The sequence below is a fragment of the uncultured Serinicoccus sp. genome (genome assembly GCF_947487915.1).
In the GTDB taxonomy this organism is placed as follows: Bacteria; Actinomycetota; Actinomycetes; order Actinomycetales; family Dermatophilaceae; genus Ornithinicoccus.
Genome location: NZ_CANKYH010000003.1, coordinates 285,629 through 380,144, shown reverse-complemented (window position 1 = coordinate 380,144; position 94,516 = coordinate 285,629). Strand labels below are relative to the sequence as shown.

General features: G+C 72.4%; 92 protein-coding genes (1 of these 92 only partly in view). 46 read left to right on the top strand and 46 right to left on the bottom strand.

The window, feature by feature from the left end; all coding sequences use genetic code 11:
* Positions 1-578, top strand: a 578-nt coding sequence (locus tag Q0795_RS05330; protein WP_298887507.1) for a transposase, incomplete at its 5' end; no start/stop codon positions are given.
* An 893-nt stretch (positions 579-1,471) separates the two neighbouring features.
* On the opposite strand, the gene Q0795_RS05325 is transcribed toward Q0795_RS05330, so the two are convergent.
* The 3 genes from Q0795_RS05325 to Q0795_RS05315 all read right to left on the bottom strand — a co-directional run bounded on the left by Q0795_RS05325 (position 1,472) and on the right by Q0795_RS05315 (position 3,391).
* Positions 1,472-1,855, bottom strand: coding sequence for a hypothetical protein (locus tag Q0795_RS05325; protein WP_298887504.1), 384 nt, complete (start codon positions 1,853-1,855; stop codon positions 1,472-1,474).
* A gap of 192 nt (positions 1,856-2,047) precedes the next feature.
* Entirely contained in the window at positions 2,048-2,578 is a 531-nt protein-coding gene (locus tag Q0795_RS05320; RefSeq protein WP_298887501.1) for a hypothetical protein, read from the bottom strand.
* A 369-nt stretch (positions 2,579-2,947) separates the two neighbouring features.
* On the bottom strand, positions 2,948-3,391 hold the full coding sequence (locus tag Q0795_RS05315; protein WP_298887499.1) for an NUDIX domain-containing protein: 444 nt from the start codon (positions 3,389-3,391) through the stop codon (positions 2,948-2,950).
* A 982-nt stretch (positions 3,392-4,373) separates the two neighbouring features.
* Between Q0795_RS05315 and Q0795_RS05310 the strand changes: the two genes are divergently transcribed.
* Positions 4,374-5,027, top strand: coding sequence for a hypothetical protein (locus Q0795_RS05310; RefSeq protein WP_298887496.1), 654 nt, complete (start codon positions 4,374-4,376; stop codon positions 5,025-5,027).
* On the top strand, positions 5,024-5,791 hold the full coding sequence (locus Q0795_RS05305) for a glycosyltransferase (protein ID WP_298887493.1): 768 nt from the start codon (positions 5,024-5,026) through the stop codon (positions 5,789-5,791). Before Q0795_RS05310 ends, Q0795_RS05305 begins: the two co-directional genes overlap by 4 nt.
* A gap of 5 nt (positions 5,792-5,796) precedes the next feature.
* Here the strand turns inward: Q0795_RS05305 and Q0795_RS05300 are convergent, their stop codons facing one another.
* Positions 5,797-6,492 carry a hypothetical protein gene (locus tag Q0795_RS05300; RefSeq protein WP_298887549.1) on the bottom strand — a complete coding sequence of 232 codons (696 nt, stop codon included), beginning with the start codon at positions 6,490-6,492 and terminating at the stop codon, positions 5,797-5,799.
* Between Q0795_RS05300 and Q0795_RS05295 the strand changes: the two genes are divergently transcribed.
* Positions 6,466-7,449, top strand: coding sequence for a polyprenyl synthetase family protein (locus Q0795_RS05295; RefSeq protein ID WP_298887490.1), 984 nt, complete (start codon positions 6,466-6,468; stop codon positions 7,447-7,449). The two genes, Q0795_RS05300 and Q0795_RS05295, sit on opposite strands and share 27 nt — an antisense overlap.
* A 439-nt stretch (positions 7,450-7,888) precedes the next feature.
* Here the strand turns inward: Q0795_RS05295 and ald are convergent, their stop codons facing one another.
* Positions 7,889-9,004: an alanine dehydrogenase gene (gene ald, locus Q0795_RS05290; RefSeq protein ID WP_298887487.1), complete on the bottom strand. Its 1,116-nt coding sequence runs from the start codon at positions 9,002-9,004 to the stop codon at positions 7,889-7,891.
* A gap of 107 nt (positions 9,005-9,111) precedes the next feature.
* Here ald and Q0795_RS05285 point away from each other — a divergent pair, with 107 nt between their 5' ends.
* On the top strand, positions 9,112-10,488 hold the full coding sequence (locus tag Q0795_RS05285) for a deoxyribodipyrimidine photo-lyase (protein ID WP_298887484.1): 1,377 nt from the start codon (positions 9,112-9,114) through the stop codon (positions 10,486-10,488).
* Between the two features lie 80 nt (positions 10,489-10,568).
* On the opposite strand, the gene Q0795_RS05280 is transcribed toward Q0795_RS05285, so the two are convergent.
* The 18 genes from Q0795_RS05280 to Q0795_RS05195 form a co-directional block, all read right to left on the bottom strand.
* A complete protein-coding gene (locus tag Q0795_RS05280) occupies positions 10,569-11,645 on the bottom strand; it encodes an NAD(P)-dependent alcohol dehydrogenase (protein ID WP_298887481.1) in 1,077 nt (358 codons plus the stop codon).
* Entirely contained in the window at positions 11,642-12,304 is a 663-nt protein-coding gene (locus Q0795_RS05275; protein ID WP_298887478.1) for a GNAT family N-acetyltransferase, read from the bottom strand. Before Q0795_RS05275 ends, Q0795_RS05280 begins: the two co-directional genes overlap by 4 nt.
* Positions 12,297-14,654: a hypothetical protein gene (locus tag Q0795_RS05270; RefSeq protein ID WP_298887475.1), complete on the bottom strand. Its 2,358-nt coding sequence runs from the start codon at positions 14,652-14,654 to the stop codon at positions 12,297-12,299. The genes Q0795_RS05275 and Q0795_RS05270 overlap by 8 nt, the downstream gene beginning before the upstream one ends.
* A gap of 39 nt (positions 14,655-14,693) precedes the next feature.
* Entirely contained in the window at positions 14,694-15,572 is an 879-nt protein-coding gene (locus Q0795_RS05265) for an aldo/keto reductase (RefSeq protein WP_298887472.1), read from the bottom strand.
* Positions 15,573-15,629: 57 nt separating this feature from the next.
* Positions 15,630-16,592 (bottom strand): aminoglycoside phosphotransferase family protein, encoded by a 963-nt coding sequence (locus Q0795_RS05260; protein ID WP_298887469.1) that lies wholly within the window; start codon positions 16,590-16,592, stop codon positions 15,630-15,632.
* Between the two features lie 51 nt (positions 16,593-16,643).
* Positions 16,644-17,567, bottom strand: a complete 924-nt coding sequence (locus Q0795_RS05255; RefSeq protein WP_298887464.1) for a metallophosphoesterase — start codon at positions 17,565-17,567, stop codon at positions 16,644-16,646.
* Between the two features lie 76 nt (positions 17,568-17,643).
* Positions 17,644-18,393 (bottom strand): adenosylcobinamide-GDP ribazoletransferase, encoded by a 750-nt coding sequence (cobS, locus tag Q0795_RS05250; protein WP_298887462.1) that lies wholly within the window; start codon positions 18,391-18,393, stop codon positions 17,644-17,646.
* Positions 18,394-18,399: 6 nt separating this feature from the next.
* Positions 18,400-19,533, bottom strand: a complete 1,134-nt coding sequence (gene cobT, locus Q0795_RS05245; RefSeq protein ID WP_298887458.1) for a nicotinate-nucleotide--dimethylbenzimidazole phosphoribosyltransferase — start codon at positions 19,531-19,533, stop codon at positions 18,400-18,402.
* 5 nt (positions 19,534-19,538) lie between these two features.
* The gene (gene cobU / locus Q0795_RS05240; RefSeq protein ID WP_298887455.1) at positions 19,539-20,063 is read right to left on the bottom strand and encodes a bifunctional adenosylcobinamide kinase/adenosylcobinamide-phosphate guanylyltransferase; all 525 of its coding nucleotides are present in this window, start codon (positions 20,061-20,063) and stop codon (positions 19,539-19,541) included.
* Positions 20,060-21,034: a CobD/CbiB family cobalamin biosynthesis protein gene (locus Q0795_RS05235; protein ID WP_298887452.1), complete on the bottom strand. Its 975-nt coding sequence runs from the start codon at positions 21,032-21,034 to the stop codon at positions 20,060-20,062. The genes cobU and Q0795_RS05235 overlap by 4 nt, the downstream gene beginning before the upstream one ends.
* A gap of 113 nt (positions 21,035-21,147) precedes the next feature.
* The gene (locus tag Q0795_RS05230; protein ID WP_298887450.1) at positions 21,148-21,960 is read right to left on the bottom strand and encodes an adenosylcobinamide amidohydrolase; all 813 of its coding nucleotides are present in this window, start codon (positions 21,958-21,960) and stop codon (positions 21,148-21,150) included.
* Positions 21,954-23,582 carry a cobyric acid synthase gene (locus Q0795_RS05225; protein WP_298887448.1) on the bottom strand — a complete coding sequence of 543 codons (1,629 nt, stop codon included), beginning with the start codon at positions 23,580-23,582 and terminating at the stop codon, positions 21,954-21,956. The genes Q0795_RS05230 and Q0795_RS05225 overlap by 7 nt, the downstream gene beginning before the upstream one ends.
* Positions 23,583-24,176, bottom strand: a complete 594-nt coding sequence (cobO, locus tag Q0795_RS05220) for a cob(I)yrinic acid a,c-diamide adenosyltransferase (RefSeq protein ID WP_298887445.1) — start codon at positions 24,174-24,176, stop codon at positions 23,583-23,585.
* Positions 24,173-25,012: an ABC transporter ATP-binding protein gene (locus Q0795_RS05215; RefSeq protein WP_298887443.1), complete on the bottom strand. Its 840-nt coding sequence runs from the start codon at positions 25,010-25,012 to the stop codon at positions 24,173-24,175. Before Q0795_RS05215 ends, cobO begins: the two co-directional genes overlap by 4 nt.
* Positions 25,009-26,088 carry an iron ABC transporter permease gene (locus tag Q0795_RS05210; protein ID WP_298887441.1) on the bottom strand — a complete coding sequence of 360 codons (1,080 nt, stop codon included), beginning with the start codon at positions 26,086-26,088 and terminating at the stop codon, positions 25,009-25,011. Before Q0795_RS05210 ends, Q0795_RS05215 begins: the two co-directional genes overlap by 4 nt.
* Before the next feature lie 13 nt (positions 26,089-26,101).
* Positions 26,102-27,139 carry an ABC transporter substrate-binding protein gene (locus Q0795_RS05205; RefSeq protein WP_298887438.1) on the bottom strand — a complete coding sequence of 346 codons (1,038 nt, stop codon included), beginning with the start codon at positions 27,137-27,139 and terminating at the stop codon, positions 26,102-26,104.
* Between the two features lie 264 nt (positions 27,140-27,403).
* On the bottom strand, positions 27,404-28,252 hold the full coding sequence (locus Q0795_RS05200; RefSeq protein WP_298887435.1) for an aminotransferase class I/II-fold pyridoxal phosphate-dependent enzyme: 849 nt from the start codon (positions 28,250-28,252) through the stop codon (positions 27,404-27,406).
* Positions 28,253-28,308: 56 nt separating this feature from the next.
* A complete protein-coding gene (locus tag Q0795_RS05195) occupies positions 28,309-28,839 on the bottom strand; it encodes a hypothetical protein (RefSeq protein WP_298887432.1) in 531 nt (176 codons plus the stop codon).
* Between the two features lie 176 nt (positions 28,840-29,015).
* Here Q0795_RS05195 and Q0795_RS05190 point away from each other — a divergent pair, with 176 nt between their 5' ends.
* Complete coding sequence (locus Q0795_RS05190; RefSeq protein WP_058892695.1) at positions 29,016-29,288, top strand: HU family DNA-binding protein; 273 nt, start codon at positions 29,016-29,018, stop codon at positions 29,286-29,288.
* Positions 29,289-29,434: 146 nt separating this feature from the next.
* The gene (locus Q0795_RS05185; RefSeq protein WP_298887429.1) at positions 29,435-30,259 is read left to right on the top strand and encodes an SGNH/GDSL hydrolase family protein; all 825 of its coding nucleotides are present in this window, start codon (positions 29,435-29,437) and stop codon (positions 30,257-30,259) included.
* A 9-nt stretch (positions 30,260-30,268) separates the two neighbouring features.
* On the opposite strand, the gene Q0795_RS05180 is transcribed toward Q0795_RS05185, so the two are convergent.
* Both Q0795_RS05180 and Q0795_RS05175 read right to left on the bottom strand, forming a co-directional pair.
* On the bottom strand, positions 30,269-31,492 hold the full coding sequence (locus Q0795_RS05180) for an AAA family ATPase (RefSeq protein ID WP_298887426.1): 1,224 nt from the start codon (positions 31,490-31,492) through the stop codon (positions 30,269-30,271).
* Positions 31,493-31,612: 120 nt separating this feature from the next.
* A complete protein-coding gene (locus Q0795_RS05175) occupies positions 31,613-32,392 on the bottom strand; it encodes a HEAT repeat domain-containing protein (RefSeq protein WP_298887424.1) in 780 nt (259 codons plus the stop codon).
* Between the two features lie 210 nt (positions 32,393-32,602).
* On the opposite strand from Q0795_RS05175, the gene Q0795_RS05170 reads away from it, so the two are divergent.
* Together Q0795_RS05170 and Q0795_RS05165 are read left to right on the top strand one after the other, a co-directional pair.
* Positions 32,603-33,544 (top strand): cation diffusion facilitator family transporter, encoded by a 942-nt coding sequence (locus Q0795_RS05170; RefSeq protein WP_298887422.1) that lies wholly within the window; start codon positions 32,603-32,605, stop codon positions 33,542-33,544.
* Positions 33,545-33,646: 102 nt separating this feature from the next.
* A complete protein-coding gene (locus Q0795_RS05165) occupies positions 33,647-34,048 on the top strand; it encodes an ankyrin repeat domain-containing protein (protein ID WP_298887420.1) in 402 nt (133 codons plus the stop codon).
* 6 nt (positions 34,049-34,054) lie between these two features.
* Here Q0795_RS05165 and Q0795_RS05160 read toward each other — a convergent pair whose 3' ends face one another.
* The gene (locus tag Q0795_RS05160; protein WP_298887417.1) at positions 34,055-34,900 is read right to left on the bottom strand and encodes a helix-turn-helix transcriptional regulator; all 846 of its coding nucleotides are present in this window, start codon (positions 34,898-34,900) and stop codon (positions 34,055-34,057) included.
* A 137-nt stretch (positions 34,901-35,037) separates the two neighbouring features.
* Between Q0795_RS05160 and Q0795_RS05155 the strand changes: the two genes are divergently transcribed.
* Positions 35,038-35,973 (top strand): SDR family oxidoreductase, encoded by a 936-nt coding sequence (locus tag Q0795_RS05155; RefSeq protein ID WP_298887415.1) that lies wholly within the window; start codon positions 35,038-35,040, stop codon positions 35,971-35,973.
* 9 nt (positions 35,974-35,982) lie between these two features.
* Here the strand turns inward: Q0795_RS05155 and Q0795_RS05150 are convergent, their stop codons facing one another.
* Complete coding sequence (locus Q0795_RS05150; RefSeq protein WP_298887412.1) at positions 35,983-36,921, bottom strand: LysR substrate-binding domain-containing protein; 939 nt, start codon at positions 36,919-36,921, stop codon at positions 35,983-35,985.
* Between the two features lie 71 nt (positions 36,922-36,992).
* Between Q0795_RS05150 and Q0795_RS05145 the strand changes: the two genes are divergently transcribed.
* A complete protein-coding gene (locus tag Q0795_RS05145) occupies positions 36,993-37,115 on the top strand; it encodes a hypothetical protein (RefSeq protein ID WP_268793658.1) in 123 nt (40 codons plus the stop codon).
* 4 nt (positions 37,116-37,119) lie between these two features.
* On the opposite strand, the gene Q0795_RS05140 is transcribed toward Q0795_RS05145, so the two are convergent.
* On the bottom strand, positions 37,120-38,130 hold the full coding sequence (locus Q0795_RS05140) for a substrate-binding domain-containing protein (protein ID WP_298887409.1): 1,011 nt from the start codon (positions 38,128-38,130) through the stop codon (positions 37,120-37,122).
* Complete coding sequence (fucP, locus tag Q0795_RS05135; protein WP_298887407.1) at positions 38,127-39,458, bottom strand: L-fucose:H+ symporter permease; 1,332 nt, start codon at positions 39,456-39,458, stop codon at positions 38,127-38,129. The genes Q0795_RS05140 and fucP overlap by 4 nt, the downstream gene beginning before the upstream one ends.
* A 159-nt stretch (positions 39,459-39,617) precedes the next feature.
* Between fucP and Q0795_RS05130 the strand changes: the two genes are divergently transcribed.
* From Q0795_RS05130 to Q0795_RS05120, 3 genes are read left to right on the top strand one after another with little or no spacing between them, the layout of a single operon-like run.
* Complete coding sequence (locus Q0795_RS05130) at positions 39,618-40,751, top strand: LLM class flavin-dependent oxidoreductase (RefSeq protein WP_298887404.1); 1,134 nt, start codon at positions 39,618-39,620, stop codon at positions 40,749-40,751.
* Between the two features lie 32 nt (positions 40,752-40,783).
* Entirely contained in the window at positions 40,784-41,431 is a 648-nt protein-coding gene (locus tag Q0795_RS05125; RefSeq protein ID WP_298887401.1) for an FMN reductase, read from the top strand.
* A 29-nt stretch (positions 41,432-41,460) separates the two neighbouring features.
* Positions 41,461-42,171, top strand: a complete 711-nt coding sequence (locus Q0795_RS05120; RefSeq protein ID WP_298887398.1) for a matrixin family metalloprotease — start codon at positions 41,461-41,463, stop codon at positions 42,169-42,171.
* 13 nt (positions 42,172-42,184) lie between these two features.
* On the opposite strand, the gene Q0795_RS05115 is transcribed toward Q0795_RS05120, so the two are convergent.
* Positions 42,185-43,006 (bottom strand): phosphotransferase, encoded by an 822-nt coding sequence (locus tag Q0795_RS05115; RefSeq protein ID WP_298887396.1) that lies wholly within the window; start codon positions 43,004-43,006, stop codon positions 42,185-42,187.
* Between the two features lie 645 nt (positions 43,007-43,651).
* Here Q0795_RS05115 and Q0795_RS05110 point away from each other — a divergent pair.
* Positions 43,652-44,566 (top strand): LysR substrate-binding domain-containing protein, encoded by a 915-nt coding sequence (locus tag Q0795_RS05110; RefSeq protein ID WP_298887393.1) that lies wholly within the window; start codon positions 43,652-43,654, stop codon positions 44,564-44,566.
* A 57-nt stretch (positions 44,567-44,623) separates the two neighbouring features.
* Here Q0795_RS05110 and Q0795_RS05105 read toward each other — a convergent pair whose 3' ends face one another.
* Complete coding sequence (locus tag Q0795_RS05105) at positions 44,624-44,920, bottom strand: DUF3072 domain-containing protein (RefSeq protein ID WP_298887390.1); 297 nt, start codon at positions 44,918-44,920, stop codon at positions 44,624-44,626.
* A 96-nt stretch (positions 44,921-45,016) separates the two neighbouring features.
* Here Q0795_RS05105 and Q0795_RS05100 point away from each other — a divergent pair, with 96 nt between their 5' ends.
* The 4 genes from Q0795_RS05100 to Q0795_RS05085 all read left to right on the top strand — a co-directional run bounded on the left by Q0795_RS05100 (position 45,017) and on the right by Q0795_RS05085 (position 49,574).
* Positions 45,017-46,747: an AMP-binding protein gene (locus tag Q0795_RS05100; protein ID WP_298887546.1), complete on the top strand. Its 1,731-nt coding sequence runs from the start codon at positions 45,017-45,019 to the stop codon at positions 46,745-46,747.
* Between the two features lie 75 nt (positions 46,748-46,822).
* On the top strand, positions 46,823-47,620 hold the full coding sequence (locus tag Q0795_RS05095) for a PIG-L family deacetylase (protein ID WP_298887388.1): 798 nt from the start codon (positions 46,823-46,825) through the stop codon (positions 47,618-47,620).
* Between the two features lie 31 nt (positions 47,621-47,651).
* A complete protein-coding gene (locus Q0795_RS05090; protein WP_298887386.1) occupies positions 47,652-48,887 on the top strand; it encodes an acyl-CoA dehydrogenase family protein in 1,236 nt (411 codons plus the stop codon).
* A 111-nt stretch (positions 48,888-48,998) separates the two neighbouring features.
* On the top strand, positions 48,999-49,574 hold the full coding sequence (locus Q0795_RS05085; RefSeq protein WP_298887384.1) for a LiaF domain-containing protein: 576 nt from the start codon (positions 48,999-49,001) through the stop codon (positions 49,572-49,574).
* 183 nt (positions 49,575-49,757) lie between these two features.
* Here the strand turns inward: Q0795_RS05085 and Q0795_RS05080 are convergent, their stop codons facing one another.
* Positions 49,758-50,792 (bottom strand): saccharopine dehydrogenase, encoded by a 1,035-nt coding sequence (locus Q0795_RS05080; protein ID WP_298887382.1) that lies wholly within the window; start codon positions 50,790-50,792, stop codon positions 49,758-49,760.
* Positions 50,793-50,902: 110 nt separating this feature from the next.
* Here Q0795_RS05080 and Q0795_RS05075 point away from each other — a divergent pair, with 110 nt between their 5' ends.
* The 3 genes from Q0795_RS05075 to Q0795_RS05065 are packed head-to-tail and all read left to right on the top strand — an operon-like array spanning position 50,903 to position 54,811.
* On the top strand, positions 50,903-52,522 hold the full coding sequence (locus tag Q0795_RS05075; RefSeq protein WP_298887379.1) for an SLC13 family permease: 1,620 nt from the start codon (positions 50,903-50,905) through the stop codon (positions 52,520-52,522).
* 51 nt (positions 52,523-52,573) lie between these two features.
* Complete coding sequence (locus Q0795_RS05070; protein ID WP_298887376.1) at positions 52,574-53,839, top strand: MFS transporter; 1,266 nt, start codon at positions 52,574-52,576, stop codon at positions 53,837-53,839.
* Positions 53,840-53,887: 48 nt separating this feature from the next.
* The gene (locus Q0795_RS05065) at positions 53,888-54,811 is read left to right on the top strand and encodes a matrixin family metalloprotease (RefSeq protein ID WP_298887371.1); all 924 of its coding nucleotides are present in this window, start codon (positions 53,888-53,890) and stop codon (positions 54,809-54,811) included.
* A 6-nt stretch (positions 54,812-54,817) separates the two neighbouring features.
* Here Q0795_RS05065 and Q0795_RS05060 read toward each other — a convergent pair whose 3' ends face one another.
* A complete protein-coding gene (locus Q0795_RS05060) occupies positions 54,818-55,984 on the bottom strand; it encodes an aminotransferase class I/II-fold pyridoxal phosphate-dependent enzyme (protein ID WP_298887368.1) in 1,167 nt (388 codons plus the stop codon).
* 106 nt (positions 55,985-56,090) lie between these two features.
* On the opposite strand from Q0795_RS05060, the gene Q0795_RS05055 reads away from it, so the two are divergent.
* Entirely contained in the window at positions 56,091-57,290 is a 1,200-nt protein-coding gene (locus tag Q0795_RS05055) for a glycoside hydrolase family 32 protein (protein ID WP_298887366.1), read from the top strand.
* An 18-nt stretch (positions 57,291-57,308) separates the two neighbouring features.
* On the opposite strand, the gene Q0795_RS05050 is transcribed toward Q0795_RS05055, so the two are convergent.
* Positions 57,309-57,932, bottom strand: a complete 624-nt coding sequence (locus Q0795_RS05050) for a hypothetical protein (protein ID WP_298887364.1) — start codon at positions 57,930-57,932, stop codon at positions 57,309-57,311.
* Positions 57,933-58,029: 97 nt separating this feature from the next.
* Positions 58,030-59,034: an aldo/keto reductase family protein gene (locus tag Q0795_RS05045; protein WP_298887361.1), complete on the bottom strand. Its 1,005-nt coding sequence runs from the start codon at positions 59,032-59,034 to the stop codon at positions 58,030-58,032.
* A 116-nt stretch (positions 59,035-59,150) separates the two neighbouring features.
* Between Q0795_RS05045 and Q0795_RS05040 the strand changes: the two genes are divergently transcribed.
* On the top strand, positions 59,151-59,750 hold the full coding sequence (locus tag Q0795_RS05040; RefSeq protein ID WP_298887358.1) for a DUF5701 family protein: 600 nt from the start codon (positions 59,151-59,153) through the stop codon (positions 59,748-59,750).
* A gap of 6 nt (positions 59,751-59,756) precedes the next feature.
* Here Q0795_RS05040 and Q0795_RS05035 read toward each other — a convergent pair whose 3' ends face one another.
* Together Q0795_RS05035 and Q0795_RS05030 are read right to left on the bottom strand one after the other, a co-directional pair.
* Positions 59,757-60,869: a ScyD/ScyE family protein gene (locus tag Q0795_RS05035; protein WP_298887356.1), complete on the bottom strand. Its 1,113-nt coding sequence runs from the start codon at positions 60,867-60,869 to the stop codon at positions 59,757-59,759.
* Positions 60,870-61,021: 152 nt separating this feature from the next.
* Positions 61,022-62,038 (bottom strand): sigma-70 family RNA polymerase sigma factor, encoded by a 1,017-nt coding sequence (locus Q0795_RS05030; RefSeq protein WP_298887354.1) that lies wholly within the window; start codon positions 62,036-62,038, stop codon positions 61,022-61,024.
* A 100-nt stretch (positions 62,039-62,138) separates the two neighbouring features.
* Between Q0795_RS05030 and Q0795_RS05025 the strand changes: the two genes are divergently transcribed.
* Both Q0795_RS05025 and Q0795_RS05020 read left to right on the top strand, forming a co-directional pair.
* Entirely contained in the window at positions 62,139-62,576 is a 438-nt protein-coding gene (locus tag Q0795_RS05025; RefSeq protein ID WP_298887351.1) for a MarR family winged helix-turn-helix transcriptional regulator, read from the top strand.
* Between the two features lie 62 nt (positions 62,577-62,638).
* Positions 62,639-64,288 (top strand): MDR family MFS transporter, encoded by a 1,650-nt coding sequence (locus Q0795_RS05020; protein WP_298887349.1) that lies wholly within the window; start codon positions 62,639-62,641, stop codon positions 64,286-64,288.
* Positions 64,289-64,332: 44 nt separating this feature from the next.
* On the opposite strand, the gene Q0795_RS05015 is transcribed toward Q0795_RS05020, so the two are convergent.
* A complete protein-coding gene (locus Q0795_RS05015; RefSeq protein ID WP_298887346.1) occupies positions 64,333-65,337 on the bottom strand; it encodes a phosphotransferase in 1,005 nt (334 codons plus the stop codon).
* Between the two features lie 58 nt (positions 65,338-65,395).
* On the opposite strand from Q0795_RS05015, the gene Q0795_RS05010 reads away from it, so the two are divergent.
* The 4 genes from Q0795_RS05010 to Q0795_RS04995 are packed head-to-tail and all read left to right on the top strand — an operon-like array spanning position 65,396 to position 69,299.
* Positions 65,396-66,613 (top strand): histidine kinase, encoded by a 1,218-nt coding sequence (locus Q0795_RS05010; RefSeq protein ID WP_298887343.1) that lies wholly within the window; start codon positions 65,396-65,398, stop codon positions 66,611-66,613.
* A gap of 21 nt (positions 66,614-66,634) precedes the next feature.
* Positions 66,635-67,402: a LytTR family DNA-binding domain-containing protein gene (locus tag Q0795_RS05005; protein WP_298887340.1), complete on the top strand. Its 768-nt coding sequence runs from the start codon at positions 66,635-66,637 to the stop codon at positions 67,400-67,402.
* Positions 67,399-67,785, top strand: a complete 387-nt coding sequence (locus Q0795_RS05000) for a hypothetical protein (RefSeq protein ID WP_298887337.1) — start codon at positions 67,399-67,401, stop codon at positions 67,783-67,785. The genes Q0795_RS05005 and Q0795_RS05000 overlap by 4 nt, the downstream gene beginning before the upstream one ends.
* Before the next feature lie 2 nt (positions 67,786-67,787).
* Positions 67,788-69,299 (top strand): cation acetate symporter, encoded by a 1,512-nt coding sequence (locus Q0795_RS04995; protein ID WP_298887335.1) that lies wholly within the window; start codon positions 67,788-67,790, stop codon positions 69,297-69,299.
* A gap of 18 nt (positions 69,300-69,317) precedes the next feature.
* Here Q0795_RS04995 and Q0795_RS04990 read toward each other — a convergent pair whose 3' ends face one another.
* Positions 69,318-70,121, bottom strand: a complete 804-nt coding sequence (locus tag Q0795_RS04990) for a SurA N-terminal domain-containing protein (protein WP_298887332.1) — start codon at positions 70,119-70,121, stop codon at positions 69,318-69,320.
* Positions 70,122-70,394: 273 nt separating this feature from the next.
* Here Q0795_RS04990 and acs point away from each other — a divergent pair, with 273 nt between their 5' ends.
* Positions 70,395-72,368, top strand: coding sequence for an acetate--CoA ligase (gene acs / locus Q0795_RS04985; protein WP_298887329.1), 1,974 nt, complete (start codon positions 70,395-70,397; stop codon positions 72,366-72,368).
* Positions 72,369-72,374: 6 nt separating this feature from the next.
* Here acs and Q0795_RS04980 read toward each other — a convergent pair whose 3' ends face one another.
* The gene (locus Q0795_RS04980) at positions 72,375-72,857 is read right to left on the bottom strand and encodes an Rrf2 family transcriptional regulator (RefSeq protein ID WP_298887326.1); all 483 of its coding nucleotides are present in this window, start codon (positions 72,855-72,857) and stop codon (positions 72,375-72,377) included.
* 170 nt (positions 72,858-73,027) lie between these two features.
* Here Q0795_RS04980 and Q0795_RS04975 point away from each other — a divergent pair, with 170 nt between their 5' ends.
* A complete protein-coding gene (locus Q0795_RS04975) occupies positions 73,028-73,942 on the top strand; it encodes a sulfite exporter TauE/SafE family protein (RefSeq protein ID WP_298887323.1) in 915 nt (304 codons plus the stop codon).
* Here the strand turns inward: Q0795_RS04975 and Q0795_RS04970 are convergent.
* Positions 73,884-74,315, bottom strand: a complete 432-nt coding sequence (locus Q0795_RS04970; RefSeq protein ID WP_298887320.1) for a pyridoxamine 5'-phosphate oxidase family protein — start codon at positions 74,313-74,315, stop codon at positions 73,884-73,886. The two genes, Q0795_RS04975 and Q0795_RS04970, sit on opposite strands and share 59 nt — an antisense overlap.
* Positions 74,316-74,437: 122 nt before the next feature.
* Positions 74,438-75,706 (bottom strand): Nramp family divalent metal transporter, encoded by a 1,269-nt coding sequence (locus Q0795_RS04965; RefSeq protein ID WP_298887317.1) that lies wholly within the window; start codon positions 75,704-75,706, stop codon positions 74,438-74,440.
* Between the two features lie 78 nt (positions 75,707-75,784).
* Here Q0795_RS04965 and Q0795_RS04960 point away from each other — a divergent pair, with 78 nt between their 5' ends.
* Positions 75,785-76,615 carry an MOSC N-terminal beta barrel domain-containing protein gene (locus Q0795_RS04960; protein WP_298887314.1) on the top strand — a complete coding sequence of 277 codons (831 nt, stop codon included), beginning with the start codon at positions 75,785-75,787 and terminating at the stop codon, positions 76,613-76,615.
* Positions 76,616-76,649: 34 nt separating this feature from the next.
* Complete coding sequence (locus tag Q0795_RS04955; protein ID WP_298887311.1) at positions 76,650-77,201, top strand: DinB family protein; 552 nt, start codon at positions 76,650-76,652, stop codon at positions 77,199-77,201.
* Between the two features lie 122 nt (positions 77,202-77,323).
* On the opposite strand, the gene Q0795_RS04950 is transcribed toward Q0795_RS04955, so the two are convergent.
* Both Q0795_RS04950 and Q0795_RS04945 read right to left on the bottom strand, forming a co-directional pair.
* Positions 77,324-78,853: an HNH endonuclease signature motif containing protein gene (locus Q0795_RS04950; protein WP_298887308.1), complete on the bottom strand. Its 1,530-nt coding sequence runs from the start codon at positions 78,851-78,853 to the stop codon at positions 77,324-77,326.
* Between the two features lie 74 nt (positions 78,854-78,927).
* Positions 78,928-79,491: a winged helix-turn-helix domain-containing protein gene (locus Q0795_RS04945; RefSeq protein WP_298887305.1), complete on the bottom strand. Its 564-nt coding sequence runs from the start codon at positions 79,489-79,491 to the stop codon at positions 78,928-78,930.
* A gap of 5 nt (positions 79,492-79,496) precedes the next feature.
* On the opposite strand from Q0795_RS04945, the gene Q0795_RS04940 reads away from it, so the two are divergent.
* The 5 genes from Q0795_RS04940 to Q0795_RS04920 all read left to right on the top strand — a co-directional run bounded on the left by Q0795_RS04940 (position 79,497) and on the right by Q0795_RS04920 (position 85,812).
* The gene (locus Q0795_RS04940; protein WP_298887302.1) at positions 79,497-80,123 is read left to right on the top strand and encodes a dienelactone hydrolase family protein; all 627 of its coding nucleotides are present in this window, start codon (positions 79,497-79,499) and stop codon (positions 80,121-80,123) included.
* Positions 80,124-80,265: 142 nt separating this feature from the next.
* Positions 80,266-80,685 (top strand): NAD(P)H-dependent oxidoreductase subunit E, encoded by a 420-nt coding sequence (locus tag Q0795_RS04935; RefSeq protein WP_298887299.1) that lies wholly within the window; start codon positions 80,266-80,268, stop codon positions 80,683-80,685.
* Positions 80,682-82,226: an NADH-quinone oxidoreductase subunit NuoF gene (locus tag Q0795_RS04930; RefSeq protein ID WP_298887296.1), complete on the top strand. Its 1,545-nt coding sequence runs from the start codon at positions 80,682-80,684 to the stop codon at positions 82,224-82,226. Before Q0795_RS04935 ends, Q0795_RS04930 begins: the two co-directional genes overlap by 4 nt.
* Positions 82,223-85,336, top strand: coding sequence for a formate dehydrogenase subunit alpha (gene fdhF, locus Q0795_RS04925; protein WP_298887294.1), 3,114 nt, complete (start codon positions 82,223-82,225; stop codon positions 85,334-85,336). Before Q0795_RS04930 ends, fdhF begins: the two co-directional genes overlap by 4 nt.
* The gene (locus Q0795_RS04920; RefSeq protein ID WP_298887290.1) at positions 85,333-85,812 is read left to right on the top strand and encodes a formate dehydrogenase subunit delta; all 480 of its coding nucleotides are present in this window, start codon (positions 85,333-85,335) and stop codon (positions 85,810-85,812) included. The genes fdhF and Q0795_RS04920 overlap by 4 nt, the downstream gene beginning before the upstream one ends.
* Before the next feature lie 6 nt (positions 85,813-85,818).
* Here the strand turns inward: Q0795_RS04920 and Q0795_RS04915 are convergent, their stop codons facing one another.
* The gene (locus tag Q0795_RS04915; protein WP_298887288.1) at positions 85,819-87,090 is read right to left on the bottom strand and encodes a multidrug effflux MFS transporter; all 1,272 of its coding nucleotides are present in this window, start codon (positions 87,088-87,090) and stop codon (positions 85,819-85,821) included.
* A gap of 99 nt (positions 87,091-87,189) precedes the next feature.
* On the opposite strand from Q0795_RS04915, the gene Q0795_RS04910 reads away from it, so the two are divergent.
* Positions 87,190-87,981: a VOC family protein gene (locus Q0795_RS04910; protein WP_298887285.1), complete on the top strand. Its 792-nt coding sequence runs from the start codon at positions 87,190-87,192 to the stop codon at positions 87,979-87,981.
* A 100-nt stretch (positions 87,982-88,081) separates the two neighbouring features.
* A complete protein-coding gene (locus tag Q0795_RS04905; RefSeq protein ID WP_298887282.1) occupies positions 88,082-89,821 on the top strand; it encodes an alpha-amylase family glycosyl hydrolase in 1,740 nt (579 codons plus the stop codon).
* On the opposite strand, the gene Q0795_RS04900 is transcribed toward Q0795_RS04905, so the two are convergent.
* Complete coding sequence (locus Q0795_RS04900; RefSeq protein WP_298887280.1) at positions 89,806-90,492, bottom strand: response regulator transcription factor; 687 nt, start codon at positions 90,490-90,492, stop codon at positions 89,806-89,808. The two genes, Q0795_RS04905 and Q0795_RS04900, sit on opposite strands and share 16 nt — an antisense overlap.
* A gap of 118 nt (positions 90,493-90,610) precedes the next feature.
* On the opposite strand from Q0795_RS04900, the gene Q0795_RS04895 reads away from it, so the two are divergent.
* From Q0795_RS04895 to Q0795_RS04875, 5 genes are all read left to right on the top strand, one after another.
* Positions 90,611-91,477 (top strand): hypothetical protein, encoded by an 867-nt coding sequence (locus Q0795_RS04895; protein ID WP_298887277.1) that lies wholly within the window; start codon positions 90,611-90,613, stop codon positions 91,475-91,477.
* Positions 91,478-91,508: 31 nt separating this feature from the next.
* Complete coding sequence (locus Q0795_RS04890) at positions 91,509-92,648, top strand: ThiF family adenylyltransferase (protein ID WP_298887274.1); 1,140 nt, start codon at positions 91,509-91,511, stop codon at positions 92,646-92,648.
* A gap of 29 nt (positions 92,649-92,677) precedes the next feature.
* Positions 92,678-93,340, top strand: coding sequence for an NTP transferase domain-containing protein (locus tag Q0795_RS04885; protein WP_298887271.1), 663 nt, complete (start codon positions 92,678-92,680; stop codon positions 93,338-93,340).
* A gap of 157 nt (positions 93,341-93,497) precedes the next feature.
* Positions 93,498-93,737 carry a MoaD/ThiS family protein gene (locus Q0795_RS04880; RefSeq protein ID WP_298887268.1) on the top strand — a complete coding sequence of 80 codons (240 nt, stop codon included), beginning with the start codon at positions 93,498-93,500 and terminating at the stop codon, positions 93,735-93,737.
* A 256-nt stretch (positions 93,738-93,993) separates the two neighbouring features.
* Positions 93,994-94,516, top strand: the start of a protein-coding gene (locus tag Q0795_RS04875; RefSeq protein ID WP_298887265.1) for a sugar ABC transporter substrate-binding protein. It continues 893 nt past the right edge of the window; 523 of the gene's 1,416 nt are visible here — the first part of the coding sequence; the start codon lies at positions 93,994-93,996; its stop codon lies beyond the right edge, outside the window.

Here is a 94,516-nt window from a genome sequence, read left to right as displayed (position 1 = left end):
GGATCCTGGCCGATGTCGGCGACGTCGCCCGGTTCCCCACCCGGGCGCGGTTCGCGTCCTGGACCGGGACCGCACCGCTGGACGCCTCTTCTGGGCAGCAGGTCCGCCACCGCCTGTCCCGGGCGGGGAACAGGCGGATGAACCACGTGCTGCATATCGCCGCGACCGTGCAGCTGCGCAACGTCACCGAGGGCCGGGCCTACTTCGACCGCAAGGTCGCCGACGGCAAGACATCGATGGAGGCGCTGCGCGCGCTCAAACGGCGCCTGTCCGACGTGGTGTACCGCCAGCTCCTCGCCGACGCCATGTCGCTTCGAGACCCAGACGTCGAGGCGGGTCCGGGAGGGCACTGCGGGGCGTCTGAGGTATCCAGCGCGACCGACCTTCCCCCGCACATCGGCACTTCGGATCAGCCACTTCCCGGACCCGCACACCCGACGCTACCCCCGCCCGGCCCCCGCGACCAGCCCCACCCGGTCCCGGCAGCGGCCACATCGCGTCGCCGTGCCGGAGCCGTCAAGGTGCAGCGCCCCACCGGACGAACGACCTTGACGGCGACCAGCGGCGGCGCACCCTAGAAAGCGACGGCACCGGGGCCCTTGACACAGAGGGGAACCAGATGCGCGCGCCCGCCGAGACCCGAGTCGCACTGGAGCCGGGCTTGCCGCTCGACTACCGTGGCAGCGGCGTGTGCGCGACGCGCACGCCCTGACTGATCGGGGAGAGGTCGACGCAATGGGCAGCGCTATCGAGTCCGGCAGGTTGAGGTGGGTCTGGATCGGACTTCTCGTCCCTCCGTTGGTGCTCGGCGGTACCTACTCTGACTCAGTGCTCGCGCCTCTCGGGTGGATCACTGCGTTCATCGTTCTATGCCTGTGGGCCTTCTTGATGGTCAGGAACAGCCGTCGGCACCCATAGGTCGTCGTCCGCGCTCCAACCCCCGGCGGGCCTTCACGCCCCACGGCAGATCCTCATACCGAGACGCCTGGCTGGGAAGGTCCTACATCGCGTGGTGAGCCGCCTGGGCGCGCGAGTTCGGGTTACCCCCTGTCAGGCCCGCTCCCGGCACTAGTGTGCACGTGACGGGCCAGGCCCGCTACGAATCAACCAACTGGAGTGGATGCGTGTCTGCCATGAACCCACGGGCCGTAGATCTGATTCAGGGACTGCTCATCGCGTTGGCTACGGTGCTCTTTGGTGTTGCTCTCATCCTGGGGGACATCACCCTGCCCCGGAGCGTGGTTGGGGGCGGCTTCCTTGTCGTCGCCGGCCTCTGCTGGGCAATTGCGGCCGTCCTCCGAAGGCGGCATACCCGCATTCCGGCGTGACTCGGACTTGCCTTCAGGGTGCTGGTATGTGCACCTACGCGCCCAAGCAGCCGACCGGCGGCAATGTCGGACGCGCCGAAGGCTAGCGTCCTCCTGGCGGCAATGTCGGACGCGCCGAAGGCTAGCGTCCTCCTGGCGGCAGATCAGGATGTCTGGGCTTGGAGGTGACGGTGCTTCTGCAGTAGGTGCAAGGCACCGCCAACTGTCAGCGTGACCACCACGATCCACATAGGAAACGCCAGCGCGAACACACCGGTTGAGCCTTCGGGCACGGGCCACACGTCAAGCAACAGGGCAGCCTGAACCACCACAAGTACCGGGACGGCGGCACCGGCGGCCAGCAGAGAAGCACCTAGACCCCATCGAACGACGCCAACACGCCATACGGCGGCGACGAAGATCGAGAGCGCCACGATCCAGGCCTTGTGGCCCATGTCGGAGAGCGGGTCCGTGATCATGGTGAAGGGGATCACCAGAAGCAGCAACACGAGGAGTGTCGCGTAGTTGTGGCGGGAGCTGGCCGGCATTGGGTGGCCCATCCTTCAGGGTCGCGCAAGATTGACATTGGGAGGATAACCCATAGTGGCACGCACATGGCCGCCCTTCACCATGCCATGCCTTTTCCTAGAGTCGAGCGGATCATGTTTTTGCCTGACTCATGCGCGAAGAGGCGCTGCCTGCAGTGACAGCGAGGTGCGGCCAGAGGCCATTGCGGCCGACTACGCTCGCCGGGCGGTCGTGTTGGGCCACAAGATGACAACCTCGCCGTCGCGTTCAGCGATCAGTGAGGGACGCTCTCCCACTGAGGCTGGCTCTGTGACCCAAAGAGGTGTTCCTGCCTTCAATGGTCTGTCATTGCGTCTGGTGACACGCCAGGTGAGCTGTTCCGTTTCCGACAAACTGACAACGACGACATCAGGCGGAAAATATTTGGTCAATTGAGCCTGGGTGAGGGTATCGGTCTTCAACGCCGCATTCATCGTCTTCAGCCCAGATCGCCCCTTGATCAGCCACAGTAGCCCGCCGAGCACGACGACGTAAGCCGTCAAGATGAGCAAAGTCGCGGGCCACCCTCGGCCTCCCCCGGGGCCAAAGACCGCAACGGGAACACCCAGTGCCACCGGCACGAGAACAGTTCCGGCTATGCCGAGAACACGCCCTTGCCTGGCCTGATGATGCAGCACGCGGACAGCTTCCTCGTGCGACAACCGTCCGCGCTGCGATGGCGGCGGCACCTTCGGTGCTGGCATGACTTCACTCTCCTCCACCGCTCGGAGATTATCAGTGTGCGCCGTATCGCCTACCTGCGATCCGCGGCATTTCCGGATGGTCTTTCCCGGTGGTCTAGGAGGCGGTGAGGGGCAGGTCTGGGGTGTTGGGTGGTGGGTCGGTGCGCAGGCGTCCGTAGGTCAGCACGTCCACGCGCTCCCCGTCGACGAGGAACTTCTTTCGCTCTAGTCCCTCTTGGATGAATCCGGCTGCTAGGGCGATGCGTCCGGAGGCAGGGTTGTTGGCGGGCGCAGCACGGCGAAAGGTTCGGGAGGCATCGGTAGCGAGACTAGCCCGAGCGGACAGTCGTCTGCTGGTCTTTTCGAGGGCTGTGACGACGCCTTGTCTGATCAGTAGTTTCGTTGCCGCAGGACGTCCAGGGCGAGCTCGATGATGTCGGCCCGTGGATGCAGAGCGGTGACCTCGCCCAGGGGGACCCAGGCGGCGAAGTCGGTCGTGCCGTCGGTCTCGGTCGTCCCGAGTTCGCCGTCGGTGATGGTGGCCGTGAGGAGGAACCGCTGGGATCGCATGGGGCGGCGGGTGCCCTGGCGAGGCAGGGTGAAGTGGTGCTCGGCGACGATGTCGCCCACGTCCACGGTGTACCCGGTCTCTTCGAACACCTCTCGCGCGACAGCATCGTTGATGGACTCATCGAACTCGACGCCTCCGCCGGGCATTGTCCACCCGGGCTCTGCGCGGCCGCCCCCGTTGAACCAGGTCAGCAGGAGCTGGTCGTCGTCTGAGATGAGCAACCCGTAGGCAGCCAGGCGGGTATCGAACTCGGTGAAGTGCACCCAGGGAACGCTACCCCTGCACCGCGGCCAGGCCGGCCGACTGGCGGCCCCTTGGGTCTCAGGGTTGAGAGGCTCGCGGCCATTTTGAGAGTGACACCGGAGGCGGCAGTAGCGTGCGGCCACGCTCAGTGCGGCAAAGTCGGACGAGCGTAGCCGTCCTCCGCGCGGCAGATCCGGACGCGGACGGCTGCTCAGTTCCGTCCGCCTCTGACCTCTGCGAAGGTGGAGACCTCCCACCGCAGGACGGCTACGGCTTGGTCCGTTTCACGGTGCCATCGGTCACGGCTCTCCGGAGCGTCCCACCCGCGCTCCACGGCAGACTGGGGAAGGGTCATCAATGAGATCCCTCCGGTGAGCATTTGGCGCTACACATCGAGCATCTCGCCGATGACCTCTCTACGTCACAGAGCCACACCCACTCCCCAAACCCCACAACCCCAGGGACTCTTACCCCAAAATCCCGCATTGCAGCTCCTCCTCAAATTGCAATTTATGCCGCCTTTCACTGCCCTCCCTAACTCGAAACAGCAACAAGTGAAACGCATTCGGGCGCCCGCCCTCGCCGCGCCAGTACCCATGTTGGCCGATGTCAGCCTCTTCAACCCGGCGAGAATCGCCATTTCTAAACACTGCATGCGGCAGGTCACAATGCCCCGCACCCGGTCGATGTCAGCCACGGCAAAGTAAGAGAACCGCGTCATAGCTACCGCACGCCTGGGGTTCAACCCCTTGCGGCCATCCCAGACCGCACTCGTTACAGGCCGGGCAATGGGACAGCGCGTCAGAACAAGGCAGGCTACAGTTCGGTTGTGATGTCACCGTCTGCGTCGGCCCGCCGTGCCAGCCCGCCCGCCTCAGCAGGTCTGGCAGAACCTGGCTACGTGGGGGCGCTTGAGAGATCGCCCCTCGTGGCATGGAGCCTACTTGGTCCCCTGGAAAGAGGCACGTTAGATGCACGTCGGCAGCAAGTGGATCAGTCGCTATGCTCGCCGTGATCGATGATGCCTTGCCGTTGCTGAGTGGCGGGCTATGGACTGCAGCTTATCTTTTAATTTGGCGGGCCTCGGTCCGTGACCGAACCTTCGGTATGCCGGCGCTTGCTGCGTGTCTAAACCTCACATGGGAGTTGCTCTATTTCACCGGTGGGGTGATCTACTGGAGAGATTATGGCACAGATATTCACCTTCAAACCGTTGTGAACGGCCTCTGGTTGATCCTTGACATTGGTATTCTCTGGCAGGTTGCGAAGTATTTCCCAGACACACTCCATCTTACTTCTCCGAAGCAGCGGTTCAGCGTGCTCATGGGGCTGATCCTTGGCGCTCTCGCGTATCAGTTCGCCATTCTGCTAGCCACCGACCCTGAAAATGGTGCGAGACTGTCCGCCTTCATCCAGAATCTGTATATGTCCGGCGCCTTCATCGTCCTCCTCTTGAGCCGACGCACCCGTTTAGGACAGAGCCTTACAGCGGCATGGTGCAAGCTTCTGGGAACTCTCGCCGTTACGATATCAGCTGGTTATATAGGTGCGGTCGAGACCCACATTCTAATCTTGGGGATTGGATGCCTGATTTTTGACTTGCTATACGTCTGGTTGCTCGGCCGGGCACCCCACCTGGGCGGAGCCAAGGTGTGAAAAGACCGACGGTAGACACGCGGGTCACCATCGTTATTCCAACACTCAATGAAGATCGGTACCTTGGGGCGCTTCTGCGATCGCTTGAGGCGCAGGTCGGGCTGTCGACGCTTCCTCGCGTAATCGTCGTTGATGCCAGCCCCAACGATGCCACCCGTGAGATAGCGAAGAAATATAACAGCAATAGATTGCATATAGATGTGATCGAAACGTCGGTACAAGACGTGGGGCGCCAGCGCAATGTGGGTTGGCAGGCCGTCGAGACACCCGCTGTCCTGTTCCTCGATGCGGATACCGTGCTGAGGCCAGACGCGATGGCCGTCCTACTTGCCAAGGACCTGGGCCCTAGGTATGTCGCTGCCGCGAGGCACTACGCGGACCACCCCACCCTCGCTACGCAACTTCTGCTATGGGTGATTCACGGACTAATGCGTCTCGCCGTCACAGTAGGTGTACCGGTAACCAACGGGGACTTTATCTACACCAGCTTGGACACCTTGGAAGCGGTTGGCGGCTTTGCAGAGGGGTTCGCGCTGGGTGAAGACACGGATTTCGGGCTTCGAGCGCGAAAGGTGGGCGCGCGACCATTCCTGCTTCATGGTGTCGCAGTCCAAGCATCTTCACGGCGCCTTGACATTATTTCGCCGGTGCGACTGGTTCGCATCTGGGTAACAGCCTTCCTCCGCTCTTGGATCATCGGCCCCACACCCAAAGACAAGGTAAACTACCCTTTTGGCCTATGGGGTTCTGACAACAGCCCCTGACACCCTCACTCAGACCCACTGGCGTGCAGTCGAGTTTCCAGGGGCGCGATTATCACTAGTTGGATGATCATCACTCCGGCGAAAAGCACAGCCCACCACCAACGCTCCAGGTCGTCATTTGACGCGAGCGAGAACAAGACTGCAATTGCGGCAGATTGCGCTATTCCCCGCCCAACCCACAATAGCCGACGCTGCATCGAAAGACCCCCCAGCGACAAAGGATAAATCGTGTCGAGGGCGAGGATCGCGAGGATTGGACCCAACTGGGCCCGAGAAGGGGATCCGATAGTCGCGGCGAAAAAGTAGAACGCTATGAATGCGGCTGCCAAGACCACGTATGACAGGACCCGCAAGCTTGGACGCGCGGATGGAGTAGATAAGTACAGATGAACATTAGAAATGAAGAATAGGGAGATCCATATGAAGAAGCCTAGAGCCTGCAGCATGGTCACCAGTTGTGCTTCGCTCGGTGACGGGATGAGTTCGCTCCCGTTCAAAATTAGGGGGTCTTGATTGAAGTACTGAAGAGCAGAGTCTGCCCCCTTTCCAAGGCACAATGCATAGAATGCGGCGATGGCGGTCTTGTAGGGTGGTAACGCACCACCCGCACGCGGCCAGCCCACAGGGCCAGGTGGGCTGGCCGAATTCGTGCCAGCATCGCTCCGCCGGCCGTTGTGGCGTGCGATGGCGCGGGCAGCCATACTAGGCAGTATGAGGAAGCCGATAGATACAACGGTCAGGGCAGCAGCCCCGCGGAGCTTAGCGGCCTGCGGTCCGGGAGGGGTCCGTTGAAGGATGTCCATGCGCGCCTGCTAACTCGCTACGAAGAGTGCCTGGGTCTCTGGGGGCTCGGCCGCACCCTAGCAGAGGAGTTGCCGCGCAGTGGGCGCTTGAATCGGGGCATTCTGGTCGTGCGCTCTGCCGATATGTCGGAGGCGAGCTACCGGCTCGCTGTGGCGGTGGAGTCGCTCCACAGGGCGTCGGTGATTCGTGACGACATCCAGGATGATGACAAGGTTCGGCGGCAGTTGCCTGCCCTTCATGCCCGAATTGGCGTGGCAAGGGCGCTGGCGGTAGCCGATGTGATGCTCTCAAGAAGCCTCAGGACATTCGACGAGTTTGCTGACCCTCGGGCGATGCGTCTTGCAGTGCGTTGTTACGAGAGAATGGCGCGTGGCCAGGCGCTGGATGTGGGTGGGGTGCTGCTTGCGCGTGGAACGAGTCTTTCCGATGCCGCTCGGGAAAAGACAGGTTCGTTGGTTGCGTTGGCATTCGGCGTGGGGGCCGTCTGCGCCGGACTGGATGACCAGGCGGTGAATGCCAGGATGGGCATAGGTGAAGACTTAGGCACCTATTTTCAATTATGCAACGACGTGAGAAATGTGACCGTTGACGAGGGTCGTGGCAATTTCGGCAGTGACTTGCGCCTGGGCCGGCATAGTTCGGTCGCCGTCGCGCTACGGAAGAGCCAGGTTGATGTTCGATCTGTGGAAGAGACGGCGTTGAGGCAAGCGGTGGTCGATGTGCAGATGGAGGCAAATTTAATGCTCGAACGAGCATTATCTCGAGCGAGCACAATAGACCTCCCGCGGGATCTGCTGGAGGTATTGTCCGGGGACCTCCACCACATTGTGAGCGACCAGGAAGCGCCCCTTTAGTTTTCTCTCATACCTCTAAACTATGTTGGGTAGGGGGGTCAGCCTGCGTCACTAAGTTCCTTAATGCAACTGCTTTATCGGATTGCAGCAAGATCCGTTGAGGGTGCGGAAGCGGGCTAGTCACAAACGGGGTAGCCACCGCGATCATTGGTGCATCAGTCGGCACTTCCACAGCCGGCGCGTCACGGCCGCCACGGACCACAATGCGCAACATGCTTGCGCCGCCCGGCCGTTGTGATGGCCTGCGGCGCGTGCCATGCCCACTCCATGTCGGTACCCCCAAGCATCCGACTCTCGGCAGATCCGGTCTGTCACGACCCCGCAGTTGCGTGCCTGTTGAGTGCTTCTCAAACCATGTGCACCAATGACGAACGTGCTGCTCTTCCAGGTGCGTGGCTCCCAGGATTCGGTGGTGTTCCGCATGCCTCGGTAGGACGACTCAGCCGAGCACGTCCTCCACGGCGACCGACTCCATACCGAACGCCTCACCGACGGCACGGTAGGTCAACTGGTTGGCGTGCGCGTTGAGCCCCTTCGCCAACGCCGCGTTGTCCCGCAGCGCCTGCTCCCAGCCCTTGTCCGCGAGCTGCACGGCATACGGGAGGGTGGCGTTGGTGAGTGCCCAGGTGGAGGTATGCGGCACAGCGCCCGGCATGTTGGCGACGCAGTAGTAGAGCGAGTTGTGCACAGGGAAGGTCGGCTCGGCGTGGGTGGTGGGGCGCGAGCCCTCGAAGCAGCCGCCCTGGTCGATGGCCACGTCGACGAGTACCGAGCCCGGCTTCATCGTCGCCACCATGTCGTCCGTCACGAGCTTGGGTGCCTTGGCCCCGGGGATGAGGACCGTGCCGATGATCATGTCGGCCTCCGGCACCAGATCGGTGATCGTGAGGTTGTTGGAGGCCAGCTGCTTGACCTGGTTGTCGAAGCGCCAGAAGAGGGTGCGCAGCTTGTCGAGGTCGGTGTCGAGGATGGTGACGTCGGCGCCCATGCCGAGCGCGATGTTGGCGGCGTTCTGACCCGCGACACCGCCGCCGAGGACGAGCACCTTGGCGTTCGCGACGCCGCCGATCCCGCCCATGAGGACGCCGCGGCCGCCCTGGGCCTTCATCATCGTGTGTGCCCCGACCTGCGGCGCGAGGCAGCCCGCGACCTCCGACATCGGGTAGAGCAGCGGCAGCATCCCGCTGTCCAGCTGCACCGTCTCGTAGGCCACGGCCGTCGTGCCTGCCTCCACCAGCCGCCGGGTCAGCGGCTCGTCCGCCGCCAGGTGCAGGAAGGTGAACAGCAGCAGGTCGTCGCGCAGGTAGGCGTACTCGCTCTCGATCGGCTCCTTGACCTTGAGCACCATCTCACCGGCCGCCCAGGTCGCGTCCGGCCCGTCGACGATCGTCGCGCCCTGTGCGACGTACTCCTCGTCGCTGATCGAGGACCCGAGCCCGGCCCCCTGCTGCACGAAGACCTCGTGCCCGCGGTGCACCAGCTCGTGCACCCCCACCGGGGTGATGGCCACCCGGAACTCGTTGTTCTTGACCTCGGTCGGCACGGCGATCTTCATGGGCCCACTATGCCGTTCACGCAGGTCCGGCGCATCCCGCCCTCGCGGGTCGCCCCTGTCGGTGCGCCGATCTAGGGTCGAGGTATGACCTCGGCACCGGTGACGACATGACCGCCCTGCTCTGGCTGCGCCGCGACCTGCGCCGCGGCGACCACCCCGCGCTGCTCGCCGCCCGGGACGCCTCCGATGACAAGGGCAACGGAGACCTCTGCGTACTTTTTGTTGTCGACCCCTACCTCTGGGAGCGGGGCGGGCCGGTGCGACGCGCCTGGCTGGCCGCCAGCCTCGAGGCCGCCCAGGAAGACTTCGACGGGCGCCTCGTCATCCGGCACGGCGAGCCCGCCAAGGTCGTGCCCGCCGTGGCCACGGAGGTCGGAGCCGGCTCGGTGCATGTCACCCGCGAGGTCACCCCCGCGGGTCGGCGCCGCGACAAGCAGGTGCAGGACGCGCTGGCTGACAAGGACGTCGAGTGGGTCGAGACCGGCACCCCTTATGCCGTCGGCCCCGGCCTGGTGCGCAACGGCTCGGGGGATCCCTACAAGGTCTACACCCCCTTCCACCGCGCCTGGCGCGAGCACGGGTGGCCCGAGCCCGCGGCATACCCGCGCTCCCTGGACCTGGTGGAGGCCGACAGCCACCAGAAGGCGCTCGACATGCTCGAGAAGGCGCTCGGGGAGGACGACCTGCCGCAGATGCCCGAGGCGGGGGAGAAGGCCGCGCTGGCCCGCTGGCGCGACTTCCGCGACGAGGCGCTCGACGACTACGACGGCGACCGCGACAAGCCGGCGATCGACGGCACGAGCCGGCTGTCGGCCTACCTCAAGATCGGCGCGATCCACCCACGGACGATCCTGGCCGACCTCGCCGACAAACGGTCGCAGGGGGCGCAGACCTTCGAGCAGGAGATCGCCTGGCGCGAGTTCTACGGCGACGTCCTCGCGCAGAACCCGCGCAGCGCCTGGCACGACCTGCGCGACGCGCTGCCCGGCATGCGTTATGACGAGCCGCAGGACGCCATCGAGGCGTGGAAGGACGGGCGGACGGGCTACCCGATCGTCGACGCGGGGATGCGGCAGCTGCGCGAGGTCGGCTGGATGCACAACCGGGTGCGGATGATCACCGCGAGCTTCCTCACCAAGGACCTGCACGTCTGGTGGCCGACCGGCGCGCGCTGGTTCCTCGACCGCCTCGTCGACGGCGACATCGCGAGCAACAACCACGGCTGGCAGTGGGTCGCGGGCACGGGCACCGACGCCTCGCCCTACTTCCGCGTCTTCAACCCGGTCACCCAGGGCGAGAAGTTCGACCCGAGCGGCGACTACGTGCGGCGCTGGGTGCCCGAGCTGCGCCACCTCTCCGGCAAGTCCGCGCACCAGCCGTGGAAGGCCGACGACGGCTACGAGCACGACTACCCGCCGCCCATCGTCGACCACGCCGAGGAGCGCAAGGAGGCGCTGAGCAGGTATGACGCCGCACGCCGCTGAGCGCCACCGCGCCGGTCGGCGGAGCGGTGCTCAGGAGGGTCGGGCGCGGGTGGGCAGGCTCCGGTCCGCGACGCGGGTGCTCAACGATGCTCGCCCTGGGCGACGGCGACCGGGTCCTCCACGCGCCTCACGCCCGGCAGGACGATGCGCTTGAGGCTGTCCTGGGCGCCGTCGCCGGAGAGCGCCTCCTCCACCTGCTCCAGACCGAAGACGTGCGTCACGAGGGAGTCCACCTCGACCTGGCCGCTGCGGACCAGCTCGCGGGCGATGGGCCAGGTGCCGGTGTAGCGGAAGACCCCGGTGACGTTGAGCTCGCGCATGGCCACGTCGGGCACCGAGAGCGGGATCTCGTCGGCGCTTCCGACGAGCACCACCGTGCCGCCGGGACGGGTCGCGCGGATGCCCGAGCTGATGGCGGGGACGGCCCCGGTGGCGTCGACGAAGACATGGGCGTCCAGGCCCTCGAGCGACTCCTGCCTCGGGTCGATGACGCGGGTCACGCCGTAGCGCGCGGCCAGCTCGCGGCGGGCGGGGTCGAGGTCGGTGAGCACGACCTCCGCGGCGCCGTAGGCCCGGGCCACCTGGGCGGTGAGGATGCCGATGGGGCCACCTCCCGCGATGAGCACGCGGTCACCGACCTTGATGCCGCCCTTCTGCGCGGCCGCGATGCCGACCGAGAGCGGCTCCAGCAGGGCGCCGGCGTGGTCGCTGATCGAGTCGGGCAGGGCGAAGGCGAAGTCGGCCTGGATGACGACGTACTCGCAGAACGCCCCGTCGACCGGCGGGGTGGCGTAGAACTCCATCGACGGACACAGGTTGTAGTCCCCGGCCTTGCAGAAGTCGCAGACCCTGCACGGCCGCTGTGGCTCCACGGCGACCCGCTCGCCGACCCGGCCAGGGTCGACGTCCCTGCCCACCGCCACGACCGTGCCGCTCAGCTCGTGGCCGAGGATCAGCGGCTCCTCGACGACGTACTCACCGATGCGCCCGTGCTCGTAGTAGTGGACGTCCGACCCGCACACGCCGACGCTCGCGACCCGGACGAGTACCTCGTCGGGCGCGGGCTGCGGCACGGGCCGCTGCTCCAGCACGATGGAGCCGACGCCCGTCAGCACGCTGGCGGTCATCTCGGCGGGCAGGGTGGGGGTGTCGCTCATGTCGTCTCCTCGGTGGTGGGCAGGTCGATGACGGGCACCGTCTGCCCGTCCAGGGCGTCCAGCAAGGTGCTCGCCGGGGCCGCGCGCAGGTCCTCGCCGGAGCCGCTCAGGTAGTCGGTGAGGTAGGCCCGGACCGGCCCGGCGTCGACGCGCTCGGGGACGGGTCCCGGGGTGAGCACGCCGAGCAGCATCCCCTCGACCCGGGGTCGACCGGGCGCGACGGGCGGCTGGAAAAACGGCACGTCCAGGGCTCGCACCCCCTGCCGGCGGTAGAACTCGATGCGCCGCCAGGGGTCGCCGAAACCGCGGTCGTCGTGCGCCCGGGGGTCCTCGATCTCGACGAGCAGCATCGGCCCCGCGGCCCGCAGGCGCTCCATGAGCCGGGACCCGACCCCGCCGGCGCGGCGGGTGGGGTGCGTGGCGAGGTAGGACAGCAGCGCCACCGGCGCGTCCGGGGCGGCGGCGTCGACCACCGACACCCCCACCGGCTCGCCGTCCTCGAGGGCGAGGACCACCTGGCTGGTGGGGCGCCGGCACGCGGCGACGAAGTCGTCCTCGCCGACCAGCTCGTCGGCGGGGAACGACGGGGCGAGCACCTGGGCGTAGCAGTCACGCCACACCTGCTCGGACGTCATACCGCTCTCGACCAGCTCAACCACGCGTGCTCCTGCGGTATCCGATGACTCCCCACACCGCCAGGCCGACGATGGCCAGAGCATAGGTGACCAGCTCCGCGGCCACGACCGCCGGCGGCGTGCGGGCGGGAAAGACCGAGTCGTTGACGAAGCCGAAGAGGTCGGCGAGGGAGAAGAGCGCGAGGACGAAAAGGATGAGCCCGACGAGGTTCTGGTAGGACGCGGTGCGGGCCTCCTCCACCGCGGCGGCGTCGTCACCCAGCTGGGTGTAGAGCTCGTCCAGCTCGCTGATGCTCGTCGCGAGCTCGGCCTCCAGCCGCGAGGCCCCGCTCGTGTGCAGCAGGTTGTCCAGGATGTGCCGGTGCCCGGGGGAGCGGGCCAGCTCCTCGGAGTGCAGGAGGGCCCGCTGCTGCCGGATGAGGGCCCCGTGGTCGGCCAGGCGCAGCCGCAGCAGGCGCACCTCGTCGGTCTTGAGCGACTCCCCGGCGAGCCGCCTCCGCAGCATCGTCGTCGCCACGTCCACCGCCTCCTGCAGGTGGTTGTTCCACTGCCGGATGAGCGCCCGCGACGACACCACGAACTCGATGAGCTCGCTGGTGCCGAGCAGGGACCAGTCCGGCAGCCCCGGGGTGTAGAGGCACGTGCTGCGGGCGGTCTGCACGGCGAGGGAGTCCAGCGGCGCGAGCTGACCGAGGAAGTTGGGGATGTCGGCGTCGAGCCCGGGGTCGGCATACCGCAGCCACTCCTCCAGCCCGGCGGCGGTGCGCTCGGCAGGGATGAGCAGCAGCGGGCCGACCGCGTCCAGGATCTGCTCCCCGGTGGCCTCGACGGAGCGGGGCGGGACGCCGGCCTCCCCCGGGGTCCGCACGAGCGCCTCGGGCATGGTGATGAGGGCGTGCGTGTCGATGGCCGGGTCGACGTGGCAGCGCAGCTTGCGGACCTCGAGCAGGTCGTCCCACCCGGACACCATCTCGACCACGGCCGCGGCGAGCTGCCCCACCGACCCGTGGACCCGACCGCCGGAGTCGAGCACCACGTCCTCGGCGCCCATGAAGCCGGACCCGCGGCGCAGCGCCTGGTTGAGGTCGTGGTAGCCGGGCGGGCGGTCGTCGTCGGCCGGCTGCACCGGGCCGCTGACGCGCACGTGGTGGTTGCCGAAGGAGGAGAAGCGGATCTCGACGCGGTACGGCCCGAGCCGGGGCAGACCGGGTGCGCGCGGCTGGATCCACAGGTCCGGCAGGACCGCGGTGACGACCTGGTATGCCGTCGGCTCGAGCTCGGAGTCCGTGGACTCGCTGAAGACCTCGTCGCGGCCGTGGCTCCAGATGTCGCTGAGCTCGAGGTCGCGCACCTGGAGCGGGGCCAGCGGGCCGGTGCCGATGAGCCGGTGGCCGTTGCGGCGCACGGCGGCGACCAGCCTCTCGTTGTCCCGCGCCAGGTTGTCGGTGGCACCGCGGGCGGTGAAGGGCACGACATAGGTCACCTTGAGGCCCGGGAAGGTCAGCCCGGACAGCGCCGTCGACCGCAGCCGCGCGGCCAGGGCGGTGAGCGCCATGACGTGCGCGCGCAGCTCGCTCTGGTAGACGTCGACCGCCAGCCGCTCGTCCACCAGGGCCTGCTGCAGCGCGGCCGCCCGTGCCTCGACCTCCTCGACCTCGACCTCCCCGAGCACGTGCTCGAGGATGGTCTGGGCCGAGAGCCGGACGCCGTCGAAGTAGAGGTGGTGGGCCTCGAGCACGCGACGGAGCAGCCCGGCCGGGGTCACGGGTGCGGCGCCGACCCCGCGGCCGGACCCGGAGCCCGACACCCCGTCGGTGAGCGGGGCCGCGCCGGCGGTGAGCGCATCCAGCTCGGCGAGCACGGCCGCCGTGCCGTCGGCGACCTGCCCGGCGGCCTGGATGGTCTCCATCGCGCACGAGCAGTTGAGACCGTTCTCCATCTCGAAGGCGGCCAGCAGGTCGCCGAGATGGCGCACGAGCAGGTCCACCAGCGCGCGCTCCCGCTCGTCGGCGACGGCCGTCCGGGCGCTCAGCCAGGTCTCCTGGGCCACCTCGATGAGCACGCCCATGTTGTCGGTGTCGGCACTCAGCTCCCAGCCGTGCTGCACCTCGGCGTAGAGCGCGAACCCGAGCAGGAAGGACGCGCCCGGCTGACGAGCCGCCTGGGACCAGAGACCCCGGACGGCGCTGGTGACCTGCCCGCGGTCGCGGTCCGGCCCGCTCACCAGGCCCTCGACGGCCCGGGTGAAGTCGCCGAGGTCGACCCGGGAGGCCTGGATGGCGGTCCGCGTCGCGATGACGTCACGGTCGCGGTGGAACTCGGTCGCCACGCGCGCCCAGTCGACGTCCACGGTCACGCCCGCCGGTGCGCTCATCCGCCGAAGCCTAGCGACAACGGTGCTCGCGCGGGAGGCTCAGCCCTCCAGGCGGGCCAGCTCCTCCTCGCTCAGCTGCAGGTCGGCGGCCGCCGCCGAGTCCGTGACCGACTGGGGACGCTTGGCCCCGGGGATGGGGATGACGACCGGCGACTGGGCCAGCTCCCAGGCGAGGGCCACCTGCTGCGGGCTGACGCCGCGCTCCTGCGCGACCTCGGCGAAGGCCGGGTGGTGCTCGGCCAGCTGCTTGGCGTCGTTCAGCCCACCCAGCGGCGACCAGGGCAGGAAGGCCAGGCCCAGCTCGGCGCAGACCTCGATCTCGGGGAAGCTGCTGCGGAACTTGGGGCTGAACTGGTTCTGCACGCTCACCAGCGCGTCCCCGAGCACCTCGTGGGCGGCCCGGATCTGGGCGGGGTCGGCGTTGGACAGGCCGATCATGGCGACCTTGCCGGAGTCGGCGATCTCCTTGAGGGTCGCGAAGACCTCCTCGTCCGGGGTGTCCGGGTCGGGCCGGTGGTGCTGCCACAGGGCGATCTGCTCGACCCCGAGCCGGTCCAGGCTGGCGTCGACGGTGGAGACGAGGTAGTCGTGGCTGCTGTCGGTCTCCCAGGCGCCGCCGTCGGTGCGCACGTGCCCGCCCTTGGTGGCCAGCAGGACCTGGTCCCGCACGCCGAGCTCGTCGAGCAGCGAGGCGATGAGGCGCTCGTTCTCGCCCTGCGCGCCGGCGCCCTTCTCGCCCGGCCCGTAGGCGTCCGCGGTGTCGAACAGGGTCACCCCTGCGTCCAGCGCCGCGCGCACCGTGTCGAGCAGCTGCTCGCGGGGCTGCTCCCCGCTCTGGTCGAAGGTCATCAGCCCGAGGCCGATCGCGCCGACCTGGTGCTCGCCGACGGTGGGGTTGCCGATAGTCCGTGTGTGCATCCCTCGAGCGTATGCCGGTGGTCGCCCGGGCGCTCAGCCAGTCACCGCGGCCCGGCCTCAGTCGGTGAAGGCCTTGGCCAGGGCGATCATCCGCGCCCGGAAGTCGTCGGAGGCGGGCGCGTGGGGCGCGGCCCACACCGCGTTGAGCACCAGCCGGACGAAGGTCCAGGCGCGCACCCGGACCTCGTCCAGCCCGGCCGCGTCGGCCACGACGTCGGCGCGCAGCCGGGCGTGGGTGCGCAGGTTGCTCGCCCGCGCCGCCTCCTCGGCGCGGTTCCAGACGACGGGAGCCACGGCATACGCCCACTCCCCGGCGACCGGCTTGGGGTCGATCGCCAGCCAGTCTCGCCGGTCGGGGCTGCCCGGCAGCGGCGCGAGGACGTTGAGGTCGTGCAGGTCCTCGTGCACGAGGGACGGCGGGCCGGGGTCGGCCAGCAGGTCGGGCAGGGTCGCGGCCGCCTGCTCGGTGAGCCGTCGCGGCACGCTCGGGGTGGGGTGGGCGAGCTGCTCGGCCCACCGCTGCGCCTTCGTCGCGACCGTGTCGATCCGCGGCAGGGCCGGCCGGTCCAGCTCGCGCATCAGCAGCCCGACGACCTCGCACGCCTCCAGCAGCGGCCGCTCGCGCAGGCACCGGTCGGCGTCCAGCCCCTCCAGCAGCAGCGCGGAGGAGACCGGATCGGCGGCGAGCAGCCGCACGGCGCCGCGGCCGTCCCAGGCCCGCAGCGCCAGGTGCTCGTGGCGGGACTCGGCGTGCGGCCAGGTCACCTTGAGCGCCGCCGCCTCCCCGGTCCGCCGTCGCACCGGCACCACCAGCGCGCACTCGCCGTGCCGGCTGGCCCCGGTGATGCTCAGCCGCCAGTCGGCGAGCAGCCGGTCGACCAGCCCGGGCAGACCGTCGAGCCAGGTGGCGCCGTCGACGGCGCGGGGCAGCCCGGCCCGGTCGGGGAGTGCACCGAGCACCTCGTCGGCGGGCCGGCCACGGACCAGGTCGGCGAAGGCGGCGGGGATGAGGTCGGGCACCGGCCCACCCTAGGTCGCCCGGCTCAGTCCTCCGCGCTCCGCGCGCCCGGCTCAGTCCTCAGCGCTGCGCGCGCCCTTGCGTGAGATCATCTCGCGTCGCTGCTCGGGGGTCAGCGCGGCGAGCTGCTCGACCACCTCGACCGGGTGACCCCTGACCTCCGGCGCCGCCGCGACGGGGACGACCGTGTGGACGACGCGGTCGGCATACACGTGGACGACGTTGACGGACTGGTGCGCGTCGAGCGCCGAGGTGAAGCGACCGAGCGGCGCCGGGTCCTCGAGGTAACAGGTGGCCGCGGCCACGCTCACCGGGATCCCGGCGAAGGTCGAGTGCGAGGAGAAGTGGAAGTGCCCGCCGAGGATGCTGACGACGTCGGTGCCCTCCAGCACGGCGGCCAGCCGGTCCTGGTCGAGGAGCTCGATGATGGCGGCGGCCGGCACCATCGGCACCGGGATCGGCGGGTGGTGCAGCGCCAGGACCGTGCCGTGCTCGGCCGGCGTGGTGAGCACCTCGGCCAGCCAGCGCAGCTGCTCCTCGCGCAGCTCGCCGTGGTGGTAGCCGGGCACCGTCGTGTCGAGGGAGACCACCCGCAGGCCGCCGACGTCGTAGACCGCGTCCTGCGGCTCGTCGACCCCCGCCTCGCGACCGAAGAGCTCGGCGGCGTAGACCGGGCGCTCGTCGTGGTTGCCCATGACCCAGACGACCTGCGCGCCCAGGTCGGTCGCGAGCGGCTCCGTCATCGCCCGCAGCTCGCGGTATGCCCCCGCCTCGCCCCGGTCGGCGAGGTCGCCGGTGACGATGATCGCGTCCGGCGCGGGGTCGAGCCGGGTGAGCCGCTCCAGGGCCTCCCGGGCGTGGGCGGTGGTGTCGATGACGCCGAACTGGCGGGCACCGTCGGCGAGCAGGTGGGTGTCGCTGACGTGCGCGATCGTGCGCAGCGGGGCCGGGTGCTGGCCGAACTGGGGTGTGCTCACGCCGCCAATGTATGCCGTGCGCGGTCCACGTCGACCCGGCGCCACGACACCAGGTCGTCAGCCCGGGTCAGCCCGGTCAGCCCAGCACCGCGAGCGCGGCGAGCAACCCGGCCACCTGGGTGAGCACCGCCGTGGCGCCGAGCACGTCACCGGTGGCCCCGCCGAGCATGCGGTCCGCCCAGACCTCGACGAGCAGCGGGGTGACGACCGCGGCGAGCAGGACTCCGAGGGCGACCCAGACCCCCACCGGCCAGATGAGCAGCGTCGACACCGCGCCCAGGACCCCGGCCACCGTCACCTGCCGGGGGAGAAGACCACGCACGAGCGCCCCCGCCGTCCCCTCGGGGCGGGCCGAGGGCAGCCGCAGCGCCACGGGGAGCATGGCCGAGCGCGAGAGCGCGCCGACCGAGGCGAGGACGGCGACGAGGCCCCACCCGTCGAGCGCGCCGAGCAGAGCGTCCACCGTCGCGACCTGCAGCAGCAGCGCCAGCACCACCGACGCCGCGCCGTAGACCCCGACGGCGTGGTCCTTCATGATCCTCAGCCGGGCGGCCTGGTCGTGCCCGCCGCAGCCGTCGGCGCAGTCCGCGAGGCCGTCCAGGTGCAGCGCCCCGGTGAGGACGACCTCGGCGAGCACGGCCAGCGTGGCCGCCACGAGCGTCGGCAGCAGCAGGTGGCCGGCCCAGGCGACGGCCCCGACCAGCGCCCCGACCCCGGCTCCCACGACAGGGAAGGCCCACGCCGCGCCTGCCAGGTCGAAGCCCTGGCGCGCCGGCACCGGCACCCGGGTGAGGAAGCTCGTCGCGTCCTGCAGCCCGCCGATCATCGGTGGTCAGCCGCCGTGCGGCGGCGCAGCGCCGGGTGCGGCGCCGGGGGCGGCGTCCTCCCGCCCGAGGTCGGCGAGCTCGCCCATGTCCTGCAGCAGCGCCAGGCTGGAGCGGACGAGCGGGATCGCCAGGGCCGCGCCGCTCGCCTCGCCGAGCCGCATCTGCAGGTCGAGCAGCGGGGTCAGCCCCATCTCCTGCAGCTGCATGGTGTGCCCGGGCTCGGTCGAGCGGTGCGCGGCGATCATCGCGTCCGCGGCGGCCGGGGCCAGCCGCCAGGCCACCAGGGCGCCCGCGGTGCTGATGAACCCGTCGAGCAGCGCCGGGACCCGGTGCGCCGCGCACCCCAGCGCCACCCCGGCCAGGGCGGCGATCTCCAGCCCGCCCATCGCGGCCAGCACGTCCCACGGCTCCTCGACGTCCTCGTGCCGCGCGAGCACGGCGTCGACCATCTCGACCTTGTGCGCGAGCGCCTCCCCCTCGACGCCCGTCCCCGCGCCGACGACGCGCGCCGGGTCGCGGTCGAGGATGGCGGAGGTGAGGACGCTGGCGGTGGTCGTGCTGCCGATGCCCATCTCCCCGAGGGCGAGGAGGTCGGCGCCCCCCTCGATGAGCTCCTCGGCCAGCCGGATCCCCACCGCGACCGCCTGCTCGGCCTCGGCGCGGGTCATCGCCGGCCCCTCAGCGCTGTTGTCGGTCCCGGCGCGGACCCGCCGGTCCAGCACCGCGGCATACGTCTGCGGGGGATGCATCCGCGGCGGCTCGATCACCCCGAGGTCGGCGACGACGAGCTGCGCGTCCGCCTGGTGCGCGAGGATCGACACGGCGGCGCGCCCACCGGTGAAGGCGGCGAGCATCTGCGCCGTGACCTCCTGGGGGTAGGCGCTGACCCCGGCCCGCGCGATCCCGTGGTCGGCGGCGCACACGAGGACGACGGGGGAGTCGACCCGCGGGGTGGTGGTCCGCTGGATGCCGGCGACCCGCGCGGCCAGGGCCTCGAGCTGGCCCAGGCTGTGCAGCGGCTTGACCTTGCCGTCGAAGGCGCGGGCGACGGCCGCCGAGCTCTCGTGGTCCGGGCCCTCGATCGCGGCGATCGTGCGCTCGATCAGGGCGCGGTCGGCGCTCTGGTCGGTGTCGGCCATGGGGTTCAGTCCTCCTGCGGGTCGAGGGTCAGGGTGCGTCCGGCCACGACGAGCTGGGCCAGACCGGCATCCCGGGCCAGGACGGCGTTGACCCGGCCCAGACGGTCACGGTATCCCCTCGCCACCGGGTGCATGGGGACGATCCCGAGCCCGACCTCGTTGGTCACGACGATGACGCTGCCGTCGTAGGCTGCCGCCCACCCCGCCAGGGCCCGGGCCCGGTCGAGCGTGGCCGCCTCCTCGTCGCCGTGCTCCATGAGGTTGGAGACCCACAGGCTGAGGCAGTCGACGACGACGCAGGCCCCGGGGTCGAGCGCCGTGCAGGCGTCGACCAGGTCGACGGGTGCCTCGACGGTGCTCCACCCCTCGGGGCGCTCGGCCTGGTGGCGGGTGATCCGGTCGGCCATCTCCTCGTCCCCGGCCTGCCCGGTGGCGACGAAGACGACCGGTCGCCCGCTGTGCTGCGCGCGTCGGACGGCGAGCGCCGACTTGCCGCTGCGCGCACCGCCGGTGAGGAAGGTGAGCGTCATCGGGGTCTCCTCCTCGAGGCTCGGCCACGGTCCGCCGCCCAGAGTGCCACGGCGAGGAGCACGACGGCGCCCTCCACCCGGTCGACGAGCCGGCGCGCCCGCCTGATGTCCGCCGGACCGGGCCGCGGGCCGGAGCCGAGGGTGGGCCGGTCCTCGCGGCGACCGGCATACATCAGCGGACCGCCGAGCTGCACGCCGAGCGCCCCCGCGACCGCGCTCTCGGCGACCCCGGCGTTGGGGGAGGGATGGGCCGGCGCGTCCCGCCGCACCGTCGCGAGGACCGTGCGGGCCGAAGGTCCCGTGGGCGGCTGCCTGCGCAGGGCCCCGACGAGCGTGCCGAGGCCGGTATCCAGCGCGACGAGCCCGGCGAAGACCCGGGCCGGCACCCAGGCCATGACGTCGTCGGCGCGCGCGGCGGCGGTGCCGAAGCGGGCATACCTCGGGCTGCGGTGCCCGACCATCGCGTCCATCGTGTTGACCGCCCGGTGCACCAGGACCCCCGGCGCCCCGGCGAGCAACCCCCAGACCGCCGGCGCGACGACGGCGTCGACGGTGTTCTCGGCGAGCGACTCGACGACGGCGGCGCTGACGCCGGCCTCGTCCAGGCCGCGCGGGTCGCGTCCGACGAGCCAGGGCAGGCGCTCCCGGGCGCCGTCCAGGTCCCCGGCGACGAGCCTCGCCTCGATCTGCCCGGAGGTATGCCGCAGCATCCGTCCGGCGCTCGCCACCCCGACCGCGGTGGCCAGGCCGGCCGGGCCGAGCCGGGCCAGCGCCGCACCGACGAGAGCGCCCAGGCCGGCGCCGGCGACGGCATACCCGGCTCCGGCGAGGCGGCGGTCGGCGTAGGTGAGGCGCTCGACGCGGCCCATGGCCGTCCCGAACCACGCCACCGGGTGCCAGGCGTCCGGCGGCTCACCGAGCGCCCGGTCGAGGAGCAACCCGGCCGCGACCCCCAGCCCCCGGCGCGCCATCGTCGAGCCACCCCCCGCGACTCCTACGCAGAAAGGGTTCCTGTGTCGTGATGCATCACCGCAGCGGAGCACCTTCTGCGCAGGAGTGGCCGACCGGCGGCCGGGAGGCATGCTCACCACACCACTCCGGCCCCGCCGGCACCACCGTCCCCGGCGGGCGGCCGCCACGGGTGCGCCGCCAGCCCGGCCGCCACCGCGGCGTGCACAGCCCGCGCGACCCGCTGCCCCCACACCGAGCGCACGCCGGCGAACGCCTCGACGGGCCCGCCGAGGGTCGCCGCCGAAACCTCCGGGACCGCCAAGACGTCCGGGCACAGGACCACGACGGCGTCGCTGGCGGTGCCGGTGCCCGGCACCCCGGCCTGCACGAGGACCTGGGCCTTGGCCTCGGTGACCGTCCCGACGGCCTGCACCAGCGCTGACGGGCTCAGCGCCACCGGCAGCGCGACGACGACGTTGATGGTCCCCAGGGGCGGAGGGGCCTCGCCGACACGATCTCCACGCGGCGTGCCGGGGGTCGGGCGCCGGCCCTGACGAGGTTCGTCCGGTCGCGGTCGTCGATCCTCGTGCGGCGCGTCCGTTCCCCGGGCGGGCGCCACCGCCCAGGTCGGCTTGGTCACACCGACCGTGGCCCAGCACCGCACCCCCTCCACCTCGGCGGACTCGACCTGCCGCACGTCCGCCGCCGTCAGCAGGGTCGTGCCCGGACCGGTGAGCCCCAGCTCGGCGGCCCGCTCGTCGGCATACGCGGCCAGGTCCGTCCGGTCGAAACGGTCGTCGACCATGAGGTTGGTCACCCATCGCGGTCGCACGAGCCCGCCGCCGACGGACGCCGAGCTCAGCGCCCCCCAGCCAGCCGGGACCTCCCAGACCAGCGCCCGCGCGTCACCGTGGACGTGGAAGCTCGGCCCGTCCGTGCTCACCATCCCGGCTCCTGCCCGACCGGCACCGCCTCCGCGGCCAGCGCCAGCACGGCGTCGAGGTCGAGATGCTCCTCCACCCAGTCGGCGAGGTGCTCCAGGTGCGCGTCGAGCGCGTCGGCATAGGGCACCGGCGAGGGGTGAAAGTCCCGCCCCCGGACCGACGCGACCGCACCCAGCAGGGCATGCCGCAGCGCGTCCTCGTCGAGCACGCCGTGCACGGTGGTGCCGCGAACCCGGTGGTCCGGGGTGAGGCACCCCTCGGCCCCGGTGCCGTGCAGGTCCAGCCAGGGCACGGCGCCCTCGTGCGGGGCCACGCGGCCGAGGTGGATCTGGTAGCCGGACACCACCGAGGACCCACCCGAGACCCGGCCGCGTACCCGGCGCACCACCTTGGGCCGGGCGAAACGGGTCGACACGGGCAACAGGCCGAGCCCCGGCACGGCTGGGGCGGGAACAACCATCTGCGGCGCTCGGTCGGGGTGGGGGACAACCATCTGCGGCGCTCGGTCGGGGTGGGGGACAACCATTCGCGGCGCTCGGTCGGGGTGGGGGGAGGTCGCCTCGACGCCGTCGTCCTCGATCTCCGACCCGAGCATCTGGTAGCCGCCGCAGATCCCGAGCACGTGCGGCCCGCCGTCCTCCCGCGCCAGGCGCACGATCGCCTCGGCGAGCCCCCGCTCGCGCAGCCAGGCGAGGTCGGCGACCGTGGCCCGCGTGCCGGGGAGGAGGACCAGGTCGACGTCCAGCAGGTCACCCGGCCGCGCCGCCCACCGCAGCTCCACCGAGGGCTCGAGGACGAGCGGGTCGAGGTCGGAGGGGTTGGCCAGGTGCGGCAGCGCGACCACGCCCACGCGCAGCGGGCGGCCCTCGCCCGACCCCTCCCCGGGCGAGGGCCGACCCGCTGCGCGCAGGTCCAGGGAGTCCTCGACGCCGAGCATGAGGTGCTCGCCCAGGTGGGGGAGCACGCCGAGGACGGGTATGCCGGTGCGCGCCTCGAGGTCGCGCACCGCCGGTTCGAGCAGGGAGACGTCGCCGCGCATCCCGTTGAGGACGACCCCGCGCAGGCAGGACCGCAACCGCGGCGGCAGCAGCGCCCAGGTGCCGTAGGCCGCGGCGAAGGCGCCGCCGCGGTCGATGTCGACGACGAGCACCGCGGGCAGGCCGGCGGCGGCCGCCAGCGGGAGGTTGACGACGTCCCGGTCGAGCAGGTTGGTCTCGGCCGCGCCGCCGGCGCCCTCGGCGACGACGACCGCGTGCTCGCGCCGCAGCGAGGTGAGTGCGTCGAGGACGGTCGGCCGCAGGGAGCGGGCGCGGGCGCCATACCCCACCGCGTCGTCGACGGCGACCTCCTCGCCGAGCACGACGACGTGCGAGCGCATCCCGGCCGGCTTGAGCAGGACCGGCCCCATGCGGCGGTCGGTCTCGACCCGGGCGGCGAGCGCCTGCATGGCCTGCGCCCGGCCGATCTCGCCGCCGTCGGGGGTGACGGCGCTGTGGTTGGACATGTTCTGCGCCTTGAACGGCGCGACGTCGACGCCGCGGCGGACGAGGGCGCGGCAGAGCGCCGCGGTGACCGTGGACTTGCCGGCGCCGCTGGTGGCACCGGCGACGAGCAGCGCGCCCACCTAGTAGTCGATCCCGCGCCGCGCCCGGATCCCCTGCTGGAAGGCGTGCTTGACCGCCACCATCTCGGTGACCGTGTCGGCGACGTCGATCACCGGCTGCGGCATCTCCCGGCCGGTGAGGAAGACGCTGACGTCCTCCGGACGGCCGCGCAGCGCCTCGACGACCGCCTCGACCTCGATCCACCCCCAGTTCATCGGGTAGGAGATCTCGTCGAGCATGATCATCCGGTGCTCGCCCGCGGCGATGAGCCCGGCGCTGAAGTCCCACGCCGCCACCGCCTTGGCCCGGCTCTCGTCCAGGTCGGTGCTGTCCCAGGAGAAGCCGTCGCCCGCGCTGAACCACTGCACCCCCAGCTGGCGCAGCATCGCCTCCTCGCCGGTGCGCCACTTCCCGGACTTGAGGAACTGCACGCACGCGGTGGGCCAGTCCCGTCCCCGGCTGCGCAGCAGCGTCCCGAAGGCCGCGGTCGACTTGCCCTTGCCGTGCCCGGTGGTGACCAAGACGAGCGAGGGCGCCGAACGCAGCTCGCGCCGGTCGTAGGGCCGCTTCGTGCGCGGCTCGCCGTGCTCGCCGGTGCTGCTGTCGTCGTTCACGAGACCTCCGTGGTGTTCCTGGCGGGCAGGGGGGTGGGCGCCGAGACGGGGGTATGCGGTGCCCGCGCCTGCGGGAGCACGACGAGGTGGCCGTCGAGCCGGTGGACGTGCACCGGGTGGTGGTAGACCCGGCTGAGCAGGGTGTCCTCGAGGACGTCCTCGGGGGTGCCGAGCGCCACCGGGGCGCCGCGCTCGAGGAGGAGGAGGCGGTCGGCATACCGCGCCGCCATCCCGAGGTCGTGCATGGCCGCCACCACGGTCAGGCCGTCCTCGCGACGCAGCTCGTCGACGAGCTCGAGCACCTCGACCTGGTGGCCCACGTCGAGGGCGCTGGTCGGCTCGTCGAGCAGCAGGACCGGGCTCTGCTGCACCAGCGCGCGGGCGATGACGACCCGCTGCGCCTCCCCGCCGGACAGGCTGCGGACCGGGCGGCTGGCGAACGACGCGAGCCCGAGGCGGCGCAGCACGTCGGTGGCGATGCGCCGGTCGGCGCGCGACTCCATGGAGAGCCAGCCGAGGTGGGCGGTGCGACCGAGCAGGACGTACTCGACCACGGGCATCCCCGGCGGCAGCTCGGGAGACTGGGGCATGAGGGAGAGGTCGGTCGGGCCGGGCGGGGTGCCGTCGCCGCGCTCGACGGTGCCGGTGCGCGGGACGAGGCGCACCAGGGAGCGCAGGAACGTCGACTTGCCCGAGCCGTTGGGCCCGATGAGACCGAGCCACTCACCGGCCCGCAGGTCCAGGTCGACCCCGGCGACGACCTCGCTGCCGGCGAAGGAGACCCGCACGTCGCGGGCGCGCAGGGCATGGGCGGGGTGCAGCCGGCGGGTGGTCACGAGTCGGCCTTCCGGCGCCACAGGACGACGCAGAAGAAGGGGGCGCCGACGAAGGCGGTGATGACGCCGACCGGCAGCTCGGCCGGGGCGACGAGGGTGCGGGCGCCGATGTCGACGGTCGCGAGGAAGGCGGCGCCGAGGATCGCCGACAGCGGCACGATGAGGCGGTAGGAGTGGCCCACGAGCAGCCGGACCAGGTGCGGCGTGACCAGCCCGACGAAGGCGATGAGCCCGCTGACCGACACCGCGGCCGCCGTGATGAGCGTCGCCGCGCCGACCACGACGAGCCGGGACCGGGCGGGGGAGAGGCCGAGCGAGCGGGCCTCGTCGTCGCCGAGGCGCAGGACGTCGAGGTGGCGCGCGTGCAGCCACAGCACCGCCCCGGCGAGCAGCACGTAGGGGAGCAGCAGCGTCACCGGCCCCCAGCCGTGCGTCGCGAGCCGGCCGAACAGCCAGCTGAGCACCTCGCGGGCGCGGGTCTCGTCGAGCCGGGTGAGGGCATACGTCTGGGTGGCGGAGAAGAGCGCCGCCATGGCGACCCCCGCCAGCAGCAGGGTCGCCGGGTCACGGAAGGAACCGCGCGCCACCAGGACCGAGCCGGTGACCGCGAGGACGGCCCCGATGAAGGCGGCCATCGGCAGCGCGGCGATCGGCCCCCACGCCAGGTCCAGCCCGAAGCCGAGCGCGAGGACCGCCCCGAGCCCGGCCCCCGCCGAGACGCCGAGCAGGTAGGGGTCGGCCAGGGGGTTGCGGAAGACGCCCTGGTAGCCCGCGCCGGCCATGGCCAGGCTGGCCCCGACGAGCGCGGCGAGGATGGTGCGCGGCAGCCGGATCTGCCACAGCACCGCCTCCTGGGCGGTGCTGAGGGTCTGCGTCAGCTCGACCCCGGGCAGCGCCCCGACGAGCGCCCGGACCACCCCCTCGACCGGCAGCCCCGCCGCCCCCTGCGTGGCCGAGGCCAGGATCGCGAGGAGCAGCAGGGCCGTGCAGCCCAGCAGCGCGGGCACCGAGAGCCGGAAGGCGCGCTCGGCGGCCTCGTCGAGCGCATCGGCGGGCGCGTGGGTGCGGGTCGTCATGGGGTATGCCGTCTCAGCCGTTCGCCGGCTCGTCCACCTGCGTCAGGGCGTCGGCGAGGGTGCTCACCAGCTGCGGCAGGCGCGGGCCCCAGCGGGAGGAGATGTCGGCCGAGACGGTGACGATGTTGTCGTTCTGGACCGCGGCGACCTCGGACCAGCCGGGACGGTTCGCGACGTCCTCGGCGGTGTAGGACACCTGGTCGGTGATGACGATGAGCTGCGGGTCGGCCTCGATGATGGCCTCCTCGGTCAGCTGCGGGTAGCCGGTGCCGTCGGCGTCCGCCTCGTCGGCGATGTTGACCGCGCCGAACTGGTCGTAGACGTCGCCGATGAAGCTGTTGCTGCTCGCCGAGAAGAAGGTGTCGTCCAGCTCGTGGTAGACCCGCAGGCCCTCGACCCCCTCGGGGGCGTCAGCGAAGGCCTCCTCCACCTGCTGGCGCAGGTCGGCGACCGTGTCGGCGGTCTCGTCGGGGTGGCCTGTCGCGATGCCGAGCATGGCCATGCCGTCCCAGCCGTCCTCGATGGTCGTCGGGGCCGGGTTGTCGATGACGGGGATGTCCAGCGCCTCGAGGGAGGCGGTGAGGTCGGCCGTGTCCCCGGAGATGACGACCAGGTCGGGCTCGTAGCCGGCGATGGCCTCGACGTTGGGCTCGTATCCGGACAGCTCGGTGGTCGGTGCCTCCTCCGGGTAGGTGGAGAAGGCGTCGGCGGCGACGACCTGGTCGCCGGCGCCGATGGCGAAGAGGATCTCGGTGGCCGAGGGGGACAGCGAGACGATCCGCTGCGGCTGCTCCTCGATCGTCACCTCACCGGCGACGGTGTCCACGGTGACCGGGAAGCTGCCGGGGCCCGCAGCCGTGTCGTCCGCGTCCTCGGAGGAGCCGGCCTCGTCGCCGGTGTCGTCGTCGGAGCCAGCCTCCTCGGAGCCGGCGTCGCTCTGCTCGGCGGAACTGTCCTCGGACGCGCTGTCGGTGCTCTCCCCGCCGCACGCGGCGAGGGTCAGGCCGAGCGCGAGGGCGCAGGCCAGACGGAAGGGGGGACGGATGCTCATCGGTGTCTCCTGTCGGTCGAGGGAGGTTCCGCTCGAGCGACGGGACGGGCGTCCGCCGTCCGAACCGGCCCTAGGTCCTCGAGGGCATGTGGTGTCGGATCGTCGGGCAGTTCGACCGGACTCGGCCGCCACGCTCCTCCTGGAAGGAAGGCTCAGGCGACTCCACCGTTGCGGGACAGTGCCGGGTTCTCACCGGACTTCGTCTGCACGACGCGCGTCAGCCTACGCCACCCACCCCCCTCCCCGCACCGGACGCATGGTCGGTCACGGGTGCGGTGCGTCGAGGGCCCGCTCCAGCCGGTCCAGCCCCTCGGCGCCCGGCACGGCGACGCGGGCGACGCCCGGCATACCGAAACTGGCGCAGTCGCGGACGAGGACCCCGTGCGGCGCCAGCGCCTCGCGCAGCCCGGCCCGGTGCACGAGCACCCACGGCGCGTCGGCCGCGTCCACCTGCAGTCCGTGCGCGGTGAGCAGGTCCACGAGCTCCCCCCGCAGCGACCGTATGCCGTCCGCCCACCCCCGCAGGTCGGCGGCGGCGAGCAGGTCGGGCAGCGTCGCCAGGGCCAGGCTGCTCACCGACCAGTGCGGCTGCCGGGTGCGGAGCCGGGCGAGGAGGTCGGGGTCGGCGACGGCATACCCCAGGCGCAGACCCGGGCAGGCGAAGGTCTTGGTGAGCGAGCCGACCACGGCCCGGCAGTCCTCGCGGCCCGCGGTCCACCTGCCGGTGGCGAGCGCGTAGAACGCCTCGTCCCACACGTCGGCCCGTTCGTGCGTCCCGGCGAGGTGGCCGCTCGGGCTGTGCGGGTCGCTGCGCCAGCGCGGGCCGTCGGGGGAGCGCGGGTGGAGGCCGAAGTCCGGCTCGCTGCGCACGCCGCCGCCCAGCTCGGCCGCGACCAGGTGGATCGCCTCGCTGCCGCCGTTGGTGAGCAGGAGGCGCTCGGGCTCCACACCGAGGGCCGCCGCGAGCTCGGCGCTCGCCGCGCGCGGGTCGGGATAGTGGCCCAGCGTGTCCAGGTGCCGCTCCAGCATCGGCCCGACGGGCGGTGCGAGCGGGTTCATCGTCTGGCTGAGGTCGAGCAGGTCGGCCGGGTCCACCCCCAGTGCGCGGGCCACCGCCGGCCCGTCCCCGCCGTGCGACCCCGCGGGCGGGACCGACGGCATACCTGCCGTCATGCCTCGCGCCCGCCCGACAGCGCCCCGAGAGCCATGACCAGCAGCATCACCACGCCGGCGGTGACCGCGGCCGCAGCCGCCGCGACGGCGCCTGCGCCGAGCCACCCGATGACCAGACCGACGGTCCCGATCGCGGCGAGCAGCCACCCCAGCGTGCGGAAGACGGGCGCGCGGAAGGCGGCGGCGAAGGGGACGAAGTGCAGGCCGACGCCCGCGGCCACGAGGGCCGGCATGAGCTCCTCGCGGTCGGCCTGGGCCAGCACCAGACGCCCGAGCGCGAAGACGAGCAGCATGCCGGCCACGGAGGCCAGGTAGACCAGGCCGGCGCGCCGTCGCGGTGGCTGGCCGGCCGGGAGGTCGGACGCGGGGCGCACCCACACCGCCCAGACGTAGCAGGCGACGGCGACGAGGTAGGCGACGAGGGCCAGCACCGGCCCCGCCCCCGGGAGCGCCCCGCGGTTGACGAGGACGAAGACGGTGGCGCCGACGAGGCCGATGATGCTGCCGACGCGGTAGGGGTGGATCACGAGCACGACCCTAGGCGCGGGTGGGGGTGAAGGGGCGCAGGCCTGCCCCACGACACCGTCCGACACCCCGTCGAGGCGCGGAATTCCGCGACGCGCCGGGCTTCGTAGTTGGCAAAACGCGCGATGGTCTGCCTACGGTGTGGCTGATCCATTGGCTCTACGAAAGGCAGTCACCAATGAGCAAGAAGGTTATCGTCGAGGCCGTCGCCCGCGAGGCGGGCATGACCCAGGCCGCCGCCGACAAGGTCGTCAACTCCGTCCTCGAGGCCATCTCCGCCGAGCTCGCCAAGGGCGAGAAGGTCTCCCTGCCCGGCTTCGGCACCTTCGAGGTCCGCGAGCGCTCGGCCCGCACCGGCCGCAACCCGCAGACCGGCGAGGAGATCCAGATCGCCGCGAGCAAGGCGCCCGCGTTCAAGGCCGGCTCCAAGCTCAAGGAGCGCGTCTCCTGAGCTGAGGCTCCCGCTTCGCACGCCCGGTCGGCCCTCGTGGCCGGCCGGGCGTCGGCGTGTCCGGGGTGGGCACCGGCAGGGCAGCGCTGGCGACCTGACGCGCCGGGTCTTCCCCGCCGCACGGTCGGCTTCCCTATCCTGCTGGTATGCCCGTCCGTCCTGATGCACCACACCCACGCGTCTGGGAGCGCTTCGTGGCGCTGGGGGACTCGTTCACCGAGGGTCTGGTCGACCCCGACGCCGCCGCCCCGGCCGAGGATCGCTACGTCGGCTGGGCCGATCGGGTGGCGGCCGCCCTGGCCGCCCGCAACGAGGCGCTGGGCGCGCCCTTCGGCTACGCCAACCTGGCCATCCGCGGGCGCCTCATCGACGCCGTCATCAGCGAGCAGCTGCCCGCCGCGCTCGCCCTCCACCCCGACCTGGTCAGCCTGTCCGCCGGGGGCAACGACGTGCTGCGCCCGCGGGTCTCGCTGCGTGCCGTCGTGGACCGCCTGGAGGGGGCGGTGGCGCAGATCCGGGAGACCGGCGCCGACGTGCTGCTCGTCACCGCCCCCGACGTGTCCTGGGCGCCGCTGGTGAACCGGGTGCACCCGCGGATGGTCGAGTACACCGCCAACCTGTGGGCGGTCGGGCAGCGCACCGGTGCCTTCGTCGTCGACATCTACACCCTGCGGGCCCTGCACGACGCCCGCATGTGGGGACCGGACCGCATCCACTTCAGCAGCGAGGGGCATACTCGGATCGCCGCGCAGGCGCTGTGGACCCTGGGCCTGCAGCAGGACGACGACTGGGTCACGCCGCTGGACCCGGCGCCTCCGCTGGGGCGGATCGAGTCGTTGCAGGCCGACCGCGAGTGGGTGGCGACCCACCTGCGGCCCTGGATCCGCCGCCGCATCCGCCGGGAGAGCTCGGGCGACGACAGGGTCCCCAAGCGACCCCAGCTCGGCCCGGTCGTGCCCCCCTCCCGCTGACCCGCGGTCTCAGCGGCGCCCCCACTCCCAGCTGGGCGTCGACAGCATCCCCTGCCCCAGCACGCGGGTCTCGCCGAGGTCTTTGGCCAGCTCGTGCAACCGCATCGCCGGCACCTCGCCCGGGTCGGGCTCGAGGTCACGGGGGTCCGCGGCGAGGTCGCCGGCGTCGCGCACCGCGCCGGCCAGCGCCTCGACCATGGCCTCCGAGTGGGTCACGAGCACGACCTGCGCGCGCCGGGACGCCGCGGCGACCGCCCGCGCCAGGGGGTCGACGAGGCTCGGGTGCAGGCTCGTCTCGGGCTCGTTGAGGGCGAGCAGCCGCGGCGGCACCGGGGTGAGGAGCGCGGCGAGCCAGAGCAGGTAGCGCAGCGTCCCGTCGGAGAGCTCCGCGGAGCGCAGCGGCCGGAGCATGCCGGGCTGGTGCAGCGCCACGTCGAAGAGCCCGTCGGTCACCGCGACGTCCAGACGGGCGCCGTCGAAGGCGTCCTCGACCGCCTGTGCGAGCTCGGCCCCGGAGTCCTCCCGGATGGTCTGCAGCGCGGCGGCCAGGTCGCCGCCGTCCTCGGCCAGCGCCCAGGTCCGGGTGCCGACCTGGGGCCGCCGTGACGGTGCCCCGGCGTCGACCCGGAAGCCGTCGTAGAACCGCCAGGTGCGCAGCTCCTCGCGGACCGCCCACAGCTCGGGCGCCTCGAGCGGGTCCACGACGTCGGTGAGCATGCTGGACCACGGCGGCACCGACACCGGCGCCTTTTCCCAGCGCCCGGCCTCGTCGCGCAGCTCGACCGCGTGGTGCTTGCGCCGGGCGGCCAGGGTCGCCGGCCGCATGACCGGGCCGCGCCACACCGCCTCGCGCTTCAGCTCCGGGTCGCGGTCGAAGGCCGAGCCCCCCTGCACGGGGATGCCGAGGTCGACGAGGTAGGACAGGTCGGACCCGGCGCCACCGACCCCGAGACGGACACCGACCGGGCCGGAGCGTCTGGTCCCCTGGACCTCGTGGCCCCGGCGGGCCTGGGCCAGCGACTCCGGCCCGGCCCACAGCGCCGACTCCAGACCGCCCTCCTGCGCGAGGGTCCGGACCGCCTCACCGCGCCCGCAGGCGCCGAGGAGCCGCAGCGCGCGGTAGAGGCTGCTCTTGCCCGAGCCGTTCGCCCCGGTGACGACGGTCAGCCGACCCAGCGGCAGCACCACGTCCCGCAGCGAGCGGTAGCCGTGGACCGCGACTGTCGCGTACATGGCGCCACCCTAGGCAGGGCGACCGACACACCCACCCCGGCGCCGGGGGGCGCCGGTGGGTGCCGCGGATCCGCGCCGCTGCGGGTCGCCGGGGCTCGAGCGCGCCGGAGGGGTGTGCCCTCAGCCGCCCTGCGTGGCCCCGCCCAGACCGCGCTCGGCGCGGTCGGCGAGGAGCCACTGCGCGGTCATGGACCGGAACCGGTCCTCCCCGTCGCGCAGCCGCTCCAGGGCCGGCCCGACGCACGGCTCGTCGAGGGCGGCCAGAGCCTCCAGCGCCACCAGGGCGTTGTCCTTCTCGTCGGTCTCGGCCATGGCCGCCAGGGCGGGAGCCGCGGGGCGGGAGGCGGGGTCGCCGACGAGGACGAGGGTCTGGGCGGCGTGCCGGCGCACGGCCGCGTCGCCGTCGGCCACCGCCTCCGCCAGCCCGGGCACGCCGGGCGCACCCAGCTGCTCGAAGGCCCGCGCGAGCTCGCGCTGCTGCTCCTCACCGCCACGCCCCAGGTGCGGCAGGAGCGCGGGCGCCGCCTCGGGGGTGCCGGTGCGTCCCAGCGCCCACCAGGCCTTCATCGCCACCCGCGGGTCCGCGTCGTCGGCGAACGGCAGGATGTGCGGCACGGCTTCGGGGGCCTGGACCTTGCTGAGCGCGTGCAGCACCTGCACCCTCGCCTCCGGTGCTCCGTCCAGCGCCTCGACCAGGTGCGGCAGCGCCGCCTCGGGGTGGCGCACCACCGCCCAGGTCAGGGTCTCCCGGACGAAGAAGTCCGGCTCGGCGACCAGCAGCGCCACCAGCTCCGGCGTCAGCGACTCGTCCCCGTGCGTGCCCAGGTGGACCGCCGCCTTCTGGCGGACGGTGGGGTCGACGTCATACACGGCGCGTCGCGCCTGCTCCAGCGTGCTCACAGCTCTCTCCTTCGGGGTCGGTCCGGCAACGCGTACTGGACCAGGCTCATTCCTCTCCCGGCGTGAGGGTCAAGCAACCATCTGCGGCGCCCGGTCGGGGTGGGGGCAACCATCTGCGGCGCCCGGTCGGGGTGGGGGCAACCATCTGCGGCGCCCGGTCGGGGTGGGGGCGGGGCGACCACGAGCGGGGCCCGGTGGGACGATCGGGGCATGAGTGCAGGGCAGGGACAGGCCTCCGCCCACGGCCACGACCACGGGGCGGGCGCCAGCACCACGCGGCTGCTCGTCGCCTTCGCCATCACCGCCACGATCCTCGTCGCCGAGGTCGTCGGGGCGTTCGTCACCGGCAGCCTCGCGCTGCTCGTCGACGCCGGGCACATGCTGACCGACGCCGGTGGCCTGCTCATCGCCCTGACCGCTGCGCGCCTCATGACCCGGCCCCCGTCCGAGCGTCGGACCTGGGGGTATGCCCGCGCCGAGGTCCTCGGGGCCGGCGCCCAGGCGACGGTCCTGATGGGGGTCGGCGGGTATGCCCTCGTCGAGGGGGTGCGGCGCCTCCTGTCGGACGAGCCGGCCGACGTGGCCGGAGGTCTGCTGCTCGTCTTCGGCGTGGTGGGTCTGCTCGGCAACCTCGTCGCGATGCTCGTCCTGGCCGGCGGGCGGGACGAGAACCTCAACCTGCGCGCCGCCTTCCTCGAGGTCGTGGCCGACGCGCTGGGCTCGGTCGCCGTCATCGTCTCGGCCGTCCTCATCCAGACCCTGGGGTGGACGCGGGCGGACGCCGTCGCGGGCGTGCTCATCGCCGTGCTCATCCTCCCCCGGGCGGTGACGATCCTGCGGGAGGCGGGCAGCGTCCTGCTGGAGTCGGTGCCCCCGGGGCTGTCGCTGCCCGAGCTGCGCGAGCACCTCCTCGGGGTCGAGCACGTCCTCGACGTGCACGACCTGCACGTCTCGCGGATCGGCACCGGGACGCCGGTGCTCAGCGCCCACGTGGTCGTCGAGGACGGGTGCTTCCGCGACGGCCATGCGCCCCAGCTGCTGGATGCGCTGCAGTCCTGCGTGGCGGGCCACTTCGACGTCAGCGTGGAGCACTCGACCTTCCAGCTGGAGCCGCGGCAGCACGGCGGCCACGAGCAGGCCCACCACCCCTGACGGCCAGCGGCCGGCCCTCGGGCATTCCGGCACCGCCGGCTCCCCGGTGCCTGCACCCCGGCACCCCGGCACGTAGGCACCCCGGCACGTAGGCTCGCGAGCATGAACGACCCGCTCGACCCCGACACCCCTGCACCCGAGGTCGTCGACCTCGCGCACGCCCTCTTCGACCTGGCGCGGGCGGGGGACGCCGATCGCCTCGCGGCCTACGTCGACGCCGGCGCCCCGGTCGACCTCACCGACCCCGCCGGCAACACCCTGCTCATGCTGGCGGCCTACCACGGGCACCCGGGGGCCGTCGATGAGCTGGCCCGCCGTGGCGGCGACGTCGACCGGCTGAACGACCGCGGGCAGTCGCCACTGGCCGGCGCCGTCTTCAAGGGAGAGGCGGAGGTAATGGACGTCCTGCTGCGGCACGGCGCCAGCCCGGAGGCCGGGCAGCCCACCGCCCGTGAGACGGCCGCGATGTTCGGCCGCGAGGACCTGCTCGCCCGGAAGGCCTGAGAGGACCTAGGTCGCCCGCAGGCCCTCCGCGCCCAGGACCGAGAGCAGCTCCAGCTTCTCGTGGCTCTCGCTGCCCGGTGCGGCGGTGTAGACCAGCAGCGTCTGCGCCTGCGCCGGGGCCAGCATGATCTGGCAGTTCAGCTCGATGTCACCGACGGACGCGAGCCGGTAGCGCTTCGTCTCCGGCGGCTGCAGGCCCACCTCCTGCCGCTGCCACACCTCGCGGAACTCCTCGCTGGCCCCCAGGAGCAACGAGGCGAGCTCGGCCGCACGCGAGCCCGGCCCGCGCAGCCCCACCACGCCGCGCAGCCCGGAGGCGTAGAGCCGGGAGTAGTACGCGTGGTCCTCCTCCGGGTAGATGTCGCGGGCGCCCGGCAGCGCGAACCAGCGGTAGCCGATGCTGCGCGAGGGGCCGGTGAACCGGGTGAGGTCCCCGAGCAGGGCGACACCCACCGGGGTCTGGCGCACGGTCTCGCCGAGCTCGGTGACGACCTCGGCCGGGGTGTCGGCCAACCGGTCCAGGATCCTCAGGACGCCGGGGCTGAGGTGCAACCCGGCCGAGGCGGCCGGTGGGGGCGGGTGCCCGGCCAGCCGGAAGAGGTGGTCCCGCTCGGCGACGGTGAGGTGCAGGCCCTGCGCGATCGAGCCCACCATCTGCGCCGACGGCCGTGGGCCGCGTTCCTGCTCGAGCCGGGACCAGTAGTCGGTAGACATGTGGCACAGCGCCGCCACCTCCTCCCTGCGCAGCCCGGCGGTGCGTCGCCGCGGGCCCCGCGGCATACCCACGTCCTCCGGCTGCAGCGACTGCCGACGGTGCCGCAGGAAGTCGGCGAGGCCGGCGCGATCCATCATGGGTCTCATCCTCGCCCCTCGTGACGCCTCGATCCAGGGACCGGCGATCCGCGGATGAGGGAGCCCTGGATCCGGTCCGCGGACCCGCCCACGCTGGAGTCCGGCGCACCCCCGCGCCGCCCACCGACAGGAGCGACATGCCACGCAGAGCACCGGACCTCACCCTTCCCGACCTCGCCGGTCGACGCGCCCTCGTCACGGGGGCCAGCGACGGCATCGGGCTGGGGATCGCCGGCCGTCTCGCCGCCGCCGGGGCGGAGGTGGTCATGCCCGTCCGCAACCCGGTCAAGGGCGAGGCGGCGGCGGAGCGCATCCGCGACCTCCACCCGGCGGCCCTGCTCCGGCTGGAGTCCCTCGACCTGTCCTCGCTGGCCTCGGTCGCGGCCCTCGGAGAGCGGCTCGGCGCCGAGGGCGCGCCGATCGACCTCCTGGTCAACAACGCGGGGGTGATGACCCCGCCCGAGCGGCAGGTCACCGAGGACGGGTTCGAGCTGCAGCTCGGGACCAACCACCTCGGCCACCTGGCACTCACAGCCCACCTGCTGCCGTTGTTGAGGGCCGGCCGGGCCCGGGTCGTCTCCCAGACCAGCATCGCGGCGCGCAGCGGGAGGATGCACTGGGAGGACCTGCAGTGGGAGCGCAGCTACGACGCGATGGCGGCCTACCGCCAGTCCAAGATCGCGGTCGCCCTCTTCGCGCTCGAGCTCGACCGGCGCAGCGCCGACGCCGGCTGGGGCATCACCAGCGTCCTCTCCCACCCGGGGGTGGCGCCGACCAGCCTGCTCGCGGCCAGGCCCGAGATGGGCCGCTCGCGTCCGACCTCGGGCCGCCGGGTCATCCAGTGGCTCTCCGACCGGGGCGTCCTCGTCGGGTCGGCGCACAGCGCCGCCCTGCCGGCCCTCCTGGCGGCGACCTCCCCGGAGGCCCGCGGCGGAGGTTTCTACGGGCCCCAGGGCTGGGGCGACGCCGGCGGGCCGCCCGGCAGCACCCCGGTGTGGCGGCCGCTGCGGACCGAGGACGCCGAGCGCCTGTGGGTGGTCTCGCAGGAGCTGGTCGGCGTCTCCCTCGGCTGAGGAGGGGGCTCACGCCTCCGTCGGCGGCACCGGCGTGGGCAGGAGACCGGAGCGGGCGCGCTCCAGGACGTGCTCGCGGAAGAGCTCGGCGGCCGGCAGCAGCCGACGGCCCGGAGCCCACGACAGGCCGACGTCGCGGGTGGCGCCGACGTCGGTGAGGCCCAGGACGTGCAGGCCGCGCACCGGCGTGGCCACCGACCCGCCCCACAGCGTCGGGGCGACGGCCACCCCCAGGTCGGCGGCGACATACCCCCGCAGCGTGGGCAGGTCGGCGGCCACGAAGGACACCTCGGGTGTGAAGCCGGCCTCCGCGCACAGCTGCGTCGTGTGCCTGCGCAGGACCGACGTCGGCGTCATGACGACGAAGGGGTCCTCGGCGACCTCGGCCAGCGCGGTCCGGGACCGGCCGACCAGCCGGTGCCCCGGCCCGACGAGCAGCCGCATCGGTTCGGCGACGAGGGCGCGCCACCGCGGCTGGTCCTCGCCCCGGTGCGGGCGCAGCGTGGACAGCTCGAGGTCGACCCCGCTGCGCGGCCCCACGGCCGGCACCGTCTCGTCCTCCTTGGTGCGCAGGTCGAGCCGGACCTCCGGGTGCCTGGCGCGAAAGCTGGTGACGAGGTCAGGGACCAACCAGGTGCCCAGCGAGGGCTGGAAGGCCACGGTCACCGTGCCCGTCTCCGGGTCGAGGAGCTGCTGCACCGCGGCGACGCCGTCGTCCAGCTCGTGGAGCACGGCGTCCACGTGCCGCTTGAAGACCGTGCCCGCGTGGGTCATCCGCAGCACGCGACCCTCCCGGCGCAGCAACGGCGTGCCGATCTCCCGCTCCAACCGGGCCAGGGCCCGGGAGACGGCCGGCTGGGAGACCTGCTCGAGCTCGCTGACCTCGGTGACGGTCACCCCGTCGGCGACCAGCTGGAACCAGCGCAGGGTGTCGATCTCCACACTCATGACGCTAGCGCATGGATTGCTCTCTCGACAGACATTGGACGTATGGGTCGGCGTGGAGGACCGTAGAGTTCATGGCCAAGTTCCTGCTCTCCCTCATGATCGGTCGTGCCCAGCACGACATCCGCTCCCTCCCGGCGACTCGCAGCGCCGCCGTCGTGGCGTGGCCCACCGCCACCCACCGCGCCACCCGCTGATCCCTCAGGACCCCCAGCAGGTCCGCACCCCGAACTCCACCCGGCGGGACTCCACCCCCTCCACCGGGGCGTCGCTCACCAGCAGCGTCCCGGTGTCGAGGTAACCGGTCGGCTCCTGCCCCTCGCGCACCGCCCGGGCGATCGCCCGCACGCCCTCCCGCGCCATGTTCTGCGGGTACTGCATCGCCGTCGCGTCGATGAGGCCCGGCCGCACGCCCTCACGCATGGCGGCGCACCCGCCGTCGACCGACACCAGCACGATCTCGTCGAGGTCGGCGCCCGCGTCCTGCAGCGCGGCGAGCGCACCCAGAGCCGCCGGCTCGTTCACCGTGTAGACCACGTTGACGTCCGGGTGGTCGGTGAGGACCTGCGTCATCGCGACGGCCGCGTTGTCCCGGTCACCCTCGGTGTCCACCGAGGCGACGACCGCCTCGTCACCCTCCTCGGCCCCGAAGCCGCTGAGGAACCCGGCACGGCGCTGCTCGCCGGTGCTGACCCCGGGTGTGAGATCGAGCGTCGCCACCTGCGGGTCCAGGCCCAGCTCCTCGACCTTCGCCGCGGCATACCGCCCGATCAGCTCGCCGGCGCGCTCGTTGTCGGTGGCGAAGGTCGCCTGCACCAGCTCCGGAGGGTCGGTCGGGGTGTCGACCGCGATGACCCGCACCCCCGCCTCCTGCGCCCGGGCGATGGCGCCCTCCAGCGCTGCGGCGTCGGTGGGGGCGAGGAGGATCCCGTCGACGCCCTGCTCGACCATGTCGTCCAGGGCCGCCTCCTGCGAGGCGACGTCGGTGTCGCTGGTCCCGGTCGCGGTGAGCAGCTCGACGTCGAGGTCGTCGGCGGTCTCCTGCGCGACCTCGCGCATCTCGACCCAGTAGGGGTTCTCCTCCTGCTTGGTGATGAGGCCGACCGTCACGGCCTCCTCCTGCCCGCCGGGGGAGCACCCGGCCAGGACGGAGACCAGCAGGGTGCCGGCGACGCCGGTGGTCCACGGGTATGCGCCTCGCCCCGCCCTCATGATTGTGCTCCCGCCTCGTGGGTGACCGGGGCGCCCGGGCCGGGTCGGTCCGTGCGCAGGTCGAACACCGCGTAGGCGGCGACGACGAGCAGGCAGACGCCGGGGACGGCATACCCGAGCGCGGAGCTCGAGACGTCCATGACCGCCGCTTGCACCATCGGGATGAGCGCCCCGCCGAGGATGGCCATGACCAGCCCCGCCGAGCCGAACTTCGCGTCCGGACCCAGGCCCTGCAGGGCCATGCCGTAGATGGTGGGGAACATGAGGGAGAGCCCCGCCGAGATCATGACGACGGCGACCAGGCCCACGATGTTGAGGACGAACATCGAGGTCAGGCAGCAGGCCGCGCCGAAGAGGGCCATGATGAGGAGCAGCTTGGCGGGGCGGAAGATGCCGAGCAGCCAGGTCATGACGAAGCGGGAGACGAGGAAGATGAGCAGGCTGGCCTGCAGCCACCAGCCGGCCGCCTCCTGGCTCAGGCCGACGACGTCCTGGGCGTAGAGGATGGTGAAGGTCCACGTGCAGGTCTGCGCCGCGACGTTGAAGAACTGCGCGACCACCCCGAACCGGTAGTGCCGGTTGGCCCACAGCCGGGCGAAGGTGCCGCCACCGCCCTCGGTGAGGTCCACCGCCTCCGGCTCGGTCGGCAGGTGCATCTTGCGGAACGCGATGAGCAGCCAGATGAGGACGAGCACGCTCGCGATGAAGACGTAGGGGCGCAGGACCTGGAAGAGGTCGGCCTCCTGGGCGGCGAGGAGCTCGCCCTCGCTCATGATCGTCTTGCTCTCCTCGGGCGTGAGGTTGGGCAGGATGAGCACCGCACCCATGAGCACGCCCAGGTTGGCCCCGACCGGGTTGAAGGACTGCGCCAGGTTGAGCCGCTGGGTGGCGCTCGCCTCGTCGCCCATCGCGATGACGAAGGGGTTGGCCGAGGTCTCGAGGATCGACAGCCCGGCCGCCAGCACGAAGAGCGCCAGCAGGAACATGTTGTAGGCGAGCATCTCGCCGGCGGGGATGAAGAGGAACCCGCCGACCGCGGCCAGGCCGAGCCCGACGAGGACGCCGGTCTTGAAGCCGAAGCGGGAGTTGATGAGCGCGGCCGGGATCGCCAGCAGGAAGTAGGCCCCGTAGTAGGCGAACTGCACCAGCGAGGACTGGAAGTTCGACATGTCGAAGATGCCGCGGAAGACGCCGACGAGGATGTCGGTGAGGTTGGCCGCCATGCCCCAGGCGGCGAAGCACAGGATGAGCAGCGCGAAGGGCACCCGCAGGTGCCGGGCCACCAGGGGGGCCTCCCGCTGGTCGGTCTGGGACTGGACCGTCGCCATACGCCCCTCCTCGTGACGCCACGTCGATGTCGCGTCCCGATCAATGTATGCCCTGTCGGGTGCTGGTGACCACCCCCCGGCGAAGCAGGTGGGGGAATACCTCGGCGGGCAGCTCGTTGGTATAGTTGATACATCAACGACCCCAGGAGGGTGAGTCAGGTGCAGTTCGGGATCTTCAGCGTCGGCGACATCACGCCGGACCCCACGACCGGTCGCGTGCCGACGGACGGCGAGCGCATCGCCGCGATGACGTCGTACGCCCTCAAGGCGGAGGAGGTCGGGCTGGACGTGTTCGCCAGCGGGCAGCACCACAACCCGCCGTTCATCTCCTCGGCGCCGACGACCCATCTGGCCTACATCGCGGCCCAGACCCAGCGGCTGCAGCTGTCCACCGCGACGACCCTCATCACCACCACCGACCCGGTGCGCATCGCGGAGGACTACGCCTTCCTGCAGCACCTCTCCGGGGGCCGCGTCGACCTCATGATGGGCCGGGGCAACACCGGACCGGTCTACCCCTGGTTCGGCAAGGACATCCGCCAGGGCGTGCCGCTGGCCATCGAGAACTACCACCTGCTGCGCCGCCTCTGGCGCGAGGAGGTCGTGGACTGGCAGGGGAAGTTCCGTACCCCGCTGCAGGGCTTCACCGCCACGCCGCGCCCGCTGGAGGGCACGCCACCGTTCGTCTGGCACGGCTCGATCCGGTCGACCGAGATCGCCGAGCAGGCCGCGTACTACGGCGACGGCTTCTTCCACAACCACATCTTCTGGAACATCGAGCACACCGCCCAGATGGTGGGTCTCTACCGCCGCCGGTTCGAGCACTACGGGCACGGCTCGGCCGACCAGGCCGTCGTGGGCCTCGGCGGCCAGGCCTTCATCGCCGGCAGCGAGGCCGAGGCGAAGCGGGCCTTCCGGCCCTACTTCGACGTGGCCCCGGTCTACGGCCACGGCCCGAGCCTGGAGGAGTTCAGCCGGATGACCCCGCTGACGGTCGGGACCCCGGAGATGGTCATCGAGCGCACACTCGGTTTCGCCGACGCGGTGGGCGACTACCAGCGCCAGCTCTTCCTCATCGACCACGCCGGGCTCCCGCAGGACGTCGTCCTGGAGCAGATCGAGATCCTGGGCCGTGAGGTCGTGCCGGTGCTGCGCCGCGAGTTCGAGGCGCGCCGCCCGGCCCACGTGCCGAGCGACCCGCCCACCCACGCCTCGCTGGTGGCGCAGGGCCCGGAAGCCCGGCACCACCTCGTGGCCCCGGCCCGGGGCGCCGCGGTCGGCGCCTCCGCCTGACCCGCCGCACGGCATACCGAAGGGAGCACGCCATGACCCGCCGCATCGTCGTCCTCACCGCAGGGCTCTCCCAGCCCAGCTCCACCCGGCTGCTGGCCGACCGGCTCGCCGACGCCGTCGTCACCCAGGTGAGCGCGCGCGGGGAGTCCGCGACCGTCGAGGTGGTCGAACTGCGCGAGCTCGCTCACGACCTGGCCACCACCATGACCACGGGCGGCGTGCCGACGCCGGCCGTCGAGGCGGCACGCGAGCTCGTGTCCGGCGCGGACGCCATCATCGCGGTCAGCCCCGTCTTCGCCGCGAGCTACTCCGGGCTGTTCAAGATGTTCGTCGACGTGCTCGACCCGGACGCGGTCGCGGGCACACCGGTGCTGGTCGCCGCGACGGCCGGCACGGCCCGGCACCAGCTCGTGCTCGACCACGCGCTGCGCCCGCTGTTCGCCTACCTGCGCGCCGCGGTCGTGCCGACCGGCGTCTTCGCCGCGACCGACGACTTCGGCGGTGCCGGGTCCGGCGAGCTCGGTGACCGGATCACCCGTGCCGCCGGGGAGCTGGCGGCCGCCGTGGTGGCCGCAGGCGTCGGCGGGCTGGGCTCGGACCGCGCCTCCGGTCGCGCCGGGATGCGGGTCGGTCAGGACGTCACGGACTTCGAGGACCTGCTCGCCGGACTGGGTCAGTAGTCCCCAGCATCGGGGGGCAGACTGGACGCATGAGCGAGCGGCGCGGTGGAGGGTGCACGAGCATCCTCAGCCTGCTGCTCGTACTCGGCCTGGTCATCAGCATGGTGGTCTACCTCTCGCCCGCCCTCGATCTCGGCAACGTCCGACGGACGGTCTACTCCGAGCGCTCGGCCGGTGTCGCCGGCTCGGGCGGTGAGGGCTACACCTTCATGCAGGTCAGCGATGGCGGTCGCCCGGTGACCTGGGGATGCGCCGCCCGCATCGACGTCGAGGTCAACCCGGAGGGTGCGCCGCAGGGGTATGCCGAGCTCGTCGCCTCGGCGGTCCAGCGGGTGAACGAGGCCAGCGGCTTCACCTTCGTGGTGACCGGGGAGACCGAGGACCGCGAGTTCCAGGGTCGCCAGCGCGGACCGGTCCTCATCGGGTGGGCCGACGAGGAGGAGGTGCCCGAGCTCGCCGGCCCGACGGCTGGCCTGGGGGGAGCGTCCTACGTCGTGGGCCCGGGCGGGGACGCCCGCTCGGTCGGCGGCATGGTCGTCCTGGACACCGACATGCCGGGCGGCTGGCTCGGCGGGTTGGACGAGGAGACCGTGCTCGTCCACGAGCTGGTGCACGTGCTCGGGCTCGGGCACTCCGACGACGCGGGGGCGCTCATGGCGGCGGAGAACTCGGGGCAGGACGAGTTCACCGACGCCGACCTGGCCGGTCTGGCAGCGCTGGAGGAGGCCGCCTGCGGCTGAGCCGGGCGTCCCGTCAGGCCGTGAGCTCGGCGAGCTGCCGCAGCCCCTCCTGCTCGAAGGCCTCGTCGCCGACCTGGTAGGCCCACACCGCCGTGCCCACCGCCTCGGCGAGCAGGAGGTCGCGCCACCACGCCGGGCGGGGGTCCGCGCCGTACCCGTCGAGGAACGCGGCCTCCAGGCGGGGGTCCTCCCGCCACTGGCGGGGCTCCATCCGGGCCAGGTCCGTGGCGGCGGGCCGCCACTGCGCCCGACCGAAGTCGATGACCGACACCGTGCCGTGGTCCACGACCCAGTTGCGGGGGTGGTAGTCCCCGTGGGTCGGCGTGAGCGTCACCGGGCCGACCGGCCAACGGGTGAGACGTCGTTCGACGCGTCCCACCCGGGCCCGGGGGATGCGGTGCGGCCGGGCGAGCCAGCGACGGGTGCGGGCCTGCTGCTGCTCCAGCCAGTCGTCGTCGCGGCGGGAGGACTGTCCGTGCAGGCGGCTGAGCAGCAGCCCGGCCTGACGGTAGCTCTCGGGGTCCTGCTCGGCGGCCGTCCCCTGCACGAGGTGCCCCGGCAGCCACGTGGCCACCAGCAGGCGGGCCTCGAGATCGGCCCGGACCAGTGTGGGCGCGCGGTCGGGCAGGAGGGGGGCGGTGAGCTCGCGGTGGGCGGCCACCTCCCTCGCGAGGTGGTGGTCGTCGGGGGAGCTGGCCTTGACCGTCAGGTCCCTCCCGCGGTGCCGCACCCGGAGCACGGTGGTGCTGACCAGGCCCCACGAGTGGTCGTCGAGCACCGTGTGCCCGGGCAGCCAGGTGTCGAGCAGGCCCTGCTGGGCGGTCGTCAGCGGCATCGGGTCAGCCTAGGGCGAGGGCGGCGAGGGCGAGGTCTGAGGCCGGGCACGCAGAAGCCGCCCCTGGGACGAGGTCCCGGAGGCGGCTTCGGACAGCGTGAGGTCAGCCGCGGATGTGCTCGATCGGGCGCCAGGCGCGACCGATCTCGAGGATCACGTGGGTGCTGCTGCGGAGAGCCTTGGACAGAGCGGTCATGATGGCCACCTTTCTTCGTGCTGGGGTCTGAGCTTCTAGTCTGACAAGATTTTTGCTTTAGCACAAACGGACATTACTTACGGATACCACCAAGTGCTGCTTAAAGGTCCTGGCGGTGCTGACGCCGGTGCCTGCCGTGGGGTCCACCGCTGCGCACCGGGTGCCGGCGGCGGTGCGCGGTCATCCGCCCCTGACGTGCGAGAAGCCGCCCCCGGGAGGGTCCCCGGGGGCGGCTTCCAGAAGACGTGAGGTCAGCCGCGGAGGTGCTCGATCGGGCGCCAAGCGCGACCGATCTCGAGGATCACGTGGGTGCTGCTGCGGAGAACCTGGGACAGAGCGGTCATGATGGCCACCTTTCTTCATGTCGGGGTCTGACAATGAATACTCTGACAGCATTCTTGCATTAGCACAAACGGACATTTCTTACCAGTATGTGTAAGATGCGCTGCATGTTCTCCCCTGAGCACCTGGTCAGCCTCAAGGCCGTCGTCGAGGAGGGGACGGTACTGGCAGCGGCCGACCGCCTCGGCCTCACGGCCTCGGCCGTCAGCCAGCAGCTGACCCGCCTGCAGAAGGAGGTCGGACAGCCCGTCCTCGTGCGCCGTGGCCGCAACGTCGTCCCCACCGACGCCGCGGAGGTGCTGGTCCGGCTGGCCGCCCAGGTGGAGCAGCTGGACGAGGCCGCACGGGCCGAGCTGGAGCACCTGACCAGCGACGTCTCGGGTCCGCTCGTGCTGTCCTCCTTCCCCACCGGCATCGTCGGTCTGCTCGCCCCGACCGTGCCCACCCTGCGCGAGCTCTACCCGCTGCTGCGCCTGACCGTGCGCGAGCTCACCCCGGAGGGGTCGCTACGGGCGTTGCGCCGCGGCGAGGTCGACCTCGCCGTGGTCCACGACTGGACCGACTACCACAAGGCCCTGCCGGGGGGACTGGTCTCCACGGTGCTGGGCAACGACGTCGTCGACCTCATCGCCCGGCACGACCACGACCTGCGCATCGGGCGCAACGGCATCGTCGACCTGCGGGACTGCGGGGGCCGAGACTGGGTGGACGACTCGCCGGGGGTCTTCAGCGACTGGCTGCTGACCGCCCTGCGCGAGCGCCACCTGGACTACCGGATCGCCGCGACCGCCGACACCCACCCCAGCAAGATCGCCCTCGTGGCGGCCGGCTTCGGGATCGGTCTCATGCCGCGGCTCGGCCGCCCCGAGCTGCCCGACGCGGTCGTCGCCCTGCCGGTGAAGGACCCCCCCACCCGGCGTGTGATGCTCGTGCACCGCGACTCCAGCGAGCGACGGCCGGCGGTCGCCTCGGTGGCCGCGGAGGTCCGGCGGGTGTGGGGTGAGAACACCGACACCGCCTGAGGGCGGCGCCTGCCCCGGCGCCGGACCATCCGCCGCTCCTCCGTGCCGGTCGGGGGCTCAGGACTCGCGCGGCTCCATGCCGGTCGCGGACTGGAGGCGGTCGATGTGCTCGGAGGCCTTCGCCTTGGTGAGCCCCTCGGCAGGGATCTGCTCGCCGGCGGCGCTGGCCAGCCGGTCGAGGTAGGACTTCTGGGCCTCGGTCGCCGGGTCGTCACCAGTCGTCCAGTTCTCCGGGTCGCGCTCGAGCTGGTCGTCCGGGGACTGCGGGCTGGGGGCGCCCAGCATGTCGGCGTCTGCGTCGGCGCCCGCGTCGGGGGCGCCGGTCTGGGTCTGGTCGTCCATCGGGTTGGTCATGGGACCGACTCTAGGGCGGGGGTCCGACAGTGGCGCGCCCAAGGCTCCTGCTGACAGGCATACCCGCCCCGGTGTAGGGATGGAGGTATGACGCCGATGTCGACCGACCGTCCCGTCCGCTCGCCCCACCCGGCCTACCGCGCCGCCCGCGACCAGCTCCTCGAGCTCTACGGCGACCCCGGGCGGGCCCGGGAGGAGTTCCGCTACCCGGACGTGGGCGAGCGCTTCAACTGGGCGGTGGACTGGTTCGACGCGATCGCCCGCGGCAACGACGCACCCGCGCTGGTCGTCGTCCAGGAGGACGGCTCGGACCAGACGCTGACCTTCGACGAGGTCGCCACCCGCTCCGACCAGGTCGCGGCCCTGCTGGCCCACCAGGGCATCGGCCGCGGCGACAGCGTCATGGTCATGCTGGGCAACCAGGTCGAGCTGTGGGACACCATGCTCGGGGTGATGAAGCTGGGGGCCGTCCTCATGCCGACCACGACCGCGGCCGGTCCCTCCGACCTGCGCGACCGGCTGGAGCGGGGCGGCGCCCGGGCCGTGGTCGTCGACGCCGCCGACACCGACCGGTTCGACGACGTGCCGGGCGACTACGCCCGCCTGTCGGTGGGGGAGGTGGCCGGTTGGACCGACCTGCGCACGGCATACGCCGAGCACGTGAGCCACGCCGAGCACCCGGGCACCGGCCCCGACGACCGCCTCCTGCTCTACTTCACCTCCGGCACCACCAACCGCCCCAAGCTCGTCGAGCACACCCAGGTGAGCTACCCGGTCGGCCACCTCTCGACGACGTACTGGTTGGGGCTGCGCCCCGGTGACGTCCACCTCAACATCTCCAGCCCGGGCTGGGCCAAGCACGCCTGGAGCTGCTTCTTCGCCCCGTGGATCGCCGAGGCGACGATCCTGGTCCACGCCTACCGCCGGTTCGACCCCGACGCCCTGCTCGAGGTCGTGCGCCGGCACCGGGTCACCAGCCTGTGCGCCCCGCCGACGGTCTGGCGCATGCTCATCAACGCCGACCTCTCCGGCGGTCCCGGCGCCCTGCGCGAGGTCATCGGCGCGGGCGAGCCGCTCAACCCCGAGGTCATCACCCAGGTGCAGCGGCAGTGGGGCCTGACCCTGCGCGACGGCTACGGTCAGACCGAGACCACGGCGCAGATCGGGAACTGCCCGGGGGACCGGGTCAAGCCCGGGTCGATGGGGATGCCGCTGCCCGGCATCCCCTCCGTGCTCGTCGACCCGCAGACCGGGCGGCTGGTCGACGGCCCGGGCGAGGGCGAGATCTGCCTCGACCTGTCCGCGTCTCCGGTGGCGCTGATGACCGGCTACCAGGGGGACGACGAGCGCAACGCGGAGGCGATGACCGGGGGTTTCTACCACACCGGCGACGTCGCCGAGCGGGACGCGACCGGCATGATCACCTACGTGGGGCGCACCGACGACGTCTTCAAGGCCAGCGACTACAAGATCAGCCCGTTCGAGCTGGAGTCGGTGCTCATCGAGCACCCGGCGGTCGCCGAGGCTGCGGTGGTCCCCGCTCCCGACGAGGTGCGCCTCTCGGTGCCCAAGGCCTACGTCACCCTGGTCGCCGGTCATGAGCCGACCGCCGAGACCGCGCGCTCGATCCTGGCTCATGCCCGGGAGCACCTGCAGCCCTGGCAGCGGGTCCGCCGGCTGGAGTTCTCCGAGCTGCCCAAGACGATCAGCGGCAAGATCCGCCGGGTCGAGCTGCGGGCCCGCGAGCAGGAGCTGTCGGTCGCCGCGGGTGCGGACGGTGCGCCGACCGAGTGGCGGGACACCGACTTCCCCGACCTGCGGGGCTGAGTCCCACGGGCGGGGTGGTGGCGCCGTAGGGTCGCGGATGGTGGGCCTGTCGGTGGGGCGACCTATCGTGAGCCCGTGAGCACGATCGTCCTCCTGCACGCCCATCCCGACGACGAGGCCAGCGGCACCGCCGGCACGACGCGGCTGGCCGTCGACGCCGGCCACCGCGTGGTCATCGTCTTCGCCACCCACGGCGATCACGGCACCCTGCCGCCCGACCTGCGCGAGGGTGAGACCGTGGTCGACCGGCGGCGCGCCGAGGCGCAGGCCGCCGGCCAGGTCCTGGGCACGGACCGCATCGCCTGGCTGGGGTACGCCGACTCGGGCATGACCGGGTGGGAGCAGAACGCCCACGAGCAGTCCTTTCACTCCGCCGACACCGAGGAGGCGGCGCGCCGGCTGGCAGCGGTCCTCGACGAGGAGGACGCCGACGTCCTCGTCGGTTACGACTGGCACGGCGGCTACGGCCACCCCGACCACGTCAAGGTGCACGCCGTCGCGCACCGGGCGGCCGAGCTGGCCGCGCGCCGACCGCGGCTGCTGGAGAACACCATGAACCGTGACCACGTGCGCCGGATGGTCGAGGCGGCACGGCAGGCCGGCACGATCGGCGAGGACGAGGACTTCGACCCCGACGGGCCGGCCGACGACGGCAACCCCATGGGCACCCCGGAGGCGGACATCCACTGGCACGTCGACGTGCGCGAGGTCGTCGCCACCAAGCGGGCGGCCCTCTCCGCGCACGCCAGCCAGGAGGACGTCGGGTGGATGCTCGGCATGCCCTCCGAGCAGTTCGCCGCGATGTTCGGCGACGAGTGGTTCATCGAGCCGGGCCGTGCGCCGGGCCTGACCCACGCGCATCCCCTGGGCTGAACGTGTCGGACCCGCGGCATACCCTCGAGGCATGAGCGACGCGCCGGAGCCGATGCCCGAGTCCGACCGAGGGATGCCGGAGGGTGCCGACCTGGGGTTCGCGCGCGGGACCGACTTCCTGCACCTCGACGAGCTGCTCACGCCGCAGGAGCGGGAGCTGCGCGACGGGGTGCGCCGGTGGTGCGACGAGGCGGTCGTGCCGGCCGCGCAGGAGTGGTGGGAGGCGGCGAGGTACCCCGTCGAGATGGTGCCGGGGTATGCCGCCACGCGGGTCGCGGGTGCCTCGATCGAGGGCTACGGGTGCGCGGGGGTGTCGGCGCTCGCCGACGGCGTGATGTGCGCCGAGCTGGCCCGGGGCGACGGCTCGATCGCGACCTTCAACGCGGTCCACTCCGGGCTGGCGATGACCTCGGTGCACCTGCTGGGCAGCGAGGAGCAGCGGCAGCGCTGGCTGCCGGGGATGGCCCGGGTGGAGACGGTCGGTGCCGTCGCCCTCACCGAGCCCACGCACGGCTCGGACGTGGTGAGCATGGAGACGCGGGCGCGGCGGGACGGCGACCACTGGGTGCTCGACGGGGCCAAGCGGTGGATCGGCAACGGCTCCGTGGCCGACCTGGTGGTGGTCTGGGCGCGGGACGACGACGGCGACGTGGGCGGTTTCGTCGTCGAGTCGCCGCAGCAGCTGGACGGCTGGGACGCGCAGGTCATCGACGGCAAGATCAGCAACCGCGGGGTGTGGCAGGCCCACATCCGCCTCGACGGGGTGCGGGTCCCGGCCGAGAACCGCCTCGCGCAGGCCCGCACCTTCGCCGACACCAACCGGGTGCTGGCCCGCTCCCGCCAGGCGGTGGCGTGGGAGGCGATCGGCCACGCGGTCGCCGCCTACGAGGGGGCGCTCACCTATGCCCTGCGCCGCGAGCAGTTCGGCCGCCCGCTGGCCAAGAACCAGCTCATCCAGGACGACCTCGCCCGGATGGTCACCCTCATCACCTCGATGCAGCTCATGTGCACGAGGATGAGCCAGCTGCAGGACCAGGGGCGCTGCACCATCGAGCACGCCGCGATGGCCAAGCTGCACACGACGACGGCGGCCCGTGAGGTCGTGGCGACGGCCCGCGACATGCTCGGCGGCAACGGTATCCTGCTCGACCACCACGTCGCGCGGCACTTCGCCGACCTCGAGGCGACCTACACCTACGAGGGCAGCCGCACCGTCCAGTCCCTCCTGGTCGGCCGATCGGTGACGGGCACCAGCGCCTTCCGCTGACCCGCGGCGCGCGGCAGCGCGTCGCGCGGTCCCGCGTCGCGTCGGGCGAGGCCGCTACGAACTGACGGCTGTCACCGTTCGCCGGCCGGGACCACGGCTAGGGTGGGCGGTATGGCGAACCCCACCACTCCCGGTCCGTCGCCCGAGGGCCGGTACGACGGCCCCTCCGAGGTCCCGCCCGAGTGGCGACCGGCGATCCCCCAGCCGGGGGAGCGGCCCGTGCCGCGCGAGGAGGTGGGGGACCGGTACGCCCCGGCGACGTCGCCCGGCTCCGGGGTACGAGGTCGGCAGCCGAGCCAGACCATGGGCACGCTCCTGGGCGACATCACCCGCACCGGTTCCTGGCAGGTCGCCGAGCGGACGACGCTGGTGATGTTCCTCGGCGACGTCAAGCTGGATCTTCGCGAGGTGCTCCGTCCCGGCGAGACCCTGGACATCTCGACCTACACCGGGATGGGCGACGTCAAGATCGTCGTGCCGGCCGGGACGCGGGTGGAGCTGCAGGGCTTCACCCTGATGGGAGGCCTGCGCCACGACGTGGACCCCGCGGCCCAGGGGGTGCCCGAGACCGGGGCGTGCGTGCGGGTCAACGCCACCAGCCTGCTCGGCGACGTGCGGGTCCGCACGATGCTGCCGGACGACGGGTCCAAGCCGCCGCGCGGATGGCGCTGGACGCAGAAGCGCTGACCGCAGCGACAACCATTCGCGGCGCCCGGTGGGGTGTCAGGCAACCATGTGCGGCGCCCGGTGGGGTGTCCGGCGACCATTCGCGGCGCCCGGTGGGGTGTCGGGGAACCATGTGCGGCGCCCGGTGGGGGTCCGCCCGGTGGGGGTCCGCCCGGTGGGGGTTCGGCCGATGGGGGTCGGGCGTCAGCCCGTCGGCACGTGCCGGCGGAACCACTCGAGGCTCGCCGCCCACGGGCCGCGCCGCTCGGCGAGATCCTCCAGCAGCGGGGTGAGCTCGGCGGAGAAGCTGACCGAGGACTCCAGCGGCAGCAGCGAGGGCAGGTTGTCGATCGCGATGACGTCGAGCGGGTTCTCCGTGGTGCCCACGTCGCGCACCGGCTCGGCCCACGAGGTGATGGCGGTGTTGACCGGCAGCAGGTTGTTGTCCGAGGTCACGTCGCAGGTCACGTCGCCGATGGTGCGCAGCCGGCGCGGCGCCGGGACGTCGGCGGGCGTGACGAAGGGCTCGCGCGGGGTGGTGCTCACCACGCAGTTGACGAGGAGGTCGTGCTCGAGCAGGGCCGCCTTGTCGAGGTCCACGGTGTCCCCGCGGTCCCAGCGCGTCACCGCGCACCCGGCGAGCTCTAGCGCCTCGACCGCGCCGCGCCCGGAGCGCCCGCGGGAGCCGATGACCAGTGCCCGCTCGGGCTCGCGCCCCTCGGCGCTGCCGCGCAGCTGCGCGTCCAGGTCCTCCCGATCCATGGGGGCCACCCCGCCGTCCAGCAGACCACGGTGCCGCAGCACGGAGAGGGCGGCACCGACATACCCGGCCCAGAAGCCGAAGGCGACGACCCGGCGACCGTCCAGCGTGAGGTACTCCACGTCCAGCAGCTCACCGCCACCGCGCCGGAACCGGTCCAGCGTGACGTCGGCACCCTCCTGCCCCTTGTAGGCGTGGGCGAAGAACACGTGGGTGTGGGCCAGGTCGGCCGGGTCCTCCGGCAGCTCCTTGATGCCGACGACGACCGCGCCCTCGGGTGCGTCGATCCAGGAGCCGTAGGGCGCCACCGAGCACCCGGCCTCCACATAGTCCTCGAGGTCGACGACCCGGCTCGGCGACTCCTCGACCGTCACGACATACCCGTCGGCCACCAACCGGGCAGCGTCGGCGGGGACGATCGGTACGCGCTGCTCGCCCGGGCGGGCCTCGGCGCGGATCCACAGGTGGGGACGACTCATGCGTCCAGGGTATGCCGACTCCCGCCTTCTCCCCGCGTCAACGTTCGTCCGCCGGGGACCGCCGTGGGTTAGGTTGAGCCGGTCACATCGGCGTGAGAGGGGCTGGACGGATGAGCAGCGAGATCGTGCGGGAGCAGGGCGAGTACGACTACGAGCCGAGCGACCGCGAACCACCCCGGCCGGCCGGGCGGACCTGGGCCTTCCGGCTGGGAGGTGTGGGCCTCGCGGCGCTGGTCTACCTGCTGCTCGGCGGGGCGGACATGTCCGGCGACGCGCGCTTCGTCGCGGCGGTGGCCGTGCTCATGGCCGTCTGGTGGATGACCGAGGCGATCCCGCTGGCGGCGACCTCGCTGCTGCCGATCGTGCTCATCCCGCCGCTCACCGGTCTCGGGGTCGCGGACGCGACGGCTCCCTACGCCAACTCCATCGTCTTCCTCTTCCTCGGTGGCTTCCTCATCGCCATCGCCATGCAGAAATGGAACCTGCACCGGCGCATCGCCCTGCTCACGCTGCGCCGGGTCGGCACCCACCCGCGGCGCATCATCCTCGGGATGATGATCTCCACCGCCTTCCTGTCGATGTGGGTCTCCAACACGGCGACCACCCTGATGATGCTGCCCATCGGTATCTCGGTGCTGGCCCTCGTCGTGGAGAACAGCCGGCAGGCGGCCTCGTCCTCGGCACCGGTGGCCGACGGGGACCTGGCCGAGGAGGTGGGGCAGGGTCGCGCGGTGAGCGACGTCGTCAACGACCCGGACGTCCGCCTCTTCGGTGTCGCCCTCGTCCTCTCGATCGCCTGGTCCGCCTCCATCGGCGGCTTGGGCACCCTGCTGGGCAGCCCGCCCAACGCGATCGTCGCCGGGTACCTCGCCGACGAGCTCGATCAGGAGGTCGGCTTCCTCGCCTGGATGTTGCTGGGTGTGCCGATCGTCGTCGTCTTCCTCGGCATCGCCTGGTTGCTCATCACCCGTCTCATGTTCCGCTTCAAGCTGCAGGAGATCCCGGGCGGGCGCGAGCTCATCGACCACGAGATCGACCAGCTGGGGCCGATGAGCCAGGGCGAGAAGGTCGTGCTCACCGTCTTCTGCGGCGCGGCCTTCCTGTGGATCGTCCCCGGCCTGCTGGTCAACATCCCCGCCCTGGCGGAGTCCGCGGCCTGGCTGGGCGAGCTCGACGACACCGCCATCGCCATCGGTGCCGGGTTGGTCCTCTTCCTCGTCCCCGGCGACCGCGAGGGACGGATGACGCTGGAGTGGGACGACGCGGAGGAAGGGCTGCCCTGGGGGGTGCTGCTGCTCTTCGGCGGTGGCCTGAGCCTGGCTGCCGCGGTGGCCGGCACCGGGCTGGACGAGTGGTTCGGCACCCAGGTGACCGGTCTCGGGGCGCTACCCATCGTGCTGCTGCTCGCCGCCGTCGTCACCATCGTGCTGTTCCTCACCGAGGTGACCAGCAACACCGCCACGGCCGCGACCTTCATCCCGGTGCTCGGCGGGGTCGCCGTCGGCATCGGTGTGGACCCGATGACGCTGCTCATCCCGGCGGCGCTGGCCGCGACCTGCGCCTTCATGCTGCCGGTCGGCACCCCGCCCAACGCCATCGTCTTCGGCACCGGGGCGGTGAAGATCCAGGAGATGGCCCGTGGTGGAATCGTCCTCAACGTCGTCGGCGTGCTCCTCATCACCCTCTTCACGGTGCTGATCGGGCCCTTCGCCCTGGGCATGGTGCTCTAGGGCCGGGCGGGCGGCGTACCGCACGACGGCAGAGAGGGGGCGACGCGCCGCGTGGTCAGGCCAGCAGCCCCTCGTCGCGGTCGCTCCGCCCTGGTGATGGTGCTCGCCTCCGCGATCACCACGCTGGGCGCCATCCCTCCCTTCCTGCTGGGCGCGCAAGCGGTCCGGATCCGCGAGGACCTGGGGCTGGGTCTGGGCGCGTTCGGGGTGGCCGTCAGCGTCTTCTTCGCGACCGCGGCGATCGCCACGCTGTCGACCTCCGGGGTCGTCGACCGACTCGGGCGTGGGCGGCTGCTGCTCGCTGCGGGCCTGCTCGTGTCCGGCGGTGGCGTGGCCATGGCGACGCTGGCCCGCGGCTGGTGGACGCTGATGGCGGTCATGGTCGTCCTCGGCCTGGGCAACGCGGCCTCGCAGGCGACCGCCAACCTGCTCATGGCGCGCACGCTGCCGCCCGGGCGGCGGGGCCTGGGCTTCGGGGTGAAGCAGTCGGCGGTGCCGCTCGCGATCATGCTCGGCGGGCTGGCGGTGCCGACGACGGGCGCGTTGTGGGGGTGGCGCTCCACCTTCCTCATCACCGCCTGCCTGGGGGCGGTGGTCGTGGGCGGGGCCGTGGCCGTGCTCGTCCGGGAGCGCCGGAGGGGCCGACGCGGGGCCGGTGCGCCGGTCTGGCTGCCGGAGCTGATGGAGTCGCCGCCGACGCTCCCGCTCGTCCTCGCGGCGCTGGCGATCACCTTCGCCAGCGCGGCCGCCAACTTCGTCGGCTCCTTCGCCGCCTCGTGGGGCTTCGAGGTGGGGCTGACCCCCTCCCAGACCGGGGTCCTCATGGCCCTCGGCTCGGGTGGTTCGATCGCGGTCCGGGTCTTCTCCGGCTGGCGGGCGGACCACCGCCACGGGGCCAACCTGCCGGTCGTCGCGACCCAGATGGGGGTCGGCGCCCTGGCCTGCGCCGGTCTGGTGGTGGCCCAACCCTGGGCCGTGTGGGTCTTCGGGCTGCTGGCCTTCAGCATCGGCTGGTCCTGGCCCGGCCTGCTGCTGTATGCCGTCGCGCGCCTCGGCCGGGACAACCCCGCCCAGGCCTCTGGTGCGGTCCAGGCCGGGGCCTTCGCGGGCGGCGCCCTGGGGCCGGCACTGCTCGGTGGCCTCTCGCAGGCGGCGGGTTTCCCGCTGGCCTGGGGGACGGCCGCCGCCTGCTTCGCGATCGCCGGGCTGCTCGTCCTGCTGGCTCGTCGCCGTTTCACCGCCGACCTGCTCACCCGACCCCCGCGCGAGCCGTTCCGCTACGCGCGCAGCAAGGTGACGCCGCCGCGCGAGGCGTGAGGAACGGCATACCTCGGGATCCGGGGCGGTGTGAGGCAGGATGGGCCCATGTTCGAGCCGATGGCGCGGCGTCGTCGGGCGCGCGAGATGGAGCGTCGTCTGGCCGAGCTCGACCGGTGGGACGAGCTCTACGGCGTCGGCAGCATCCCCACTGTCCCACCTCGCCCGCGGCGGCGCGCCTCCGGCGTGGGGTGGGTGGTCGTGCTCGGCGCGGTGGCCGCCGCGGTCGTCTTCCCGACACAGTCCTCCGCGCTGCTCGGGCGGGTGGGCGACCTGGTGACCGGAGGCGGTGACGACCAGCCGGTGGCGTGGGCCGACGAGGTCGGCGCGGTGGTGCAGGAGGCCGTCCCGCTCAGCGGTGGGCCGCTCGGCGGGCTGACCGAGGAGACCTCGCGTCTGCTCCCCGAGGTGGCGGTGTCGCAGACCGGGGAGCACGCCTTCCTCTACACCCAGGACGGATCCGAGGAGCCCGTCGGGTTCTCGCCCTGCCGACCGGTGGAGGTGGCGGTCAACCCCGACGGCGCGCCCCCGGGCTACGAGGAGCTCGTGGAGGGGTCGCTGGCCCGCGTCTCCGCGGCGTCCGGGCTGCTGCTCGAGCTCGTGGGGGAGAGCGAGGACACGTTCGGCCAGCCGCGGACCACGCGTGACCCGGTGCTCATCACCTGGTCCACCGCGTCGGAGGTGCCGGCGCTCACCGGGCGCACGGCCGGGCTCGGTGGCCCGCTCGTCCTCACCGACGCGGTGTCGGGCCGAAAGTCGCTGGTCAGCGGGTCGGTCGTGCTGGACCGAGAGGATCTCCTCGGCGCGTCGGAGACCGCGACCGTGCTCGACCACGAGCTCGGTCACGTCCTGGGCCTGGACCATGTGCACGACCCGGGCGAGCTGATGTCGGCGGCCAACACGGGCCAGCCCGGTTTCGGGCCGGGCGACCGGGAAGGGTTGGCGCGGCTCGGGTCGATCGACTGCGGCTGAGCGTCCCTATCGCGCGTCCGGTGCAGGGAGGGCGGAGGCCATGCGGCGGACGGCCTCCTGGACGAGCTCCTCGCTGGTGCCGATGTTGAGGCGGGCGAAGCCGGCGCCGCCGGCGCCGAAGGCCGGGCCGGACGAGAGCAGCACCCGGCCACGCTCGAGGAAGGTCTGGGCCGGGTCGTCCCCGAGACCGAGGTCGCGGCAGTCCAGCCAGGCGAGGTAGGACGCGTGGCCCGGGGTGAACCGCACGCCCGGCAGGTGCTCGGCCAGGAGGGCGGGCAGCGCCCGGGTGCGCGCCTCGATCTCGGTGACCGCGGCATCCAGCCAGTCCCGGCCGTCGGTGTAGGCGGCGACCGCAGCGTACTGCCCGAGGATGCTCGGCGCCCAGTCGGTCTCGGGCTGACGCGCCGGCCACCTGCCTGCGACGGCGGTGACGCCGAGCGCCAGCTTGAGGCCGGCGGTGTTCCACGCCTTGGACGGCGAGTGCAGCGCGATCCCGACCTGGCGGGCCGCCTCGCTGACGGTGAGGAACGGCACGAAGGGTCGCGGGCTGCCGGGGTGCACGAGCGGGGCGTGGATCTCGTCGGCGACGACGACCGCGTCGTGCTGCGCGGCCAGGTCGGCGAGCGCGGCCAGCTCCTCCCGCGGGTAGACGTAGCCCAGCGGGTTGTGCGGGCTGCACAGCAGCACGACCCGCGCCCCGTCGGCGAACGCGCGGCCCATGCCCTCCAGGTCGAGCCGGCCCCCGTCGGCGACGTCGAGCATCGGCACCTCGAGGGCCTCCAGGCCGAGCTCGCGCAGCCAGGGGTAGAACGAGAGGTAGACCGGCGGGTTGAGGACCACCGCGTCCCCGGGCGAGGTGAGCGCGCGCAGCGTCTCCTTGGCGGCCTGGCCGACGTCGGCGAAGAGGCGCGCCCGCCCCGGTGTGCCCTGGGTCTCCCACCCCCACACGTCCCGCGCGAAACCCGCGAACGCGTCGACCACCGGGGTGGGTTCACCGGCATACCCGAGGTCGCTGCGCTCGACCGCGGTGCGCAGCGCGGCGCTGATCGCGGGGGCGGCGCGGGCGTCCATCTCCGCGGTCCAGGCCGGGAGCACGTCGTCGGGGACGCGGCTCCACTTGGCGCTGCGGTGGGTGCGCATCTGCTCGAGCGTGAGGTCGAAGGGCGTGGCCATGACCTCAGCCTCTCAGGTGCGGGTTGACACCCCCAGCGACCTCTCGCACAGTGGGCGGATCGTCGCGGCCGGTGGCCCGCGGACCGTGCCTGACCGAGGAGCACCGATGAGCCTGTCCACGACCGGGGGAGCGCCCACGGCCTACCACCTGCGCCCGGCCCGGGGGTGGCTCAACGACCCCAACGGCATGGTCTTCCACGACGGGAGGTGGCACGTCTTCTTCCAGCACAGCCCGCAGGGCCCGTGGCACCGCCAGATCGCCTGGGGGCACGCGAGCAGCAGCGACCTGCTGCGGTGGCGCGAGCACCCGGTGGCCTTCACGCCGCAGCCTGGTGGGCCGGACAGCGTCGGCTGCTGGTCCGGGGTCCTCGTCACCGGGCTGGAGCGCCCCGCCGCCGTCTACTCCGGGGTGACCCATGCGGACGGGCGCAGCACGGTGTGCCTGCGCTGGGCGCAGGACGCCGGGCTCGACACGTGGTCGGACCCCGTGGTCGTCGCCACCACCCCCGAGGTCGACGACGTCGCCGTGATGCGCGACCCGTTCGTCTTCTGGCACGGCGGGCACCGGTATGCCCTGCTCGGCGCCGGGCTGCGGTCGGGGACGCCCGCGATCCTGCTCTACGGCTGCGACGACATCGAGCGGTGGGAGTACCTCGGGGTCTGGCTCACCGGGGACGACGCGGCGCTCGCCGACGCGCTGCCGGCCGACGTCTGGGAGTGCCCGCAGCTGGCGGTGTGGGAGGGGCGGGCCGCGCTCGTGATCTCCCTGCACGACCGGGGGGTGCTCGGCCAGGTGGTGGCCTGCACCGGGGACCTCGGGTCCGACGAGTCCGGCCGTCCGGCGCTCGTCGTGGACCGCGTGGACCTCCTGGACGACGGGGCAGACTTCTACGCCCCGCAGCTCGCCCCGGACGGCCGCGAGGGCGCCTGGCTCATGGGGTGGGTCCGCGAGGACGGGCCGGAGGAGAGCGCCGGCGACCACGCCGGGTGCATGACCGTGCCGCGCCGGCTGGTGCTGGAGGGTGGCGCACCCCGGCTGGTGCTGGACCCGCTGGCCGCCCAGGGGCTGCCGTGGCAGGAGGCCACGCCCCTGGCCGGCGTTCCCCTGGAGGGCCAGCTCAGCCTCGAGGTCGGCGCCGGGGGTGCCGTCCTGGAGCACCCGCGGCTGGGCCGGCGGGCCCTGCCCCAGGGCAGCCGGGTCCTCGTCGACGGGTCGGTCCTGGAGATCTATCCCCCGCAGGGGCCGCCGGCGAGCTTCCGCGACCCGCTGCCGTGGCGCTGGGCGGACCCGGCCGGTCCGGTCTGAGCGTCCCGGGGCGGCGGGTCAGGCGGCGAACGCCCAGCGGTCCAGCACCCGCTGCAGCTCGTCGACGTGCCAGCGCGGCACGTAGGCCACGGTGATCCGCTGGCCGTGCCGGACGAAGGCACTGGCCTGGCCGGGCAGGCAGACCGCGTCGAAGATCCAGGGAAGGACGTCCATGTCGGCGTAGTCGTGGTCCAGGCGGGGGTGGATCTCGCGGGTGATGCGCCCCAGCCGGAAGCGCACGACCCATCGGTCGCGCTCGCGGTCGACGCCGCCGCGCACCTCCCCGAGCTCGCTGGTGGAACCGGCCGCGGCGGCCAGCTTGCGCACGAGGTCGGGGTAGGAGTCGGGGCCGACGACGTGCTCGAGGTCGACCGTGGTGACGTGCGGGTGGTGGGTCAGCTCGCCGTCGGCGTCGCGCGCCAGGCAGTGCATGACCGCGACGTACGGGTGCTGCCGCACCGCCTGGGCCACCTCGCGGTCGGCCAGGAGGTCGGCCTCGGTGACGCCCTCCTGGGGGGACAGCCCCAGGCGCTCGAGCGTCGCGAGCTGCTCCCGGGCGGAAGGGCGGATGGCCGGGGTGACCAGCATCGGCGCGTCAGAGCTGGCGTCGCTGTGGCGGGCGAAGACCTCGGACAGTCTCATGGTCCAAGAGTGCCACCGCCGGCGGGACCGCACAACGCCCCAGCGCCGCGTCCGGCGGTGCCGGACGCGGCGCTGGGGTCACGCGGTGCGGTGCTGGTCAGGCGACCCTCGTCTGCGGGGCGTTCTCCGCGGTCTTGCCCGGGTCCTTCTCGGCGACCCCGCCGACGGCGTCGTCGATCTTGGCCATGAGGTCGGCGTCCAGGGTGACGCCGGCGGCCTTGACGTTGTCCTCGACCTGAGACGGCTTCGAGGCGCCCACCAGGGCGGCCGCGACGTTGGGGTTCTGCAGCACCCAGGCGACGGCGAGCTGCGGCATGGTGAGCCCGGCCTCCTCGGCCAGCGGCTTGAGCTCCTGCACGGCGCGCAGCGTCTCGTCGCGCAGGAAGCCCTGCATGCCCTTGCCCATGGACTCGTCCGCCGCGCGGCCCTCGGTCGGCTGCTCACCGGGGAGGTACTTCCCGGAGAGCACGCCCTGCGCCATCGGGCTCCAGACGATCTGCGAGATGCCGAGCTCCTCGCAGGTCGGCACGACCTCGGGCTCGATGACCCGCCACAGCATGGAGTACTGCGGCTGCGAGGAGATGAGCTGGATGCCCTGGTCCTGGGCCAGCGCGTGCCCCGCCCGGATCTGGTCGGCAGTCCACTCGCTCACGCCGATGTAGTGCGCCTTGCCCTGCCGCACCACGTCGGCGAAGGCCTGCATGGTCTCCTCCAGCGGCGTCTCCGTGTCGTAGCGGTGGGCCTGGTAGAGGTCGACGTAGTCGGTCTGCAGCCGGGAGAGGCTGCCGTCGATGGACTCCATGATGTGCTTGCGGGACAGGCCGGTGTCGTTCTTGCCGCCCGGGCCGGTCGGCCAGTAGACCTTGGTGAAGATCTCCAGGCTCTCCCGGCGCTCGCCCTTCAGGGCCTCGCCGAGGACCGACTCCGCCTTGGTGTTGGCGTAGACGTCCGCCGTGTCGAAGGTGCTGATGCCGGCGTCGAGGGCCGCGCGCACGCACTGGTGGGCGACCTCGTTCTCGACCTGGCTCCCGTGGGTGAGCCAGTTGCCGTAGGTGATCTCGCTGATCTTGAGGCCGCTGTTTCCGAGGTATCTGAACTCCATACCGACCACGGTATGCCGCGTCCCCCGCCGCGTCCTGCCCGGCCCCCGGCCGCGTCACGGCGGGAATGAGACCGGCCGCGCGAGCGTTGGAGAGGCCCCCGACACCCAGGAGGACCGTGCGCCCGCTGCCCGACCTGACCGCCCAGCACCGACGGCTGACCGACCTGGGGCTGCGGCTCCCCGACCTGCCCCCGGGGCTCACCGGTGACCTGCTCGTCGTCCATCACCGACGGGTGCCGGTCGCCGATCTCGTGCCGCTGCTGCGCCGTGGTGACCGGCCCGGGTTCGTCGTCGAGGACCTGACCGACCTCCCCGAGTTCGACCCCGCGCCGGGGGTGCAGGTCCCGGACGCGGACCTGTATGCCGTGCTCGCGCCCGAGCGCGGCGACGAGTACGCCGACCGCAGCCCGGACGAGGTCGACCCGCAGATCCGGGCTCGGGGGCGCGACCTCATGACCGCCACCGAGGGCGTGGCGTGGGTGCTCCAGCAGCCCGAGGTGCTGGAGCGGAACCACTGCTTCATGACCACGGGGTCGCGCCGTGCGCGCGTGAGCGGTTCCGGGCTCGATGCACGGGTCCCGGCGCTGTGGATCAGCAACGGCACCGGCCGCGACGGCCGGGACCGCCGGGACGCGCCGAAGCTCGGCTGGTGCTGGGCCGGCAACCGGCACACCTGGCTGGGGATCGCCTCGGTCGCCGGCCGCAGCACCGCCTGAGCGGGGTCAGCGGCGTCGACCGAGGTCGTACGTCACCAGGGCCCCGTTCCCGAACGCTCCCGTGGTCGCGTAGACCCGCTTGCCGGAGAGCGCCACGTCTGCAGGCGAGTCGGCGTTGAACAGGGTGCGGGCCTTTGAGCTCCCCGGGCGGACCACCGAGACCTCACCACCGAACAGCTCCGCCACGACGAGGTGGCCGTCGCGGGACCGGTCCAGCCCCGTCGCGCCGTGCAGGCCACGGGCGACCGTGGTGGCGTGCCCGTGCCGGTCGATGCGGTACACCCGGCTCAGCGGGACGATCTCGCCGGCGACACCGCCCAGCGTGGTGACGTAGAGGCGACCCTTGTGGTCCACCGCCACGTCGGTGGGCACCGACTCGGGGACGTAGTCCTCCCCGACCAGGCAGTCCGGGAGCGGGTCCGCGCCCGGGGGCAGCGACGCCTCGAGACCCGCCTTGAGCTCCTCGGTGAAGGTGATGTCGAACACCGGCAGCACCGCCGCGGTCGAGATGTCGCCGGTGCGCAGGTCGACCTCGAGGATCGCGTTGGCCGCCGCGTCGGCCACGTAGGCACGGTGCCCGCTGACCTCGAGCTGGTAGGCGTTGGACTCCACGATGCCGGTGTACTCCGACAGCGGCGGGGAGTCCGAGGCCTCCTCCCAGGCACCGAGCTCCGCGGCGCACGAGGAGTTCAGCCCGACGAAGCCGTAGCTGACCCCGGCGTCCGGGTTGTTCTGGATCTCGTGCTGCCAGAGGTCGTCGCTGACGACCGTGCGGGTGCCGTCCCACGAGGTCCGCACCACGTGGCTGGTCGGCGTCTCCCCGGAGAAGTCGCTCTCCAGGTGGTACGTCTTGCCCCGGCTGGCGGCCACGCCGCCCAGGCTGCCGGTCTCCGGCACCTGGTACACGGTCCTGACCGTGCCCCGCTTGACCTTGGACAGCTGACCGCTGAAGTTCTGGGTCAGGTAGACGTGTCCGGACCCGACGGCCAGGCTCAGCGGCCCGACCAGTCCGTCGACGACGACACGAGGCTCGCTGGTGCGGGCCTGTGCCGGTGCGGTGAGAAGAGACGCCGTGAGCGCCAGCACGCTGGCTGCCACGGCAAGGGTGGAACGACGCATGTCCAGACCTCCGGTTCACGGGTGGAGGGCGGGCTCGGTTGGGCTCGTCCAGGTGCGACGGCCCCTGCGTCACACCCGGCCGCCGCTGCTCGCATGGTCCTGCTGCCGTGACGCGGTGTCAAGGGACTGTGCGGCAGGGGGTGCGGGTGGTGCTAGTGCGTCGTCGTGGTGTCCTCGCCGAGCACGAGCGGCAGCCCGGCCCGGCGGAAGGCGTCGGCGGAGAAGAAGCCGACGACGCCGCTGACCCGGCCGTCCCGCAGGTCGACGACGCAGAGCTGGAAGGCCTCGTAGGTCCCGTCCTCCCCGCGGAGGTACATCCCGGCCGCGGGCTGGCCGTTGGCGACGGTCGGCACCATCTGCAGGTCGCTCGGCCCGGTCGCCGGGCACTGGCCACCGATGAGCGCGGCGATGTCGTCCGGGCCCAGGTAGTAGCGGTCGTAGGGCGGCATCTGCCAGACAGCCTGCTCGGTCATGACCCCGACGACGGCCGGCACGTCGTAGCGCTCGAAGGCGTCGCAGAAGGCCGCGAACACCTCGCGCTCGGTGTGGCTGAGCTCGCTGACCCGGCGGCCGGCCCGCTCGAGCCCGTCGCCGATCGTGGCCCGGGATCGCTGGAGCGCGGAGTTGACCGAGGCCACCGTGGTCTCGAGAGCCTGCGCGGTCTCGGCCGCCGAGAGCTGGAGGACGTCGCGCAGCACGAGCACCGCCCGCTGGAGCGGGGGGAGGTCCTGGAGGGCGGCGACGAACGCCAGCTGGGTGTCCTCGGTCTCGACGGCGGCCTGCGCCGGGTCGACGGGGACGACGTCGCGTCCCCACACGACGCGGTCCGGCAGCGGCTCGAGCCAGTCCCGGGAACGGTCCTCGACGACCGGGACGCCGGGGTCGCCGGGCGGCTGCCCGAGCCCGCTGGGCAGCGGTCGGCGGGACTGGCCCTTGAGCGCGGTGAGGCAGGAGTTGGTGGCGATGGTGTACATCCACGTCCGCACCGAAGAACGCCCCTCGAACCGGTCGAAGGCCCGCCAGGCCCGCAGGTAGGTCTCCTGCACGAGGTCCTCCGCCTCCCCGGCGGACCCCAGCATGCGGTAACAGTGCGCGATGAGCTCACCGCGCAGCGGTGCGGTCAGCTCCTCGAACTCGCGCTCCTGCTGCGGGCTCAGCGTGGTGGACATCCGGACTCCCTCGACCCGTGCGACCTGACCCCTCTCACGCTAGTACCCCGCACCGACGGGCGTGCGTGACGACACCGCCCGGGTGTATGATGTGTGCATCATGCAACTATCCGAGGAGCTGGCGCGGACCTTCACCGCCATGGGCCGCATCCTGCGCGAGCGGGAGGGGGACCTCTCGCGCACCGACGGTGCGGTCCTGGTCCACCTGGCCGGGCAGCAGTGCACCCGCTCCCGCGACCTGGCCCGGGCCGAGGGGCTGGACCCCTCGACCATGAGCCGCCGGCTCGCCTCCCTGGCCGAGCGCGGCCTCATCGAGCGGCACCCGGACCCGGCCGACCGCCGGGCGCAGGTGCTCGGCCTCACCGACGCCGGCCGCGAGGCCCTGGCCCGGGAGCGGGCCCGCCGGGTCGACCTCGTCACCGACACCCTGGCCGACTGGCCGGAGGCGGAGAAGGCGCAGCTCGCGGACCTGCTCGGACGCCTCGCCGACTCGCTGGAGTCGGCTCGCGGCACGCATACCTCCGGTCAGTCGCCCTGACCGCCCCGGGCGGCCACGCCCACCCACCAGGCCTCTCGACCGCACCACCCAGCAAGGATCTGATGACCGCCAGCACCAGCACGGGCCGCCGGCCCGTCGACACCGAGGGCGACACCCCCTCGACCACCGTCCCCTCGACCACGGCGACCGCCGTCGACCCGACGGCCTCCGCCGCCCCCGCCTTCCGGCTCAGCCGGGAGCACAAGATCGTCTTCGCCGGCCTGATGATGGGCATGTTCGTCGCCTCGATCAGCCAGACCATCGTCGGCCCGGCGCTGCCGCAGATCGTCGCCGACCTGGGCGGGATGAGCCACTACTCGTGGGTCGCGACCGCTGCCATGCTCGTCTCGGCCGTGGTCGTCCCGGTCGTCGGCAAGCTGTCCGACCTCTACGGCCGCAAGACCTTCTACCTGGCCGGGCTCGTCATCTTCATGGTCGGCTCGATCGTCTCCGGCCTGGCCGGGAGCTTCTGGATGCTCGTCGCCGGCCGCGCCATCCAGGGCGCCGGCATGGGCACGCTCATGCCCCTGTCGCAGACCATCATCGGCGACATCATCCCGGCCCGGCAGCGCGGCAAGTACCAAGGCCTCATGGGCGCCGTCTTCGGCGTCACCTCCGTGGCCGGGCCGCTCGCCGGTGGCCTCATCACCGACCACCTCGGGTGGCGCTGGCTGTTCTTCACCACCCTGCCGGTCGGGCTGCTCACCCTGTGGTTCGTCCTGCGGCACATGCACCTGCCGCACCAGCGGCGCGAGGCGAAGATCGACGTCGCCGGGATCGTCACGCTGTCCGTGGCGATGGTCTCCATCCTGCTCGCCACGAGCTGGGGCGGCACGACCTACCCGTGGGCCTCCTGGCAGGTCCTCGGTCTCTACGGCCTGGGGCTGGTCACCGCGGCCGCCTTCGTCGGCGTCGAGCTGCGGGCGAGCGAGCCGCTGCTGCCGCTGCGCCTCTTCCGGATCAGCGTCTTCAGCTGGGCCAACGTCGCCGGTCTCGGCCTGGCGATGGTGATGTTCGGGTCGATCATCTACATCCCGGTCTTCGCGCAGGGCGTGCTCGGCGTGGACGCCACGCAGTCCGGGCTCATCCTCATGCCGATGATGCTGGGCCTCATCGTCATGGGCATCCTCACCGGGCTGCTGGTGACCAAGACGGGGCACTACAAGCCGTTCATGCTCACCGGCGTCGCCGTCATGGCCTCGGGGGTGTGGCTGCTGACGCTGCTGTCCGAGACCTCCAGCCCGTGGGAGCTCTTCGGGTCGATGGCGGTCGTGGGCGTCGGCCTCGGTATGGCGATGCAGCAGTTCACCCTCGTCGTCCAGAACGTCGTCGCCCGGCGCGACCTCGGGGTCGCCACCGCGACGACGCAGTTCAGCCGCAACATCGGCTCCACCGTCGGCATCGCGGTCTACGGCTCGATCATGACCGGCGGGCTCGGCGCGGCCGTCGCCTCGCACCTGCCGGCGCAGATACGCGACCAGGCCGCCGCGCAGGCCGGCACCCTGGACGTGGGAGCGGTCCTCGACCCCGGCTCGCTCGGCGACGTGCCGCCGGTGGTGGAGCAGGCGCTGCGCGCCGGGCTGGCCGACCAGCTGCACGGGGCCTTCCTCATCGGCCTGCCCATCCTGGCGCTGGTCTTCGTCGCCACGGCGATGATCAAGCACGTGCCGCTCAAGGAGACCCTCGAGGACGCGCCCGCCGACCAGGGCTGACCGCCGGCTCGTCGGCCGGCGCGGGGGAGGGGCCGCCCGCCTGCTCAGCCGCCGGGCACCGCCCGGGTGAACCGGCCGGTGCCCAGCCAGTGCCGCAGCCGCTCGCCGGTGATCCGCAGGTAGGCCGCCGCGTCGGACCGCTGGCCCGCGGTCGTGCTCGCGAGGATGCTGTTGGCGAGCAGCAGCTGACGGGCAGCCACCAGCGCCTCGAAGTCCTCGGCCGGCAGGTCCGGGAGCGGGCGCTGGGCGGCATACCCCTGCCGGACGTCGGCCTCCGGACCGTGCTCGTCGTCGCCACCTCGCAGGTAGAACGCGCAGATCGCGAGGTCCAGCGCCGACACCCCGAGCCCGCTGTCGTCGAAGTCGAAGACCGCCAGCCGTCGCTCGTGCCACTTGAGGTTGCCGCCGTGCAGGTCGGCGTGCAGCGGGAAGGCCGGCTCCTGCGCCAGCCGCGCGAAGGCGGCCTCGCACCGCTGCCCGGCCGTCGACACCAGGGCGGCGAGCCCTCGGTCGTGGGCGACGGCCGTCGTCAGCAGGTCCGGGTCGCCGAAGAGGGTCCCCGTCAGCCGCGGGAAGCGGTGGTGCCCCTCGGGCTCCCAGGACTCCGCGTGCCGGTGCAGCGTCGCCATCAGCCCGCCGAGGGCCCGGCACTGCTCGGGGGTGCTGACGGTGCCCAGGTCCTCCCCCTCGAGCCAGGTGCTGGCCGTCACCATGACCTCCCGACCCAGCTCGGCCGACCCCACCAGAGCGAGGTAGCCGCCGTCCCGGACCGGCACCGGGTCCGGCACGAGCACGTCGGTGTCGCGCCGGATGGCGTGCTGCCAGGCCTGCTGCGCCTGCACGTTGCCCGCCGAGCTCAGGGAGTTGGTGTTGACCCGCATCGCCACCGCACCACCCGGCGTGTCGAGCCGGAAGGTGGTGTTGAAGCCGTGCAGCACGAGGCGGACCTCGGTGGGCCTCAGCCCGAAGAGGGGTGCGGCGCGCTCCGCCACCCCGTGCAGGAGCTCGACCTGGGAGAGCTCGTCCAGGTCCTGGTATGCCGTGGGCATGGCTCAGCCTCGCACGCGCCCGAGCGGCGCGTCACGCCGCACGGAGTAGCCTCCGGCCATGCTCGGAGTCCTGCACCTGCCGACCGCGCTCCTGGTCCTGGCGGCGTGCCTGCTGGTCTGGCTGGTGTCGTGGTGGCGTCGACGCCGAGCCGCCCGGGGCTTCCTCTCCGAGACCGACCGAATCACCTACGAGACGCTGCGCTCGGGGGCCCAGGCCGGCCGCAACCTGCGGGCCGGGCTGACCCCGGAGCACGCCGAGCCGGCCGCCCGGCACCTGCGGATGATGCTGGGCGGCACCGCCCTCGCGATCTGCGACAGCCAGCAGACCCTGGCCTGGAGCGGGTTGGGTGAGCACCACCGCGAGCAGGCGTCCGGGCACGCCCACCGGGTGCTGCAGGGCGGTGACGTCGTCGTGCTCGCCCGGGCCGACCTACCCTGCGAGGTGCCCGAGTGCCCCGTGCGCGCCGGGGTGGTCGCCCCGCTCGTGGTGGACGACCGCGTCATCGGTGCGCTCGCGGCATACTCCCCGCGCCCCTCGGCCGGGCTCGCGCGGGCGACCGAGCAGGTCGCGACCTGGGTGAGCGGGCAGCTGGAGCTGGGCGAGCTGGACCGCGAGCGCACCCGCGCGATGGAGGCCGAGCTGCGCAGCCTGCGGGCCCAGATCAGCCCGCACTTCATCTACAACTCCCTGGGCGCCATCGCCTCCTTCGTGCGCACCGACCCCGACCGGGCCCGCGAGCTGCTGCTGGAGTTCGCCGACTTCACCCGCTACGCCCTGCGTCGCGGCGGCGCCTACACGACGCTCGCCGACGAGCTGCGCAACATCGAGCGCTATCTCGTGCTCGAGCAGGCGCGCTTCGGGGAGCGGCTGCGGGTCAACCTGCTCATCGCCCCCGAGGTCCTGCCGGTCGCGGTGCCTTACCTCGCCGTGCAGCCCCTGGTGGAGAACGCCGTGCGCCACGGCCTGGCCGACAAGGAGGGCGTCGGGACCATCACCATCACCGGCACCGACCTGGGTGACCTCGCGGAGATCGCCATCGAGGACGACGGCGTCGGCTCCGACCCCGAGCTGGTCCGGCGCGCCCTCGACGGCGACCGCAGCGGGGAGACGGTCGCCCGCGACAGCGACAGCGTGGGGCTGGGCAACGTCGACGCGCGGCTGCGGCAGGTCTACGGCGACGAGCACGGACTGGTCGTCGAGACCGCGCCGGGCCTGGGCACCAAAGTGACCTTCCGGGTGCCGAAGTACGCGCCCGGCGTCCATCCCGACCGCTGAACACGGCCCTACCATGACCCCATGCGTGCCCTCGTCGTCGACGACGAACCGCCGGCCCTGTCCGAGCTGACCTACCTGCTGGAGCGGGACGGCCGGGTGGGCAGCGTGCACCCGGTGGCCTCGGGCACCGACGCGCTCCGCGCCCTCGAGGACGGGGACATCGACGTCGTCTTCTCCGACATCTCCATGCCGGGCCTGGACGGCATGGAGCTCGCCCGCGTGGTCAACCGGTTCGCCCGGCCGCCGCTGGTCGTCTTCGTCACCGCGCACGAGCAGCACGCGGTCGACGCCTTCGCGGTCCGCGCGGTCGACTACGTCATGAAGCCGGTGCCGCCGGCGCGCCTGTCCCAGGCCGTCGACCGGGTGGTCGCGGCCCTCGCGCAGCGCGACCCCACGACGGTCGAGCCGGCGGAGGTCGCCGGCCGGTCCCCGGGCACCCCGCCGGACCCCGCCGAGGAACGCATCGCGGTCGAGCTCGGCGGCGTCACCCGCTTCGTCCAGCGCTCGGCGGTGCGCTACGTCCAGGCCCAGGGCGACTACGTGCGCCTCTTCACCGGCTCCGCGTCGCACCTGCTGCGGCTGCCGCTCACCACCCTCGAGGAGCGCTGGGCCGCGGCCGGCTTCATCCGGATCCATCGATCCACCCTGGTCAACCTCGCCCACGTCGGTCAGGTGCGCCAGGCGCAGGGACGCCTCAGCCTGCGGCTGCTGCCCGACGGCCCTGAGCTGCCGGTGGCGCGTCGGCACGCCCGCACCGTGCGCGAGCGCGTCCTCGGCGAGGGCGCGTGAGCGAGGGGACGCCGCCGCACCTCGAGGCGCGGGTCCGGGTCACCTCCTCGCGGCGCGAGGCCGCGACCGCCCGCCGCCGCCCGATGGCCGCCGCGCTGGTCGAGCAGACCGGTGCCGGCGAGCTCTACCTGCGCGGGCTGCTGCGGGCCCAGCTCCGCCTCGCGCTCGGGGTGCTGGCCGGGCTCGCGGTGGTGCTGGGCGGCATACCCGTCCTGTATGCCGTGCTCCCCGCCGCCCGGTCGGTGCAGGTCGCGGGGGTGCCGGTGGTGTGGCCGGTGCTCGCCGTCCTCGTCTACCCCGTCCTCGTCGCGGTGGCCGCGTGGTACACCCGCGCGGCGACGCGGATCGAGCGGCGGCTCTCGGCCGTGGCCCGGGAGCGCTGAGCGTGGCCCCCAGCCCGGCCGGGGCGGCCGTGCTCCTCGTCTGCCTCGTCACCGTCGCGCTCAGCGCCTTCGGGCTGCGGCTGTCCCGGCGCACCAGCGACTTCTACGTCGCCGGACGCGCCGTCTCCCCGCAGCGCAACGCCGCCGCGATCGGGGGGGAGTACCTCTCGGCCGCCAGCTTCCTCGGGGTCGCCGGGCTGATCTACGACCAGGGGGTGGACGCGCTGTGGTACCCGGTCGGCTACACCGTCGGCTACCTCGTGCTGCTCGTGCTCGTCGCCGCCCCGCTGCGCCGGTCCGGGGCCTACACGTTGCCCGACTTCGCCGAGGCCCGCCTGGAGTCCCGCTCGGTGCGGCACCTGTGCTCGGTCCTCGTCGTCTTCATCGGCTGGCTCTACCTGCTGCCGCAGCTGCAGGGCGCGGGCTTCACCCTGCGGCTCGTCTCGGGGGCCCCGCTGTGGCTGGGTCCGGTGCTCGTGGTCGGGGTGGTCGTGCTCTCCGTGGCGGCCGGCGGGATGCGCTCGATCACGCTCGTGCAGGCCGTGCAGTACTGGATCAAGCTCTCCGCGCTGGCCATCCCCGCCGGGGTGCTGCTCGCCGTGTGGTGGGGGACGCAGGGACCGGGGCTGGAGGTCACCGAGTCGTGGGTGCTGCCGGGCAGCGGCCCGCAGACCGGAGGGCACGGGCTCTACCGCACCCTCTCGCTGCTGCTGGCGCTGGCGCTCGGGACGATGGGGCTGCCGCACGTCGTGGTGCGCTACTACACCAACCCGGACGGCACCGCCGCCCGGGCGACGACGGTGCGGGTGCTCGTGCTCCTCGGCCTGTTCTACGTCGTCACGGTGGTGTATGCCGTGCTCGGCCGGGCCTATCTGCCCACCCTGGGGCCCGGGGTGCGGGCGGACACGGTGGTCCTGCGGCTGCCGGCGGAGGTGCTGCCCGGGGTGGGCGGTGAGGTGCTGCTCGCCGCGCTGACCGGCGGCGCGTTCGCGGCCTTCCTCTCGACGTCGTCGGGGCTGGCGCTCGCGGTGACCGGGGTGCTCAACCAGGACGTCGTGCGGCCTCTGCTCGCCCGTGCGGTGCCCGGAGACCACTCCGAGGTGGCGGGCTTCCGGATCGCCGCCGTGGTCGCGGTGCTCGTGCCCTTCGCCGGGGTGGGCGTCTTCCCCGAGGTCCCGCTGGCGGCGTTCGTCACCCTGGCCTTCGTCATCGCCGCCTCGACGTTCTTCCCGCTGCTGGCGCTGGGGGTGTGGTGGCCGCGGCTGTCGGTGCAGGGCGCCACGGCCGGGCTGGTGACGGGTGCCGTCCTGGCCATCGGCGCGGTCGCGGTGACCGTGCTCGCCGGGGACCGGCGCGGCTGGGCGGACGCGCTGCTCGCCCAGCCGGCGGCGTGGATCGTGCCGCTGGTCGGTGTCGTCATGGTGGTGGTCTCGCTGCTGACCCCACAGGGGATCCCCCGGGGTGCCGCGCGCACGCTGGTGCGGCTGCATACCCCGGAGGACCTCACCGCGTGAGCCGGAGGGCCTGCGGGCTCAGAGGTTGCTGGTGATCTCCGCGTCCTCGCGCAGGCCGGCCACCAGCTCGTCGGTGGCCGCGGCCTGCTCCTCGGACTGCAGCTGCTGGGCGAGCTGGTCCCGGACCTGGTCGAACTCGGGGATCTCGGGCTGCTGCGGGGCGGCCGTCCCGGCGGCGTCGTCCTCGCCGCCCCCGGCGTCCTCCTGCTGGGCGACGAGCTCGTCGTAGTAGGCGCGCAGCTCCTCCTCGGAGGGCTCCTCGACGGGTGCCTCCTGCTCGACGTAGGCCTGGATGGCGAGCTGGCTGGCCGCCTCCCGGCGCGCGGTCTCCTCGTCCATGCCCTGCTGCTCGAGCACCTCCAGGAACTGGTCGACCGACTCCAGGCCGTTGCCCGTGGCCAGCTCCTCGAGCAGGGTGTCGACCTCGTCGTCGGAGGGGTCCAGGCCCTCCTCCTCGGCGGCCTGGCGCAGCAGCACGCTGTCGACGACCACCTCGAGGGTGTCCTGCTGCAGCTGCTCCTCGTCCAGCTCCTCACCGCTCATCTGCGCCTGGCCGGCAGCGCTGGCGAACTGGCTCTCGTAGTAGGTGACGAACTCCTCCTTCGTCACGTCCTGACCGTTGACCGTGGCCACCGGGTCCGGGATCTGCTCCAGGTCGGGCTCCGGCATGGCGTCCGGTGCGGCCGGGGCGGGGGCGCTGCTGCTGGCCGCGTCGTCGGACCCGGCGGGGGAGCTGCTGCTCGCCGCGTCGGTGTCACCGGAGTCGTCGGAGCCACCGCAGGCGGAGAGCCCCACCAGGCTCAGGGTCACGCTCAGGCTCACGGCTGCGAGCCTCCTCGTGGCGGACATCTTCCATCTCCCTCATCGGGTGCGGGTGGACAAGCCGGCGAACGTAGCACGCTCCCGTGGGCGGTCCGCCCCGGAAGCTCCCAGACTCCGGTCAGGCTTCCAGCCTGCCACCCGCCCGGCGGTCCCGCTCGCCGCGCACCCGCGACCGCTCGGCGCAGGCCCCCGACCCCTGGTCGCCCCGGACCTGCGCGCGCGGGGGAGGGCACGGCATACTCGGCTGGACGACCCCGAGCGCAAGGAGAACCCATGTCCGACGAGGGACTGTCCAACCTGCTGCACGAGGAGCGCACCTTCGCGCCGAGCGAGGAGTTCGTCGCCCAGGCCAACGGCACGGCCGAGCTGTTCGAGCAGGCGGAGGCCGACCGGGAGGGCTTCTGGGCCCAGAAGGCGCGGGAGTACCTCGACTGGGAGACCGACTTCGACCAGGTCCTCGACTGGAGCGAGGCGCCGTTCGCCAGGTGGTTCCTCGGCGGGCGCCTCAACGCCTGCGTCAACGCGGTCGACCGGCACGTCGAGGCCGGTCACGGCGACCGCGTGGCGATCCACTGGGTGGGGGAGCCCGAGGACGACACCCGCGACATCACGTATGCCGAGCTGCACGAGCAGGTGCAGCGGGCCGCCAACGCGCTCACCGACCTGGGAGTCCGCGAGGGCGACGCCGTCATGATCTACCTGCCGATGATCCCCGAGGCCGCGGTCGCGATGCTCGCCTGCGCCCGCATCGGCGCCCCGCACTCGGTCGTCTTCGGGGGCTTCTCCTCCGACGCGCTGCGCAGCCGCATCGCCGACGCCGGCAGCACGGTCGTCATCACCGCCGACGGGGGCTACCGACGGGGCAAGCCCTCGGGCCTGAAGTCGGTCGTCGACGGCGCGCTGGAGGGTGGCGAGAACCCGGTCGAGAGCGTGCTCGTCGTCCGGCGGACCGAGCAGGACGTCGAGTGGACCGAGGGGCGCGACACGTGGTGGCACGAGGCGCTGGAGGCGGCCGACGCCACCCACGAGGCGCAGGCCTTCGACGCCGAGCATCCGCTGTTCATCCTCTACACCTCCGGCACCACCGGGAAGCCGAAGGGCATCTTCCACGCGACCGGCGGGTACCTCCTGCAGACGGCGTACACCTCGCACGTCGTGCACGACATCCACCCCGAGTCCGACGTCTACTGGTGCACCGCCGACGTCGGCTGGGTCACCGGTCACTCCTACATCGTCTACGGCCCGATGACCCTGGGCGCGACCCAGGTGATGTACGAGGGCACGCCGGACACGCCGCACCAGGGCCGCTTCTGGGAGATCGTCCAGGACAAGAAGGTGACGATCCTCTACACCGCACCCACGGCGATCCGGACGTTCATGAAGTGGGGCAAGGAGATCCCGGAGAAGTTCGACCTCTCCAGCCTCAAGCTGCTCGGGTCGGTGGGTGAGCCCATCAACCCTGAGGCGTGGATGTGGTACCGCGAGGTCATCGGGGGCGGCCGGTGCCCCATCGTCGACACCTGGTGGCAGACCGAGACCGGCGCCATCATGATCAGCCCGGTCCCGGGGGTCACCGAGACCCGGCCGGGGTCGGCGCAGCACCCCATCCCCGGCATCAACGCGGTCGTCGTCGACGACATGGGGCAGCCGGTCGAGAGGGGGTCCGGCGGCTACCTCGTCGTCACCGAGCCCTGGCCCTCGATGCTGCGCGGCATCTGGGGGGACCCGGAGCGCTACAAGGAGACCTACTGGAGCCGGTTCGAGGACATGTACTTCGCCGGCGACGGCGCCAAGCTGGACGAGGACGGCAACATCTGGGTGCTCGGCCGCGTCGACGACGTCATGAACGTCTCCGGCCACCGCATGTCGACCGCCGAGATCGAGTCGGCCCTGGTCAGCCACCCCAAGGTCGCCGAGGCGGCGGTCGTCGGAGCGGCGGACGAGACGACCGGCCAGGCGATCTGCGCCTTCGTCATCCTGCGCGAGGAGGCCGTGGAGCAGGCCGACGAGGAGGGCGAGGGCCAGGACCTCGTCGCCGAGCTGCGCCAGCACGTCGCCAAGGAGATCGGCGCCATCGCCAAGCCGCGGCAGATCATGATCGTGGCGGAGCTGCCCAAGACGCGCTCGGGCAAGATCATGCGGCGACTGCTCAAGGACGTCGCCGAGAACCGCGAGGTCGGCGATGTCACGACGCTCGCCGACTCCTCGGTCATGGACCTCATCACCCAGGGGATGAAGGAGGACTGACCCGCCTCAGCGGCTCTCCCAGGCGTCGGGCTGACGGAGCAGCTCGGTGACCTCGGCGGGCCAGGCGCCGTGGCGCAGCTGGTCCAGGCTGGTCCCGTCGAGCACGGCCCGCAGCGCGGCCCGGGTGGCCACCCAGAGTGCGGGCAGGTGCTGGGCCTCGCCGGGGTATGCCGTGTCGTGCGGTCGCAGGCCCCGCACCTCGGCCAGGGGTCCGTCGACGGCACGAATGATGTCGCCGACGCCGATCTGGTCGGCTGGGCGGGCCAGCAGGTAGCCGCCGCGGGCGCCGCGGCGGGAGGCCACGAGCCCGGCCCGGCGGAGGTCGGCGACGATCGCCTCGAGGAACTTGACCGGCAGGTCCTGCGCCTGCGCGAGGCGGTCGACCGAGACGGGGGTGGCCTCCTGCCCAGGTCCGTCTTGCCCGTCCTGGCCGGCGGCGAGGGCGAGCATGGCCCGCACCGCGTAGTCCGAGCGTGCCGAGATGTCCACCCGCCCAGTCTGTCGCACCCCTGGGTAGACGGGCGCACCCGCACCATACGCAGCGCCGAGCCCCGCGACTGCGCCGCTTGACATTAATCCTAGTCAACCGACAGGATTAGGAGGATTAAGCCGGTCGTCCGCGACCGGCCCCGTGGCTCTCACCCCCTCAGGAGGGGCTCGTGCGTCAACTCATCCTGCTCGCCCTCGTGGGTCTCGCGGCCCAGCTCGTCGACGGCGGCCTCGGTATGGCCTACGGCGTGACGACGACCACGCTGCTGCTCATGCTCGGCACCAACCCGGCGGCGGCCTCCGCGACGGTCCACCTGGCCGAGATCGGGACGACGCTGGCCTCCGGCGCGTCGCACTGGAAGTTCGGCAACGTCGACTGGACGGTCGTCGTGCGGGTGGGCGTCCCGGGAGCGGTGGGTGCCTTCCTCGGTGCCACCGTGCTCAGCTCGATCGACGCCGAGGTCGCCCGGCCGATCACCGCCACGATCCTGCTGGTCCTCGGGGTCTACCTGCTCGTCCGGTTCACCCGTACCGGTATGCGCACCGACCGCATCGGTCAGCCGCTGCGGCGCCGGTTCCTCGCGCCGCTGGGCCTGTTCGCCGGCTTCCTCGACGCCACCGGCGGCGGGGGCTGGGGTCCGGTGGGCACCCCCGCCCTGCTCGCGAGCGGCCGGATGGAGCCGCGTCGGGTCGTCGGCTCGATCAGCGCCTCGGAGTTCCTCGTCGCGGTGGCCGCCAGCCTGGGCTTCCTGGTCGGACTGGGTCACCAGGGGATCAACCTCACGTGGGTGCTGGCGCTGCTCGCCGGCGGGGTCGTCGCGGCGCCCATCGCCGCCTGGCTGGTGCGGGCCATCCCCCCACGGCTGCTCGGCGTCGGGGTCGGCGGTCTCATCGTGCTCACCAACGCCCGGACCCTCCTGCGCGCCGAGCTCGTCGATGCCGGCGACGTGACGCGCTCGCTGGTGTATGCCGTGATCGTCGCGCTCTGGCTGGGTGCGCTGAGCCACGTCGTGGCAGCGCTCCGGCTCAGCCGTGCCGCCGCAGGTGCCGCCACGGACGGCTCAGAGCGAACCTCCGCCCGCTGACCTCGGTGACGGTGATGGCGACGACGTTGAACTTGTCGGTGCCGACCCAGGGCCGCAGCCGCAGGTTGTCGGCCTCGCGGGCCTCCTGGCCCTCGAGAACCGCGGCGGTGCCGCGGGCGACGACGCTCCAGGCGGTCTCGGCGTCGTCGTCGACCTGGTCGATCTCGAAGGCGACGTCGGAGTCCATCACGACGCCGAGGAGCTTGGAGCCCTCGGCGGTGCGGAAGACGAGTCGGTCGCGGTCGACGGCGTAGTTCAGCGGGGCGATGTGCACCTCGTCGGTGAGGTGGTAGGCCAGGCGGCCGAACTCGTGTGAGGCGAGGAGGTCCCAGCACTCCCGCTCGGAGAGGGTGGTCGTGGGCGAGTCGCTCATGGGCTGCTCCTGACGTCGAGGGCGTGCAGTCATGCTACTACATCAGGTCGTACAGCGGTCCTTCTCCGGTCCACGGGTGGGCCCGTCCGTCAGCCCGCGGCACGGCCCCCGCCATCGCTGCCTCAGCCGCCGAACGCCCGCTCGAGCGCGCTCTGGACCTGGGTGATGGCCAGCCAGGCGAAGAGCAGCGCGCAGATGGCCATGAGGACGTTGACCACCGGCCCGTTGCGCCACTCCTGCGGGGTCCGCGAGGTGTTGAGGATCCACAGGAGGGTCACGGCGAGGAAGGGCATGAAGAACGCTCCGAGCACGCCGTAGGCCAGGATGAGCCACACCGGCTGACCCAGGAAGAGCATGATCATGGGCGGGAAGGTCAGCCAGAGGATGTAGGCCTTGTACCAGGTGCCCCCCAGCCGGGTGCTCGGATGGTCCTTGGGCAGCTGGCGGGCGTGACCGACGAAGTCGGCGAACATCATCGACACGCCGTTCCACACGCCCACCAGCGAGCTCATGGCGGCCGACCAGAACCCGATGAGGAAGACCGTGCCCGCCCACGCGCCATACCGGTCCCGCAGGACCTCGGAGAGGTCCAGCAGCCCCTCGTCCCCGGTCTCGACCGCGATGCCGGCGGAGTAGAGCAGCTCGGCTCCGACGATGAGCGTGGAGATGACGAAGATGCCGGTGACGGTGTAGGCGACGGTGTTGTCCAGGCGCATGACCCGCATGTGGCCGGGGGTGGTCCAACCCTTCTCCCGGATCCAGTATCCGTAGGCCGCGAGCGTGATGGTCCCGCCCACACCTCCCGCGACGGACAGGACGTTGATGAGACCCCCCTCGGGGATCCGCGGGACCAGGCCGGCGATGAGATCAGGGATGTTGGGCAGCGTGAGCAGCGCGGCCAGGAACATCGTCACGAACATGATGCCCACCAGGGCCGCGCAGACCTTCTCGAAGAAGGCATACCGGCCGAACCACACGAGCGCCGCGCCGATGAGGCCGGAGAGGACACCCCAGCCGGTGACCGAGAGCCAGGGGAACAGGCTGTGCAGCGGCAGACCGGTGCCGGCCATCGCGGCGGCGCCGTAGACGAAGCCCCAGATGACGATGTAGGGGGCGAAGTACCAGCTCGTCCACCTCCCGAGCGTCGCCCACCCCTCGTAGATCGTGTTGCCCGTCGCGAGGGAGTAGCGCCCGGCGCCCTCGACGAGGACCACCTTGAGGAGGCAGCCGACGACGACCGCCCAGAGCAGGGCGTAGCCGAAGCGCTGCCCCGCGATGACGGTGGCGACGAGGTCGGCGGCACCCACGCCCGTGGCGGCGACGATGAGTCCCGGACCGACGAGGCTCCAGCCCGCCCGCGAGCTCTTGGTGGTCTGCGACGGCGATGTCATGGGTCCTGTCTACACGAGGCGGGGGGCGGGGCCGTGGCGCTCCCGCGCGGGGTCGGGGGTGTCGTGACACGCTGAGGTATGCGTGTGAGCGAGCTGTGGAGGTATCCCGTCAAGTCCTTCGGCGGGGAGTCGGTGGGTGAGTCCGTGGTCGAGCCGTGGGGGCTGGAGGGGGACCGGCGCTGGGGTGTCGTCGGGCCGGACGGCTTCCCGGTCACCGCCCGCGAGTGCCACGAGCTGCTGGGGCTGACCGCGACGACGGTGGACGAGGAGACCATCCGGATCACCGCGCGGGACGGTGACTCCATCCTCGTGGAGACCCCGCTCGGGGTGCCCCCGGTCCCGGTCGGTCACTCGCGACAGGGGTTCGCGCCGCCGGCCGACCAGGACGTGAGCGAGTGGGTCACGGCCAAGGTGGGCCGGGGGCTGCGCCTCGTGTGGCAGGAGGACCCGACCGTCCGCCGGATCTCCGGTGCGCACGGTGGCCAGGAGGGGGAGTCGGTGTCGCTCGCCGACACGGGGCCGCTGCTGCTGACGACCGAGCCGTCGCTGCACCGCGTGAACGACTGGATCCTCGAGGGTGGGGGTGAGCCGGTGCCGATGAGTCGCTTCCGCCCCAATGTCGTCGTCGGCGGCGACGGCGATCTCGAGCCGTTCGCCGAGGACGCCTGGGAGTTCGTCACGGTCGGGGAGGTTCGCTACCGGCGCACCGAGCTGTGCGACCGCTGCGTGATGACGCAGATCGACACGCAGACGATGGAGACGGGCAAGGAGCCGATCCGCACCTTGGCGCGGCACCGCAGATGGGACGGCACCACGTGGTTCGGCATCCGGCTGGTGCCGGTCGGGCTGGCCGAGGGGCGCGGCAGGGTGGTCGTGGGCGACGAGCTCGCCCCCGGTCGAGACACCTAGCCGATCAGGCCACCCTCGCCCTAGATTGCCTCACATGGCACCCACCCCGGAGGTCCAGGACCTCATCGACTCCCTGGACCGCCATCGCGGCTTCCTGCTGCAGACCGCGGAGGGGCTGAGCGAGGAGCAGGCGCGGGCGGCGAGCACGGTCAGCGCGCTGACGATCGCCTCCATCCTCAAGCACGTCGCCGACACCGAGGAGGAGTGGATGCAGTTCGCCCTCCGCGGTGCCGACGCCTTCGGCGGCGTCTACGAGCAGGACGTCGACTGGGCGGCGGTCGACACCGCGGCCGCCCAAGGGGAGGACTGGGGTGAGTGGGAGGACACCCGCTTCGAGGTCGGCGAGGCCGAGACGCTGCCGGTGCTCCGGGAGCGGGTCGTGGCCGTGGGCCGGGAGACCTCGCGCATCCTGGAGGAGGCGGACCTCGACAGGGCGCACCCGTTGCCGCAGGCGCCGTGGTTCGAGGAGGGCGTGTCGTGGTCGGTGCGCCGGGTGGCGCTGCACATGCTCGCGGAGATCGCCCAGCATGCCGGGCACGCCGACATCATCCGCGAGGCCATCGACGGTCAGCGCACGATGGGCTGACGCGTCTCATCCAGTCCTCGACCACCCGGAGGCGGTTCGGCTGACGTGTCTGGCGCTGTCCCTCGATGTCCGGGGCATGCCGTCGCGGCCGGCCAGACCGGGCCGGTTGCGGGGCGGGGTGCTCAGAGGTGCCAGGTGAGGGTGCCGCCGTTGACGGTGGCGGTCAGGTCGTGCTGGTGGACGTGGGTGTGGTGGCGTCCGCAGAGCAGGGTCATCCGGTCGACGTCGGTGCGGCCGCCACGGGCCCAGTGGTCCAGGTGGTGGCTGTCGCACCACTGGGGGAGCGCGGTGCAGCCGGGGAAGGAGCACCCGCCGTCGCGTACCGCGAGGGCTTTCCACTGCGCGGGGCTCGCGTAGCGGGACTCGCGGCCCAGCGCGAGCGGGGCCCCGTCGGCGGCCAGCCACACCGGTGTGATGTCGGCGGTGCAGCCGAGCTCGGCGGCCTGCCGGGGTGGCACGTAGTCACCGGTGGCCGTCGTGGCCGGCCCGCAGGGCACCCCCCGCTTCGGGTCGAAGGGGATGACCAGCAGGACCGTGGCCCGCGCGGTCGAGGGTGGTGCCCCGGGGTGGCCGATCCCGCGCCCGATGGTGGTGGCCAGGGCGTCGAAGCGTCGCTGGGTCGGGGTCCTGGTATCCGGCTCGAGGACGTGCCCGTTGGCGTCCTTGACCGGGGCTGGCGCGGCCAGCGCCGAGGTGAGCACGCCGTTGATGGTGGCGGCGACACCGTCGGGGGCATCGACGGTGAAGCGGGTCAGCCCGGGACCGACCCGACGGGCGGTGACCGAGCGCAGCTCGTGCGCGGCCCGTTCGCGCTCACCCGGCTTCGCCTCGTGCAGCAGGTCCTCGACGAGCTGGTGGCACACCCGGGCCAGGTCCCGGTCCGACAGGTCGGCCTGCGCGGCGGCCCGGGTCGCGATCTGGGTGTAGGCCTCCTGCTGGGAGGTGTCGAGCGAGCTTTCCAGGCGTCTCATCGTGCGGGCGACCAGCGCCGCCCGGTGCACCGGCACGCTCCCGCTGGCGACGGCGTCACCGATCGCGGCCGTGGCCGGCGACTCGCACGCCCTCACCACATCGGTGATCTGCGCGGCGTCCTGCGTGCTCAGCCACGGGCAGCGCACCCGCAACCAGTCGGTCAGCGACAGCGCCACGTCCTGGTGCAGGCCCCGGGCCGCGGCCTCCCGCGCCAGCGTGAACCCCACCGCCCCCAGCTGCGTGGCCAGCCTGCCGACCGACTCGATCGCCTCGACCAGGGCGTCGTCGAGGACGGTGACGGTCTCCTCGGCGCTCAGTGCCGCCCGCCCCAGCGCAGCCCGCGCCTCGGCCAGACCCCCGTGCAGCTCGCGCGCCGGCAGGTCCCGACCCCGCCCGTCCAGCGCGTCGTAGACCTCCGCCATGAACGCGGCATACTCCACCGCGTCCAACCGGTCGATCTCGTCCAACGGCTCGTCGACCTCACCCGACGGGCCCTCGGCGTCCTCGCCCCAGCCACGGTGGCACCACCCAGCGCCGCGGGCGGCATGGTCGGTGCCGTCATCCCGCGACAGCGACTCCCACGTCGGCGCGCCCACCCAGTCCGGCGGGCCCGCGGCAGCGATCGACCGGGCCGACCACACGTCCCCTCGGCCCGGCTGCTCTCCCCCTCGCCTCTCCATGAACCGACTCAACCAGCCACCACCGACATACCCGCTGAGCTGCGACGTCCCCGGCACTGTCGCCTCGAGCGGGGTCACTGCACGGGTGGCAACCGGGGATGGTCCGTCGGGTAGACGCCGACCGCGAAGCCGTAGACGGTGTCGCCCGAGCGCGGCAGCGCGTCGAACTCCTCGACCAGCGCGGCCATCCGGTCCCAGAACTGCGAGACCTGCTCCTCCGTGAGCCGCGCGTGGCGGACGAAGCCCCAGAGCCGGCCCTCGGCGTACGCCGGTCCGGACTCCTGGGCGGCGACGGCGAGGTCGTTGAAGTCCAGCGGCAGTGCATCACCGGTCGCGGACGGTTCCGCCGCGACGTGGAACAGGCGGGCGGTGCGGCCGTAGAAGCGCTCCTCGACCGCGCGCACCTTGCGGGTGCGCACGACCCGCACCAGGCCGGTGCGCCGGAGGACCGCCACGTGGTGCGCCACCGTGCTCTTCGGGCGGCCGACCGACGAGGCGAGCTCGGTGACCGTCGCCGCCCGTTCGTGGAGCAGCTGCAGGATCGTCGTGCGCAGGGGATGGCCGATCGCCTTGACCTGCTCGGCACGGGTGAGCGCCAGCCGGTCGGCGAGCTCGTAGTCCGGGGGGTTGTCAGCCACGGCACATGAGACTAACGTGTCCGAACGTTCGATATTTGTCGATCATTGAGACGAGTAGGGGTGCGCGCATGGCTGAGCTGTTGTTGTTCCACCACATCCAGGGACTCACCCCCGGAGTACAGGACCTGGCCGAGGACCTCCGGGCCGACGGGCACGTCGTGCACGTCCCCGACCTCTTCGACGGCCGTGTCTTCGACAGCATCGAGGAGGGCTTCGACCACGCGCGGACGACCGGGTTCGACACCCTGCGGCAGCGCGGCGCCGCGGCGGCTGACGGCCTCGGTGACGAGCTCGTGTATGCCGGCCTCTCGTTCGGGGTGACCATCGCCCAGCGGCTGGCGCAGACCCGGCCCGGGGCCCGGGGGGCGGTGCTCCTGCACTCCTGCCTGCCGGTCTCGGAGTTCGGCAGCTCGTGGCCGGAGTCGGTGCCCGTGCAGATCCACGGCATGGCGGGCGACGAGTTCTTCGAGGAGGACCTCCCCGCTGCCCGGGAGCTCGCTGAGTCGCACGCCGGGGCGGAGCTCTTCGTCTATCCCGGTGACCAGCATCTCTTCACCGACCGCTCGCTGGAGGCCTACGACCCCGAGGCAGCGGCGCTGGTGGTGCAGCGGGTGCGGTCGTTCCTGGCGTAGCGCTGACGCCCCGATTCTGTGTCCCTCTGTCGGTCGGTGGACGTAGAGTAGGAAGCCACCCGAGGATGGGAGGCGCGACGTGGCGCGTGCAGGTCGGCAGCAGACCGAAGCGTTGACACCCCGGTCGGCGCGGGGGGAGTCGGTGCGCGTGATCGCACAGCGGTATGCCCGGGAGCGCGGACCGCTGCTGGAGATCCTCCATGCGGTGCAGGCCGAGCACGGCCACATCGCCGACGAGGACGTCGCGGAGATCGCCGACGTCCTCAACCTCTCGGTGGCCGAGGTGCACGGCACCGTCAGCTTCTACCACGACTTCCGGCGCAGCCCGGCGGCCGACCACGAGGTCCAGATCTGCCGGGCCGAGGCGTGCCAGGCCGTGGGGGCCGCCGACCTCTGGGCCGCCACGGAGCAGCACTTCGCCCACCGCGAGGACGTCGAGGTCCGTGAGGTCTTCTGTTTCGGCAACTGCGCCCTGGGGCCGAGCGCCAGCATCGACGGCCGGCTCCGGGGGCACGTCACCATTGACGACATCGCCACCGCGGAGTCAGGCTGGTCCCGATGACCACCGTCTGGGTCCCCGCCGACTCCTCGGCCCGCGCCGTCGGCGCCGACGAGGTGGCGGCCGCCCTCGCCGAGGTCGAGGGGGTGACCGTCCGCCGCAACGGTACCCGGGGCATGCTCTGGCGCGAGCCGCTCGTCGAGGTCGAGACCGACCGCGGGCGGGTCGGCTACGCCTCCGTCGCGGCCGACGGCATACCTGCCCTCCTCGAGGCCGGCATGCTCTCCGGTGCCGACCACGAGACCTGCATCGGGGTGGTCGACGAGGACCCGTGGCTCACGGCCCAGGACCGCGTGAGCCTGGTGCGGATCGGGCTGGCCGAGCCGACCGACATCCGCGCCTACGAGGCCCAGGGCGGCTGGGCCGGGCTGCGCCGCGCGTTGGACACGGACCCGACCGACGTCGTCGAGGAGGTCGTGACCTCCGGGCTGCGCGGGCGCGGGGGAGCGGGCTTCCCGACCGGCGTCAAGTGGCGGACCGTCCTGCAGGCGCGTCAGGGCGGCGCGGAGCAGGCTTTCGTGTGTTGCAACCTCGACGAGGGCGACTCGGGCACCTTCGCCGACCGCATCCTGGCCGAGGCCGACCCCTTCACCCTCCTCGAGGGCATGACCATCGCTGCGGTCACCGTCGGCGCCACCGAGGGCTACATCTACTGCCGCAGCGAGTACCCCGACGCGATCGCCCGGCTGCGCGACGCCATCGCGGTGGCCACCGAGCACGGTTACCTCGGTGACGACGTCGCGGGCAGCGGTCGGGCCTTCCGGCTGCAGGTGCGGGTCGGTGCCGGCGCCTACATCTGCGGCGAGGAGACCTCCATGCTGGAGTCCCTCGAGGGCCGCCGCGGCGAGGTCCGCGCCAAGCCGCCGATCCCGGCCCTGCGCGGCCTCTGGGACAGCCCGACGGTCGTCAACAACCTGCTCTCCTTCGCCGCGATCCCGATGATCCTGGCCGACGGCGGCGAGACCTACGCCGCCCGCGGTGTCGGCCGGTCCCGCGGCACGCAGATCTTCCAGCTCGCCGGCAACATCGCCCGCGGCGGGGTCTTCGAGGCGCCGCTCGGCATCACCCTGCGCGAGCTCGTCGAGGACATCGGCGGCGGCACCCGCACCGGCCGCCCGGTCCGCGCGGTCCAGGTGGGGGGCCCGCTCGGCGCCTACCTCCCGGCCGACCGGCTGGACGTCCCCATGGGCTACGAGGAGCTCGCGGAGGCCGGCGGCATGCTCGGCCACGGTGGCCTCGTCGTCTTCGACGACACCGTCGACATGGCCCGGATGGCCCGCTTCGCCATGGAGTTCTGCTCCGTCGAGTCCTGCGGCAAGTGCACCCCTTGCCGCATCGGGTCCACCCGTGGCGTCGAGACGATCGACCGGATCACCAGCACCCCGGCCGGCGCCGAGGGGCGCGACCAGCTCTTCGTCCTCCTCGAGGACCTCTGCGCCACCATGACCACCGGTTCGCTGTGCGCCATGGGCGGCCTCACCCCCGTCCCGGTCCGCAGCGCCCTCACCCACTTCCCGGAGGACTTCGGAGGGAGCCCGCGATGACCGCCACCATCCCCACCGCCGAGCAGGTCGCCAGCCAGCTCGGCCAGGCCAGCCGGGACGGCGACGGCTCCGGTATGCCGGGACCCACCCCCGGTGCGGCCGACGCCGCGGACGGGGTGACGGGTGCGGCATACCTGCCCGAACCCGACTTCGGCACCCCCGAGGTGCGCAGCGGGACGACCGTCACCCTCACCATCGACGACCGCGAGGTCACCGTGCCCGAGGGCACCTCGGTGATGCGGGCCGCCCGCCAGGCCGGGGTGCAGGTCCCCAGCCTGTGCGCCACCGACTCGCTCCAGGCCTTCGGCTCCTGCCGTCTGTGCCTCGTCGAGGTGGAGGGCGGCAGGGGCACCCCCGCCTCCTGCACCACCCCCTGCGCCGACGGCGCCGTGGTCCGCACCCAGACGGAGGAGGTCCGTCGGGTCCGTCGCGGGGTGATGGAGCTCTACCTCTCCGACCACCCGACCGACTGCGCCGGGTGCTCCCGCGGCAGCTGTCAGATCGCCGCGCTCGCTCGCCAGGCAGGGGTCGCCGAGGTGCGCTACGGTCTTCCCACCCCCCGGAGGGACGGGTCCCCCGCGCTGCGCAGGCAGGCGGAGGTCCCGTCCGGGGGGGTCCAGGAGGAGGACCCCGCCGGGGGCACCGGCGAGCGGGTCAGCGCTGGCCACGGCCCGGTCCTCGGCCGCGGTCCGGTCGACAGCTCCAACCCCTACTTCGACTACACCCCCGACGCCTGCATCGCGTGCTCGCGCTGCGTGCGCGCGTGCTCCGACATCCAGGGCACCTTCGCGCTCACCGTCGAGGGCCGGGGCCTGGCCTCCCGCATCGCGCCGGGGCCCACCGACTTCTTCGGCTCCGAGTGCGTCTCCTGCGGCGCCTGCGTGCAGGCCTGCCCGACCGACGCGCTCACCGAGAAGTCCGTGGTCAGCCTCGGTATGCCGAAGCGCACCGTCGAGACCACGTGCGCCTACTGCGGGGTCGGCTGCTCCTTCCGCGCCGAGGTCACCGACACCCGGGACGAGCAGACGGGGCAGACCCGGACCCAGGTCGTGCGCATGATGCCGCTCAAGGCGGGCAAGGCCAACGAGGGCCACTCCTGCGTCAAGGGGCGGTTCGCCTACGGCTACACCGACCACGAGGACCGCCAGCTGTCCCCGATGGTGCGCGACAGCATCGAGGACGAGTGGCGCACGGTCTCCTGGGAGGAGGCGATCTCGCGGGTCGCGCAGGGCTTCCGGGAGATCCAGGAGCGGCACGGCGTCGGCTCGATCGGCGGCATCTCCTCCAGCCGGTGCACCAACGAGGAGGTCTACGTCGTCCAGAAGATGGTGCGCGCGGCCTTCGGCAACAACAACGTCGACACCTGCGCCCGGGTCTGCCACAGCCCCACCGGCTACGGCCTCAACCAGACCTTCGGGACCTCCGCGGGCACCCAGGACTTCGCCTCGGTCGCGGACACCGACGTGGTCCTGCTCATCGGCGCCAACCCCACCGACGCGCACCCGGTCTTCGCCTCGCGGATGAAGCAGCGGCTGCGCGAGGGGGCGCAGATCATCGTCGCCGACCCGCGGGAGATCGCCCTCGTCCGCTCCCCGCACGTCGAGGCGGCGCACCACCTGCCGTTGCTGCCCGGCTCCAACGTCGCCTTCGTCAACGCCATGGCCCACACGATCGTCACCGAGGGGCTGCACGACAAGGGCTTCCTGGAGGAGCGCTGCGAGGACGTCGAGGCATACCTCGACTTCATCCGGTCGCCGGAGAACTCGCCGGAGGCCACCGCGGAGGCGACCGGGCTGGACCCGGAGCGGGTGCGCGAGGCGGCCCGGCTCTACGCCGCCGCGCCGAACGGCTCGATCTACTACGGCCTCGGCGTCACCGAGCACAGCCAGGGCTCGACGATGGTCATGGGCATGGCCAACCTCGCGATGGTCACCGGCAACATCGGCCGGCCCGGCGTCGGCGTCAACCCGCTGCGCGGCCAGAACAACGTGCAGGGCAGCTGCGACATGGGCTCCTTCCCGCACGAGCTGCCGGGCTACCGGCACATCTCGCTGCCGGACGTGCGAGCGATCTACGAGGACCTGTGGGGCGTCACCCTCGACCCGGAGCCCGGGCTGCGGATCCCCAACATGTTCGACGCCGCCATCGGGGGCAGCTTCAAGGGACTGTTCGTGCACGGCGAGGACATCGCCCAGTCCGACCCCAACCTGCGGCACGTGCGAGCGGCGCTGACCAGCATGGAGATGGTCGTGGTCCAGGACCTCTTCCTCAACGAGACCGCGCGCTACGCCCACGTCTTCCTGCCCGGCAGCAGCTTCCTGGAGAAGGACGGCACCTTCACCAACGCCGAGCGCCGCCTCGGCCGGGTGCGGCCGGTCATGCCGAGCCGGGTCGGCAAGGACGAGTGGCAGGTGGTCTGCGACATCGCCACCGCGATGGGCTACCCGATGGAGTATGCCTCCGCCTCGGAGATCATGGACGAGATCGCCGCCACGACGCCCACCTTCGCGGGGGTCAGCTTCGCGCGGCTCGACGCCGAGGGCTCCATGCAGTGGCCGGTCAACGACCGGGCACCGCACGGGACGCCGACGATGCACGTGGACGAGTTCGTCCGGGGCAAGGGCAAGCTCATCCCGACCGTCTTCGTGCCGACGACCGAGACGACCAACCGGCGGTTCCCGCTCATCCTCACGACGGGTCGGATCCTCACCCAGTACAACGTCGGCGCCCAGACCCGTCGCACCGCCAACTCCACCTGGCACCCGGAGGACGTCCTCGAGCTGCACCCCGCGGACGCCGAGATGCGGGGGATCCGCAGCGGGGACCGCGTCGAGCTGTCCAGCCGGGTGGGGGCCACCACGCTCACCGCCCTGGTGTCGACCCGGATGCAGCCCGGGGTCGTCTACACGACCTTCCACCACCCGGTCACCGGGGCCAACGTCGTGACGACCGAGAACTCCGACTGGGCCACCAACTGCCCGGAGTACAAGGTCACCGCCGTCCAGGTCGGTGTCGCCAACGCCGGCCGGGACCACCCGGCGGCCGAGGAGGTCAGCGACGGGCACGACCCGGTCGACCCGGCGGTCGAGGTCGTCGGGGCCCGCCGGTGAGCGACGTGCCCGCCGCCCCGTCGTCGGAGGAGCCGGACGGGCGGCCAGGAGTGCCGGCGCGACCTGCTGGGAGCGAGGCGTCGCGCCCGCAGGAGCCCTCGGGCGGGATGCCTCAGGACTGGAGGCACCGGGACAGCGACGAGCCGGACCTCGACGCCCCGACCGACGCCGACCCCGCCCCGACCCAGGGTCCGCCGACGGGGGAGGCCGCGGACGCGCAGACCCGCCAGCGGCTGCCCGCCGAGATCAGGATGGGTGAGGACATCGCCCGCGCCATGGCGCACCACCCGCCGCAGCGGGCCGCCGAGGAGATCGCGACGCACCTCCGCAAGTTCTGGGACCCGCGCATGCGGTCCTCGATCGTGGGGCGGGTCGAGGCCGGTGAACCGATGGACGACCTGCTCCGGGCAGGGGTCGAGCTCTACCGCCAGGGCGAGATCGACCGCGCCGAGGTTGCCGAGCCCTCCGGCGGCTGACCCTCCTCAGGCCGCCTCGGCCCCGGCTGCACCGACCACCGGTGCTCCCGTCCCGGACGCGGTGGCGCGACGGTGCCACACCCACAGGGCCGCACCCACCACGGCGAAGAGCGCGCTGGTCAGCGCTGCCGTGAGCAGCGTGCCGGTCACCAGCGGGCTGATGACCCCGGCCAGCAGGGCGTTGAAGACGAGCGCGGCGAAGGAGGCCATGGACGCCGCGGCGCCCCTCGCCTCGGGGAAGAGGTCGAGCAGGGCCAGCTGCTGCACCGGGAAGGCCACCCCGATCGCGACCCCCATGGCGGCCGGCCCGAGCACCGCCCACGGCAGCGTCGGCGCCACGGCGCACAGCAGCACGTTGAGCGCCACCGCCGCGACGAGACCGACCATCGTCACGTCCACCATGCGGGGGCCCTCCACCTGGCCGGCCAGCCGGTTGGTCAGCAGCGACCCGGTGACCATGCCGCCGATCATCGGGACGAAGAGCATCCAGAAGTCCTGCTCGCCGCGGCCCAGCAGGTCGACGACCACGATCGGCGCGGCCACGACGTAGAGGAAGTAGGACGCGAAGACGAAGGCCGAGGAGAACGCCAGCCGCTGGAACCGACCCGACCTCGCGACGTGGCCCAGGGACCGCAGCACCGCTCCCACCCGCAGCGGGCTGCGCAGCTCCTTCGGGTGGGTCTCCGGGAGCACGACGGCGGTGAGCACGGCCGCCCCGATGCCGTAGGCGGCGACGAACCAGAAGATCCAGTGCCACGGGCCGAAACGCAGGATCTCGCCGCCGATGACGGGCGCGACGGCGGGGGCGACGGCGAAGATCATCATGACCCGCGCCATGAGCTTCTGCGCCTCGGCGCCGGAGAAGAGGTCGCGGATGACCGCGCGGCTGACGATCGTCGCGGCCCCGGCGAACAGCCCCTGGAAGACGCGCGCCACCAGCAGCACCGCGAGGGTCGGGGCGAGCGCGCAGGCGACCGAGGCGACGACATACCCCACCAGCCCGCCGATCATCACCGGCTTGCGCCCCAGGGCGTCGGAGACCGGACCGTGGAAGACGCTCATGAGCGCGAAGCTGAGCAGGTAGATGCTGGTGATCTGCTGCAGCGCCGCGGTGTCGGCGTCGAAGTCACGACCGATGGCCTCGAAACCGGGGAAGACGGTGTCGATGGTGAACGGGCCGATCATCGCCAGGGAGGCGAGCGTGGTCGTGACCAGCAGGGTCGCGCGCCGGGGGTATGCCGCGGCGCCGGTCTGCGGGTCGCGGTCGGTGGACGTCACCGCCTCACGGTAGTCGCGGGACGGTGGACGTGTGTCGGTGGCCGGTCCTACATTCGACTATGTCCACTCCGGACGTGGCAGACCAGCGAAGGAGCACCCATGTCCACCCGTGAGAGCTATGCCGCAGGCACCCCCTGCTGGATCGACCTGATGGTTCCGGACGTCGAGGCGGCGAAGGAGTTCTACACCTCGCTCTTCGGCTGGACCGCGCAGGACAGCCACGACGACGACGGCACCTGGATCTACACCAACTTCCTGCACGACGGCAAGGTCGCAGCCGGCCTGGGCCGCCAGCCGGAGGAGATGACGGCGGCCGGGATGCCCCCGGCGTGGAGCACCTACGTCGCGACCGACGACGTCGACGCCACCACGAGCGCGGTCGAGCAGGCCGACGGGGTGGTGATGCTGCCCCCGATGGACGTCATGGACGTGGGCCGGATGGCCGTCTACGCCGACCCGGCCGGCGCCGTCATCAGTGCGTGGCAGCCCGGCTCCCACCGGGGTGCCGAGGTCTGCAACGAGCCCGGCACCTGGTCCTGGAACGAGCTCATGACCCGCGACCTCGAGGCGGCGTCGGCCTTCTACGCCACCGTCTTCGGCTGGGACTACGACGACATGCCGATGCCCTACGGCACCTACCGCGTCATCCAGGGCGGCGAGGAGGGCGGTCTCGGCGGGCTCATGGCGATGCCCCCGAACGTGCCGGACGAGATCCCGAGCTACTGGACCGTCTACTTCACCACCGACGACGCCGAGGCGACGATCGCCCGGGTCAAGGAGCTGGGTGGCGCGCTGGTGCACGGACCCGACGACATGGCCGGGGTCGGGCGGATGGCCACGGTGTCCGACCCGCAGGGAGGGGTCTTCATGGTCATGCAGCCGACGTCTTAGGTCTCGGCGCTCCCTGCCCGGCGGCTACGATCGAGGCTCGGGGCGCGGGTTCGACAACCCCTGCGCCCTTCGTCGTGTCCCGCTGCAGCAAGGAGCCTTCGTGAGCGTCACCGGTATGGGTGCCATCCCGATGGAGGGCGGCTACGCCTTCCGCGTGTGGGCGCCGCACGCCACCGCCGTCAGTGTCGTCGGTGACTTCAACGGGTGGGACCCCGAGGCCCACGGCATGGCGTCCGAGGGCAACGGCCACTGGTACGCCGAGGTGCCGGGCGCGCAGATGTGGCAGGAGTACCAGCTGCTGGTGACCAACGGCGAGCAGACCTTCCACCGGATCGACCCCCGCGCGCTCGCCGTCACCAGCTCGGTCGGCAACGGCCTGCTCTACGACCACGGCGCCTTCGACTGGGAGGGCGACGACTTCACCCCGCCGCGCCAGCACGAGACCGTCGTCTACGAGACCCACATCGGGTCCTTCGTCGCCACCGACCACGGTCGCGCGGCGGATCTCGGCGACCTCATGGGCAAGCTGGACTACCTCGTGGGGCTGGGCGTCAACGCCATCGAGCTCATGCCCCTCATGGAGTTCGCCGGCGACTACTCCTGGGGTTACAACCCGGCGCACGTCTATGCCGTCGAGTCGACCTACGGCGGCCCGGAGGCCCTGAAGACGTTCGTCCGGGAAGCGCACCGCCGGGGCATCGCCGTCTACGTCGACGTCGTCTACAACCACTTCGGTCCCAGCGACCTGCCGACCTGGCAGTTCGACGGGTGGTCCGAGAACGGCAAGGGCGGGATCTACTTCTACAACGACCACCGCAGCGCGACCCCCTGGGGCGACACCCGCCCGGACTACGGGCGGCACGAGGTGCGTGACTTCATCCTCGACAACGCCCGGATGTGGCTGCGCGACTACCACGCCGACGGCCTGCGGCTGGACATGACGCCCTATATGCGCCGTGTCGACGGCACGCACGGCGACGACATCCCCGAGGGCTGGGAGATGATGCGCAGCATCGGGGAGATGGTGCGCACCGAGTTCCCCCGCCACCTCGTCATCGCCGAGGACCTGCACGGCGTCGCTGCCGTCACCTCGACCGAGCCCGGCGGGGCGGCCATGCACGCCCAGTGGGACAACCAGTTCGTCCACCCGGTCCGCGAGGCTCTCATCGCCGGTGACGACGCCCACCGGTCCGTCCGCGCCGTGGCCCGGGCGGTGACGCACACCTATCAGCACGCCTTCGACCGCGTGGTCTACACCGAGTCCCATGACGAGGTGTCCAACGGCAAGGCGCGCATCACCTCCGAGGTGCAGGGAGACAACCCCGGCGGGTGGGACGCCCAGAAGCGCGCCACCCTCGGTGCCGCGCTCGTGCTGACGGCGCCCGGGCTGCCGATGCTGTTCCAGGGTCAGGAGTTCCTGGAGGACGAGTGGTTCCGCGACGACGTCCCCCTGGACTGGGAGCGGGCCTGGGCTTTCCGAGACATCACCCAGATGTTCCGGGACCTCATCGGCCTGCGGCTGAACCGCGACGGCACCACCGCCGGGCTGTGCGGCCCTCGCATCACGCTCGTCGTCGCCGACGAGGAGGCCAAGCTGCTCGCCTACGTGCGCTCCACCGACGACGACCAGCACGTCCTGGTCGCGGTCAACCTGTCGTCGCAGGCCGTCAGCAGCCGGGTCGAGCTCCCCGGAGGACGGTGGGAGGTGCTCTTCAACAGCGACGCGCGGACCTACAGCCAGCTGTTCGGCGACCACCAGACACCGGCCGTGGACGCCCAGGACGGCCAGGGCACCCTCGACCTCGGTCCCTGGTCGGTCGTCCTCTACGCGCCCGTCTGAGACGACGACTCGTCCTCCACGTCCCGGCGCATCGTGTCGGGCGTCAGCCCGTGCTCGAGACCCCAGCGGACCGCCTGCGACCGGCGGGTGACCCCCATCTTGCGGTAGGCCGTGCGGATGTAGGTCTTGACCGAGTTGATGGACAGGTAGGTCCGCAGCGCGATGTCGTTGTTGGTGAGCCCCTGCGTGATGAGCGTGACGATCTCGGCCTCCCGCGCCGACAGGCCCTCGACGCGTCCGGGCCAGTCGCCGGGTGAGTGCGGCTCGGGGGCGGGGACGCGGCTGGTCGCCGGCTCCACCACGACCTCGCCCGAGGCCACCCGCTCCAGGCACTCCACCAGCTCGGCGCCGCTCACCGTCTTGCCGATGTAGCCGCGGCACCCCTTGGCCAGCGCGATCTCGACCAGCGCCGGGTCGACGTTCCAGGTGTAGACGACGACGGCCCCCGGGTCGTCGCTCTCGAGCACCTCGTCGAAGTCGTCACCGTCGACCTGCGGCTCGGAGAAGGTGTCGTAGAGGGTCACGTCGACCGACTGCTCGACCTCCGACTGAGCCCCGATCTCGACCACCGAGACCCGGTGTTCGAACGGTTCGAGCATGGCCTGCAGGCCCCGGACGACCACCTCGAAGTCGTTCATCAGGGCCACGCGGAGCGGCTCTGTCCCAACCATGACCAGAACCCTACGCTGCGGTCGGGGGGCTTGGCACGCCGAAGCGGCGCCGGGCGGGGTGGGAAGTCACCCTTTCGGATGTGGTGACCGCTCAGCCGGGTTGCCTATGCTGGCGCGCGTGCCCGTGACTGTTGCTGTGCTGACCATGACGCGCGGGCACCATGACCACCTGCTGGCGCAGGTGGACGGCCTGTCCGTCGGGACGATGCCCCCCGCCCTGCACGTCGTCATCTCCATGGGGGACCGCGACCTCACCCGTGGTCGCCTGCCCCTCGGGACCGACCGCTGGCAGACGATCGTCAAGCCCGTCACCACCGACCGACGCGCGCTGCCCTACGCCGCCGCCCGCAACCGGGCCGCCGAGCTCGCCGTCGAGCAGGGCGCCGACGTCCTCGTCTTCCTCGACGCCGCGGTCATCCCCGGACCGCGCACGCTGGAGAGGTATGTCGCCGCCGTCACCGACCAGCAGGAGACCGGCACCCCGCCCGGTCCGGTCGTGTGGAGCTCCCCGGTCCTGCGGCTGCCGCCGCTGGAGAACCCCGCGCTCGGTTATCCGCTGCGCCAGATGCACGAGCTGAGCCTGCGGGCGCCCGGTGCGCCCGCCCTCGCCCCGGGTGAGACCCAGGTCAACCAGCGTCTGCACCTCTTCACGCCGGCCAGCTTCGCGCTGAGCGCCGACCACTTCCACCAGACCGGCGGCTTCTGCACCGACTACGTCGGCCCGGGCCTGGAGGCGCACGACTTCGCCCACGTCGTGTCCCGGGCGGGTGGGACCTTGGTCTGGGTCGGCGGCGCGGAGGCCTACCGCCAGCCCAGCGAGCGCCTGACGCCGGACCAGGAGGCGCGCTACGCCCGTGCCCACGCCGCGGTCTGGCGTGAGCGTTGGGGAGCCGAGCCGGACCATCCCTGGCTCAGCCGCCTCGTGGGCGAGGGTGTCGTCCAGCGCGACGGCTCCGGCCGCATCCCCGTCCCGGCGCGGCGGTGAACCGCGCGCGGCGGGCGTGCACACTGGGTCCATGACCTCGCTGCCGCCGCTGGTCGAGCCCGGCCCGCCGCTGACACCCGAGCAGGTGTCCAGGTACTCGCGGCACCTCCTGGTGCCCGGACTCGGCATGACCGCGCAGCGCCGCCTGCTCCGCGCCCGGGTGGCCGTGGTCGGGGCGGGCGGGCTCGGCAGCCCGGTGCTGGCCTACCTGGCCGCCGCCGGTGTCGGGCACCTCACCGTCATCGACGACGACGACGTGGACGTCACCAACCTCCAGCGGCAGGTGATCCACCGCGCCGACGCCGTGGGCACCCCCAAGGGAGCCTCCGCCGAGGCCTTCGTCCGCGGGCTGAACCCGGACGTGTCGGTGAGCGTGCGGCATACCCGGATCGATCCGGGCAACGCGCAGGAGCTGCTGCGCGGGCACGACGTCGTGCTCGACGGGGCGGACAACTTCCCGACCCGGTATGCCGTGTCCGACGCCTGCGTCGCCCTGGGCGTCCCCCTGGTGTGGGCCGCGGTGCTGCGCTTCGACGCCCAGCTGTCGACCTTCGTGCCGGGCGTCGAGGACGCCGTGTCGCTGCGGGATCTCTTCCCGGTGCCACCGCGCGCGGAGGACGTCCCGAGCTGCTCGGAGGCGGGGGTGCTCGGGGCGCTCGTCGGTCAGGTGGGCTCGATCATGGCCGCGGAGGTGGTCAAGCTGGTCTGCGGTTTCGGGGAGCCGCTGGTCGGCCGCATCCTGCTCATCGACGCGCTCACCCAGCGCACGAGGGAGGTGCCGCTGCGCCCGGTCGGTGCCGTGGTGCAGCCGGAGCAGCGCGAGCAGCTGCGGCCGGTCGTGCCGCTGCCCGAGGTCGGCCCGGCGGAGGTGGCTGCGATGCTCGGCGCGGCCTCTGCCCCTGCCACGGTCCTGGACGTGCGCGAGCCGGCCGAGCACGAGCTCGGGGCCGTCCCTGGGGCGCTGCTCGTCCCGGTCGGTGAGGTCCTGAGCTGGGAGGACCTCGACCACCACCTGCCCGCCGGACCGGTCGTCGTCTACTGCAAGGCGGGCCCCCGGGCCCAGCGCGCGGCCGCCCACCTCGTGCGTCTCGGGCACGCCGAGGTGAGCGTCATGACCGGCGGGATCCTCGGCTGGATCGAGCAGGTGGACCCGACCCTGCCGAGGTACTGATCCCCTCCTGATGACCTGAGGATGACGTGATGATGACCCAGGTGGAGCCGGGCGGTGAGCGTGGCAACCGTGACCGCGAGGGCGGGGACTGCCAGCCTGCTGGTCGCGGGGCGGAGCTGCCCGACGTCGACCTCGTCGTCCTGGCCGGCGGTCGGGGCGAGCGCCTCGGCGGCGCCGACAAGGCTGCGCTCGTCGTCGGCGGCCGGACGCTGCTCGAGCGCGTCCTGGACGCCGAGCTCGGCGGGCGCGTCGTGGTGGTGGGGGACACCCCTGTCCCGGCGGGCGTCGACCGCACCCTCGAGAACCCTCCCGGCGGCGGCCCGGTGGCCGGGATCGCCGCCGGCCTCGCAGCACTCGATGCCCGTCCCGCCCCTCGTCCGGCGGTCTGGGTAGCCATCTGCGCCGTCGATCAGCCGCAGGCCGCCGGCCTGCTCGCCCTGCTGAGGGCCCGGCTGCCGAGGGTTGGTGCCGGTGTCGACGCCCTGTGCCCCTCCGACGGCACCGGGCGCCGCCAGTGGCTGCTGGCGGTCTACCGGCGCGCCGGTCTCGAGGCGGCCCTGCGCAGCATCGGTGAGGCGCGGCACGCCTCCGTGCGCTCCCTCGTCGCCGACCTGCGCTGGGGCGACGTCGAGGTCGACCCCGGCCAGCTCGGCGACATCGACACCTGGGAGGACCTCCGGCGCTGGGAGTAGCCCGACGGCGTGGCGAGCGCCGTCGGCCCGTCGGTCATCTCCGAGCCGCGGCGTCAACTGGCAGCCCGTTCGAGGAGGCTGACAGATGACCTGGCGGCTGGGAGACGGCGCTATGGCGGGGGGCGCGGCATACCGGCGCATCTGCAAGACTGGCCCGATGGCGACGGTGAGGTTCTTCGCCGCGGCCGCCGAGGCCGCCGGCACCGAGAGCGAGCACGTCGAGGCGGACGACCTCGGCTCGCTGCTCGCCGCCCTGCGCGAGCGGCACGGGGCCGAGCTCACCCGGGTCCTGGACCTGAGCACCGTCCTGCACGACGGCCAGTACGTCGCCGACCCGGCTCTGCCGCTGCGTCACGACGCCGTCCTAGACGTGCTGCCGCCCTTCGCCGGCGGCTGAGCCTCCCGTCCGCGTCGCCGCGCCGGGCCAGCACGCCACCCCGCCCGCGCCCGTCGTCGGTCCGGCTGCGGCCCTCGGCGCCCCGCCTTGACAGGCAGTGTCACGTGTCGTTTGCTAGGAGATGTCTCATACGTGCATCGCGCGATGCTCACATGAGCGTGGAGCCGACGGCCGGGCGGGGTGATCGAGCCTTGTGGTCCGGGTATCGGTCGCCGGACCTGAGCGGGCCCGGCGCCCCTGACGAAGGAGTCACCGCATGCGACCAGAGCCGTCCGCACCCGCCTCCCGGCGACCGTCCCCGGTGCGCGCAGGCAGGGCGGGGGCGCTCGTCGGTGCGCTGTCGCTGCTGGCCCTGGCCGGGTGCAGCGCCGAGGAGGACACCGGCCCGGACACCCTGACCATCGCCGTCGTCGACAACGGCGACCTGGAGGTGCTGCAGGAGCTCAGCCCCGCCTTCCTCGAGGAGCATCCCGGCGTCGAGATCGAGTGGGTCCGCCAGGGCGAGAACGAGCTGCGGGAGACGGTCTCGACCGACGTCGGCACCGGTGCCGGCCGCTTCGACGTGGCGTCCGTCGGGACCTACGAGGCGCAGGTGTGGGCCGGTCAGGAGCTGCTGACGCCGCTCACCGACATGCCGGACGGGTTCGACCCCGAGGCCTTCGTGCCGGAGGTGCGCGACGCCCTCAGCGCGGACGGCACGATGCAGGCGGCGCCCTTCTACGGCGAGTCGAGCGTGACGATGTACCGCACCGACCTGCTCGAGGAGGTCGGTGTCGAGA

What these genes read in the sequence shown, in the direction of transcription:
- Q0795_RS05325 (WP_298887504.1), bottom strand. Translation starts at nt 1,855, where the DNA reads ATGCCGGCCAGCTCCCGCCACAACTACGCGACACTCCTCGTGTTGCTG.
- Q0795_RS05320 (WP_298887501.1), bottom strand. Translation starts at nt 2,578, where the DNA reads ATGCCAGCACCGAAGGTGCCGCCGCCATCGCAGCGCGGACGGTTGTCG.
- Q0795_RS05310 (WP_298887496.1), top strand. Translation starts at nt 4,374, where the DNA reads ATGCTCGCCGTGATCGATGATGCCTTGCCGTTGCTGAGTGGCGGGCTA.
- Q0795_RS05300 (WP_298887549.1), bottom strand. Translation starts at nt 6,492, where the DNA reads ATGGCTGCCCGCGCCATCGCACGCCACAACGGCCGGCGGAGCGATGCT.
- ald (WP_298887487.1), bottom strand. Translation starts at nt 9,004, where the DNA reads ATGAAGATCGCCGTGCCGACCGAGGTCAAGAACAACGAGTTCCGGGTG.
- Q0795_RS05285 (WP_298887484.1), top strand. Translation starts at nt 9,112, where the DNA reads ATGACCGCCCTGCTCTGGCTGCGCCGCGACCTGCGCCGCGGCGACCAC.
- Q0795_RS05280 (WP_298887481.1), bottom strand. Translation starts at nt 11,645, where the DNA reads ATGAGCGACACCCCCACCCTGCCCGCCGAGATGACCGCCAGCGTGCTG.
- Q0795_RS05270 (WP_298887475.1), bottom strand. Translation starts at nt 14,654, where the DNA reads ATGAGCGCACCGGCGGGCGTGACCGTGGACGTCGACTGGGCGCGCGTG.
- Q0795_RS05265 (WP_298887472.1), bottom strand. Translation starts at nt 15,572, where the DNA reads ATGCACACACGGACTATCGGCAACCCCACCGTCGGCGAGCACCAGGTC.
- cobS (WP_298887462.1), bottom strand. Translation starts at nt 18,393, where the DNA reads ATGATCGGCGGGCTGCAGGACGCGACGAGCTTCCTCACCCGGGTGCCG.
- cobT (WP_298887458.1), bottom strand. Translation starts at nt 19,533, where the DNA reads ATGGCCGACACCGACCAGAGCGCCGACCGCGCCCTGATCGAGCGCACG.
- cobU (WP_298887455.1), bottom strand. Translation starts at nt 20,063, where the DNA reads ATGACGCTCACCTTCCTCACCGGCGGTGCGCGCAGCGGCAAGTCGGCG.
- Q0795_RS05235 (WP_298887452.1), bottom strand. Translation starts at nt 21,034, where the DNA reads ATGGCGCGCCGGGGGCTGGGGGTCGCGGCCGGGTTGCTCCTCGACCGG.
- Q0795_RS05230 (WP_298887450.1), bottom strand. Translation starts at nt 21,960, where the DNA reads ATGGTGAGCACGGACGGGCCGAGCTTCCACGTCCACGGTGACGCGCGG.
- Q0795_RS05210 (WP_298887441.1), bottom strand. Translation starts at nt 26,088, where the DNA reads ATGACGACCCGCACCCACGCGCCCGCCGATGCGCTCGACGAGGCCGCC.
- Q0795_RS05205 (WP_298887438.1), bottom strand. Translation starts at nt 27,139, where the DNA reads ATGAGCATCCGTCCCCCCTTCCGTCTGGCCTGCGCCCTCGCGCTCGGC.
- Q0795_RS05190 (WP_058892695.1), top strand. Translation starts at nt 29,016, where the DNA reads ATGAGCAAGAAGGTTATCGTCGAGGCCGTCGCCCGCGAGGCGGGCATG.
- Q0795_RS05185 (WP_298887429.1), top strand. Translation starts at nt 29,435, where the DNA reads ATGCCCGTCCGTCCTGATGCACCACACCCACGCGTCTGGGAGCGCTTC.
- Q0795_RS05180 (WP_298887426.1), bottom strand. Translation starts at nt 31,492, where the DNA reads ATGTACGCGACAGTCGCGGTCCACGGCTACCGCTCGCTGCGGGACGTG.
- Q0795_RS05170 (WP_298887422.1), top strand. Translation starts at nt 32,603, where the DNA reads ATGAGTGCAGGGCAGGGACAGGCCTCCGCCCACGGCCACGACCACGGG.
- Q0795_RS05165 (WP_298887420.1), top strand. Translation starts at nt 33,647, where the DNA reads ATGAACGACCCGCTCGACCCCGACACCCCTGCACCCGAGGTCGTCGAC.
- Q0795_RS05160 (WP_298887417.1), bottom strand. Translation starts at nt 34,900, where the DNA reads ATGATGGATCGCGCCGGCCTCGCCGACTTCCTGCGGCACCGTCGGCAG.
- Q0795_RS05155 (WP_298887415.1), top strand. Translation starts at nt 35,038, where the DNA reads ATGCCACGCAGAGCACCGGACCTCACCCTTCCCGACCTCGCCGGTCGA.
- Q0795_RS05150 (WP_298887412.1), bottom strand. Translation starts at nt 36,921, where the DNA reads ATGAGTGTGGAGATCGACACCCTGCGCTGGTTCCAGCTGGTCGCCGAC.
- Q0795_RS05145 (WP_268793658.1), top strand. Translation starts at nt 36,993, where the DNA reads ATGGCCAAGTTCCTGCTCTCCCTCATGATCGGTCGTGCCCAGCACGAC.
- Q0795_RS05140 (WP_298887409.1), bottom strand. Translation starts at nt 38,130, where the DNA reads ATGAGGGCGGGGCGAGGCGCATACCCGTGGACCACCGGCGTCGCCGGC.
- fucP (WP_298887407.1), bottom strand. Translation starts at nt 39,458, where the DNA reads ATGGCGACGGTCCAGTCCCAGACCGACCAGCGGGAGGCCCCCCTGGTG.
- Q0795_RS05125 (WP_298887401.1), top strand. Translation starts at nt 40,784, where the DNA reads ATGACCCGCCGCATCGTCGTCCTCACCGCAGGGCTCTCCCAGCCCAGC.
- Q0795_RS05120 (WP_298887398.1), top strand. Translation starts at nt 41,461, where the DNA reads ATGAGCGAGCGGCGCGGTGGAGGGTGCACGAGCATCCTCAGCCTGCTG.
- Q0795_RS05115 (WP_298887396.1), bottom strand. Translation starts at nt 43,006, where the DNA reads ATGCCGCTGACGACCGCCCAGCAGGGCCTGCTCGACACCTGGCTGCCC.
- Q0795_RS05110 (WP_298887393.1), top strand. Translation starts at nt 43,652, where the DNA reads ATGTTCTCCCCTGAGCACCTGGTCAGCCTCAAGGCCGTCGTCGAGGAG.
- Q0795_RS05105 (WP_298887390.1), bottom strand. Translation starts at nt 44,920, where the DNA reads ATGACCAACCCGATGGACGACCAGACCCAGACCGGCGCCCCCGACGCG.
- Q0795_RS05100 (WP_298887546.1), top strand. Translation starts at nt 45,017, where the DNA reads ATGTCGACCGACCGTCCCGTCCGCTCGCCCCACCCGGCCTACCGCGCC.
- Q0795_RS05090 (WP_298887386.1), top strand. Translation starts at nt 47,652, where the DNA reads ATGAGCGACGCGCCGGAGCCGATGCCCGAGTCCGACCGAGGGATGCCG.
- Q0795_RS05085 (WP_298887384.1), top strand. Translation starts at nt 48,999, where the DNA reads ATGGCGAACCCCACCACTCCCGGTCCGTCGCCCGAGGGCCGGTACGAC.
- Q0795_RS05080 (WP_298887382.1), bottom strand. Translation starts at nt 50,792, where the DNA reads ATGAGTCGTCCCCACCTGTGGATCCGCGCCGAGGCCCGCCCGGGCGAG.
- Q0795_RS05075 (WP_298887379.1), top strand. Translation starts at nt 50,903, where the DNA reads ATGAGCAGCGAGATCGTGCGGGAGCAGGGCGAGTACGACTACGAGCCG.
- Q0795_RS05065 (WP_298887371.1), top strand. Translation starts at nt 53,888, where the DNA reads ATGTTCGAGCCGATGGCGCGGCGTCGTCGGGCGCGCGAGATGGAGCGT.
- Q0795_RS05060 (WP_298887368.1), bottom strand. Translation starts at nt 55,984, where the DNA reads ATGGCCACGCCCTTCGACCTCACGCTCGAGCAGATGCGCACCCACCGC.
- Q0795_RS05055 (WP_298887366.1), top strand. Translation starts at nt 56,091, where the DNA reads ATGAGCCTGTCCACGACCGGGGGAGCGCCCACGGCCTACCACCTGCGC.
- Q0795_RS05050 (WP_298887364.1), bottom strand. Translation starts at nt 57,932, where the DNA reads ATGAGACTGTCCGAGGTCTTCGCCCGCCACAGCGACGCCAGCTCTGAC.
- Q0795_RS05045 (WP_298887361.1), bottom strand. Translation starts at nt 59,034, where the DNA reads ATGGAGTTCAGATACCTCGGAAACAGCGGCCTCAAGATCAGCGAGATC.
- Q0795_RS05035 (WP_298887356.1), bottom strand. Translation starts at nt 60,869, where the DNA reads ATGCGTCGTTCCACCCTTGCCGTGGCAGCCAGCGTGCTGGCGCTCACG.
- Q0795_RS05030 (WP_298887354.1), bottom strand. Translation starts at nt 62,038, where the DNA reads ATGTCCACCACGCTGAGCCCGCAGCAGGAGCGCGAGTTCGAGGAGCTG.
- Q0795_RS05025 (WP_298887351.1), top strand. Translation starts at nt 62,139, where the DNA reads ATGCAACTATCCGAGGAGCTGGCGCGGACCTTCACCGCCATGGGCCGC.
- Q0795_RS05020 (WP_298887349.1), top strand. Translation starts at nt 62,639, where the DNA reads ATGACCGCCAGCACCAGCACGGGCCGCCGGCCCGTCGACACCGAGGGC.
- Q0795_RS05015 (WP_298887346.1), bottom strand. Translation starts at nt 65,337, where the DNA reads ATGCCCACGGCATACCAGGACCTGGACGAGCTCTCCCAGGTCGAGCTC.
- Q0795_RS05010 (WP_298887343.1), top strand. Translation starts at nt 65,396, where the DNA reads ATGCTCGGAGTCCTGCACCTGCCGACCGCGCTCCTGGTCCTGGCGGCG.
- Q0795_RS05005 (WP_298887340.1), top strand. Translation starts at nt 66,635, where the DNA reads ATGCGTGCCCTCGTCGTCGACGACGAACCGCCGGCCCTGTCCGAGCTG.
- acs (WP_298887329.1), top strand. Translation starts at nt 70,395, where the DNA reads ATGTCCGACGAGGGACTGTCCAACCTGCTGCACGAGGAGCGCACCTTC.
- Q0795_RS04970 (WP_298887320.1), bottom strand. Translation starts at nt 74,315, where the DNA reads ATGAGCGACTCGCCCACGACCACCCTCTCCGAGCGGGAGTGCTGGGAC.
- Q0795_RS04965 (WP_298887317.1), bottom strand. Translation starts at nt 75,706, where the DNA reads ATGACATCGCCGTCGCAGACCACCAAGAGCTCGCGGGCGGGCTGGAGC.
- Q0795_RS04960 (WP_298887314.1), top strand. Translation starts at nt 75,785, where the DNA reads ATGCGTGTGAGCGAGCTGTGGAGGTATCCCGTCAAGTCCTTCGGCGGG.
- Q0795_RS04955 (WP_298887311.1), top strand. Translation starts at nt 76,650, where the DNA reads ATGGCACCCACCCCGGAGGTCCAGGACCTCATCGACTCCCTGGACCGC.
- Q0795_RS04950 (WP_298887308.1), bottom strand. Translation starts at nt 78,853, where the DNA reads ATGGAGAGGCGAGGGGGAGAGCAGCCGGGCCGAGGGGACGTGTGGTCG.
- Q0795_RS04940 (WP_298887302.1), top strand. Translation starts at nt 79,497, where the DNA reads ATGAGACTAACGTGTCCGAACGTTCGATATTTGTCGATCATTGAGACG.
- Q0795_RS04930 (WP_298887296.1), top strand. Translation starts at nt 80,682, where the DNA reads ATGACCACCGTCTGGGTCCCCGCCGACTCCTCGGCCCGCGCCGTCGGC.
- fdhF (WP_298887294.1), top strand. Translation starts at nt 82,223, where the DNA reads ATGACCGCCACCATCCCCACCGCCGAGCAGGTCGCCAGCCAGCTCGGC.
- Q0795_RS04910 (WP_298887285.1), top strand. Translation starts at nt 87,190, where the DNA reads ATGTCCACCCGTGAGAGCTATGCCGCAGGCACCCCCTGCTGGATCGAC.
- Q0795_RS04900 (WP_298887280.1), bottom strand. Translation starts at nt 90,492, where the DNA reads ATGGTTGGGACAGAGCCGCTCCGCGTGGCCCTGATGAACGACTTCGAG.
- Q0795_RS04890 (WP_298887274.1), top strand. Translation starts at nt 91,509, where the DNA reads ATGACCTCGCTGCCGCCGCTGGTCGAGCCCGGCCCGCCGCTGACACCC.
- Q0795_RS04885 (WP_298887271.1), top strand. Translation starts at nt 92,678, where the DNA reads ATGATGACCCAGGTGGAGCCGGGCGGTGAGCGTGGCAACCGTGACCGC.
- Q0795_RS04880 (WP_298887268.1), top strand. Translation starts at nt 93,498, where the DNA reads ATGGCGACGGTGAGGTTCTTCGCCGCGGCCGCCGAGGCCGCCGGCACC.